At 60.5% G+C, this 115,343-nt stretch carries 92 protein-coding genes and 2 pseudogenes (1 of these 94 running past the window's edge); 55 read left to right on the forward strand and 39 right to left on the reverse strand.

Annotated features, from left to right (window positions below; translation table 11 throughout):
• Positions 1 to 357: 357 nt before the first annotated feature.
• The 3 genes and pseudogenes from CE491_RS23040 to CE491_RS23050 all read left to right on the forward strand — a co-directional run bounded on the left by CE491_RS23040 (position 358) and on the right by CE491_RS23050 (position 4,666).
• On the forward strand, positions 358 to 3,048 hold the full coding sequence (locus CE491_RS23040) for an RHS repeat-associated core domain-containing protein (RefSeq protein WP_199885221.1): 2,691 nt from the start codon (positions 358 to 360) through the stop codon (positions 3,046 to 3,048).
• Positions 3,049 to 3,140: 92 nt separating this feature from the next.
• On the forward strand, positions 3,141 to 3,374 hold the full coding sequence (locus tag CE491_RS23045) for a hypothetical protein (protein WP_199885222.1): 234 nt from the start codon (positions 3,141 to 3,143) through the stop codon (positions 3,372 to 3,374).
• A gap of 472 nt (positions 3,375 to 3,846) precedes the next feature.
• A pseudogene (locus tag CE491_RS23050) lies at positions 3,847 to 4,666 on the forward strand (alpha/beta fold hydrolase).
• A 20-nt stretch (positions 4,667 to 4,686) separates the two neighbouring features.
• Here the strand turns inward: CE491_RS23050 and CE491_RS23055 are convergent.
• From CE491_RS23055 to CE491_RS23065, 3 genes are read right to left on the reverse strand one after another with little or no spacing between them, the layout of a single operon-like run.
• Positions 4,687 to 6,294, reverse strand: coding sequence for a DHA2 family efflux MFS transporter permease subunit (locus CE491_RS23055; protein ID WP_110950647.1), 1,608 nt, complete (start codon positions 6,292 to 6,294; stop codon positions 4,687 to 4,689).
• On the reverse strand, positions 6,291 to 7,427 hold the full coding sequence (locus tag CE491_RS23060) for an HlyD family secretion protein (protein ID WP_110950648.1): 1,137 nt from the start codon (positions 7,425 to 7,427) through the stop codon (positions 6,291 to 6,293). Before CE491_RS23060 ends, CE491_RS23055 begins: the two co-directional genes overlap by 4 nt.
• A gap of 6 nt (positions 7,428 to 7,433) precedes the next feature.
• Complete coding sequence (locus CE491_RS23065; RefSeq protein WP_110950649.1) at positions 7,434 to 7,982, reverse strand: winged helix-turn-helix transcriptional regulator; 549 nt, start codon at positions 7,980 to 7,982, stop codon at positions 7,434 to 7,436.
• A gap of 159 nt (positions 7,983 to 8,141) precedes the next feature.
• Between CE491_RS23065 and CE491_RS23070 the strand changes: the two genes are divergently transcribed.
• The 6 genes from CE491_RS23070 to CE491_RS23095 all read left to right on the forward strand — a co-directional run bounded on the left by CE491_RS23070 (position 8,142) and on the right by CE491_RS23095 (position 14,171).
• On the forward strand, positions 8,142 to 8,471 hold the full coding sequence (locus tag CE491_RS23070; RefSeq protein ID WP_110950650.1) for a thioredoxin family protein: 330 nt from the start codon (positions 8,142 to 8,144) through the stop codon (positions 8,469 to 8,471).
• Between the two features lie 314 nt (positions 8,472 to 8,785).
• Positions 8,786 to 9,457, forward strand: a complete 672-nt coding sequence (locus tag CE491_RS23075; RefSeq protein WP_110950651.1) for a TetR/AcrR family transcriptional regulator — start codon at positions 8,786 to 8,788, stop codon at positions 9,455 to 9,457.
• A 182-nt stretch (positions 9,458 to 9,639) separates the two neighbouring features.
• Positions 9,640 to 11,034, forward strand: coding sequence for a DHA2 family efflux MFS transporter permease subunit (locus CE491_RS23080; protein ID WP_110950652.1), 1,395 nt, complete (start codon positions 9,640 to 9,642; stop codon positions 11,032 to 11,034).
• Positions 11,035 to 11,322: 288 nt separating this feature from the next.
• Positions 11,323 to 12,090, forward strand: coding sequence for an SDR family NAD(P)-dependent oxidoreductase (locus tag CE491_RS23085; protein ID WP_110950653.1), 768 nt, complete (start codon positions 11,323 to 11,325; stop codon positions 12,088 to 12,090).
• 15 nt (positions 12,091 to 12,105) lie between these two features.
• A complete protein-coding gene (locus CE491_RS23090; RefSeq protein ID WP_110950654.1) occupies positions 12,106 to 13,314 on the forward strand; it encodes an acetyl-CoA C-acyltransferase in 1,209 nt (402 codons plus the stop codon).
• Positions 13,315 to 13,397: 83 nt separating this feature from the next.
• Positions 13,398 to 14,171 carry an enoyl-CoA hydratase gene (locus CE491_RS23095; RefSeq protein ID WP_110950655.1) on the forward strand — a complete coding sequence of 258 codons (774 nt, stop codon included), beginning with the start codon at positions 13,398 to 13,400 and terminating at the stop codon, positions 14,169 to 14,171.
• Positions 14,172 to 14,186: 15 nt separating this feature from the next.
• Here CE491_RS23095 and CE491_RS23100 read toward each other — a convergent pair whose 3' ends face one another.
• Complete coding sequence (locus tag CE491_RS23100; protein ID WP_110950656.1) at positions 14,187 to 15,761, reverse strand: type VI secretion system Vgr family protein; 1,575 nt, start codon at positions 15,759 to 15,761, stop codon at positions 14,187 to 14,189.
• 332 nt (positions 15,762 to 16,093) lie between these two features.
• Between CE491_RS23100 and CE491_RS23105 the strand changes: the two genes are divergently transcribed.
• The gene (locus CE491_RS23105) at positions 16,094 to 16,795 is read left to right on the forward strand and encodes a YebC/PmpR family DNA-binding transcriptional regulator (RefSeq protein WP_110950657.1); all 702 of its coding nucleotides are present in this window, start codon (positions 16,094 to 16,096) and stop codon (positions 16,793 to 16,795) included.
• 128 nt (positions 16,796 to 16,923) lie between these two features.
• Here CE491_RS23105 and CE491_RS23110 read toward each other — a convergent pair whose 3' ends face one another.
• Together CE491_RS23110 and CE491_RS23115 are read right to left on the reverse strand one after the other, a co-directional pair.
• Entirely contained in the window at positions 16,924 to 18,213 is a 1,290-nt protein-coding gene (locus tag CE491_RS23110) for a leucine-rich repeat-containing protein kinase family protein (protein ID WP_110950658.1), read from the reverse strand.
• 59 nt (positions 18,214 to 18,272) lie between these two features.
• Complete coding sequence (locus CE491_RS23115) at positions 18,273 to 18,821, reverse strand: TetR/AcrR family transcriptional regulator (protein WP_110950659.1); 549 nt, start codon at positions 18,819 to 18,821, stop codon at positions 18,273 to 18,275.
• 106 nt (positions 18,822 to 18,927) lie between these two features.
• Between CE491_RS23115 and CE491_RS23120 the strand changes: the two genes are divergently transcribed.
• Together CE491_RS23120 and CE491_RS23125 are read left to right on the forward strand one after the other, a co-directional pair.
• Positions 18,928 to 20,133, forward strand: a complete 1,206-nt coding sequence (locus CE491_RS23120) for an MFS transporter (RefSeq protein WP_234407661.1) — start codon at positions 18,928 to 18,930, stop codon at positions 20,131 to 20,133.
• A gap of 81 nt (positions 20,134 to 20,214) precedes the next feature.
• Positions 20,215 to 22,116, forward strand: coding sequence for a propionyl-CoA synthetase (locus tag CE491_RS23125; RefSeq protein WP_110950661.1), 1,902 nt, complete (start codon positions 20,215 to 20,217; stop codon positions 22,114 to 22,116).
• Between the two features lie 97 nt (positions 22,117 to 22,213).
• On the opposite strand, the gene CE491_RS23130 is transcribed toward CE491_RS23125, so the two are convergent.
• Together CE491_RS23130 and CE491_RS23135 are read right to left on the reverse strand one after the other, a co-directional pair.
• Positions 22,214 to 22,972: an anti-sigma factor family protein gene (locus tag CE491_RS23130; protein ID WP_110950662.1), complete on the reverse strand. Its 759-nt coding sequence runs from the start codon at positions 22,970 to 22,972 to the stop codon at positions 22,214 to 22,216.
• Positions 22,969 to 23,481, reverse strand: a complete 513-nt coding sequence (locus CE491_RS23135; RefSeq protein ID WP_110950663.1) for a sigma-70 family RNA polymerase sigma factor — start codon at positions 23,479 to 23,481, stop codon at positions 22,969 to 22,971. The genes CE491_RS23130 and CE491_RS23135 overlap by 4 nt, the downstream gene beginning before the upstream one ends.
• Before the next feature lie 147 nt (positions 23,482 to 23,628).
• Here CE491_RS23135 and CE491_RS30405 point away from each other — a divergent pair, with 147 nt between their 5' ends.
• Entirely contained in the window at positions 23,629 to 23,781 is a 153-nt protein-coding gene (locus CE491_RS30405; RefSeq protein WP_199885224.1) for a hypothetical protein, read from the forward strand.
• Positions 23,782 to 23,888: 107 nt separating this feature from the next.
• Here the strand turns inward: CE491_RS30405 and CE491_RS23140 are convergent, their stop codons facing one another.
• From CE491_RS23140 to CE491_RS23150, 3 genes are all read right to left on the reverse strand, one after another.
• Complete coding sequence (locus CE491_RS23140) at positions 23,889 to 25,028, reverse strand: M14 family metallopeptidase (RefSeq protein ID WP_110950869.1); 1,140 nt, start codon at positions 25,026 to 25,028, stop codon at positions 23,889 to 23,891.
• 116 nt (positions 25,029 to 25,144) lie between these two features.
• Positions 25,145 to 25,675, reverse strand: a complete 531-nt coding sequence (locus tag CE491_RS23145) for a DUF4880 domain-containing protein (RefSeq protein WP_110950664.1) — start codon at positions 25,673 to 25,675, stop codon at positions 25,145 to 25,147.
• Between the two features lie 525 nt (positions 25,676 to 26,200).
• Entirely contained in the window at positions 26,201 to 26,668 is a 468-nt protein-coding gene (locus tag CE491_RS23150; RefSeq protein ID WP_110950665.1) for an Lrp/AsnC family transcriptional regulator, read from the reverse strand.
• Between the two features lie 224 nt (positions 26,669 to 26,892).
• Here CE491_RS23150 and CE491_RS23155 point away from each other — a divergent pair, with 224 nt between their 5' ends.
• Positions 26,893 to 30,375 (forward strand): indolepyruvate ferredoxin oxidoreductase family protein, encoded by a 3,483-nt coding sequence (locus CE491_RS23155; RefSeq protein ID WP_110950666.1) that lies wholly within the window; start codon positions 26,893 to 26,895, stop codon positions 30,373 to 30,375.
• Positions 30,376 to 30,519: 144 nt separating this feature from the next.
• Here CE491_RS23155 and CE491_RS23160 read toward each other — a convergent pair whose 3' ends face one another.
• From CE491_RS23160 to CE491_RS23190, 7 genes are all read right to left on the reverse strand, one after another.
• Positions 30,520 to 32,484 (reverse strand): acetyl/propionyl/methylcrotonyl-CoA carboxylase subunit alpha, encoded by a 1,965-nt coding sequence (locus tag CE491_RS23160; RefSeq protein WP_110950667.1) that lies wholly within the window; start codon positions 32,482 to 32,484, stop codon positions 30,520 to 30,522.
• The gene (locus CE491_RS23165) at positions 32,484 to 33,308 is read right to left on the reverse strand and encodes a gamma-carboxygeranoyl-CoA hydratase (RefSeq protein WP_110950668.1); all 825 of its coding nucleotides are present in this window, start codon (positions 33,306 to 33,308) and stop codon (positions 32,484 to 32,486) included. The genes CE491_RS23160 and CE491_RS23165 overlap by 1 nt, the downstream gene beginning before the upstream one ends.
• A 14-nt stretch (positions 33,309 to 33,322) precedes the next feature.
• A complete protein-coding gene (locus CE491_RS23170) occupies positions 33,323 to 34,930 on the reverse strand; it encodes a carboxyl transferase domain-containing protein (RefSeq protein WP_110950669.1) in 1,608 nt (535 codons plus the stop codon).
• A gap of 126 nt (positions 34,931 to 35,056) precedes the next feature.
• Entirely contained in the window at positions 35,057 to 36,220 is a 1,164-nt protein-coding gene (locus CE491_RS23175; protein ID WP_110950670.1) for an isovaleryl-CoA dehydrogenase, read from the reverse strand.
• 805 nt (positions 36,221 to 37,025) lie between these two features.
• Entirely contained in the window at positions 37,026 to 37,925 is a 900-nt protein-coding gene (locus CE491_RS23180) for a hydroxymethylglutaryl-CoA lyase (RefSeq protein WP_110950671.1), read from the reverse strand.
• Positions 37,926 to 37,973: 48 nt separating this feature from the next.
• Positions 37,974 to 38,354, reverse strand: a complete 381-nt coding sequence (locus tag CE491_RS23185; RefSeq protein WP_110950672.1) for a MerR family transcriptional regulator — start codon at positions 38,352 to 38,354, stop codon at positions 37,974 to 37,976.
• Between the two features lie 234 nt (positions 38,355 to 38,588).
• Positions 38,589 to 39,536: a LysR family transcriptional regulator gene (locus CE491_RS23190; protein WP_110950673.1), complete on the reverse strand. Its 948-nt coding sequence runs from the start codon at positions 39,534 to 39,536 to the stop codon at positions 38,589 to 38,591.
• A 172-nt stretch (positions 39,537 to 39,708) separates the two neighbouring features.
• Between CE491_RS23190 and CE491_RS23195 the strand changes: the two genes are divergently transcribed.
• Positions 39,709 to 40,941 (forward strand): acyl-CoA dehydrogenase, encoded by a 1,233-nt coding sequence (locus CE491_RS23195; RefSeq protein ID WP_110950674.1) that lies wholly within the window; start codon positions 39,709 to 39,711, stop codon positions 40,939 to 40,941.
• A 105-nt stretch (positions 40,942 to 41,046) separates the two neighbouring features.
• On the opposite strand, the gene CE491_RS23200 is transcribed toward CE491_RS23195, so the two are convergent.
• Both CE491_RS23200 and xthA read right to left on the reverse strand, forming a co-directional pair.
• Complete coding sequence (locus CE491_RS23200) at positions 41,047 to 42,411, reverse strand: substrate-binding domain-containing protein (RefSeq protein ID WP_407681363.1); 1,365 nt, start codon at positions 42,409 to 42,411, stop codon at positions 41,047 to 41,049.
• 191 nt (positions 42,412 to 42,602) lie between these two features.
• Positions 42,603 to 43,415 carry an exodeoxyribonuclease III gene (gene xthA / locus CE491_RS23205; protein WP_110950676.1) on the reverse strand — a complete coding sequence of 271 codons (813 nt, stop codon included), beginning with the start codon at positions 43,413 to 43,415 and terminating at the stop codon, positions 42,603 to 42,605.
• Positions 43,416 to 43,628: 213 nt separating this feature from the next.
• On the opposite strand from xthA, the gene CE491_RS23210 reads away from it, so the two are divergent.
• The 3 genes from CE491_RS23210 (at position 43,629) to CE491_RS23220 (ending at position 49,766) form a co-directional block, all read left to right on the forward strand.
• A complete protein-coding gene (locus CE491_RS23210; protein WP_110950677.1) occupies positions 43,629 to 44,279 on the forward strand; it encodes a GNAT family N-acetyltransferase in 651 nt (216 codons plus the stop codon).
• A 67-nt stretch (positions 44,280 to 44,346) separates the two neighbouring features.
• Positions 44,347 to 46,077 (forward strand): autotransporter assembly complex protein TamA, encoded by a 1,731-nt coding sequence (locus CE491_RS23215; RefSeq protein WP_110950678.1) that lies wholly within the window; start codon positions 44,347 to 44,349, stop codon positions 46,075 to 46,077.
• The gene (locus tag CE491_RS23220) at positions 46,074 to 49,766 is read left to right on the forward strand and encodes a translocation/assembly module TamB domain-containing protein (RefSeq protein ID WP_407681364.1); all 3,693 of its coding nucleotides are present in this window, start codon (positions 46,074 to 46,076) and stop codon (positions 49,764 to 49,766) included. The genes CE491_RS23215 and CE491_RS23220 overlap by 4 nt, the downstream gene beginning before the upstream one ends.
• Before the next feature lie 127 nt (positions 49,767 to 49,893).
• On the opposite strand, the gene CE491_RS23225 is transcribed toward CE491_RS23220, so the two are convergent.
• Positions 49,894 to 50,889: an aldo/keto reductase gene (locus tag CE491_RS23225; protein ID WP_110950679.1), complete on the reverse strand. Its 996-nt coding sequence runs from the start codon at positions 50,887 to 50,889 to the stop codon at positions 49,894 to 49,896.
• A gap of 142 nt (positions 50,890 to 51,031) precedes the next feature.
• Here CE491_RS23225 and CE491_RS23230 point away from each other — a divergent pair, with 142 nt between their 5' ends.
• The 7 genes from CE491_RS23230 (at position 51,032) to CE491_RS23260 (ending at position 62,914) form a co-directional block, all read left to right on the forward strand.
• A complete protein-coding gene (locus CE491_RS23230; protein ID WP_110950680.1) occupies positions 51,032 to 51,961 on the forward strand; it encodes a LysR family transcriptional regulator in 930 nt (309 codons plus the stop codon).
• 116 nt (positions 51,962 to 52,077) lie between these two features.
• Positions 52,078 to 52,578, forward strand: coding sequence for a thiol peroxidase (gene tpx / locus CE491_RS23235; protein ID WP_110950681.1), 501 nt, complete (start codon positions 52,078 to 52,080; stop codon positions 52,576 to 52,578).
• Between the two features lie 208 nt (positions 52,579 to 52,786).
• A complete protein-coding gene (locus tag CE491_RS23240; RefSeq protein ID WP_110950871.1) occupies positions 52,787 to 54,127 on the forward strand; it encodes an MdtA/MuxA family multidrug efflux RND transporter periplasmic adaptor subunit in 1,341 nt (446 codons plus the stop codon).
• Positions 54,124 to 57,219, forward strand: coding sequence for an MdtB/MuxB family multidrug efflux RND transporter permease subunit (locus CE491_RS23245; protein ID WP_110950682.1), 3,096 nt, complete (start codon positions 54,124 to 54,126; stop codon positions 57,217 to 57,219). Before CE491_RS23240 ends, CE491_RS23245 begins: the two co-directional genes overlap by 4 nt.
• A 91-nt stretch (positions 57,220 to 57,310) precedes the next feature.
• Positions 57,311 to 60,418, forward strand: a complete 3,108-nt coding sequence (locus CE491_RS23250) for an efflux RND transporter permease subunit (protein ID WP_110950683.1) — start codon at positions 57,311 to 57,313, stop codon at positions 60,416 to 60,418.
• A complete protein-coding gene (locus tag CE491_RS23255) occupies positions 60,415 to 61,905 on the forward strand; it encodes an efflux transporter outer membrane subunit (protein WP_110950684.1) in 1,491 nt (496 codons plus the stop codon). The genes CE491_RS23250 and CE491_RS23255 overlap by 4 nt, the downstream gene beginning before the upstream one ends.
• A 262-nt stretch (positions 61,906 to 62,167) precedes the next feature.
• Entirely contained in the window at positions 62,168 to 62,914 is a 747-nt protein-coding gene (locus CE491_RS23260; protein WP_110950685.1) for an SDR family oxidoreductase, read from the forward strand.
• Between the two features lie 95 nt (positions 62,915 to 63,009).
• Here the strand turns inward: CE491_RS23260 and mapR are convergent, their stop codons facing one another.
• Entirely contained in the window at positions 63,010 to 64,455 is a 1,446-nt protein-coding gene (mapR, locus tag CE491_RS23265; protein WP_110950686.1) for a GntR family transcriptional regulator MpaR, read from the reverse strand.
• A 142-nt stretch (positions 64,456 to 64,597) separates the two neighbouring features.
• The gene (locus CE491_RS23270; RefSeq protein WP_110950687.1) at positions 64,598 to 64,846 is read right to left on the reverse strand and encodes a DUF3203 family protein; all 249 of its coding nucleotides are present in this window, start codon (positions 64,844 to 64,846) and stop codon (positions 64,598 to 64,600) included.
• A gap of 189 nt (positions 64,847 to 65,035) precedes the next feature.
• Here CE491_RS23270 and CE491_RS23275 point away from each other — a divergent pair, with 189 nt between their 5' ends.
• Entirely contained in the window at positions 65,036 to 65,581 is a 546-nt protein-coding gene (locus CE491_RS23275; RefSeq protein ID WP_110950688.1) for an MgtC/SapB family protein, read from the forward strand.
• Between the two features lie 64 nt (positions 65,582 to 65,645).
• Here the strand turns inward: CE491_RS23275 and CE491_RS30410 are convergent, their stop codons facing one another.
• On the reverse strand, positions 65,646 to 65,804 hold the full coding sequence (locus CE491_RS30410; protein ID WP_199885225.1) for a hypothetical protein: 159 nt from the start codon (positions 65,802 to 65,804) through the stop codon (positions 65,646 to 65,648).
• 344 nt (positions 65,805 to 66,148) lie between these two features.
• On the opposite strand from CE491_RS30410, the gene CE491_RS23280 reads away from it, so the two are divergent.
• The 5 genes from CE491_RS23280 to CE491_RS23300 all read left to right on the forward strand — a co-directional run bounded on the left by CE491_RS23280 (position 66,149) and on the right by CE491_RS23300 (position 76,525).
• On the forward strand, positions 66,149 to 68,185 hold the full coding sequence (locus tag CE491_RS23280) for an alpha-1,4-glucan--maltose-1-phosphate maltosyltransferase (protein WP_110950689.1): 2,037 nt from the start codon (positions 66,149 to 66,151) through the stop codon (positions 68,183 to 68,185).
• 16 nt (positions 68,186 to 68,201) lie between these two features.
• A complete protein-coding gene (gene treS, locus CE491_RS23285; RefSeq protein WP_110950690.1) occupies positions 68,202 to 71,522 on the forward strand; it encodes a maltose alpha-D-glucosyltransferase in 3,321 nt (1,106 codons plus the stop codon).
• Between the two features lie 2 nt (positions 71,523 to 71,524).
• The gene (gene glgB / locus CE491_RS23290) at positions 71,525 to 73,759 is read left to right on the forward strand and encodes a 1,4-alpha-glucan branching protein GlgB (RefSeq protein ID WP_407681365.1); all 2,235 of its coding nucleotides are present in this window, start codon (positions 71,525 to 71,527) and stop codon (positions 73,757 to 73,759) included.
• A gap of 460 nt (positions 73,760 to 74,219) precedes the next feature.
• Entirely contained in the window at positions 74,220 to 74,900 is a 681-nt protein-coding gene (locus tag CE491_RS23295; protein ID WP_110950692.1) for a TIGR04211 family SH3 domain-containing protein, read from the forward strand.
• A gap of 281 nt (positions 74,901 to 75,181) precedes the next feature.
• Positions 75,182 to 76,525: an MFS transporter gene (locus CE491_RS23300; RefSeq protein ID WP_110950693.1), complete on the forward strand. Its 1,344-nt coding sequence runs from the start codon at positions 75,182 to 75,184 to the stop codon at positions 76,523 to 76,525.
• Here the strand turns inward: CE491_RS23300 and CE491_RS23305 are convergent.
• Positions 76,492 to 77,706 (reverse strand): MFS transporter, encoded by a 1,215-nt coding sequence (locus tag CE491_RS23305; protein WP_110950694.1) that lies wholly within the window; start codon positions 77,704 to 77,706, stop codon positions 76,492 to 76,494. The two genes, CE491_RS23300 and CE491_RS23305, sit on opposite strands and share 34 nt — an antisense overlap.
• A gap of 427 nt (positions 77,707 to 78,133) precedes the next feature.
• On the opposite strand from CE491_RS23305, the gene ggt reads away from it, so the two are divergent.
• Positions 78,134 to 79,861, forward strand: a complete 1,728-nt coding sequence (gene ggt, locus CE491_RS23310) for a gamma-glutamyltransferase (RefSeq protein ID WP_110950695.1) — start codon at positions 78,134 to 78,136, stop codon at positions 79,859 to 79,861.
• 33 nt (positions 79,862 to 79,894) lie between these two features.
• Here ggt and CE491_RS23315 read toward each other — a convergent pair whose 3' ends face one another.
• Both CE491_RS23315 and CE491_RS23320 read right to left on the reverse strand, forming a co-directional pair.
• Entirely contained in the window at positions 79,895 to 81,043 is a 1,149-nt protein-coding gene (locus CE491_RS23315; RefSeq protein ID WP_110950872.1) for a MalY/PatB family protein, read from the reverse strand.
• Between the two features lie 309 nt (positions 81,044 to 81,352).
• Positions 81,353 to 82,510, reverse strand: a complete 1,158-nt coding sequence (locus tag CE491_RS23320) for an aminotransferase class V-fold PLP-dependent enzyme (protein ID WP_110950696.1) — start codon at positions 82,508 to 82,510, stop codon at positions 81,353 to 81,355.
• A 220-nt stretch (positions 82,511 to 82,730) separates the two neighbouring features.
• On the opposite strand from CE491_RS23320, the gene CE491_RS23325 reads away from it, so the two are divergent.
• The 9 genes from CE491_RS23325 to CE491_RS23365 all read left to right on the forward strand — a co-directional run bounded on the left by CE491_RS23325 (position 82,731) and on the right by CE491_RS23365 (position 90,682).
• Complete coding sequence (locus CE491_RS23325) at positions 82,731 to 83,192, forward strand: Lrp/AsnC family transcriptional regulator (protein WP_110950697.1); 462 nt, start codon at positions 82,731 to 82,733, stop codon at positions 83,190 to 83,192.
• Between the two features lie 124 nt (positions 83,193 to 83,316).
• A complete protein-coding gene (locus CE491_RS23330; RefSeq protein WP_110950698.1) occupies positions 83,317 to 84,075 on the forward strand; it encodes a GntR family transcriptional regulator in 759 nt (252 codons plus the stop codon).
• The gene (locus CE491_RS23335) at positions 84,075 to 85,805 is read left to right on the forward strand and encodes a fumarate reductase/succinate dehydrogenase flavoprotein subunit (RefSeq protein WP_110950699.1); all 1,731 of its coding nucleotides are present in this window, start codon (positions 84,075 to 84,077) and stop codon (positions 85,803 to 85,805) included. The genes CE491_RS23330 and CE491_RS23335 overlap by 1 nt, the downstream gene beginning before the upstream one ends.
• Positions 85,806 to 85,863: 58 nt before the next feature.
• Positions 85,864 to 86,109, forward strand: coding sequence for a 4Fe-4S dicluster domain-containing protein (locus CE491_RS23340; RefSeq protein ID WP_110950700.1), 246 nt, complete (start codon positions 85,864 to 85,866; stop codon positions 86,107 to 86,109).
• Positions 86,110 to 86,277: 168 nt separating this feature from the next.
• Positions 86,278 to 87,687: an ABC transporter substrate-binding protein gene (locus tag CE491_RS23345; protein ID WP_110950701.1), complete on the forward strand. Its 1,410-nt coding sequence runs from the start codon at positions 86,278 to 86,280 to the stop codon at positions 87,685 to 87,687.
• A gap of 106 nt (positions 87,688 to 87,793) precedes the next feature.
• Positions 87,794 to 88,570 carry an ABC transporter permease gene (locus CE491_RS23350; RefSeq protein ID WP_110950702.1) on the forward strand — a complete coding sequence of 259 codons (777 nt, stop codon included), beginning with the start codon at positions 87,794 to 87,796 and terminating at the stop codon, positions 88,568 to 88,570.
• Complete coding sequence (locus CE491_RS23355) at positions 88,570 to 89,418, forward strand: ABC transporter ATP-binding protein (RefSeq protein WP_110950703.1); 849 nt, start codon at positions 88,570 to 88,572, stop codon at positions 89,416 to 89,418. The genes CE491_RS23350 and CE491_RS23355 overlap by 1 nt, the downstream gene beginning before the upstream one ends.
• On the forward strand, positions 89,415 to 90,398 hold the full coding sequence (locus CE491_RS23360) for a HEAT repeat domain-containing protein (protein WP_110950704.1): 984 nt from the start codon (positions 89,415 to 89,417) through the stop codon (positions 90,396 to 90,398). The genes CE491_RS23355 and CE491_RS23360 overlap by 4 nt, the downstream gene beginning before the upstream one ends.
• Positions 90,395 to 90,682 carry a DUF971 domain-containing protein gene (locus tag CE491_RS23365; RefSeq protein ID WP_110950705.1) on the forward strand — a complete coding sequence of 96 codons (288 nt, stop codon included), beginning with the start codon at positions 90,395 to 90,397 and terminating at the stop codon, positions 90,680 to 90,682. Before CE491_RS23360 ends, CE491_RS23365 begins: the two co-directional genes overlap by 4 nt.
• Before the next feature lie 112 nt (positions 90,683 to 90,794).
• Here CE491_RS23365 and pcsA read toward each other — a convergent pair whose 3' ends face one another.
• Complete coding sequence (gene pcsA, locus CE491_RS23370) at positions 90,795 to 91,514, reverse strand: phosphatidylcholine synthase (protein WP_110950706.1); 720 nt, start codon at positions 91,512 to 91,514, stop codon at positions 90,795 to 90,797.
• 296 nt (positions 91,515 to 91,810) lie between these two features.
• On the opposite strand from pcsA, the gene CE491_RS23375 reads away from it, so the two are divergent.
• Positions 91,811 to 92,140, forward strand: coding sequence for a hypothetical protein (locus CE491_RS23375; RefSeq protein WP_110950707.1), 330 nt, complete (start codon positions 91,811 to 91,813; stop codon positions 92,138 to 92,140).
• Positions 92,141 to 92,170: 30 nt separating this feature from the next.
• Here the strand turns inward: CE491_RS23375 and CE491_RS23380 are convergent, their stop codons facing one another.
• Complete coding sequence (locus CE491_RS23380) at positions 92,171 to 94,165, reverse strand: peptidase U32 family protein (RefSeq protein ID WP_110950708.1); 1,995 nt, start codon at positions 94,163 to 94,165, stop codon at positions 92,171 to 92,173.
• Positions 94,166 to 94,369: 204 nt separating this feature from the next.
• The gene (locus CE491_RS23385; RefSeq protein WP_110950709.1) at positions 94,370 to 94,750 is read right to left on the reverse strand and encodes a RidA family protein; all 381 of its coding nucleotides are present in this window, start codon (positions 94,748 to 94,750) and stop codon (positions 94,370 to 94,372) included.
• A 249-nt stretch (positions 94,751 to 94,999) separates the two neighbouring features.
• Between CE491_RS23385 and CE491_RS30870 the strand changes: the two are divergent.
• A pseudogene (locus CE491_RS30870) lies at positions 95,000 to 95,769 on the forward strand (SDR family oxidoreductase).
• Positions 95,770 to 96,122: 353 nt separating this feature from the next.
• Here the strand turns inward: CE491_RS30870 and CE491_RS23395 are convergent.
• Complete coding sequence (locus tag CE491_RS23395) at positions 96,123 to 96,992, reverse strand: isocitrate lyase/PEP mutase family protein (protein ID WP_110950710.1); 870 nt, start codon at positions 96,990 to 96,992, stop codon at positions 96,123 to 96,125.
• A 485-nt stretch (positions 96,993 to 97,477) separates the two neighbouring features.
• Between CE491_RS23395 and CE491_RS23400 the strand changes: the two genes are divergently transcribed.
• Complete coding sequence (locus CE491_RS23400) at positions 97,478 to 97,750, forward strand: DUF2790 domain-containing protein (RefSeq protein ID WP_110950711.1); 273 nt, start codon at positions 97,478 to 97,480, stop codon at positions 97,748 to 97,750.
• A 181-nt stretch (positions 97,751 to 97,931) separates the two neighbouring features.
• On the opposite strand, the gene CE491_RS23405 is transcribed toward CE491_RS23400, so the two are convergent.
• Together CE491_RS23405 and CE491_RS23410 are read right to left on the reverse strand one after the other, a co-directional pair.
• A complete protein-coding gene (locus CE491_RS23405) occupies positions 97,932 to 98,378 on the reverse strand; it encodes a GNAT family N-acetyltransferase (protein WP_110950712.1) in 447 nt (148 codons plus the stop codon).
• Between the two features lie 3 nt (positions 98,379 to 98,381).
• A complete protein-coding gene (locus tag CE491_RS23410; RefSeq protein WP_110950713.1) occupies positions 98,382 to 98,951 on the reverse strand; it encodes a nucleotidyltransferase family protein in 570 nt (189 codons plus the stop codon).
• Positions 98,952 to 99,107: 156 nt separating this feature from the next.
• Between CE491_RS23410 and CE491_RS23415 the strand changes: the two genes are divergently transcribed.
• Positions 99,108 to 99,554 (forward strand): NUDIX hydrolase, encoded by a 447-nt coding sequence (locus tag CE491_RS23415; RefSeq protein ID WP_110950714.1) that lies wholly within the window; start codon positions 99,108 to 99,110, stop codon positions 99,552 to 99,554.
• 109 nt (positions 99,555 to 99,663) lie between these two features.
• Positions 99,664 to 100,269: an HAD family hydrolase gene (locus tag CE491_RS23420; protein WP_199885228.1), complete on the forward strand. Its 606-nt coding sequence runs from the start codon at positions 99,664 to 99,666 to the stop codon at positions 100,267 to 100,269.
• A 199-nt stretch (positions 100,270 to 100,468) separates the two neighbouring features.
• Here CE491_RS23420 and CE491_RS23425 read toward each other — a convergent pair whose 3' ends face one another.
• Positions 100,469 to 100,927, reverse strand: coding sequence for a GNAT family N-acetyltransferase (locus tag CE491_RS23425; RefSeq protein ID WP_199885229.1), 459 nt, complete (start codon positions 100,925 to 100,927; stop codon positions 100,469 to 100,471).
• Between the two features lie 16 nt (positions 100,928 to 100,943).
• Positions 100,944 to 101,891, reverse strand: coding sequence for a TauD/TfdA dioxygenase family protein (locus CE491_RS23430; protein ID WP_110950715.1), 948 nt, complete (start codon positions 101,889 to 101,891; stop codon positions 100,944 to 100,946).
• Between the two features lie 405 nt (positions 101,892 to 102,296).
• Between CE491_RS23430 and CE491_RS23435 the strand changes: the two genes are divergently transcribed.
• The 3 genes from CE491_RS23435 to CE491_RS23445 all read left to right on the forward strand — a co-directional run bounded on the left by CE491_RS23435 (position 102,297) and on the right by CE491_RS23445 (position 103,892).
• A complete protein-coding gene (locus CE491_RS23435; protein WP_110950716.1) occupies positions 102,297 to 102,503 on the forward strand; it encodes a hypothetical protein in 207 nt (68 codons plus the stop codon).
• A gap of 4 nt (positions 102,504 to 102,507) precedes the next feature.
• Positions 102,508 to 103,002: a GNAT family N-acetyltransferase gene (locus tag CE491_RS23440; RefSeq protein ID WP_110950717.1), complete on the forward strand. Its 495-nt coding sequence runs from the start codon at positions 102,508 to 102,510 to the stop codon at positions 103,000 to 103,002.
• 71 nt (positions 103,003 to 103,073) lie between these two features.
• A complete protein-coding gene (locus CE491_RS23445; RefSeq protein ID WP_110950718.1) occupies positions 103,074 to 103,892 on the forward strand; it encodes an ornithine carbamoyltransferase in 819 nt (272 codons plus the stop codon).
• Between the two features lie 15 nt (positions 103,893 to 103,907).
• Here the strand turns inward: CE491_RS23445 and CE491_RS23450 are convergent, their stop codons facing one another.
• Positions 103,908 to 104,363, reverse strand: coding sequence for an HAD family hydrolase (locus tag CE491_RS23450; RefSeq protein WP_110950719.1), 456 nt, complete (start codon positions 104,361 to 104,363; stop codon positions 103,908 to 103,910).
• A 47-nt stretch (positions 104,364 to 104,410) separates the two neighbouring features.
• Between CE491_RS23450 and CE491_RS23455 the strand changes: the two genes are divergently transcribed.
• The gene (locus tag CE491_RS23455; RefSeq protein ID WP_110950720.1) at positions 104,411 to 104,620 is read left to right on the forward strand and encodes a hypothetical protein; all 210 of its coding nucleotides are present in this window, start codon (positions 104,411 to 104,413) and stop codon (positions 104,618 to 104,620) included.
• A gap of 232 nt (positions 104,621 to 104,852) precedes the next feature.
• Here CE491_RS23455 and CE491_RS23460 read toward each other — a convergent pair whose 3' ends face one another.
• The 3 genes from CE491_RS23460 to CE491_RS23470 all read right to left on the reverse strand — a co-directional run bounded on the left by CE491_RS23460 (position 104,853) and on the right by CE491_RS23470 (position 109,204).
• Complete coding sequence (locus tag CE491_RS23460; RefSeq protein ID WP_110950721.1) at positions 104,853 to 106,142, reverse strand: MFS transporter; 1,290 nt, start codon at positions 106,140 to 106,142, stop codon at positions 104,853 to 104,855.
• 78 nt (positions 106,143 to 106,220) lie between these two features.
• A complete protein-coding gene (locus CE491_RS23465; RefSeq protein ID WP_110950722.1) occupies positions 106,221 to 106,949 on the reverse strand; it encodes a class I SAM-dependent methyltransferase in 729 nt (242 codons plus the stop codon).
• An 89-nt stretch (positions 106,950 to 107,038) separates the two neighbouring features.
• Positions 107,039 to 109,204 carry a TonB-dependent receptor family protein gene (locus tag CE491_RS23470; protein ID WP_110950723.1) on the reverse strand — a complete coding sequence of 722 codons (2,166 nt, stop codon included), beginning with the start codon at positions 109,202 to 109,204 and terminating at the stop codon, positions 107,039 to 107,041.
• A gap of 551 nt (positions 109,205 to 109,755) precedes the next feature.
• Here CE491_RS23470 and CE491_RS23475 point away from each other — a divergent pair.
• The 5 genes in view from CE491_RS23475 to CE491_RS23495 are tightly spaced (at most 41 nt apart) and all read left to right on the forward strand, a layout consistent with a single transcriptional unit that may run on beyond the window.
• Positions 109,756 to 111,459 (forward strand): ABC transporter substrate-binding protein, encoded by a 1,704-nt coding sequence (locus tag CE491_RS23475; protein WP_110950724.1) that lies wholly within the window; start codon positions 109,756 to 109,758, stop codon positions 111,457 to 111,459.
• The gene (locus CE491_RS23480; protein WP_110950725.1) at positions 111,456 to 112,388 is read left to right on the forward strand and encodes an ABC transporter permease; all 933 of its coding nucleotides are present in this window, start codon (positions 111,456 to 111,458) and stop codon (positions 112,386 to 112,388) included. The genes CE491_RS23475 and CE491_RS23480 overlap by 4 nt, the downstream gene beginning before the upstream one ends.
• 41 nt (positions 112,389 to 112,429) lie before the next feature.
• A complete protein-coding gene (locus CE491_RS23485) occupies positions 112,430 to 113,704 on the forward strand; it encodes an acyl-CoA dehydrogenase family protein (protein WP_110950875.1) in 1,275 nt (424 codons plus the stop codon).
• Complete coding sequence (locus tag CE491_RS23490; RefSeq protein ID WP_110950726.1) at positions 113,701 to 115,071, forward strand: LLM class flavin-dependent oxidoreductase; 1,371 nt, start codon at positions 113,701 to 113,703, stop codon at positions 115,069 to 115,071. The genes CE491_RS23485 and CE491_RS23490 overlap by 4 nt, the downstream gene beginning before the upstream one ends.
• Before the next feature lie 38 nt (positions 115,072 to 115,109).
• Positions 115,110 to 115,343, forward strand: the beginning of a protein-coding gene (locus CE491_RS23495; RefSeq protein WP_110950727.1) for an NADP(H)-dependent aldo-keto reductase. It continues 819 nt past the right edge of the window; 234 of the gene's 1,053 nt are visible here — the first part of the coding sequence; the start codon lies at positions 115,110 to 115,112; its stop codon lies beyond the right edge, outside the window.

Genomic DNA, 115,343 nt, shown 5'->3' on the forward strand with positions numbered 1-115,343 from the left:
CGATTTTGAACGCTGCCGTTTTTTGAAACCGCTATGGCTCAGCAACTGAGAAATAGCTGCCTACTTCAGACCATCCCTAGTATCGGAAGTTTGTTGATTTTTCTCATGATGTACAACGTGCGTCTTTCCAATATGACGCTCGATGTTCTGTTGGACCTGGCGGACATGGAGGATGTCGATCCCTCACTTTATTGGATATTCCTTAAAAATAAGCCCGGTCAAAAAGATTCGCCTAAGATCAATGTAATCGACTCAGTCATGTTTACCTCGCCGGAAGCCGTTCACGATTCAACAACACGGCTAATTATTGAACAAGGTCTCGCCCACCACCGCCTCTCCCAACGTACCACCGAGTACATGACCAAAACCGATGGCACTTTCGAACGCACACAAACACTGGCTGACGGCACCGGCCAGCAGCAATTGAAGCTGACCCAGCGTCTGGATTCGAACGGCCGCGTGGTGAACAGCGAGCGTGTCATCGGCGATGAAACGCGCACATACGCTCTGGACCGCGACGCCTTGGGTCGAGTCACCCGGATAACGCGACCTGGCAGCTCCCTGATCGAACGGACCTACTACGGCTTCAGCAACCAGATCTCCGAACTCAAGGTGGGTGGCAAGGTGGTGGTCACCCAGAAAATGGTCAACGATTCCACGTTGCAATCGCGCAAAGTCGGCAGCCGGACCTACACCTTCGATGACGACACAGTGACCCTGCCCGACAAAACGCGTTTACACACGCGAGTCGATGCCGAGGGGGTCCAATGGGGCGCAAGCGACAGCGCCGTGGCCAGCCTGACGCGCAAAGAGGGTGTCACCACCGTGGCGTCGGGCAGCACCGCAAACGACATTTGGAAGCACAGCTTTACCCACCCCAGCCTGCCTGGCCGCATCAAGGAGGCGCAAACCACGCCGCGCGGCGAATCGCAAAGTGCCGAGTGGCGAAGCCTGCGGGGCACCACTGTGGCTACGCTTCGCGGCGACGGCCATTGGCAGCGCGGTTTCGTCGATAACGAAGGACGTGTCCTGCGTACCTGTCAGGAGCATGAGGACGTGGCTTATCGCTACGACACATTGGGTCAACTGCAATCGCGTCAGGTCCAGGCACTGAAGGCCGGCGAGCAATGGCAGGTGCTCAGTGAGCACAATGACTTTGGCCAGGAGGTGGTGCGGACCTTTTTACACAACGGGGCGCCGCGCTTCGAGCAACGCATGACCTGGCGAGGAGATGGTCGCCTGGCGAGCAAGGCGAGTTACGAGGGAGGCCTGCTCAGGTCCAATGAATGTTTCAGCTACGACGAACTCGATCGACTGCAACGCTATACCTGCGATGCCAACGATGCGGCGCATTGTCCTGAAGACGCCGATGGCAAGGCGGTCAAGGCGCAAGTATTCACTTGGGACGCGCTGAACAACCTCGTCAGCTGCGTGACCACCGGCTTCGATGATTCCGTTGTGACCCGCGCGTTCAGCTATGACGACAGCACCGACCCTACGCGCATGACTGCGGTGCAGCGCGGTACCGAGTCCGAAGCCCTGGCCTGGAGCGATAATGGCTACCTCGAGGCCGTTGAAATCCAGGGCCCGAGGTTCGCCTACAACGCCTGCGGCCAACTGAGCAAGGTCAGCGATGCCGACGATGTGCCGCTGGCACGCTATGAGTACGACGGCTATCAACGCTTGGCGGCGCAGTACGTCAATGCGGATGAGAGCATCCGTGAACTGCGCTACGACGGTGATGAGCTGATTGGCGAAGTCTGGTTCGACAAGGACCGCGCCGTTACCCGTCGCACCAGCCTCTCGGCCGGGCTTGCCGAGTATGACGGGGAGCAGGTGCGTTGGCTGATCGACGATCCGCAGGTCGGTGTCGCCGGGCAGGTCAAGGATGGCGAGCTCAGCCTGGCGCCGTTGTTGCCGTTCGGCGAGGGCGCCGTGCTGGACGAGGTGGTCGTCGGCTATAACGGCATGCGCCGCGACCCCGTCACCGGCCAATACCATGCCGGCAATGGCTACCGAAGTTACGACCCGACGCTGTACCGTTACGCTCAGCCGGACTGGCTGGCCCCGGTCGGTGAGGGCGGTCACAACCCCTATCAACACTGCCCGGACCCGATCAACCTGCATGACCCCAGTGGCGCAATCATGCTCAGCCGTTGGGAGCAGAATCTGGTCTTGCAGAACCTCGACCAGGAGCTCCAGGATACCCAGGCCATGGAAGTCGCTGGCAAATGGCGCGGGCTGGCCCTGTCGTTGGTATTGACGGTTGTCGGCGTCGTCGCAACGGTTTTCTCCGGGGGAACGGCTTCCACGTTGCTGATCGGTGCGTTGACGGCGCTGAGTGCCGCTTCGTTCGGGCTGGAGGTGGCTTCGGTGCTGACCGCAGAGTCGAATGCGGAACTGTCCAAGACCCTTGGTATTGCCTCGATGGCCGTGGGTGTATTGTCCGCAGCCTGTTTCATGGGGACGATCAAGGCGGGCAGCAGTCTGCTCAAGCAAACGATCAGTGCGGTCGGCCGTACGGTTCGTCTGATAGGCCGCGGGGCAAAAGCGCTCGGTCGCAGCTTTGTCCGCCTCTTCAAAGGTCAAGGACGCCTCGCCCAGATCTACAAAGCTCAACTGGGCGCCACGCGCCTCCCTTTGCGGATGCGCCTGCGCACGTCCATGCGCAAGGTGAGCAATTACCTTGATGCCCCTGCCGCACCGCTTGAGCCGATGCCCACCTACGACAGAAGTGGGTGGCTCGGTAAGCTGAGAAGCTATTGGGACGGTCCAGCCCCTCTGAACCTGACAGGACGGCCGGCCAGGCTCTACGAGTGGGCCAACCGTTCGCGTCTCGCCTCCGAGGTCAATGCAATCGAAGCGTTGGCAATCGAAGTCAATATTCTGCGAGGAACGGTGGAGTCGTCCGTAGCGTTGGCGCAAGGGGATGATTCTTCATCCATCAGCTCGCGGGCACGCGCCAGCCTTCGCGGCGATAACCCTTACAAGCCGCGTAATGTCAGGCCCCGATACGATCTCTGGGCGGCACTTGGATTAAGCGGCTGAGCCAATTGCCGTTCTCGGACGACGGCAAGTCAGCGGCCATTGCTGTCGGGATATTCACATGGGCCGCATCAACGAAACGACAGGTGATGATCATGAGTCAACTAACAGGGAAAGTGGTAAGGCGAAACCTCGACGGAAGCTTCGGCTGGATCGAATACAAGCCAGAAAACGACGATGATCCTGAGGATAATCAGATTTACTTCATGTGGGATTCTCGCCGCGACGGCGTGCTTCCCGATGTCGATGCAATTGTGACATTCACCAAGGAGTCCGATCCTGATAAGCCGGGTGAGTACATAGCCAGGAACATAAGAGTACAAAAATAGCGTGTGGGTATACCCGGTAGGGATGAATGACTGGTCAGCTATGACGTGGGCCGGTCATCAGCCACATCGTTGTACAGACACGGCGTAGCAGATCATTGAGCAGTTGCAACCGGGGCAGGGCGTGCTGACGCACGTGGGGCATACGCTGCATGCGTGGTTGCTGGAGCATGCGGACGAGTTGCAAGCGCATGTGGTCGTTGCGCGGGAATGCAAGGGTGATTTAGAAGGCGGCCCTTACCCCCCTCAAGCGCGCTTGCCGCCATGGCGGGGCAGGTAATACAACTTCCGATGAACGACTGCCATCGCGGGCAACCGCACTCCTGCAAGTTTGGCCTGCGCCATTATTCTCAAAGCCGAGCAAACTATCAGTGTCGATGGCGCCCGCCTTAAAACAAGCACAGATCTTCAATGCACCTTCACAATCCAGGACTACGCTGATTCTTCCCTGCACATTTCCCGGAGATTGCGTTCCATGTCTATCCTGACCCTCAAAGACGGCACCGAGTTTTTCTATAAGGACTGGGGCACCGGTCAGCCGATCGTCTTCTCCCACGGCTGGCCACTCGACGGCGACGCCTGGGACGCACAGATGCTGTTCCTCGGTCAGAAAGGCTACCGCGTCATCGCTCACGACCGTCGTGGTCACGGTCGTTCGGGCCAGACCTGGGAAGGCAACGACATGGACACCTACGCCGATGACCTGGCGCAGCTGTTCCAGGCGCTGGACCTGAAAGACGTGATCATGATCGGCCACTCCACCGGCGGCGGCGAAGTGGCGCGCTACATCGGCCGTCACGGCACATCCCGGGTCGCCAAGGCCGTGCTCATCGGTGCTGTTCCACCGCTCATGCTGAAAACCGCGGCCAACCCCGAAGGCTTGCCAATCGATGTGTTCGACGGCATTCGCGCAGGCTTCACCGCGGACCGCTCGCAATTCTTCAAGGATCTGGCCGTGCCGTTCTTCGGCTTCAACCGCGAGGGCAGGAAAACCTCCCAGGGCGCCATCGATTCGTTCTGGTCCATTGGCATGCTCGGCAGCGTCAAGGGCGAGTTCGACTGCATCAAGGCGTTCTCGGAAACCGACTTTACCGAAGACCTGAAAAAGATCGACGTCCCGACCCTTATCCTGCACGGCGACGACGACCAGATCGTGCCTATCGTGGCGTCCGGCTACAAAAGTCACGAGTTGGTGAAGAGCTCGACGCTGCACGTGGTCAAGGGCGGGCCACGGCATGTGCACGGTACAGGCGGATGAAATCAACGAGGTGCTGTTGGGATTCATCAAAGGGTAAGGCTCTGCTGTAGCAGGGTCTCAATGCGCGTCGGCGGACGGCGCGCCCGGCGGCACGACCTTGCGCATCAGCGGCACCATGGCCACGGCGAGGATGAAGCAGACCATGATCGCCAGGAACGCATCGGCGTAGGTCTGGGTCTGCGCCTCGCGGTAGGTCAAAAGCCACAACTGATGCAACGCGGAATCACTGGCGTCGGTGGCGTTCTGGCCCAGCGCCGCAAAATTGCCGGTGACCGTGGACAGCCAGTTGTTCATGGCTTCGTTGCTGTAGTTCAGATGCTCGGCCATGTGGGTGAAGTGCAGGTTGGTGCGGTCGTTGAGAATCGTGGCGCAGGCCGCGATGCCAATGGCGCCGCCCAGATTGCGCATCAGATTGAACAGCCCCGACGCCTGTTTCAGCCGTGAAGGGTGCAGGCCGCCGAGGGTCAGGGTGACGGTCGGCGGCACCGCCATCTGTTGCGCGAAACCCCGAACGGCTTGTGGCAGGAGCAGTTCATGGCCGCCCCAGTCGTGGGTGATCGGCGAGAAGTCCCACATCGACAAGGCGAACAGCGCCAGGCCGATCATCATGATCCAGCGCAGATCCACGCGGTTGGCGAGAAAGCCGTACACCGGAATCGCCGCCAGCTGGAACACACCGGTGGAGAAAATCGCCTCACCGATGTCCAGCGCGCTGTAGCCCCGGACTCGGCCGAGAAACAGCGGGGTCAGATAAATCGTGGCGAACAGGCCGATACCGGTGACGAAGGAAAAGAAACAGCCGAGGGCGAAATTGCGATCTTGCAGCGCGCGCAGGTCTACCACCGGGTTGTGCACCGTCAGCGTACGAGTGATGAACGCGATGGCGCACAGGCCGGAAATCCACGCCGTGGTGAGGATGGTCTGGTCGCTGAACCAGTTCCAGCGCGGGCCTTCTTCCAGGGTGTATTCCAGGCACCCGAGAAACAGCGCGAGGAACACCATGCTGATGTAGTCGGCGCCCTTGAGTAGCTTGAGGTCCATCGAATCGATGTTGACCAGAATCGGCACGACGATGGCGACGACAATCCCCGGCACCAGGTTGATGTAGAACAGCCAGTGCCAGGAGGAGACGTCGGTGATCCAGCCGCCGATCACCGGGCCCAGCGTCGGGGCCAGGGAGGCGATGGCACCGATGGTCGACGCCGCGATGACCCGTTGTTTGCCGGTGAAGAACATGAACGCTGAGGTGAACACCATCGGGATCATCGAACCGCCGAGAAAACCTTGCAGAGCACGGAAGGCGATCATGCTCTGGATGTTCCAGGCCAGGCCGCACAGCAGGCTGGCGAGGGTGAAGCCGACGGCGGATGCGCAGAACAGCCAGCGGGTGGAGAGCACCCTGGCCAGCCAGCCGGACAGCGGGATTACCACGATTTCGGCGATCAGATAGCTGGTCTGCACCCACGCGGTTTCGTCGGAACCGGCCGACAGGCCACCGCCAATGTCACGCAGCGAGGCGGAAACGATCTGGATGTCCAGCAGGGCGATGAACATGCCCAGGCACATGCTGGCGAAAGCCAGGACCTTTGCCGCGATGGCCATCGAGGCGGCGTCTACCGGCCCATTCGGCTTTGCTGCAGGTGCGCTGGCGTTGGCGGTGCTCATGGGGCTGTCTTCCCGTCAGCGGCGCTGGCGACTTTGGGTTGCGAGGCGTCGGCGTTGGTGTCGACTTTAGCGATCACCGACAGGCCGGGACGCAGCTTGCCGAGCTTGCCGTCTTCGCCGTCCAGATAGACGCGCACCGGCACCCGCTGCACGATCTTGGTGAAGTTGCCGGTGGCGTTTTCCGGCGGCAAGACGCTGAATTGCGAGCCAGTGGCCGGGGCGAGGCTGTCCAGATGGCCATGGAATACCTGGCCTGGCAACACGTCGGCTTCGATGCTCACCGCCTGTCCGGGGCGCATGCGGGTAAGCTGGTCCTCCTTGAAGTTGGCATCGACCCACAGGCCAGTGGCGGGCACCACCGAAAGCAATTGCGTGCCGGCCGCGGCATAGGCGCCTACCCGTGCTCGACGGTTGCCGATCACGCCGTCGACCGGCGCGCGCAACTCGGTGTAGCCGACGGTGAGCCGGGCCATGTCACGCTCGGCTCTGGCTTGTTCAAGGGCGGCACGAGCCTGTTGTTTCTGGGTCGAGATCACGTCCAGTTGACGCTGGGACGCAAGCATCGAGGCCCGGGCCTTGGCGCCGTTGGCCTGGGCGGTTTTGTAGGTGGCGTCGGCGCGCTGAAAGCTTTCGACGGAAACCGCCGAGCGCCCGGACAACACTTGGTAGCGCACCTGGTCGTCGCGGGAACGCACGGTTTCCGCGTTGGCCGCGTCAATACCGGCCTTGGCCTGACTGATCACGGCGTGTTGCAGTTGCTCGGTGGCGTCCAGATTGGCCAGCAAGGCCTGCTCGGCCGCCACGGCACCGTCGGCCTTGTTGAGTGCCGCGACGTAATCGCGATCGTCGATCTTCACCAGCAGATCACCGGCGTGAACGAATTGGTTGTCGACCACTTTGAGTTCAGTGATATAGCCCGGCACCCTCGGTCCGATCACGGTCACATCGCCGCCGACGTAAGCGTCGTCGGTGGACTCGAGAAAGCGGCCCACGGTCCACCAGTGCAGACCGACAATCACTGCGCCGATCACAATGGCCGCACCGACTGACAACAGAATCAGACGCTTGCCCCGACCAGGTTTCGGCGATGTGGCGGCAGCGGCGGGCTCGGTGACGGTTTGAGGGTTGCTCATCGCGGGTTACCTGTGGTTCTGCAGAGGTTGGGAAGAGGGTGTAGGGAGTGTCTGGCGATAGGCCTCGCGACGGGCACGGCCGTGCTCCAGGCGCCACGCGGACAGGCTGTCGGCGGGGCCTTTGTAGCGAAGGCTGTGCTCGTGAAGGTTGATGCGCTTGCCGGTGTTGCCGTCGGCCAGTACCAGATCGACCGGCTGGCCGCTGGCCTCGTCGCACAGCTCAATGTTCGAAGCGTTGCCCGCGAAGTGCTTGTTGCCCCATTTCATTAGGGTCAACACCACGGGTCGGAAGTCGCGGCCGCGCTCGGTGAGCAGGTAATCGAAGCGCGCAGGCTTATCGCTGTAGGCGCGGCGTTCGACCAGACCGGCCTCGATCAGACCGTTGAGGCGGCGGCTCAGGGTGCTGGGAGCAATGCCCAGGCTTTTCTCGAATTCGTCGAAACGGCTGAGGCCATAGGACAGATCGCGCAGGATCAAAATGTTCCACCAGTCGCCCACGTGTTCCAGGCCGAGCGCAATCGGGCAGGGCATGTGAGCGAAACTTTTCTTTTTCATGGCCGTATCTCCAGAGCAAGGACTGCTTTGAAATTATAACCGTAATATAATGCTGTAGCTTTCATCGTGCAAGTCACTATTATTTCGATAGTGATGGGCGGTGTGTGTGAGATGGCGCCGTGAGTCGCTACACTGGCCGAACCGTGACGGGAGATTGAGATGACTGACGAGTTTTATGTACCCGAAACCCTGACCCGCGCCGAGGTCGATGCGTTGGCCGGCGCCAGCGTGATCGAGTTCGGCACCAACTGGTGCGGTCACTGCAAAGCCGCGCAACCACTGATTGATAAGGTAATTGCCGACTACTCCCAGGTGCGCCGCCTGAAGATCGAGGACGGCAGCGGACGCCGCTTGGGGCGCTCGTTCAACGTGAAGCTATGGCCAACGCTTGTGTTCATGCGTGACGGCCAGGAGGTCGGTCGGCTGGTGCGGCCGACCCGGGTCGGTGATATCGAGGAAGCATTCGAGGGCGTGGTGCGCGAGGGCTGACACCTGGTAGTCCTGCCACCCTTTCAGCAGCACGGCTTGCCGGCGTTGACGCAATGTCAGCGATGAACAACTGAGCTGACACACCGCCAAGCCGGCGAACGCAAACGCCTATTGTCCGGCCAGACACAGGTCAGGCCTTCGCTACCTGCGCACATACGCCGCAACATCGATATCCCGGCGCTCAGAATCGCCTCCCCTCGGCTATACAAACAGACGCGTCTGTGACCGATCATTGGGATGCTGGCATATGCCACTTCCGTAATGGGGCGCTGCGGCTCATAATCGCGCGATCCTACCGTGGTCGTGAGCCAAGCATGAAAACTGTCGACGACACTCTTGTCGAAGCGTCCGTAGAGATGCCACGAAAGAGCCGCAAGAACAATCCGGAAAAAACCCGCGATGGCATCCTTCAGGCTGCCGTCGCCGAGTTCGTTGCCCAGGGCCTTTCCGGCGCCCGGGTCGATGCCATCGCTGAACGCACGCAAACTTCCAAACGGATGATCTATTACTACTTCAACAGCAAGGAACAGCTGTACAGCGAAGTGCTGGAAAAGTTGTACGGCGACATTCGTCACACCGAAAGCAGCCTCAAGCTCGATGTGCTGAAGCCCATGGCGGCGATTCAGCGTCTGGTGGAGTTCACCTTCGATCACCATGATCGAAACATCGACTTCGTACGCATCGTTTGCATCGAGAACATTCACAACGGCGAAAACGTCAAGCAGTCACCCACCATTCGCACCCTCAGCCAGCACGTGTTGCAGGCTCTGGACGAAACACTGCGGCGCGGGGAAAAGGAAGGAGTGTTCCGCCAGGGCGTGCAGGCTGTAGATCTGCACATGCTGATCAACTCGTTCTGTTTCTATCGCGTCTCCAACCGGCACACCTTTTCGGAAATCTTTCAGATCGAGCTGGAAGACCCGCAAGTGAAAGCACGGCACAGGGCGATGGTCAGCGACTCGGTGACGCGTTATCTGCAGCCATGAGTGTTCTGTGAAGCCGCAATAGCAGCAGCCCTCGTCGGCACTGTGGATCTGCGGCCTGCCGCTGCACACCTATGGCAACGCTGCCGCGGATATCCGGGTCGAGCCGTTTTCAGCAAGCACGGAACATCTTGAAACAGCTACTCTAGAGCGCTGCCTGCATGTTCATTCAAGGAATCGCGCCGATGTCGCAACGCCAATCAACGCTGATCGCTCTGCTGGTTGCGGTCACGTTCTTCATGGAAAACCTCGACGCGACGGTGATCGCGACCGCGCTGCCCGAAATGGCCAGGACCTTCAAGGTGGCGGCGGTGGATCTGAACATCGGCATGAGCGCTTACATGCTGGCGATCGCAGCCTTCATACCTATCAGCGGCTGGCTGGCGGATCGGCTGGGTTCGCGGTTGGTGTTCGGCGGCGCCATCGTGCTGTTTACCCTTTCATCGTTGATGTGCGGTATGAGTTCCAGCCTCGATACCTTCGTTGCTGCTCGCGTGTTGCAGGGCGTCAGCGGGGCGATGATGGTCCCGGTCGGACGCCTGGCGGTCATGCGGGCAACCGAGAAGAAGGATCTGGTGCGGGCGATTTCGCTGATCACGTGGCCAGGCCTTGTGGCGCCAATACTGGGCCCGCCGCTGGGTGGGTTTATCGTCACTCATGCCTCGTGGCCGTGGATTTTCTACCTGAACCTGCCCTTGGGGGTACTGGCGCTGATCGCCACCTGGGTGCTGATTCCTCGACGCAACGAAGTCAGCCAGCGTGCTTTCGATTTCGGCGGTTTCGTGCTGGTGGGCCTGGCTTGCACGGCGTTGCTGTACGGCATGGAAATGCTCGGCCAGGGACGCGACAGTCAGTGGCCGGGGCTTCTGGTCACCGGGTTCGGTCTGGTCAGCGCAGCGCTGGCCTGGGCGCACATGCGCCGGCTCGCCCAGCCGTTGATGAACGTCAACGTGATCGGCATCCGCACTTTCAGTGTCAGCCTGTTTGGCGGGTCGCTGTTTCGGATCGCCATCAGCACCTTGCCATTTCTGCTGCCGCTGATGTTTCAGCTGGGGTTTGGCCTCTCGGCGTTCGATTCCGGCCTGCTGGTGCTGGGGGTATTCGCCGGTAACCTGGCGATGAAGCCTTTCACCGGCGCCATCATGCAGCGCTGGGGCTTTCGTTCGGTGCTGATGGTCAACGGGGTGATCGGGGTTGTGGCGATCGCGGCCTGCGCGTTGCTGGACGAGCACATGGGGTGGCCATTTATTCTGCTGATTCTTTTTGTCGGTGGCTTGTCACGTTCGATGCAGTTCACCGCCTTCAACACCCTGGGTTTCGCTGACGTGCCGAAATCGCAGATGAGCGATGCGTCGACCCTGTTCAGCATGTTCTTCCAGCTGAGCATGGGCCTGGGCGTTGCGATCGCGGCTTTGCTGCTACGCGGTTCGATGTACCTGCATGACAACGACGGCCAGGCCCATACCAGCGACTTTCAGCTGACCTTCATTTGGGTGGCGCTGATTGCGCTGCTGGCGTTGCTGGATAACCGGCGTCTGTCGGCGCAGGCGGGGGAGGCGGTGTTGCAGCGCAAGGCGTGAGCGGATGCTGCATACGCCCCTCACTTCGCCGACGTCGGCTATCTCCCCGAATTCGCTGATTACCTGTAGCGGTCGGCTTGCCGGCGGTGACGTTCCTCGGATCGCTGCCGTCGGCAAGCCGGACGGCTAAAGGCCAGAGGTGCCGGAGCGAGTATGCGCCGCAGGATGGTGTGCTTGAGTACTGTCTAAAATCGCCACCGCCTGTGCCTGCTTTGACTATTGCCCATTGCGCCAGCAGAGCGGAGTATTTCGTCACTCAAACAATAAAAGTGTAAGGACGACACAATCATGCAGATCGAAGGCAACGTATTTCTGGTCAGTGGCGGGGCATCCGGTCTGGGCGCAGCCACGGCGCAGATGCTGATCGAGGCGGGCGCGAAGGTCATGTTGGTGGATGTCAACGCACAGGCCCTCGAAACCCAGCTGCAAAACCTGGGTGGCAATGCCAGGGCCAGCGTGGCCGACATCACCGATGAGGCCGCCGCCCAGGCATCGGTGGACAAGGCCTTGAGCGAGTTCGGCCAGGTCAATGGCCTGATCAATTGTGCAGGCATCGTCGGTGCGCAGAAGATCCTCGGCAAGGAGGGCCCCCATCCTCTGGACAGTTTCAGCCGGGTCATCAACGTTAACCTGATCGGCAGCTTCAATCTCCTGCGCCTGGCCGCAGCCGCGATCGCCGAGGGCGCTGCCGATGAGGGCGGTGAACGCGGCGTCATCGTTAATACCGCTTCCGTTGCCGCCTATGATGGCCAGATCGGCCAAGCCGCTTATGCCGCCTCCAAGGGCGCAATCGCCAGCCTGACACTGCCTGCAGCCCGCGAACTGGCACGTTTCGGCATTCGCGTCATGACAATTGCTCCCGGCATTTTCGAGACCCCGATGATGGCCGGCATGACCCCGCAGGTGCGCGAAAGCCTGTCCGCTGGCGTGCCGTTTCCGCCGAGGCTTGGCAAGCCTGACGAATACGCCGCCCTGGTACGCCACATCCTAGAAAACAGCATGCTCAATGGTGAGGTGATCCGTCTCGACGGCGCCCTGCGCATGGCCGCCCGTTAAGCGAGGAGATCCAAGATGTCACTGAATCAACGCCAGCCGAAGCTTGACGACCCAGTGGTGATCGTCAGCGCCGTGCGCACGCCCATGGGCGGCTTTCAGGGTGAGCTCAAGAGCCTGACCGCGCCCCAGCTTGGCTCTGCCGCCATTCGCGCCGCTGTCGAGCGCGCGGGTATTGCGCCAAGTGATGTCGAGCAGGTGCTGTTCGGTTGCGTACTGCCCGCCGGGCTCGGGCAGGCCCCGGCGCGTCAGGCGGCTCTGAATGCCGGCCTCGGCGATGCCACGCTGTGCACTACGCTCAACAAGATGTGCGGTTCCGGGATGCAGGCGGCGATCATGGCCCACGATCTTTTGCTCGCCGGCAGCGCCGATGTGGTGGTCGCGGGCGGCATGGAGAGCATGTCCAACGCTCCGTATCTGTTGGATCGCGCCCGCAGCGGCTATCGCATGGGCCATGGGCAGATCATCGACCATATGTTCTCTGACGGGCTGGAAGACGCCTACGAACGCGGTCGACTGATGGGCACGTTCGCCGAGGATTGCGCGTCGCTCGAAGGCTTCAGTCGCGAGGCTCAGGATGCCTTCGCTATCGCCTCGTTGACCCGCGCCCAGGAAGCCATGCAGCACGGGCGTTTCGAAGCCGAGATCGTTGCGCTACAAGTCACCGCCGGCAAAGAGCAGAAAACCATTAGCCAGGATGAGCAGCCGCCCAAGGCTCGCCTGGACAAGATTCCCCAGCTCAAACCCGCTTTTCGCGATGGGGGCACGGTGACGGCGGCCAACTCCAGTTCGATCTCCGACGGCGCGGCGGCATTGATTCTGATGCGTCAGTCCGAAGCCGAGCGGCGAGGGCTCGAGCCGGTCGCGGTGATCCGCGGTCATGCTGCTTACGCCAATCAGCCGGGACTGTTTCCTACGGCACCGATCGGTGCCATCGAGAGGCTGATGCGCAAGACCGGGTGGTCGCTGGACGATGTTGATCTGTTCGAGATTAATGAAGCATTCGCCGTCGTCGCGCTGGTCACTATGAGCAGGCTCGAATTGCCACATGAGAAAGTCAACGTGAATGGCGGCGCCTGCGCCCTTGGACACCCCATCGGTGCGTCGGGAGCGCGGATCCTCGTCACGTTGATCTCGGCGCTCAAACAGAGAGGGTTACAGCGCGGCGTGGCGGCGATCTGTATCGGCGGTGGCGAGGCGACAGCTGTCGCGCTGGAAATACGCTAAAAATCAATAAGTTAAGAGCCTATGTTAAAGCGGGTTGATGTTATTTCTAACTTGCCTTGAAGAGTTAATAAGGATGAATATCAATGAGTTATGAAACTATTCTCAAAGAAGTAAGAGGTCGCGTGGCGTTGATTACGCTCAACCGACCGCATGCCCTGAATGCCTTGAACTCACAGCTGATCAACGAGCTCAACCAGGCGCTCGATGAGCTGGAGCGCGACCGGGACATTGGCTGTATCGTCCTCACAGGATCGGCCAAAGCGTTCGCCGCAGGCGCCGACATCAAGGAAATGGCCGAACTGACCTATCCGCAGATCTACCTCGATGACCACTTCAGCGACAGTGACCGAGTGGCCAATCGTCGCAAGCCGATCATTGCCGCAGTCTCCGGGTTTGCCTTGGGCGGTGGGTGCGAGCTGGCGCTGATGTGCGACTTCATCCTGGCCGCCGATAACGCCAAATTCGGCCAGCCGGAAATCAAGCTCGGCGTCTTGCCTGGCATGGGTGGCACCCAGCGCCTGACGCGCGCCGTCGGCAAGGCCAAGGCCATGGAGATGTGCCTGACCGGGCGCATGATCGATGCCGCGGAAGCCGAACGCTCCGGCCTGGTGGCGCGCATCGTGCCTCAGGAACAGTTGCTCGAAGAAGCATTGAAAGTTGCTGAAGGCATCGCTGCCAAGTCATTGCCGGTGGCTATGATGGTCAAGGAAAGCGTGAATCGGGCCTTTGAAGTCAGCCTTTCGGAAGGTATTCGCTTCGAGCGGCGGGTGTTCCACGCAGCGTTTGCCAGTGAGGATCAGAAAGAAGGCATGGCGGCGTTCATCGAGAAACGCGAGCCGACCTTCAAGCACCGCTGAGGCGTACGGTTGCCGCTAATCGGCGTCGTCCGCTGTGGCAAAGGGTGTGTAATGAATGCCTTGTTCGCTGATCTGCAGGCAGGCGCGCCCGCTGCGCAGGGTCAGTGGCCTGTCACTGTCGATGCGCAGCTGCTTGTCTTCACGTCCCGCCGTTACCGGGGTGAGTTCTTCATCACACCTGTGCCCGCTGGCCAATATCCCTGGCGGCCCGGTTGTGTCGCGGGCCGTGCCCAGCGCGCCGCAGATCAGCGGTTGATCGGGATCGCCCTCGAAAAACCTGATCTGCAGCCGCGTTCCGACCGATTGCTTCTCAAGCCCGCTGACGACCCGCGCCCAACTGTCGTCAGTGCCGCCGGGTGCGTCGGCCTGCCAGTCATAGCGAATGCGCAGGCGCCCTGACGCATCGGCCTGCTCCTGGACCTGCGTGGCCAGCTCAGTGGTGCCAGCCAGCGGCTTTGGATGTTCAAGCGCGGGGCGAAACGGCATCGCCCAGGGCAGCACCCGAAAGCTGTTTTCGTAGCCGGCCAGCGCGGGCTTGTCGTGACCCGTCCTTGGCCGCAGCAGTCTGGCGATCCCCATGCCCGAATCGTTCATCGAGGCCATCGCCTGCAGAATCTGGATCACGTCGTTGGAGGCGCAGCCGCGCAATGGTCCGAGCTGCCAGGCACAATGGCAAATGTCGGTCAGTAGCCACTGATCGTTGAAATACGCATCGGGATGCCCATCGACGCGCATCACCAGGCCGCCGCGCAGCCACGGCAGGCGGCTACGGCCCATGATTTCCCTGCGCTCACAGCGCAAACGCTCCAGTTGGCGTGCGCTGAGTTGCTGACGCTGGCCAGCAGCGGCGGAATCGCCGGCCGGGCTGTAAGGCACCTGATTGTCAGCGTCGTATGCCTGCCGGGCTGGCGCGGAGCCTTGCGGGCTGTAGTGCTCGCCAGCATGGCTGCTGTAGCTGGTGCGCACCGACAACTGCTCGGCGAGATGGTCGACGCGGGCCGGCGTCAGCCATTCCGGGAAGCCCAGAGGGTCGTCTGAAAACACCAGGACGTGCCGCTGAAGGTGGTGCTCGAAGCGGAAGCTGATGCCTTCTTCTTCACACAGACGACGCAGAAAATGCAGATCGCTCTCGTCGTACTGCAGGCAGTGCTCCCTGGGCGGGTAGACACCGAGCAAATGGTCGAAGCGCAATGCATCTTCGGTCATTCCGTGGCCATATAGCAGCAGGGCGAGGATCTGGGGAACGCTTTGTCCGTTGAATGCGCGCCGCCGGGCTGGCCCGTCCAGCCGCTGCAGGCCCGGCATGAGACGCAGGCGATAGAGGCTCAGATTCGGACCTCGGTACAGCCGTTCCGCGCGATGGATTTGACCATGCAGCCCGTGCACGAGGGGCGTTTGTGCCCCGATTTGCAGCCAGGCATCGCGCAATAGCAGCGAGTTGCAATCCAGGACCGGGTCGGAGCTGACCAGGTCGATGTCGAAACAGAACGGCGCATTGAGCCGGTCACGGCCGTTGACACCGATGACCAGCAGATCGCTTGGGTTATTGGCAATCGCCAGAGTCATTGTCACCTGCGAGTCTTCGCGCATCTGCTGGGGCACCTGAAATTTCGAGGCGCAGAGGGTACGAAAAGCTACAAGGCAAAAGGGCCAGTTCTGAATTTTCGGAATCGGACTACAAGGTTTGTCTCACTATCCTGAGCGTTGTGTAGACGCTTTCCGCGAAACTTATCGCCACTCCTTTGATCGACAGCGCCACTTCAGGGGTTTCATCTGACGCCAGCGCGTATAAAATGCGCCGGGCGCCAGGGTTCTGTCCGGCGTGTCATCGTTCACCATTTTCAGCATTTATCGTCGCAGGTTCAGCGCGCCACGCCGGGCCGGCATCGACGGTTTATCGCCATCGGAACAAGAGAGCAATCATGGGCGCACAGTGGAAGGTCAAACACAAAGAAGCAGCAGCCAACGCCAAGGGCAAGATTTTCGGCAAGCTGTCCAAGGAAATCATGATTGCCGCGCGTTCCGGCGCTGATCCCGACATGAACTCGCGTCTGCGTCTGGTGGTCGAGCAGGCGAAAAAGGCGTCGATGCCCCGTGAAACCCTGGAACGGGCGATCAAGAAGGGCGCGGGCCTGCTGGGCGAGCAGGTCAACTACCATTTCGTCACTTACGAAGGTTTTGCCCCGCACAAGGTGCCGCTGATCGTCGAGTGCCTGACCGACAACGTCAACCGCACCGTTGCCGAGATTCGCGTGCTGTTCCGCAAGGGGCAAATGGGCGCAGCCGGTTCGATCACTTGGGACTTCGACCACCTGGGCATGATCGAGGCCGCAGGCGACGGCAATACCGACCCTGAAGAAGCCGCCATCGAAGCCGGCGCCCAGGACGTCGAAGCGGGCGACGAGGGCGTGACCCTGTTCTACACCGAAACCACCGATCTGGATGCCGTGTGCAAGGCGCTGCCCGAGCAAGGCTTTACCGTTGAGTCGGCCAAGCTTGGCTATCGCCCGAAAAACCCGGTGTCGGGCCTGAGCGACGAGCAGATGGCCGAAGTCGAAGCGTTCCTGGAAGCGATCGACAGCCATGACGACGTGCAGAACGTGTATGTGGGGCTGGCAGGGTAAGGATTATTCTGCCGCGCTGCTCCCAGTTCCTGCGGGGTGCCGGGAGTTTGCATACACGCTCACCTTGGAGTAGTCCGGCTTGCCAGCGGCAGCGATCTCAAAGACGCCGCCGTCGGCAAGCAATGCCGCTACAGACTACTCAGCGCTCGCTCCACTGCGGCGAAACTCGGGCGACACATCACGTCCGGCTGCACACACTGCTGCTGCAACCCACGCAGTTCTGCCGTTTCGCCGTCGCTGGCATCGCAGCAGGCAAGCAACTCGCCGAGCAGAATCCCCAGGGCTCGCACTTCGATACGTTCCAGTGTTCGCCCGGTTTGTACATCAGGGTAAAACGCAGCCGCCCCGAAATCCCCCAACAAGCTCTCGCCGTTCTCTTCAAAGAGAATGTTGTGCGCATAGAGGTCGCCGTGGTTGATGCCTCGGTCGTGCAAGTGGCGGCAGGCCGAAGCGATGCCGGTCGCCATGCGCAGCACGGTATCGAAGCGCAGGCGCGTGCCGTCGTAGACGTCGCGGGTGCAGGATTCCAGGCTTGGCGGGCGAGCCAGCGTGGCGAAGCGGGGTGAGATCAGTTGCATGACCAGACCCCTGGCTTGTTGCGGGTGTCCGAACACTTCGCCTTCGACTGGAATCAGGTGCGGGTGCCGCCCGGCCGCGATACACGCCGCCATCTCGTTCAATGGCGAGCCATCGCTGGTCAGATCGCCCTTGTAGAGCTTGACCGCCACCTCTTCAGTCGACCCGGCACCGTCCAACCATTGGGCCCTTTGAATGATCCCGGACGCGCCTTCGCCCAAGACCTGATGCAGGGTCAGTTGCGACCAGGGGATCTGGCGGATTGGTTCTTCGGTATGGATGTCATTCAGCGGATTGCCCGCAAACGCGAGCCAGGCCAATGCAGGCATCTGCAGCAGCCATTGCGGCAGCTGGCGAAAATTATTGGAGGCAATGCGCACCAGTTCAAGTCGCTGGCAGGCTGCGATGGACGGCGGCAGACCGTGCAGACGATTGCCGGCCAACATCAGCTTTTGCAGGTGCTCGAATTGACCCAGCTCCTCAGGCAGCGACTCGATGCAGTTATCGGTCAGCACCAGCGAACGCAGGCGCGGCGGCAGCGAGCGGGGCGGCACTTGCGAGATCCGGCAGGCCTTGAAACCGACGAAAAACAGCTGTTCGCACTGCCCCAAGGCCTCGGGCAATCGGGTAAACAGGTTGTTGGAGCAGAAGAGGACCTTCAGATGCTTGAGCCGATGCAGGTCGGCTGGCAGCTCGGTCAGTCGGTTGTCGGACAGGTTCAACACTTCCAGCGAATCGCTGAGGCTGAAAATCTCGTCGGGAAAAGCCGTGAGGCCGCAGCTGAGGTCCAGCCGTTTGCTGCCCGCCAGCTTGCCGGCGCGCAGGTCTGCGAGAGTGTGCATGGGGAAGAGAGGCCCGTGGTCCAAGGCCCGTCATCATAACCACTTCGTGGGCGCTGCGCTCAACCCAGGCAGCGGTCGAGCAACTGATGCATGCGTTCGAGTGTGGGCGCCGATTCGGCGTAGAGAATCCGGTACACCATGGGCGCAACGACCGCGTCCACCAGTTCATCGGCCGAAGGGCTGCGTTCGCCGCGCTGCTGGGCCCGGTCGATGATAATCTGCAGCTGGTCGCGGACGATGTTCAGGCACTTGCCCGAGCACAGGGTGGCGCTGCTGGCGACCACGTCGCGCATCATTTCGCGGCCGGGCGCCGAGTTGGTTTCCTCCAGATAGACTTCGACCCAGGTGCGCAGATCCTCACGCAGGCTGCCGCAATCCACTGGTTCGTCCGGGCGCAGACGCTCCACGGCGGCATCGGCGAGCAGCGAGGTGAGGTCGCCCCAGCGCCGGTAAATGGTCGACGGCGTGACCCCGGCACGGGCAGCGATCATCGGCACGCTGAGCGCCGAACGCTCCTGCTCCTGAAGCAGATCGCGCACGGCTGCGTGGATCGATGTCTGCACCCGGGCGCTGCGCCCGCCAGTACGAATGCCTTCTTTGATAGCCATGGATCGGACCTTAACACAAAGTATTTGCTTTAAGCAGATTCTGCTCGCACACTCTCTAACGCTAATTAGTGGCTTTTGTGGTGTGCTTTGTCGGGAGAGTGTACTCGTGTCTGATTCGTTGCAGAACCCGCAAGTCGATGGTCGGAGCGGGGGGCACCTGGGGTATCTCGCTTTTGTCATGCTGTGTTTCTTCGCAGCCTCCAGTGCGCCGACGCCGCTTTACCATGTGTATCAACAGGCGTGGGGTTTTTCCTCGGCGCTGCTGACGATGATTTTCGCCGTTTATGCGTTGAGCCTGCTGGCCACCCTGCTGGTGTTCGGCTCACTGTCGGATTATCTGGGGCGCCGACCGGTGATATTCGTAGCGCTGCTGTTGGAGATCCTTTCGCTGCTGCTGTTCATCGGCGCCAGCGATGTCAGCTGGCTGATTGGCGCGCGCATGCTGCAGGGCGTCGCGACCGGGATTGCCACCAGTGCCCTGGGCGCGGCGATGCTCGATACCGATCAGAACCAGGGACCGCTGATCAACAGCATTACCCCGATGTTCGGCATGGCCCTGGGAGCGTTCGGCACCGCCGCGCTTGTGGAATACGCACCGTTGCCCCTGCTCCTGGCCTACATCCTTCTGCTGGCCGCCTTCGTTGGGCAGTTGTTGTATCTGTGGCGTGTGCAGGAAACCGTAACGCCTCAGCCCGGCGTGTTGAGCACCTTGAGGCCCAGGTTATACGTGCCTCAACGTGCGCGCAGCACCCTGTTACTGGTGTTGCCGGCGGACATCGCCGCTTGGGCCCTGGGCGGGTTCTACCTGTCTCTTGCGCCCTCGCTACTGGCTGCGGCGACTGGCTCGAAGTCGGCGCTCAATGGTGGTCTGGCGGTGGCGGCACTGACCATCAGCGGCGCAATTTCGATCATGAACCTGCGCCTGAGGTCGCCTCAACTGGCTTTACTGGTCGGTTGCAGCTTCCTGGCGATGGGCGTGTCGGTGGTTCTGCTGGCGGTCAATCTGGGCTGGCTGTGGTTGTTCTTTACAGGAACCGTGGTGGCGGGAGTCGGTTTCGGCGCCAGCTTCCTCGGTGCGCTGCGCCTGCTGCTGCCCCTGGCCCACGCCCACGAGAGGGCGGGCTTGATGTCCACCTTTCTGGCGCTCAGTTACCTCGCGTTTTGCATACCTGCACTGGTGGCGGGGCTGGCGATCAAGACAGAAGGGCTGATCGTGACCACCAACGTTTACGGTGCGGTGGTCGTGGGGCTGGCGTTACTTGCGCTGGGCGGATTGCTGTTTCAGCGCGCCGCGCGAATCAAAGCGGCCTGATACCTGTGGCAGGCGCTTGCGCTTCTGCTAATTTCATTCCTGTGTGCTTGCCCTCATAAAAACAATCACAGGGATCCACTGATGAATGACAGGAAAGGTGCGCCCGCCAGCGCGCATTATGCGGACCATCATCGGCAATCCATCGCTGATCCCGAGAGCTACTGGACCGAGCAGGCGCGGCAGGTGGCCTGGTACCGCGCGCCGCAGCAAGCGCTGCAATCCATGCCCGATGGCACCCACCGCTGGTTCGCCGACGGGCAGCTCAACAGTTGTTACCTTGCGCTGGATCACCCGATCGAACTCGGTCGTGGTGAGCAGTTGGCACTGATCTACGACTCGCCCGTCGCTGACTGCAAATCCAGCTACACCTTCAACCAATTGCGCGACGAGGTTGCGCGGCTGGCGGGATTATTGCGCAAGCTGGGTGTGGAGAAGGGCGACGGTGTCATCATCTATATGCCGATGATTCCCCAGGCTGCCATGGCAATGTTGGCCTGTGCGCGGATTGGCGCCATGCACTCGGTGGTCTTTGGCGGTTTCGCACCCCACGAACTGGCGTTGCGTATCGATGATCTGAAGCCGAAGTTGCTGCTCACGGCCTCCTGCGGACTGGAGTTCGAGCGGATCATCCCCTACAAACCGTTGGTGGACAAAGCCCTGGAATTGACGACGTTCAAACCGGATCATGTACTGCTCTGGCAGCGTCCGCAATCGCTGGCGCACATGCACGGGCCACGCGATCTGGATTGGGAAACCGCGCTGGATGGCGTCGAACCGGTCGAGCCGGTGCCGGTCTCCAGCCTCGATCCGCTGTACATCCTTTATACCTCCGGCACCACCGGCAAACCCAAGGGTATCGTTCGCGAGAACGGCGGCCATGCGGTGGCAATGCTCTACACCATGAGGCAGGTTTATGGCATGTGCGCCGGGGAAATCTGGTGGGGGGTTTCTGACGTCGGTTGGGTGGTCGGGCACACATTGATCGTCTACGCACCGCTGATGGCCGGCTGCACCACGGTGTTCTATGAAGGCAAGCCGATCCGCACACCCGATGCCGGGGCCTACTGGCGAATCATCGAGGAGTACCGGGTCAACGCACTGTTTTGCGCGCCGACCGCCATGCGTGCGATTCGCAAGGAAGACCCCCGCGGACAGTTGCTCGAAGGGCGTGACTTGAGTTCGATCCGGCAGCTGTTTCTGGCCGGTGAAAAGCTCGACTCCAGCACCCATCAATGGCTTGAGATGCTGACTGGCAAACCTGTGCTCGATCACTGGTGGCAGACCGAAACCGGCTGGCCCGTCACCGCACCTTGTCTGGGCCTGGAAGGGCATGAACCGGCGCCAGGCTCCAGCAATCGGGCGGTTCCGGGGTTCGCCGTCCGGGTAATGGATGAGGAAGGGCATCTGCTCGGACCGGGCGAGCCGGGGTCGATCGTGATCACCTTGCCGCTGCCGCCGGGCTGCAGTCAGACACTGTGGGGCGATCATTCGCGGTTTCTGCAGGCGTATCTGCAGACCTTTCCTGGTTACTACAACACTGGCGACGGCGGTTACATCGATGACAACGGCTTCGTTTACATCATGGGCCGCACGGACGATGTGATTAACGTCTCTGGCCATCGCCTGTCCACTGGCGAAATGGAGGACCTGGTCGGGCAGCACCCGGCAGTGGCGGAAAGTGCGGTGATCGGCGTACATGACGAGATCAAGGGGCAGGTGCCGTTGGCGCTGGTGGTGCTCAACGATGGCGTCGAGGAGGGCGCCGGGCAGGTCCAGCGGGAGTTGATCGCGCTGGTGCGCGAGCGAATCGGCGCGCTGGCCTGTTTCAATCGCGTGGTGGTGGTCAAGCGTTTGCCGAAAACCCGTTCCGGCAAGACCTTGCGCGCCGTGCTGCGCAAAATCGCCGATGGCGAGGCTTACACCACTCCCGCGACCATCGACGATCCGGCGATTCTTCAGGAAATCGCCACCGCGCTGGGCTGAGCCCGCCGCTGTGGGAGGTGGAGCGCCGTAGCAGTCCTGCTTGCCGGCGATGGCATATTGAAGGGCGCTACCGCTGGCAAACCAGGCTGCCAGGGCATCAAATCGGTTGCTTCAAAGCCTGACGTGCCGCCTGCGCCGCCGGATCGTCTGCCGGGCTGACCACGGCGTAGTTGTAACCCCCACCCGACCAGTAGTTCGCCTGCAGTTCACCATCGCGCCGCGTGCCGGATGACAGCAAATGGTTGTTGGCACCCGGCGGGCGGATGTAGAAGCTCAGGGTCCTGCCTTGGGTATCCTTGTACACCACCATCGCTGCGGCGCCCTGCTCGGTGCTGGTCAGACGCGCGCTCACCGGTTTGAATCCCGCCGATTCCAGATCAGGCGCACGATTGGCCTGGGCGAAATTCTGGTCAAGCCAGACCTGCACGTCGTTCGGCTTGGCGCTGTTCCAATCGCTGGCCATGTTGTCATTGACCGCAAACATCCGGTAAGCCTGTACGGCGTCGGCCATGGGCAGAACGCCGCTGATCATGGTCAGTTCCCGCGCCTGCCAGCCACTCAGGCCACCAATACCGACGGCAATCAGCAGCGCCGCCGCCGTCGCGAAATGCCGGGAGCGGTTACGACGCAACCGCTGGCGAATGAACGCCGGGTCCAGCTCGGGGTTCAGCGGCCGGTGCAGCTCGCCACTGAGGCCTGCGCGCAGGTTCTGCGCATCCCGCTGCCAGGCCAGCACTTGTTTCGCCCGTTCGGGATGGGCCGCGAGCCAGGTTTCCAGGGTCTGCCGATCGGCGTCGTTGAGCAGACCGTCGACGTAGGCGTGCAAGTCACGTTCACTGGGGGGCAAAGTGATCATTTCAGTATCCGCAGGGCAGGGGTGGTGATTTCGCCTTCGCTGAGCAGGCGCAGGGCCTGACGCGCGCGCGACAAGCGGGACATGACAGTTCCCACGGGGACATCGAGGATTTGAGCCACTTCGTTGTAACTCAAGCCTTCGACCGAGACCCAGAGTAATAAAGCGCGTTGTTCGGTATTCAGACGCTCGAACGCCTGCAAGGTGGTTTGCGCGACCACCGTGCGCTCCACGGAAGGCTGGTAATGATCCTCCTTGCCGCCGGTAAACAGTTCCAGCATGCGGCTATACCGCCGCGAGCGTCGTTGCGCGTCGAGAAATTGCCTATAAAGAATGGCGAATAACCAGGCGCGCAGGTCGCCCTCTGGTCGCTTGCCGCTCCACGCGGACAGGGCTTTTTCCAGGCTTGATTGGACCAGATCGTCGGCGCTGCTGGCGTTACGAGTCAGCGACACCGCGAATCGACGCATTCGCGGCAGTAATTCTCGTAGTTGATCGTCGACATCATTCATGGGTGGCTTCCGGGTCGATCAGCGGTATGGCTCGGATCGTAGACCTGCCAGACGCACGCCGATGCAGGTTATTCCACCAAAGAAAAAAATATTGATCGATTCATGGAATAAAGAACGGCCAGCAATGGCTCACCGGGATGGAACGGCATGCCGGTATTCCCGGTTGGAGCGTATCTGTTCTTCCTGACCATCCTCGCGTACCTGGCGGCGGCGCCGTTTCATGAACGGATTCGCCGGGATGAGCTGCTGGACAGAATGGCGCGGTGCACGACGCGGGGCATTGCGGACCTGGATCCGTAGGAGCGCGCTTGCCCGCGAATGCGTTTTGTCAGTGAACACCGTTGGCGCAGACAGACCGCCTTCGCGGGCAAGCGCGCTCCTACAGAGGGGCGCATTTGAGCTTGAAATCAGCGCAACGCCGAAACCATCTGCCCTATGATGGTCAATACATCCCGCGCCAGCTGCCTGGAGCGTTTGCCCGACCAGCCAGTGACGACATCCGGCGCGTCGTCGTTATCCTTGAATGGCATCTCCAGGGTCAGTGACAGGCATTTGTAGCGCTCGCCGACACTGTTGCAGGCAAGGTTCATGTTGGCCTTGCCCGGCGCGCTTTTCGGATAGCCATAGCGGGTCTGGAAATCCTTCGTCAAATCGCTCAGGCGCGCGCGGAAGTCGGCTTCCAGCTCCTTCTGCTTTTCGGTGTAACCCGGATTGCCTTCGCAGGCGGCGGTAAAGACGTAAGGGATTTCTTCGTCGCCGTGGACGTCCAGGAACATGTCCACGCCGTATTTTTCCATCTGTTCTTTGACGAAAAACACTTCAGGGCTCAACTGCGGTGTGGAGTCTTGCCAGGCGCGGTTGAGATCCTTGCCCTGAGCGTTGGTGCGCAGGTGGCCATGGAACGAACCGTCGGGGTTCATGTGCGGCACCAGGTACAGATCCGCAGAGGCGAGCAGGGTCTGCAACTCGGCATCATTTTCCTGGAGGCGCTCGATGACGCCTTCCATGAACCATTCGGCCATGTGCTCGCCGGGATGCTGCTGGGCAATGATCCAGATCTTGCGTTTGCCCGGCGCGCCGTCACCTTTGCGTAATAGCGGAATGCTGCGGCCTTCGACGCTTTTCCCGGTCGCCAGCAATTGGCTGTCGGCCCGGTTCAGTGCCTTATCGACCAGCCACTCGTGGCGTTCGCGGCTGTAGGGTTCGAAGTAAGCGAACCAGATGTGTGGCTGTTCTGGCGAGAGTTCGAAGTTCAGCGCCTTGCCGTCGAACTGGCTCGGCACGCGGAACCAGGTCTTCTGGTCGTAGGAGGCTACTGCGTTATAACCGGTCCAGGCGCGGTTGTAGCTCGATTCGCTGGCATTGGTCAGGCTGAACGCGTGGGGCTGGCCGACCTGCATACCGTCAACCTTGAAATGAAACCACTGGAAATGCGGACTGCGGGTGTCTGGGCGGATGGCCAGTTTTACATGCTGCGCATTACTTGCATCGAGCACGACGATGTTGCCGCTGTCGAAATCGCAGGTGATGGAAAGGGCGGTCTGAATCACGGAAAAGTCCTGGGTACGTTAGTGCCGACTCAACGCCGTTGAGTGGCTGTTATGACAGGTACTTTACACGCATCAGGTATCCCGACGGCGACAGAAACGTTTGCCGATGAGACTCAGGTGAACGCTTCAGCGGTGACCAGCAGGCTGCACAAAAACGCTGTCAGCAATAACCAACCGATGTGCACGCGGCGCTTGCGGCGATGCCAGCCGGTGGCTCCCATGACCGCTGCGGGCTCTTGCAGCTTGCACCACAGGCGTTCGGCCTCCTGGAAAGCATCGAGGTGCACGGGATCGGCATCGAGCCAGTGGCGAAATTCGATGCGTTGGCTGGCCGTCGCCTGGGGACTTTGCAGATGAACATACCAGCGCAGCGCCCGGGCGACAGCGTCTGACGGCGCGGGGGATTGAGTCTGGCACTGTTCGAGCAGGCGAACCATTTTGCGCTCGACCGAATCCAGATCGAGTTCGAGCAACTGGGCAATGGCGGGGTAGGGAAGCCGATCGAGGCGGCTCAACAGAAAGACCTGCTGCGTTTTGCGCGGCAGTTTTTGGATGCGGCGCCGATAAGCATCGGTCCCCTGACTGACAGGCGGGTCTGGCTGGAGTGTGGGCAGTGAGAACATCGAGCTGAGCTGATTAGTCATGGCGTTTCACTCGCATCATCCGTGTATCGTCCCTGGAAAAGGGTGGCATAATTCGTGATGTGGGTCGATGGTAGTGGCTATGAGATTCATTCTCAAGTACAGGGTCGTTTATTGCTACTTTTTTACCAAATATGTCGTTTTTGACCGTGATGCCGATTCAATGCGCATTTTCTTTTGCTATCATCCGCGCCATCGCGACAGTCGACCCTCTTCATTAGCCTGAAGAAGCAACACCGAACCAAAGCAGACCCTTCAAGGGCACGAAAAAAAAGACCCGGCAAAAAGCCGGGTCAAAAACCGTGATTAGCCTGATGAGGAGATAATCCGGAAGCCGACCTAAGGCTTCTGGGTTACCAACCGATCTCACGACCGGTTGCGCTCAATAATAATCATTATCATTTGTACGTCAAATGTTTTTTTGCATTCCTGCGAAATAGGTCATATCCCCTTCAGCCAATTGCAAGCCACGAGCGGCAGGAGAGCGCGGGTCAGCTCTTGAGGCTTGGCGCTTGTAGATCGCCGCTGCTACTCGATAGGCAGTTCTGTCGTGCGCTTGACCACGCTCATCGCGATGTTCGAGTGCGCTTCCTGGACATGGGGGCTTTGCAGCAGGTGATCGCGTAGAAATCGCTCATAACTGGCGATGTCCTGCACCACCACCTTGAGCATGAAGTCCATATCCCCGGCCATCGTGTAGCACTCCAGCACCTCGGGGTAGCCGATGATCGCCTCCTCGAATTCGGCCAGATAACGCCGGCCGTGGCCAGACAGCTTCACATCCACGAACACCGTCATGGTCAGCCCGAGCTTTGCGGGGTTGAGCAGCGCGACTTTGCGTTCGATCACGCCTTCTTCTTCCAGCCGATTGATCCGGCGCCAGCAGGGCGACTGCGACAACTCGACCCTCTCGGCAATTTCCGCAGCCGAAAGGTCGGCATCGTGCTGCAACAGTCGAAGGATTTTGCGATCGATAGGACTCAGTTTGACCTGCATGAATTGACCCTTTTTTATTCTTGAAGTGGAACAGGCATGCAGGATATGAGCAGATTTCGGCCAAATTAGAAAGAAAAAGCCTGCGCCGCACAGGCAGTATTGGCTCCGTGAGCGCCGGGTTGAACCGTCCCGGCGACCGAGCGGCAGGACCACGGCCCACAAGGCCTGCGAGGCCACTGCTCGCCACATTCAAAACGCACTAATAAAAACAAGGGAGTGCCTGAATGTCTTTGGCTGATATTCGTCTGGATGATAAGTACCGGCTCGCAACCGGCAATTTGTACCTGACCGGAACCCAGGCGCTGACCCGCTTGCCGATGCTGCAAAAACAGCGCGACGAGGCCCGCGGTCTGAACACTGCAGGTTTCATTTCCGGCTATCGTGGCTCGCCATTGGGCAATCTTGACAAGAGCCTGTGGGATGCCAAGGAATATCTTCAGGAAAACGCTATCCACTTCCAGCCCGGGGTCAACGAAGAGTTGGCGGCGACCGCGGTATGGGGCAGTCAGCAGGTCAACCTGTTTCCTCACGGCAAGTACGACGGCGTATTTGCGCTGTGGTACGGCAAGGGGCCGGGCGTCGACCGTTGCGGTGATGTTTTCAAGCACGGCAACTCGGCAGGCGTCGCGCAACATGGCGGGGTGCTGATCCTCGCGGGTGACGACCATGGTTGCAAATCGTCGACCATCGCTCACCAGAGCGAACATGCCTTCATCGCCTCGATGATTCCCGTGCTCAATCCGAGCAACGTCCAGGAAATCCTCGATTACGGCATCATCGGTTGGGAATTGTCGCGTTACAGCGGTTGCTGGGTGGCGATGAAGACCATCGCCGAAAATGTCGATTCCTCAGCGGTGGTCGAAGTTGACCCGCTGAGAATCCAGACCCGAATCCCCGACGATTTCCAGCTGCCCGCCGACGGGTTGCACATTCGCTGGCCCGACCCGCCCCTGGCCCAGGAAGCGCGCCTCAACACCTACAAGATCTACGCCGCCCGTGCCTTTGCCCGGGCGAATAACCTGAACAAGGTGGTCATCGACTCGCCAAAGCCTCGCTTGGGCATCATTACCACCGGCAAGTCCTATCTCGACGTCCGTCAGGCTCTGGAAGAGCTGGGTATCGATGAACAGTTGTGCGCGTCGGTGGGCATTCGGGTGCTCAAGGTCGGCATGAGTTGGCCATTGGAACCGGTGTCGGTTCACGGTTTCGCCGAGGGACTCGACGAAATCCTGGTGGTGGAAGAAAAACGCAGCGTGATCGAAGACCAACTCACCGGCCAGCTGTATAACTGGCCGGTGGATCAGCGTCCGCGCGTTGTAGGTGAGTTCGACGAAGAGGGCCGCTCGTTGCTGCCCAATCTCGCGGAATTGACACCGGCCATGATCGCCCGCGTGATTGCCAAGCGTCTGGCCCCCATCTACAGCAGCTCGAAAATCGAAGCGCGCCTGCAATTTCTGCAGGATAAGGAAAAAGCCCTGGCGGCGCCGCTGTTCAATACCCAACGCACCCCGCATTTCTGCTCCGGCTGCCCGCATAACACCTCGACCAAAGTGCCGGAAGGCAGCCGCGCGCTGGCGGGTATCGGTTGCCACTACATGACTATCTGGATGGACCGGGAAACCGACACTTTCACCCAGATGGGCGGCGAGGGCGTCACCTGGATTGGCCAGGCCCCGTTCACCGAAACGCCCCATGTGTTCCAGAACCTCGGCGATGGCACTTACTTTCACTCCGGGCATCTGGCGCTGCGTGCCGCGGTGGCCTCCAAGGTCAACATCACCTACAAGATCCTCTACAACGACGCCGTGGCGATGACCGGCGGACAGCCCATCGACGGCATCCTGCGGGTCGATCAGCTCAGCCGCCAGGTGTTCAACGAAGGCGTGCAGCGCATCGCACTGGTCTCGGACGATCCGGACAAATACCCGAGTCGTGAGCAGTTCGCGCCGATCACCACTTTCCATCACCGTCGCGATCTGGACAGCGTGCAGCGCGAACTGCGCGAGTTCAAAGGCGTGTCGGTGATCATCTACGACCAGACCTGCGCCACCGAAAAGCGCCGTAGGCGCAAACGCGGCACCCTGCACGATCTGGACAAGCGCGCGATCATCAACCCCGCGGTGTGTGAAGGCTGCGGCGATTGCGGCGCGAAGTCCGGCTGTCTGTCGATTCTGCCCAAGGAAACCGCAGAAGGGCGCAAGCGTGAAATCGACCAGAGCGCCTGCAACAAGGACTTCAGTTGTGTCGAGGGTTTCTGCCCAAGCTTCGTCACCGTCCACGGCGGCAAGCTGCGCAAGCCGCAATTGCCGAAACAGGCACAGGCGTTTGCCCAACTGCCTGAGCCAACGCTGCCGAGCCTCGATCAACCGTTCAACATTCTGCTGCCGGGCGTCGGCGGGACAGGCGTCACCACGGTAGGCGCGATGCTGGGTTATGCGGCGAACCTGGAGGGCAAAGGCTGCAGCGTGCTGGATCAGGCCGGCCTGGCGCAGAAGTTCGGCCCGGTGGTCAGCCATATCCGCATCGCTGCGCGTCAGGAAGATTTGTTCGCGGTGCGAATTGCCGCCGGTGAAGCGCATCTGTTGCTCGGCTGCGATCTGCTGGTGTCCTCCGGTCCTGATGCGATCGCCAAGCTCAACAGCGCCAGGTCCCACGCGGTGGTGAACAGCCAGCAGACACCAACGGCGGAATTCACCCGCAACCCGGATGCTGACTTCCCGGCCGATGCCATGATGCAAACCATTCGCGAAGCGGTCGGCACCGAGAAGACCCACTTTGTTCCTGCCACCGATCTTGCGACCAAATTGATGGGCGATAGCATCGCCAGCAACCTGTTCATGCTCGGTTATGCCTTCCAGATGGGCCTGATTCCGCTGACATCAGCAGCTATCGAAAAGGCCATCGAGCTTAACGGTGTGGCGGTCAATCTGAATCAGCAGGCGTTCCTTTGGGGGCGTCGTGCGGCGTTTGATCTGCCTGCGGTCCAGGCTGCGGCCAATCCCGAGGCCGTCACTGTCGAGCCTCAGGCGCTGAGTCTCGAACAGCGTCTGGCCAACAACACCAGGACCCTCGGCGAGTACCAGAATCAGGCTTATGGCGAGCGGTATCTGGCGCTGGTCTGCAAGGTGCGCGATGCCGAAAGTCGCCTGTTCTCCGGCGAGCCATTGGTGCTGACCGAAGCGGTGGCGTTCAACTACTTCAAGCTGCTGGCTTACAAAGACGAGTACGAAGTCGCACGGCTATACAGCAATGGTGAATTCACCCGTCAGTTGCAGGCGCAGTTCGAAGGCGATTACCGCCTGGAGTTTCATTTGGCGCCATCATGGCTCGCCAAGCGCGACCCCAATAGTGGCATCCCCCGCAAACGCAGTTTCGGTCCGTGGATGTTGAAGGCGTTCGACGTGCTGGCGAAGTTCAAATTCCTGCGCGGGACGGCCTTCGACCCCTTCGGTCGCAGTCTGGAGCGCCGTCAGGAGCGTGAACTGATCGACAGCTATGTGGCGGATATCGAGCTGATTCTGACGCACTTGAACGCAGCCAACCGCCATACGGCCTTGAGCCTGGCGCGCCTGCCGGAACGCATTCGCGGCTATGGTCACGTGAAGGAAAGCGCGATGAAGGCGGCGGCGCTGCAGGCCGCGCGGATGCGTCAGAGCCTGATCAGTGGGGAAGTGGAGTTGCCTAAGTTGTATGAGGTGGCTGCATAGCCGACAAGAGATGCGCGTGAGGTGGGGCAGTCCTCGCGCGCGAACTGTTGAATGTACAAGCGCGCTTGCCCGCGATGGCGATCGATCAGGCAATACTTTATTCCCTGATCTGCCGCCACCACCGGCAAGCGCGTTCTTACAGGTTTATTGCGGCGTAAGCTCCACCAACACCGTTCCTTCACTCACCATCTCGCCCTCTGCGCAGTACAGCGCTGAAACCGTCCCGCTCTGACTTGCGCGGATGCTGTGTTCCATTTTCATGGCCTCCAGCACCACCAGCGGCGCACCCGCATCGACCTGTTGTCCGACTTCTACCAATACCCGAACGATGCTGCCATTCATGGGCGCGCTGAGTCCGCCCTGTTGCGTGTGGCTGGCCTCGACCGCGGCGATCGGATCGACGCGCTGGACGGCATGCAGTTCACCCTGCCAGCGCAAGTACAGCGTGTCACCCTGTCGAATCGCCAGGCTATGGCGGCGTACGTCATCGTGCTGGAGGGTCAATTGCTCGCCGCGAAGCTGAACCTGATCATTGGCCGCACCGCGCAACTGGACCTTGCGCGTCTCACCCCCACAGCTCAAATACACATCCACCTCGCTCGGCAGGCCCAGCCGCATCCCATTCGCTGTCGCCCAAGGGGAATGAGGATCATCGTCACGCCTGCTGTTCGACGTGCTCTGGCGGTATGCCTGCGCCGCCGCTTGCCAAAAGTCTTCGGACAGCCCTTGCGCAGCCGGCAGCAGGTCTGCCTGATAACGCGGGATGAAACCGGTATCCAGCTCGGCTTCGGCAAAAGCCGGGTGAGCAACGATCCGCCGCACAAACCCAAGATTGGTGCGCAATCCGCCGACGGCGAACTCATCGAGCATGGCCAGCAAGCGCAGGCGCGCCTGTTCGCGATTCTCTCCCCAAGCGATCAGCTTGCCGAGCATTGGGTCGTAGAACGGCGATACTTCATCGCCTTCGGTCACGCCGCTGTCGACTCGCCGTCCCGGGCCGGGTGTCGATTCCCGATACACCTGCAGCGTGCCGGTGGCAGGCAGAAAATCATTGACCGGATCCTCGGCATACAGCCGCACCTCGATCGCGTGGCCGTTCAACGGCACCTGCTCCTGGGTGATCGGCAGCGGCGCGCCCTGGGCGACGCGAATCTGCCAGGCGACCAGATCCAGGCCAGTGATGGCCTCCGTAACCGGATGTTCGACCTGCAGGCGCGTGTTCATTTCCATGAAGAAAAACTCGCCACGGGCATCGAGCAAAAATTCCACCGTCCCGGCCCCCACATAGCCGATGGTCTGGGCCGCACGCACTGCGGCTTCACCCATGGCGCGGCGCAGTTCGGCGCTCAAACCGGGAGCGGGGGCCTCTTCGACGACTTTCTGGTGACGGCGCTGGATCGAGCAGTCACGCTCGTTGAGGTACAGGCAGTGGCCGTGTTGGTCGGCGAACACCTGGATTTCCACATGACGGGGCTTGAGGACATATTTCTCGACCAGCATCCGCGAATCACCGAACGACGATCGCGCTTCACGCTGCGCCGAGGCCAGCGCTTCGGCCAGGTCTTCCTCGCGCTCCACGACCTTCATGCCCTTGCCGCCGCCACCGGCGGTGGCCTTGAGCAGCACCGGGTAGCCGATGCGCGCGGCGGCCTCTCTGAAGGTCGCGGCGTCCTGAGCCTCGCCGTGGTAACCGGGCACCAGTGGCACGCCGGCAGTTTCCATCAACGATTTGGCCGCCGACTTGCTGCCCATGGCGTCGATGGCGGAAGCGGGCGGGCCGAGGAAAACCAGGCCTGCCTGCTCCACTGCGCGCGCGAAGGCCGCATTTTCCGAGAGAAAGCCATAGCCCGGGTGGATCGCCTGGGCGCTGCTGCTTTTGGCCGCGGCGATCAGCTTGTCGATCTGTAGGTAGCTGTCTGCGGCCTTGCTGCCCCCCAGATCCACCGCGATATCCGCTTCGCGCACGTGCCGGGCATTGCGATCGGTGGCGCTGTGCACCGCGACCGTGGTCAGCCCCATTGCCTTGGCGGTGCGCATGACGCGACAGGCAATCTCACCGCGATTGGCGACCAGTATGGAGGTCAGGGCAGGGTTGTTCGAGCCGCTCATCAGCGTGTTTCTCCACTGTTGTTATTGTTGTTGGCGTCACGCCAGCTAGGCTCGCGCTTATGCAGAAACGCGCGCAAACCTTCCTGGCCTTCAGGGCTGACACGGATGCGGGCAATCGCGTTTTCACAGTAGTGGCGCAGGTCCGGGTTGAGTTCTCCGTGGCCGACCTCGCGCAGCAGATCCTTGCTGACGCGCATGGCCTGCGGGCTGTTGAGCAACAGATTGGCGACCCACTGCTGCACCTGCTGTTCGAGTTCAGCAGCGGGGCAGGACTCGGCGAGAAGGCCGATTTCCCGGGCGCGCAAGCCGTCGAAGCGTTCAGCGGTCAAGGCATAACGCCGCGCATGGCGTTCACCGATCGCTTGCACCACGAACGGACTGATTACCGCCGGCGCCAGGCCTATCTTGACCTCCGAGAGGCAGAACTGCGCGTCGTCGGTGCCGATGGCCATGTCACAGCAACTGATCAGGCCCAGCGCGCCGCCATAGGCCGCGCCTTGTACCACCGCCAGAGACGGCAAGTTCAGCTTGGCAAGGTTGTACATCAGCTCGCCCAGTTCCCGAGCGTCGCCCAGGTTGGTGTCGTAGTCCAGATTGGCGGACTCCTGCATCCAGGCCAAGTCGGCCCCGGCGCTGAAATGCCGCCCTCGCGCACGCAGTAGCAGGAAGCGCAGGCTGCTGTCGTTGTGGATGCGCTCCAGCGCGATGATCAGTTCGCGAATCATCTGCGCGTTGAAGGCGTTGTTCTTGTCGGGACGATTGAGCCAGAGCGTGGCGAAGCCCCGTGGGTCGTGCTCTAGCTCGATGGTGTCGAAATCGCTCATGTCCAGTCCTCGGGTCACATCCGGAACACGCCGAAGCGGGTCGGTTCGATGGGGGCGTTGAGCGCGGCGCTGATCGCCAGCGCCAGAATCTCGCGGGTTTGCGCCGGATCGATCACGCCGTCATCCCACAGTCGGGCGCTGGAATAGTAGGGGTGACCCTGACGCTCGTATTGGTCGAGTATCGGCTGCTTGAGCTCGGCTTCCTGTTCGACGCTGAAGTTCTGGCCGCTGCGTTCGGCCTGTTCACGCTTGACCTGCGCCAATACCCCTGCCGCCTGTTCGCCGCCCATCACACCGATGCGCGCATTGGGCCACATCCACAGGAAGCGCGGGTCGTAGGCGCGTCCGCACATGCCGTAGTTACCGGCTCCAAAGCTGCCACCGATGATCACCGTGAACTTCGGCACCTTGGCGCAGGCAACGGCTGTCACCAGTTTGGCGCCGTGCTTGGCGATGCCGCCAGCCTCGTATTTCTGACCGACCATGAAGCCGGTGATGTTCTGCAGGAACAGCAGCGGAATACCACGCTGGCAAGCCAGTTCAATGAAATGGGCGCCTTTCTGTGCGGCTTCGGCGAACAGAATGCCGTTATTGGCCAGGATCGCGATCGGATAGCCATTCAGATGAGCGAAACCGCACACCAGCGTGGTGCCGAACAGCGCCTTGAATTCATCGAACACCGAACCATCGACCAGTCGCGCGATGACCTCGCGTACATCGAATGGCTGCTTGGGATCGGCGGAAATCACGCCATACAGTTCATCGCTGGCATACAGCGGGGCTGTTGGTGCGCGCAGCTGAAGCTCGCCCTGCTTGCGCCAGTTGAGATTGGCGATGCTGCGACGCGCCAGTTCCAGCGCGTGTTCGTCGCTGTCGGCGTAGTGGTCAGCGACCCCGGAAACCTTGCAGTGCACATCGGCGCCGCCCAGGTCCTCGGCGCTGACCACCTCACCAGTCGCGGCCTTTACCAGCGGCGGGCCCGCAAGGAAAATCGTCGCCTGTTGACGGACCATGATGGCTTCGTCGGCCATGGCTGGCACGTAGGCCCCGCCTGCGGTGCACGAGCCCATGACCACGGCGATCTGCGGGATGCCCTGGGCGCTCATGTTGGCCTGGTTGAAGAAAATCCGACCGAAATGCTCGCGGTCCGGAAACACCTCGTCCTGGCGTGGCAGGTTGGCGCCGCCCGAATCCACCAGATAAATACACGGCAGGCGATTCTGTTGCGCAATGGTTTGAGCACGCAGGTGCTTCTTGACCGTCAGCGGGTAGTACGAGCCACCTTTGACCGTGGCATCGTTGGCAATGACCATGCACTCGACACCTTCCACGCAGCCGATGCCAGCGATGACACCGGCGGCCGGAACATCTTCGCCATACACGTCGTGGGCAGCCAGCTGGCTGATTTCGAGGAACGGCGAACCGATATCGAGCAGGCCGTTGATGCGCTCACGAGGCAACAACTTACCTCGTGAGGTGTGGCGCTCCTGAGCCTTGGGGCCGCCGCCCTGGTGGACCTGAGCGAGGAGGGTGCGCAAATCGTCAACCTGCTTGCGCAACGCTTCGCGGTTGGCCAGAAACTCCGCCGAACGCGGATTGAGCTGGGTTTTCAGAATGGTCATGTGGGCCTTACTCCGTCAGGAGTCATTGAACCTAAATGGCGACTCGCGCAAATGCTCTTGCTTGCAGCTCGCCGCTCGAAACTGGGTGCTGCTTCACGCAGCTTGCCGTTCGAAACTCGCGCTGTTTCACCGCGTCTCGTTGAACAACTCGCGCCCAATCAGCATGCGACGAATCTCGCTGGTCCCGGCGCCGATCTCGTACAGCTTGGCGTCGCGCAGCAGGCGGCCTGCGGGGAATTCGTTGATGTAGCCGTTGCCGCCAAGAATCTGGATGGTATCCAGGGCCATCTGGGTCGCGCGCTCGGCGCTGTAGAGAATCACCCCCGCAGCGTCCTTGCGCGTGGTTTCACCGCGTTCACAGGCCTGCGCCACTGCATACAGGTAGGCGCGGCTGGCGTTGAGCTGGGTGTACATGTCGGCGACCTTGCCCTGGATCAGCTGGAACTCGCCGATGCTTTGGCCGAACTGCTTGCGGTCGTGGATGTAAGGCAATGCGACGTCCATGCAGGCCTGCATGATCCCGGTGGGGCCGCCGGAGAGCACGACGCGTTCGTAGTCCAGCCCGCTCATCAGCACCTTGACGCCGCCATTCAGCGAGCCGAGCAGGTTTTCTTCAGGGACTTCCACGTCGTCGAAGAACAGCTCGCAGGTGTTCGAGCCGCGCATGCCCAATTTGTCGAACTTGTTGCTGCGCGAAAATCCTTTCCAGTCGCGCTCGACGATGAACGCGCTGATGCCGTGTGGGCCTTTTTCCAGGTCGGTCTTGGCGTAAATCACGTAGGTGTTGGCGTCGGGGCCGTTGGTGATCCAGGTCTTGCTGCCATTGAGCACGTAGCGGTCACCGCGTTTGTCGGCACGCAGCTTCATGGACACTACATCGGAGCCGGCGTTTGGCTCGCTCATCGCCAGCGCGCCGACGTGTTCGCCGCTGATCAGTTTGGGCAGGTAGCGGGCTTTCTGTTCCGGGTTGCCATTGCGGTTGATCTGGTTGACGCACAAATTGGAATGCGCGCCGTAGGACAAGGCCACAGACGCCGAGCCACGACTGATCTCCTCCATTGCCACCACATGCGCGAGATAGCCAAGACCCGCGCCGCCGTATTGCTCGTCCACTGTGATGCCGAGCAAACCCATTTCCCCAAACTTGCGCCACATGTCGGCGGGAAACAGATTGTCCTTGTCGATCTGTGCAGCACGTGGCGTCAACTCGGCGGCCACGAACGCCTGCACTTGATCGCGCAGCATATCAATGGTCTCGCCGAGGCCGAAATTGAGTGTGGGGTAGTTCATGAGACTGCGTTCCCTTGTTGTTTTTGGAGGGCTGGCTAAGGGTAATAATCTGTATCACCTTTACGTTAACGTAAACCTGCGCGCGTGAGGATGTCAATCGTCGCAAGGGCGCGCTGAATAGAGAGGGGTCATGGAATGTGACGCCGACCTGGAGCGGTCCGGCGGGCCGGCGGCAGCGGTCTTGGGAGCGGCACCGCCGGCAAACCGTGTCGCTACAACCGGTTCGAGCGACTGGGAAGGAATTTCTCAAACATCAGACAGCACGAAGGGGAGCCTAGGCTCCCCTCCAAGTTCTACTGCATGCTCTTTTTTGATTTTTAGGCGGCCTGTTGTTGTTTTTGGTGGCCGGACCTACTTGGCTTTTGAGCTACCCCCATCCGGGGTCAAGAGCAAACGTATTTTTTTGAGCGCTGATATTGCTTCGATCTTGCGATTCAACCCGTGCGGTAGCTACCTGAAGGTAGTTTTATTGTTCTCTGCCCGGTCGAGAGGCCTGTGCCTCACAAAGCGATCCACTCCAAAAAAATCAGTTAGCTGCGTCTCTGTCCGTGTTGTTCTTGTTATGTCAGAGCCGATACGTCTTGTTTTTATTGGGTTACTGCGATTTGTTATTTTTGTTGTACGTAAGACATAGCAGATGCCATGCCAACTTTTTCCGATTCTGCCAGAGCCCCGGAAAACGGGGCCTTGAGGGAAATCGCCGGAACCGGTCCTGGGCCAGAGTCAGGACCAGGTGTTTCCGTGTTACCCGTTTCCCTCGCTTCAATGCCGATCAGGGTAACACTGTGTGACAACTTGTCGCACATCAGGCCGACAAACGTGCTTTCGCTACACGCGAACCGCTGGCGCGACCCAGCACATCACTGATGCGCTGGCCCGCAGCGATCAGCTTGTCGAGATCGACGCCGGTATCAATGCCCAGACCGTCGAGCATGTACAGCACATCCTCCGTGGCGACGTTGCCGGTGGCCCCTTTGGCGTAAGGGCAGCCGCCAAGCCCGGCGACGGAACTGTCGAAGACTTGTATGCCTTCCAGCAGGCTGGCGTAGATATTGGCCAGCGCCTGGCCATAGGTGTCGTGAAAGTGACCGGCCAGCTTGCCTCGGGGAATCTGGCCGGCCACCGCGTCGATCAACGCCCGGGTCGCGCCCGGCGTGCCGGTGCCGACGGTGTCGCCCAGTGACACTTCGTAACAGCCCATGGTGAACAACTCGTTGGCCACCGCGGCTACCTGTTTCGGCGCAACGGCGCCTTCGTATGGGCAGCCCAGCACGCAGGACACATATCCACGCACCTGGATGCCGTGCAGGCGCGCCGCTTCCATGATCGGCAGAAACCGGTCGAGGCTTTCGCTGATCGAGCAGTTGATATTGCGCTGAGAAAACGTCTCGGACGCTGCAGCAAACACGGCGACTTCTTTGACGCCTGCCGCCAGTGCGTCTTCGAATCCTCGTAGGTTGGGCGTGAGGGCGGCGTAGGTGACATCGTTCTTGCGCTGGATCTCGGTGAAGACCTCGGCAGAACCTGCCATTTGCGGCACCCACTTGGGCGACACGAAACTGCCGACTTCGATGTAGCCCAGGCCGGCCTCGGTGAGGTCATCTACCAGACGGATCTTGTCGGCAACATCGATGGGACGGGATTCGTTCTGCAGGCCGTCGCGTGGTCCGACTTCGACCAGACGTACGCGTTGAGGGAGCGACATGACGGGTTCCTCGAAACTAATGAAGGTATGTTTGCTATCTAGCTGTTTTTATGATGATTTTTCTAACGCTGCTTTGCATCGTTCTTCGGCGGTATCCAGTTCAAGCTGCATCTGTTGAATGTCGAGCAGCTGCTGATCAAGCTGCGCCCGACGCTCGGCGATCTTCTCCAACATGGTAGTGAGCTGTTTCTGGTTATCGCCCGTTGGATCGTACAGGCCAATCAGATCGCGACATTCGGCCAGCGAAAAGCCAATGCGTTTGCCCCGCAGGATCAGCTTCAGCGTGACCTTATCCCGCGAAGAGTAGACCCGCTCAAGGCCGCGCCGTTGGGGGCTGAGCATGCCTTGTTCTTCATAGAAGCGAATAGTCCGGGTAGTGATGTCCAGTTCGCGGGCGAGATCGGAAATGCTGTAGGTGGGGTTGCTCATGGGCGGCTCGAACGAAGGAAGCAGGAGGTAAACGTACGGCGCCCTTGACGTAAACGTCAAGCAGAGAGCCTTGTGTGAGCGTCATTTGGAGCAATAGCCCGGCCCGTCGGCGGTGGCGTTTCAAGACGCCACCGCGGGCAAGCGGTGCTGCTACAGACGATGCAGTGCTCGAAACGACATTAACAAGCCCTGGGAATGACATTGATTAAGGTGAGTAACCTGTTGAAAGAATTACTATTTAGTCTCGGTGTCAAGGTCTTTCACAAGTTTGCGTTCCTGCGTAACCACCCACTGACACAGGTCAATGATCTGCTCTCGCATCCAGCGGTTCGCAGGGTCCTGGTCGGTGCTCTCGTGCCAGTACAGATGAGTCTCAACCGTCGGTACGTCATTAACCGGCAGATGAACGAAATGCAGGTCATTGCGCCGAGCGAAGCGCTCCGGGACGGTCATGACCATATCGGTCTGATGGAGCACCTGAGGGGCCATCAGGTAATGCTGTGAGCGTAATGCGACTTTGCGTTGAATGCCCATCTTGCCAAGGGCCAGGTCCACGTGACCCAACCCGCTGCGACGACTGGAAATATGGATATGGGCCACCGACAGATAGTCGTCCAGGGTGATCGATCCCTTGCTGGCCAACGGGTGACCTTTGCGCATGGCGCAGACGTAACTGTCTTCCATCAGTTTGACGTGACGCACCTGTGGGTCGGTGTTCAGCGGCGCATCGACGGCGAAATCCAGACGACCGGCGGCCAGTTCCTTGGTGGATTCCCGACGTTTGGACAAGAAGCTCTCAATGGTCACCGCCGGGGCCAGGCGCCGCAGACGCTGAAACAGCGCAGGCAGGATGATTGCCTCGGTGAGGTCAGTCATGCTGATGCGGTAATTCTTGACCGCCTGCAGGGGATTGAAAATACGGCTTTCCTGCACCGAAACCCGCAGCAGCGACAGCGCATTGCGCACCGGGCCGATGATGTTCTGCGCCATCGGCGTCGGCACCATGCCCTGAGCGGTACGCACGAACAACGGGTCGTTGAAGGTTTCCCGCAGGCGGGCCAAGGCATTGGAAACAGCAGGCTGGGTAATGCCAACGATCTGCCCGGCGCGGGTCAGGTTAGCCTCGGTGTAGATGGCGTCAAACACAATAAAGAGGTTGAGATCGACCTTGCTCAGATTCATTGCTGTGCGCCTCACGCTATTTTTGTTGTGGGTCTGTTGGCGATTGAGAATCGCCAAATCATATATCGGTTATGAATGTTTATACACGGTGAGAATAGATTAGATAAATAGAGGGCGCTGATCTAGCATCCCTTGCATGTTTCGAAACACCTCACCAGAAGGTAGCTGCCCCATGGATTTCGCTTACTCCCCCAAGGTTCAGGAATTACGCGAGCGTGTCACGGCGTTCATGGACGCTTATGTGTATCCGGCCGAGCCGGTGTTCGAGCGTCAGGTTGCCGAAGGGGACCGCTGGCAGCCCACCGCGATCATGGAGGAGCTCAAGGCCCGGGCCAAAGCCGAGGGCTTGTGGAACCTGTTCCTGCCCGAATCGCAGCTGGGAGCGGGCCTGACCAATCTGGAGTACGCGCCACTGGCTGAGATCATGGGCCGTTCGCTGCTGGGCCCCGAGCCGTTCAATTGCTCGGCGCCAGACACCGGCAATATGGAAGTGCTGGTGCGATACGCCAGCGAAGCGCAGAAGCAGCAGTGGTTGCAGCCGTTGCTGCGCGGCAAGATCCGCTCGGCATTTGCCATGACCGAACCGGACGTGGCGTCCTCGGACGCGACCAACATGGCTGCTCGCGCTGTGCGTGATGGCGATGAGTGGGTCATCAATGGTCGCAAATGGTGGACCTCCGGCGCCTGTGACCCGCGCTGCAAGATCATGATCTTCATGGGCCTGAGCAATCCCGATGGTCCACGTCACCAGCAGCATTCGATGATTCTGGTGCCGACCGATGCACCAGGGGTGAAAATCGTGCGCCCGTTACCGGTCTTCGGTTACGACGATGCGCCCCATGGGCATGCCGAAGTGCTGTTCGAGAATGTCCGGGTGCCGTACGAAAACGTACTGCTCGGTGAGGGAAGAGGCTTCGAGATCGCGCAAGGGCGCTTGGGGCCTGGTCGCATCCACCATTGCATGCGTTCGATCGGCATGGCGGAACGCGCGCTGGAGCTGATGTGCAAGCGATCGGTACAGCGTACGGCGTTCGGTCGCCCGCTGGCACGGTTGGGCGGCAACATCGACAAGATCGCCGACTCGCGGATGGAAATCGACATGGCGCGCCTGTTGACCCTGAAAGCGGCGTACATGATGGACACGGTGGGCAACAAGGTGGCGAAGAGCGAGATCGCGCAAATCAAGGTAGTGGCGCCCAATGTCGCGCTACGCGTGATCGATCGCGCCATCCAGATTCACGGCGGCGCCGGGGTTTCGGGGGATTTCCCGCTGGCTTACATGTACGCGATGCAGCGCACCTTGCGTCTGGCGGACGGCCCGGACGAGGTGCATCGCGCGGCGATCGGCAAATATGAGGTCGGCAAGTACGTGCCCAGGGAGCTGATGCGTAGCGAGCATCGTTGATCCATCCAGCGCGCAACCCTGTCGCCGTCCGGCTTGCCGGCGGTGGCATACGTCCCGCTGCCGACGGCAAGTCGGACGGCTACAGACTCGGCGCTGCACGGCCGATCAATGCACCCACACCTCAACGCGACGATTCTTGATCCGCCCCTCGTCACCGTCATTCGCTGCTACCGGCATTTCGTCGCCGAATCCGCGCACATCCCGCAGGATCACGTCGCTTTTCAGCAATTCCCGGCGCACGGCCATCGCTCGTAGTTTCGACAGCAGCTGCGCCCGCGCAGGGTCGCTCTTGGCGTCACCAAAACCCGCCAGCGTGACTTTCTGATTCAGTTTGTCGTGGGTTTTCAAGTAATCGACCACTCGCTTGAGGTCACGCTGCGCTTTGGTGTCCAGGGCAGCGCTGCCTTGAGCGAAGCGGAAGTTCACCGACAGGCGTTCTGCAGTTCGCGTCAGGTTCTGATATTCCAACGGCATCTGCGCGGTTGTGCGGACTTGCACCGCCTGAACGGTCTGCGCGACAAACCCGCTTTGGGCGACGATGGATTGACCTTGCGGGCTCTGTGCAAAGCGCACCAGCGCCCTGGCCCAACGCTGCTGCGAGCCCGACGGCAGGTAGAAATACAGCCTGCGCGACAGCGGGTAATCTTCCGTGGCAATCAGGCTGACACTGGGCAACATCGGCTTGGACTCGCCATCAATAATCGCCACGGCCCTGGCCTGACCAATATAGGGCAGGCCGATGAAGCCGATGCCCTGGCGGTCTTGGCTGACCTCATCGGACAACGCGTCGCTCGATTCAAATCGTTGCGCGGCACTTGCCAGCGCCTTGCGAGATTTTGCCAGTACCAACTCGTTAAAGGTGTCGAACGTGCCGGATTGTTGATCACGGGCATATACATGAATGGCCCCGCCAGTGCCGCCAAGGGCTTCCCAGTCACGAATTTCTCCAGAGAAGATTTTCGCCAGTTGGCCCATGCTCAATTCCCGCAGCGGATTGTCGGGATGCAGGATGATCGCGACCCCGTCGATGGCGATCACCTGCTCGGCATCATGGCTGCGCAGGTCGCCCAGGCCTGCAAGCTCGGCGGCTTCGCGCGCCTTGATCGGCCGGGAAGAGGCCGCGAGATCGGCCCGGCCAGCCTTGAGAGCGGCGAAGCCGGTGCTCGATCCATGGGCTGCCACTTCGATGCCGACACGCTGGCCGGAAGGCAATTGCCCGATGATGCGCATTTCATTCGCGTGGCCGCCGGCCTGCTGTTCAATCCCCTGGGCTCCTTGTTGAGTCAATAGCCCCACGACCAATGCTGGCCCGAGTTGCGCGCCGATGGTGTTGGAACCCTGAATCCGTAGCGCGGGGCTACCGTCGGAGGGCGCGGACAGGGGAGATGCCGGTGCCCATGACGGCACTGTAAGGATGAGCAATGCCACAAGGGCGGAGATATTGGAACGAGTGCGCTGCATGTGCGGCATCTTCTTGGGGACGGAAGTTGCCGGAGAATAAGACAGGTGCGTTACGGGTATGTGACAGGCGATTAACACGTGGATGGTCGCGCCCGGGTCGACGCATTTGCGGTCGCACTCCCGACTAGCCGGCGGTGGCGTTCATGAGGTTGCCACCGCTGGCAAGGCGCACGTCTGCTGAACGTCGATGCTCTGAATAATCAGCTCAGTTCAAGCCAGATCGGCGCATGGTCCGAGGGCTTTTCCATCCCGCGCAGGTCGTAGTCCACGCCCGCGGCCTTGATCCTGGGCTGCAGACCGTGGGAGGCCAGAATCAGATCGATGCGCAGGCCGCGCTTGGGTTGGTCCTCGAAACCGCGGCTGCGGTAGTCGAACCAGCTGAACTGATCGACCACTTCCGGGTACAGATGGCGGAAGCTGTCCACCAGTCCCCAGTTCTTCAACTTGGCCATCCATTCCCTTTCTTCGGGCAGGAAGCTGCATTTGCCGGTCTTCAACCAGCGCTTGGCGTTGTCCGGGCCGATGCCGATGTCGCTGTCTTCCGGGGAAATGTTCACGTCGCCCATGACCACCAGCGGCTGATCGTTACTGAAGCGGGTTTCCAGCAATTGCTGAAGATCAGCGTAGAACCTGGTCTTGGCCGGAAACTTGGTAGGGTGATCGCGGCTTTCGCCCTGTGGGAAGTAGCCGTTCATGATGGTCACCGGCACGCCGTTGCGATCAGCGAAAGTGCCCCAGATGAAGCGGCGTTGGGCCTCTTCATCGTCGGTGTCGAAACCCTTGTGCAAAGCCAGCGGCGCCTGGCGCGACAGCAAAGCGACGCCGTAATGGCCTTTTTGCCCGTGGAAATGCACGTGGTAGCCCAGCGCTTCGATTTCGGCCTGTGGGAACTGATCGTCCGAGACCTTGGTTTCCTGCAGGCCGATGACGTCTGGCTGGTGCTTTTCAATCAGCGCCGCCAGTTGGTGCGGGCGGGCGCGCAGGCCGTTGATGTTGAAAGACACAATTTTCATAGACGGCAGTCCTGGCAAAAATCAAACCGCGATGCTAGCCGACCTGTCGAACGACGGCCAGCGCGGAGCGCGATCTCGCGATTCGGACAGGCTGCTACGCTGAGGGAAACGTCTGAAAATCGCTGGAACTGTCGTCAGCGGCTGCGACTCGAACGCCTGACACCACGAACCCGGCGCAACGCCTCGGGTCGTCATCGGAAGGGACACGATTAAATGCCTGAATCAGCGAATACACTGGCCAAGATCCGTCAACTGGACAGTGGGTACTCCCGAGAGTCTCGCTCAGTGCTGTACCAGGCATACCGACACGAGCCGAGTTTTGGCTACCTGTTCGAAGCCGGGCGCGCGGGTTACGAGCAACGGGTCCGGGCGACCATTCGCGAATTGGTCAAACAGCACTTTTTGCAAGACATGCCGGCACTTGGGCTATTCGTCGACGACCGCCTGGTCGGCGTGGCGCTGATCGCACCGCCCCAGCGCCGCCTGGGTATCACCGAAAGCTGGGCATGGCGCCTGCGCATGGTCATGAGCACCGGTCTGCGCTGCACCCAGCGCTATCTGGAGTATTACCAGTCGGTACTGGCGTGCCTGCCGTCGGATGCGGTGCACGTATTACCGCTGTTTGGTGTGCACCCCGATTTCCAGGGGCAACATTATGGCGAGCAATTGTTGCAGGCGCTGCATGACTGGTGCGCGGTGGACGAAAACTCTCAGGGCATCGTTCTGGACACCGGAAACGGTCACTATCTTGAGTTCTATAAGCGCCAGGGCTATGAGGAAATCGGCGAAGTCGCTGTGGGACCAATCCGGGAGCACGTATTTTTTCATCCCAACCCCCAGGTTTCATTGGGTTCCATGGCTTGAACGCGGACCTTCTCTCAACTTCCGCGGGCTCCAGCAGCACCCGCCGCTCGTGTTAGCATCCGCGCCTATGAAGTATCCCCGTCGATTTACAAGTGGTTTTCTCCTGATGTTCTCCAGCTGTGCAGCGTTTGCCGACGCCCAGCTGGATGTGCGGATCAAGCCTTCCAATTCCGAGCTCAAATCCAATATCGAAGGGTATGTGGGCAGCCTCGGCGAGCGCGACGAACAGGCGCTCGAGCGTTTCAGCGTGGGCGCCGTCGAGCAGGCGCAGAAAGCCGCGCAGGCCCTGGGCTATTACCAGGCGCAGATAGACAGCCAGGTCAAACGCATCAACAAGGATCTGCAGTTGGTCCTGAACGTGCAGCCCGGTGAGCCGGTGCATTTGCGCAACGTGACCGTTCGAGTCCAGGGCGCGGCCAGTCAGCTCAAGGCATTCAAGGTGCCCAAGAGCGACGCGCTCAAGCCAGGCGCGGTGCTCAATCATGGTTATTACGAAGACGCCAAGAAGCTGATCCAGAACCAGGCGGCGCGCTATGGGTTTTTCAACGGCCGCTTTGTCACCCAGCGGCTTTCGGTTGACCCCCGTGCCGGGGTCGCCGACATCGAACTGGTCTACGACAGCGGACCCCGCTTCATGCTGGGCAAGGTCTCGTTCAGTGGCGATGCGCCGTTCGACGAGGATCTGCTGCGGCGTATGGTGCCGTTCAAGGCCGATACGCCCTACGATTCCGAGCTGATCGCCGATCTCAGCCAGGCCATGCAGTCCAGCGGTTACTTCGAAGGCGTGCGGGTCGATGCCTCGCCGACTGCCGCGCAGGCTCAGGTGATTCCGGTAGATGTGCAATTGCAGACCCGCAAGCCCCGCACCATGGGCCTTGGCGTGGGTTATTCGACCGACGTCGGGCCGCGGGTCAAGGCCAACTGGACGCGTCACTGGGTCAATCCTCAAGGCCACAGCTATGGCTTGGAATCGGAACTCTCGGCACCTCGGCAAAACATCGGGCTGTTCTATGACATTCCCCTTGACCCGCCGTTGACCGACAAGCTGCGTTTCGCGGGCGGCTACCAATACGAAGAAATCGCCGACACCGACAGCCTCAGCAAACTGCTGACCGTGGGGCCGGAGTGGCACAGCAAGCTGCCCAGTGGATGGGAGCGGGTCATTTCGCTGAAATGGCAGCGCGAAGAGTACCGCCTGGGCAACGATGAAGGGCTGAGTACCTTGCTGATGCCGGGTATCAGCTATTCCTACCTGCGCAGCGATAACCGGATCGATCCGCACAACGGCTACCGGCTGCAATTCGAGACGCAAGTCGCGAAGGAAGGCCTGGGATCGGATGCCAATGTGCTCCATGGCACGGCGTTGCTCAAAGGTCTGACCACCGTCGCGCAGAACCATCGCTTCCTGGGGCGGATACAAGTTGGCGGCAGCGCAACCAATGGCTACAAATCCATTCCGCCCTCGCTGCGCTTCTTCGCCGGTGGCGATCAGAGCGTGCGTGGCTACGACTACCAGTCCCTGTCTCCGGAAAACTCCGACGGCGACAAGATCGGTGGGCGTTACATGATCGCTGGCAGCGCCGAATATCAGTATTCCATTGCCGAAAAGTGGCGGGTGGCCGCATTCGTCGATCAGGGCAACTCCTTCAACTCTCTGGACTTGCCCAGCCTGAAGACCGGTGTCGGCATCGGTATTCGCTGGGTTTCGCCGGTCGGCCCGTTGCGTTTGGACCTGGCTCACGCTCTGGATGATGACGGCGGTATTCGTCTGCACTTCTCGATGGGACCTGAACTGTGACGCGTACGGCACTGATCAAACGTATTGCTGTGTATGTCGTCATCGGCTTGCTGGCGGTTGTCCTGTTGAGCAGCGCCGCGCTCGGCCTGATTCTGGGCACCCAACCCGGCAGTCGGTGGGCACTGGGGCAGGTGCCTGGCCTGCATGTACAGAACTTCACCGGTCGTCTCGGCGGGCAATGGCAGGCTGACTCGCTGGTCTGGGAGCAGGGCGAAAGCAAGGTCGAGGTAGACGCCCCGATGTTTGCCTGGTCGATGTCCTGCCTGCTGCGCATGACCTTATGCATCGACAACCTGCAAACCGGCGACATTCGTCTGCGCTTCGCCCCCTCCGGTGCGGCAGAAAGCACTGGCCCGATCACGTTGCCTGACCTCAGGTTGCCACTGGCGCTGGAGTTGGGGCGCGTGCAGGTAGGCAGTCTGCACTTGGACGGCACGGAGCAGGTGCGTGATGTGCAACTGGCGGCGCACTGGACGGCTGATGGGTTGAAGATCGATTCGATGCACGCGCAACGTGACGATATCGTTTTGGATTTGAGCGGTTTGCTCAAGCCGAGCGCTGATTGGCCGCTGACGGCTCAGGGTCAGGTCAAGCTGCCTGACGTCAGCGGCAAACCGTTGTCATTGGCGTTGGATGTCGAGGGCGACCTGCTCAAGACGCTTGATCTCAATGCGCAAACCAGCGGCTATATCGACGCGAAACTGGTCGGGCAGTTGCAGCCGCTGGTGGAGAATCTACCCGCCGAAATCGCGATCACCAGCGACAGCTTCAAGCCCGACGCCAATCTGCCGGACACCCTGCAACTCAACAAACTGACGCTCAACGCCAAGGGCGATCTGCTGCAGGGCTACACGATCCTCGGCAACGCCAGTCTGCCCGCCGAGCAGGGGCCGGTAACACTGGCATTGCAAGGTCGGGTCGATGCCAAGGGCGCTGACATCAGCGCGCTGGACCTGACGGCCGCCGCCGAACAGCGATTAAAGGTGAGCGGCAAGGTGGATTGGCAGAAAGGGCTGAGTGCCGATGCCACAATCGATTGGCTCGACTTCCCGTGGCATCGGCTGTATCCGGTCATCGACGAGCCGCAAGTCAGTATTCACACGTTCAAGGGTGAGGTGTCTTACACCGACGGCAAGTACCTGGGTAACTTCGACGGCGCGTTCAAAGGCCCGGCCGGGCCGTTCAGCCTGAAAAGCCCGTTCAGCGGCGATCTGCAACAGATCTTCCTGCCGCAACTGGAACTGGTTGCCGGGCAGGGCAAGGCCAACGGTCACCTGAATGTCGGCTTTGCCGACGGCGTTTCCTGGGATACCGCCTTGGACCTGAGCGCAATCGATCCATCGTTCTGGGTCGGTGAATTGCCGGGCTCGCTCGCCGGTCCACTGCGCAGCAATGGCGCGTTCAAGAACGAGCAGCTGAACTTGAACGCCGATCTGGACCTCAAGGGGCGCCTGCGCGGCCAGCCTGCGGTGTTGCAGGCCAAGGCCGATGGCGCAGGAGACCGATGGAACGTCAGCGCACTGGACATTCGTCTCGGGGATAACCGTATTCAGGGCGCCGGCAGCCTGCAGCAAAAGCTGGCGGGGCAACTGGACCTCAACCTGCCGCGCCTGGGCCAGCTGTGGCCGCGCCTGCAAGGGCAGATCAAAGGTCATCTTGATCTGGCCGGCACACTGCAGGCGCCTCAGGGGCAACTGGCGTTGCAAGGCACGCAACTGGCCTACGACACCAACAAGCTGCAAAGCCTGAATCTGATGGCCAAGCTGGACAATGCCCAGCGCGGCACGGTCGATCTGAAGACCACCGGCATACAAACCGGCGATACCGCGCTGGGCACGTTGACCGTCAATGGCCAAGGCGACATCAAACGCCAGCAAGTCAAACTCGATCTGCGGGGGCCATTGCTCAAGCTGGCGTTGGCACTCGACGGCAATCTCGACAAAGGCAACTGGCGCGGGCGTCTTGCCAGTGGCGACATTCAAACCGGCGGCCAGGACTGGAAGCTGCAACAGCCTGCCAGGCTGGAGCGTCTGGCGGATGGCAAGACCAATTTCGGCGCCCATTGCTGGGTGTCGGGGCCTGCCAGTCTGTGCGGCGAGGATCAACGCCTGATGCCCGATCCGCGCCTGCGTTACCATCTCAAGCAATTCCCGCTGGACAGCCTGGCGCAGTGGCTGCCGAAGGATTTCGCCTGGAAAGGCTCGCTCAATGCTGACGTGCAACTGGACGTTCCCGCCACAGGCCCCAATGGCCAGATCGTGATCGATGCCAGTGGCGGCACGTTGCGGGTAAAGGACAAGAACCAGTGGCTGGACTTCCCATACCAGACCCTGAAACTCACCAGTAGCCTGACGCCGAAGAAAGTCGACACCAATCTGGATTTTCGCGGTGGCAAACTGGGCGATCTGCTGGCGCGCTTGAGCATCGATCCATTGGGCAAGAACAAACCCGTCAATGGCGATTTCAATCTCACCGGGCTGGATGTGTCGGTGACACGACCGTTCGTACCGATGATCGAAAAACTCAACGGCAAGCTCAACGGCAGCGGTCGTATTTCAGGCGGTCTGCTGGCGCCTGAGGTCAACGGCAACGTTACCCTCAGCGATGGCGAGGTGTCCGGGCCGGAGCTGCCGGTCAGCATGGAAAAACTCAACGTGCAGGCGCTGATCGCCGGCGAGAACGTGCAGCTCAAGGGCAACTGGAGCAGCGGGCCGACCGGGCAGGGCAGCGTCGGCGGCCATATCGGCTGGGCCGAGGCGCTGGATGTCAACGTTAGCTTGCAGGGTTCGCGCTTGCCGATCGTGGTCGAGCCTTACGCCAGGCTCGAAGCAGCGCCTGATCTGAAAATCACCCTGCAAGGCGATCGGCTGGCGGTGTCCGGCAAGGTGCTGATCCCCAAAGGTGAGATCACCGTTCGCCAGCTTCCGCCGTCCACGGTCAAGGTATCTGACGACACGGTGATCGTCGGCGCGCAGACCAAGGAAGGCAAACCGCCCATGGCGATCGCAATGGATGTCAACGTGGAGGTCGGTCAGGAAAAACTCAGCTTCAGCGGGTTCGGGCTGACGGCCGATCTGGCGGGTCATGTGCACATTGGCGACAACCTCGACACCCGGGGCGAGCTGAATCTGAATGATGGCCGTTACCGGGCTTACGGCCAGCGCCTGACCATTCGCAAGGCGCGCTTGCTGTTTGCCGGCCCCGTGGACCAGCCCTACCTGGACATCGAAGCGATTCGCCAGACCGATGACGTCATCGCCGGTATCCGCCTGACCGGCAGCGCCGAGCAGCCGACCACCACGGTATTCTCGGAACCGGCCATGAGCCAGGAGCAGGCGCTGTCTTATCTGGTGCTGGGACGTCCCCTGAGCACCAATGGCGAAGACAGCAACATGGTGGCTCAGGCTGCGCTGGCATTGGGCCTGGCGGGTGGATCGTCAACCGCTGGCAAACTGGCCTCGGGGCTGGGGATCAAGGATTTCGATCTGGATACCTCAGGCAGCGGTGACAAGACCGCCGTGGTCGCCAGCGGCAAGATCACCGACAAGCTCAGCGTGCGGTATGGGGTGGGAGTGTTCGAACCGGCCAATACCATCGCGTTGCGTTATCTATTGAGCAAAAAGGTGTATCTGGAGGCGGCCGGCGGCGTGGCGAGTTCGCTGGATATTTTCTATAAGCGGGATTTCTAGCGCTGCAACAATCCCTGTAGGAGCGCGCCTGCCCGCGATTGATCGACAGCCGGCGCCGCAGATGGCTGACATAATGCAATCGCGGCAAGCGCGCTCCTACACGATTATGCGTTCGGTCGAAGAAGACTCAACCATTCACTAACTTCATCGCCGCGTCCGTATACCGCCCACCGGCAATCGCAGTCACCGGAAACAGCTCTTTCAGCGTCTGAAGCTCGCCAGCACCGAGTTTCACATCCAGCGCCGCCACGTTTTCCTCGAGATATTTGCGCTGTTTGGTGCCCGGAATCGGGATTACGTCGTTACCCTGCGCTAATACCCAGGCAAGCGCCAACTGACCAGCACTCAGGCCTTTTTCCTTTGCCAATTGCTGCACTTTCTCAACCAGCAACAGGTTCTTCGCAAAGTTCTCGCCCTGAAAACGTGGGCTGCTGCGGCGATAATCGTCGGCGGCGAAATCGTCCGGACTTTTCAGCGTACCCGTCAGAAAGCCACGGCCCAGCGGGCTATAAGGCACGAACGCGATGCCCAATCGGCGGCAGGTTTCCAGTACGCCGTTTTCTTCAGGCTCGCGGCTCCACAGCGAATACTCCGTTTGCAGGGTGGCAATCGGGTGCACTTTCTGGGCGCGCTCCAGTGTCGCTGCCGAGGCCTCGCTCAGGCCCAGATAACGGACCTTGCCAGCCTTGACCAATTCGGCCATGGCGCCGACCGACTCTTCAATGCTGATCTTCGGATCGATCCGGTGCTGGTAGTACAGGTCCAGGGTGTCGATCTTCAGTCGCTGCAAGGTGCCGTCGATGGCGGCCCTGATGTATTCCGGGCTGCCGTCGACACCCCTGGCCGCAGCATCGCCAGGCGTGCGCACAATGCCGAATTTACTGGCGATAAAGGCCTGGTCCCGCTTGCCGGCCAAGGCCTTGCCAAGCAACTGCTCGTTAGTGTGAGGGCCATACATGTCGGCGGTGTCGAACAGCGTGACGCCCAACTCCAGCGCGCGGTGGATCGTCGCAATCGCTTCCTTTTCATCACTGCCGGTGGTGTAGAAATCGGTCATGCCCATGCAGCCCAGGCCGACTGCCGACACCTGAGGTCCGTTGTTGCCGAGTTGACGCGTTTGCATAATGGTTTCCTTTCTCGGTTTTGAAGGTGGCTCAGAGGATTTCAATACCCGCCCATTGTTGCCCCTCGACAGATTCACGATAAACCGGCTAAAAGCGCTTTCACTGTTGGTTATTTCTAAACAATCTACTGCCGGAGCTGAAATGGACCGCTTTAATGCCATGCGTGCCTTCACCCGCATCGTCGAACTGGGCGGATTTGGCAAGGCCGCCGACAGCCTGCACATGCCGCGTGCCTCGGTAACCATCCTCATCAAGCAATTGGAGGCGCATCTGGGTGCGCAATTGCTGCTGCGCACCACGCGCCAGGTGACTCCTACCCTCGACGGCCAGGCGTACTACCAGCGCTGCGTCAGCCTGCTCAACGATCTGGACGATACCGAGTCGGTCTTTTCGACCGTGGCCAGGGCGCCCGAAGGCGTGCTGCGGGTCGACATGCCGTCGGGCTTCGGCCGTCTGATCCTCATGCCCGCGCTGCCTGAATTCACCGAGCGCTATCCCGGCCTGGAAATGGAGGTGGGGATGAGCGATCGGCCAGCGGATCTGATCCGTGATGGCTTCGATTGCGTCATACGCGGCGGCCAGCCACTGGACCATTCGCTGGTGGCCCGGCCTCTGGCGCAAATGCGTCAGGTGGTTTGCGCCAGCCGCAGTTATCTGGATCGCCAGGGTACGCCTCTGACCCTGGAAGATCTGACGCGGCACAAGGTCATCGAATATTTTTCCAGCCTGTCGAATAAACGCTATGGCCTGGAATTCTTCATAGAGGGCAGGGCACAGGAACTCAGTCTGTCCAAGACGCTGGCGACCAACAGCGCGGACGGGTATCTGGCCGCATGCAGCGCTGGCTATGGCCTGGTGCAGACGCCTTACTACCATGTGGCCGAGCTGCTGCAACGTGGCGAACTGGTCGAGGTGCTGGGTGATTGGCCGCAACCTCGACTGCCGTTGACGGCGCTGTACCCGGCCCACCGACAGATGTCCCGCAGGGTCCGGGTGTTCGTCGACTGGCTGGTGGAGTTGTGCAATCGGCCGGGCTTGCTGGATAAACCGGCTGCGAAGCGTACAACCTGAGAACAAATTCAGTGCGACCGGTAGGTGGTTTAAGCGGTTTCGTGATTAACTTCTCGGCTTATCGCGTTGCTCTAGCGCAACCCTGAAACCCGCAACTTCAGAAAAGGACTCAGCTCATGGCTCAAGTGACTCGTAGAGGCGCCCCGGTACAAATCAGCGGCGAACTGCCAAAAGTTGGCAGCAAGGCGCCTGCGTTTAAACTGGTTGGTGGCGATCTGGCTGACGTGACCCTGGAGAACTTTGCCGGCAAGCGCAAAGTGCTGAACATCTTTCCAAGCGTCGACACCCCGACCTGCGCCACATCGGTACGCAAATTCAACGCCCAGGCCAACGACGTGACCAACGCGGTGGTGCTGTGCATTTCTGCCGACCTGCCGTTCGCTCAGGCGCGTTTCTGCGGTGCCGAAGGTCTGGAAAACGTGAAAAACCTGTCCACCATGCGTGGCGCCGAGTTCCTGCAGAACTACGGCGTTGCCATCGCCGACGGCCCGATGGTCGGCCTGAGCACCCGCGCCGTGGTGGTCCTGGACGAAAACGATACGGTCCTGCACAGCGAACTGGTTCCGGAGATCGGACAGGAGCCGAACTACGAAGCGGCGCTGGCAGTGCTCAAGTAAGCTGTCCGTTGCGTATTGCCTGTCGATGTACTGTCTGCCCTAGTCCGGCAATACATCGCAACACAAAACGGCCTGACTCGATCAGGCCGTTTTTATTTGCAGGTCAGCACCTTACTAAAGTAAGCACCAGGTAAATTGCCGGTAAGGCCCTTTGCTTGGCACGTAACTATGCTTATTGTTCAGCCTCCCGAAGACGCTCACGCGCAAACTGGTTGACTTATTCATGCAATCGTCTGGTCCTCGTAACTCCCGTCGCTGGCTGATTAGCCTGTTGCTTCTATTGATTGTCGCGGCTGTCTGCTGGCATTTCTGGCCAGGCTTGGGGGCAAAAACCGACGCTACCGCGCAAAAGAGCGAGCAGCCTCACAAGGGTGCCAGCCGTAGCGGCGGCGCCGGGAAGATGACCGGCCAGCGTCCGGGCTTCGGCGGCTCTACTGGCCCGATCCCGGTGCGTGTAGCGCCTGCCACTACGGGTGAATTCCCTATCTATTACAAAGCTCTGGGTACTGTCACCGCGCTCAACACCATTAACGTGCGCAGCCGGGTGGCAGGCGAGTTGGTCAAGATCAACTTTCAGGAGGGGCAGCAGGTCAAGGCCGGCGACCTGTTGGCCGTGATCGACCCCCGCAGTTACCAGATCGCGCTGCAACAGGCCGAAGGCACGCTGATGCAGAATCAGGCACTGCTGAAGAATGCGCAGATCGACGTGCAGCGTTATCGGGACCTGTATAAGCAAGACAGCATCGCCAAGCAGACACTGGACACCGCCGAGTCGCTCGTCGGTCAGTACCTGGGGACGATCAAGACCAACCAGGCGGCGGTGGGGGACGCCAAGCTCAACCTCGACTTCACCCAGATCCGTGCGCCGATCTCCGGCCGCATCGGCCTACGCCAGCTAGACGTCGGCAACCTGGTGGCGGCCAACGACACCACCGCGCTGGCCGTCATCACCCAGACTAAACCGATCACGGTCAATTTCACCTTGCCCGAGAAAGACTTGGCCGACGTGATCGGCCATTACCGCAGCGGCGAAAATCTGCTGGTCGAAGCCTGGGACCGTGGCGATGTGAAACTGCAGGCCAAAGGCGTGCTGGCGAGCATCGACAACCAGATCGATATCACCACCGGCACCCTCAAATTCAAGGCGCGCTTCGATAATGAAAACGAAGCGCTGTTCCCCAACCAGTTCGTCAATGCGCGGCTATTGGCCACCACCATGAAGAATGTGGTGCTGGTGCCTTCGGCTGCGGTGCAGTTCGGGGTCAACGGGACCTTCGTCTATGTGATGGATGGCGATAAGAAAGTCCGCATTCGCCAGCTCAAGACCGGGCCGAGCGATGAAAACTCCACCGTCATCACCGAAGGTCTGGCGGCAGGTGATCGCGTGGTGCTGGAAGGCACTGACCGCCTGAAGGACGGCAGCGACGTCGACGTGGTCAACGACAGCAAGGATGTCCCGGTCACCCCGGGCCAGAAGCTGCAAGGCCAGCCATCCAAGGAATCCGGTGAATCGGCAGGCGTCGACAGCGCGAAGAAAGGCAACGTATGAACCTGTCACGCCTGTTCATCCTCAGGCCTGTCGCGACCACGTTGAGCATGCTGGCCATCGTTCTGGCCGGCCTGATCGCGTACACCTTGCTGCCGGTGTCGGCGTTGCCGCAGGTGGATTACCCGACGATCCGGGTCATGACGCTGTATCCCGGCGCCAGCCCACAAGTGATGACCAGTGCCGTGACCGCGCCGCTCGAGCGTCAGTTCGGCCAGATGCCCGGCCTGACGCAAATGGCCTCCACCAGCTCCGGCGGCGCTTCGGTGATTACCCTGCGTTTCAGCCTGGACATCAATATGGATGTCGCCGAGCAGGAAGTGCAGGCGGCGATCAACGGCGCCACAAATCTGCTGCCGAACGACCTGCCTGCGCCGCCGACTTATAACAAGGTCAACCCTGCCGATACCCCGGTGCTGACCCTGGCCGTCACCTCGAAAACCATGCTGCTGCCCAAGCTCAACGATCTGGTCGATACGCGCATGGCGCAGAAGATCGCGCAGATCAGCGGCGTCGGCATGGTCAGCATCGCCGGCGGACAGCGTCAGGCGGTGCGGATCAAGGTCAACCCCGATGCGCTGGCCGCCAACGGCCTGAACCTGTCGGACGTGCGCACGCTGGTCAGCGCCTCCAACGTCAATACACCAAAGGGTAACTTCGACGGCCCGACACGGGTGTCGATGCTCGACGCCAACGACCAGCTCAAGTCTCCCGAGGAATACGCCAACCTGATCCTGGCCTATAAAAACGGCGGCCCGTTGCGTCTTAAAGACGTCGCAGAGATCGTCGATGGCGCGGAAAACGAGCGGCTGGCGGCTTGGGCCAATGAAAACCAGGCCGTGTTGCTGAACATCCAGCGCCAGCCTGGCGCCAACGTCATCGAGGTGGTCGACCGAATCAAGGCCTTGCTGCCGAGCATCACCGACAACCTGCCTGCCGGCCTGAACGTGGTCGTACTCACCGACCGCACCCAGACCATTCGCGCCTCGGTCAGCGATGTTCAGCACGAACTGCTGATCTCGATTGTGCTGGTGGTACTGGTCACGTTCCTGTTTCTGCGTCGATTCAGCGCCACGATCATCCCTACGGTGGCCGTGCCGCTATCTCTGGTCGGCACTTTTGGCGTGATGTACCTGGCCGGTTTCTCGGTCAACAACCTGACTTTGATGGCCATGACCATTGCCACCGGTTTTGTGGTGGACGATGCGATCGTGATGCTGGAGAACATTTCCCGGCACCTGGAGGAGGGCGAGACGCCGCTGCAGGCCGCGCTCAAGGGCGCAAGACAGATCGGCTTCACCCTGGTCTCGCTGACCATCTCGCTGATCGCGGTGCTGATCCCGCTGCTGTTCATGGCAGACGTGGTCGGGCGGCTGTTCAGGGAGTTCGCCATCACCCTGGCCGTGGCGATTCTGATCTCGCTGGTGGTTTCGCTGACGCTGACGCCGATGATGTGCGCACGGCTGCTCAAACGCGAACCCAGGGAAGAAGAGCAGGGCCGTTTCTACCGCGTCAGCGGCGCGTGGATCGACTGGCTGATCGCGGCTTACGGACGCAAATTGCAGTGGGTACTCAAGCATCAGCCGCTGACGCTGCTGATCGCCATCGCCACGCTGGGTATCACCGTTGTGCTGTATCTGGCCGTGCCCAAGGGTTTCTTTCCGGTGCAGGACACGGGTGTGATCCAGGGGATTTCCGAGGCGCCGCAGTCCGTGTCCTTCGCCGCCATGAGCGAGCGTCAGCAGGCGCTGGCGAAGATCATTCTGCGGGATCCTGCGGTGGCAAGCCTTTCGTCCTACATCGGCGTGGACGGCGACAACGCTACGCTGAACAGCGGGCGAATGCTGATCAACCTTAAGCCGCATAACCAGCGCGACCTGTCGGCGACTCAGGTGATCCAGCGGCTGCAGCCGGAAGTCGATCAGCTCTCAGACATTCGCTTGTTCATGCAACCGGTGCAGGACCTGACCATCGAAGACCGCGTCAGCCGCACCCAGTACCAGTTCAGCATGTCCTCGCCGGACGCCGAGCTGCTCAGCCTGTGGAGCGGCAGGCTGGTCGATGCCCTGGCCGAGCGGCCGGAACTGACTGACGTTGCCAGCGACCTTCAGGACAAGGGTTTGCAGGTCTATTTGAACATTGACCGGGATGCCGCCAGCCGCCTTGGTGTCACCGTCGCCAACATCACCGATGCCCTGTATGACGCCTTCGGTCAGCGCCAGATCTCCACCATCTACACCCAGGCCAGTCAGTACCGTGTGGTGCTGCAGGCCGCCGCGGGCAACGAGCTGGGGCCGCAGGCGCTGGAGCAGATTCACGTCAAGACCACCGACGGCGGGCAGGTCAAACTGTCGAGTCTGGCCAAGGTCGAACAGCGTCAGGCGCAACTGGCCATCGCGCATATGGGTCAGTTCCCTGCAGTGATGATGTCGTTCAACCTGGCACCCGGCGTGGCTTTGGGCAAGGCGGTGGAAGTGATCGAGCAGGTGCAGAAGGACATCGGTATGCCGATTGGCGTGCAGACCGAATTCCAGGGCGCCGCCGAAGCCTTCCAGGCGTCGTTGTCGAGCACGCTGTTGCTGGTGCTGGCGGCCGTGGTGACCATGTACATCGTGCTCGGCGTGCTGTACGAGAGTTACATTCACCCGATCACCATCCTCTCGACACTGCCGTCGGCGGCCATTGGCGCGTTGCTGGCGCTGATTCTCAGCGGCAATGATTTGGGCATGATCGCCATCATCGGCATCATTCTGCTGATCGGTATCGTCAAGAAGAACGCGATCATGATGATCGACTTCGCCCTGGACGCCGAGCGCAACCGGGGTGTCGATCCGCAGACGGCGATCTACGAAGCGGCGCTGTTGCGCTTCCGGCCGATCCTGATGACCACCCTGGCAGCGCTGTTCGGCGCCATTCCACTGATGTTCGCCACCGGTTCCGGTGCTGAATTGCGTCAGCCGCTGGGTCTGGTCATGGTCGGCGGCCTGCTGGTGAGCCAGGTGCTCACGTTGTTCACCACACCGGTCATCTATTTGTATTTCGATCGGATGGGGCGCCGATTCCGGCGTTCAGGCAAGACCGAGGTCGCAGTATGAACATCTACGAGCTTCAAGCCTCGAGTTGCAAGAGTGACCGCGACGCGGCGCTTTTTTGTGGCTTGTCGCTTATCACTCGGAACTGTTCCCAATGAATCTGTCGGCGCCTTTTATCGGTCGGCCTGTGGCGACGATGCTGCTGAGCCTGGCGATCATGCTGCTGGGCGGGATGAGTTTCAATCTGCTGCCCGTGGCGCCGCTGCCGAACATGGATTTCCCGGTAATCGTGGTCACGGCTTCGTTGCCGGGCGCCAGTCCGGAAATCATGGCATCCAGCGTCGCGACGCCGTTGGAGCGGTCCCTTGGCACGATTGCCGGGGTCAGCGCCATGAGCAGTCGGTCGAGCCAGGGCACCACGCGGATCATTCTGCAGTTCGACATGGACCGCGACATCAATGGCGCGGCCCGGGAAGTTCAGGCGGCGATCAACGCCTCGCGCAGCCTGTTGCCAAGCGGGATGCGCAGCATGCCGACCTACAAGAAGGTCAACCCGTCCCAGGCGCCGATCATGGTGCTGTCGCTGACCTCCGACGTACTCGAGAAAGGCCAACTGTACGACCTGGCCTCGACCATCCTGTCCCAGAGCCTGTCTCAGGTGAACGGCGTCGGCGAGGTGCAGATCGGCGGCAGTTCGTTGCCTGCGGTGCGGGTTGAACTGGAGCCCAAGCTGCTGGACCAGTACGGCGTGTCGCTGGACGATGTGCGTACCACGATTTCCGGCTCCAACGTGCGTCGCCCGAAAGGCTCGGTCGAGAATGCCGAGCACAACTGGCAGGTGCAGGCCAACGATCAGCTGGAAAAAGCCAAGGACTACGAGCCATTGGTGATTCGCTACCAGAACGGCGCGGCGCTGCGTCTCAAGGACGTGGCCAAGGTCAAGGATTCGGTCGAGGACCGCTACAACAGCGGCTTCTTCAATGAGAAATCCGCGGTGCTGCTGGTGATCAACCGCCAGGCCGGCGCCAACATCATCGAAACCGTGGCGGCGATCAAGGCGCAGTTGCCTGCCTTGCAAGCCGTGCTGCCGGCCAGCGTCAAGCTAGATCTGGCCATGGATCGCTCACCGGTGATCAGGGCGACCCTGCACGAAGCGGAGATGACCCTGCTGATCGCCGTGGTGCTGGTGATCATGGTGGTGTTCCTGTTCCTCGGTAACTTCCGTGCTTCGCTGATACCGACCCTGGCCGTGCCGGTGTCGCTGGTGGGCACGTTCGCCGTCATGTACCTGTGCGGTTTCTCTCTGAACAACCTGTCGCTGATGGCGCTGATTCTGGCCACCGGGTTGGTGGTGGACGACGCGATCGTGGTGCTGGAGAACATCTCCCGGCATATCGACGAGGGCGTGCCGCCGATGCAGGCGGCGTATCGAGGTGCCCAGGAGGTGGGTTTCACCCTGCTGTCGATGAACGTTTCGCTGGTGGCCGTGTTCATCTCGATCCTGTTCATGGGCGGCCTGGTTGAAAGTCTGTTCCGCGAGTTCTCGATCACCTTGTCGGTGTCGATCGTGGTCTCGCTGGTGGTTTCGCTGACCCTGACCCCGATGCTCTGCGCCCGCTGGCTCAAGCCCCATGTGCCGGGTACGGAAAACCGCTTGCAGCGTTGGAGCCAGCGGGTCAATGACCGCATGGTCGCCGGTTACGACCGCAGCCTGGGTTGGGCGCTGCGGCATCGGCGCCTGACCATCCTGACCCTGTTGATCACCATTGGCGTGAACATCGCGCTGTACGTGGTGGTGCCGAAAACCTTCCTGCCGCAACAGGATACCGGACAGTTGATAGGCTTCGTACGCGGTGACGACGGTCTGTCGTTCTCGGTAATGCAGCCGAAAACGGACGTGTACCGCACAGCGATTCTCAAGGATCCGGCGGTGGAAAGCGTCGCGGGGTTCATCGGTGGCAACGGCGGCACCGGTAACGCCTTTATCATCGTGCGCCTGAAACCGATTTCCGAGCGCAAGCTCGGCGCCGAGCAAGTGGTCGAACGGCTGCGCAAGGAAATGCCCAAAGTGCCGGGCGGGCGCCTGTTCCTGCAACCCGATCAGGACCTGCAACTGGGCGGTGGGCGCGAGCAGACCACCTCGCAATACCAGTACATCCTGCAGAGCGGCGATCTGGAAAGCCTGCGCTACTGGTATCCCAAGGTGGTCGCGGCACTTAAATCGCTCAAGGAACTGACGGCCATCGACGCCAATGACGGCGGCGGCACCCAGCAAGTGACCCTGGTGGTCGACCGTGACGCCGCCAAGCGTTTGGGCATTGACATGAACATGGTCACGACGGTGCTGAACAACGCCTACAGCCAGCGTCAGGTCTCGACCATCTACGATCCGCTCAACCAGTATCAGGTGGTGATGGAGGTCAACCCGAAGTACGCCCTCGATCCGATCACCCTGGAGCAGGTGCATGTGATCACGGCCGACGGCGAGCGGGTTCCGCTGTCGACCATCGCGCACTACGAGCGCAGCCTGGAAGACGACCGGGTCAATCACGATGGACAGTTCGCCTCGGACAACATTTCCTTCGACCTCGCCGATGGCGTGACTCTGGATCAGGCCACGGTGGCCATCGAGCGTGCCGTGGCGGCGGTGGGCCTGCCGGAAGACGTGATCGCCAAGATGGCCGGCACCGCCGATGCTTTTGCCGCCACCCAGAAAAGCCAGCCATGGATGATCCTGGGGGCATTGGTGGCGGTGTATCTCGTGCTGGGGATTCTGTACGAAAGTTACGTCCATCCCCTGACGATTCTGTCGACCCTGCCGTCGGCCGGCGTCGGTGCCCTGCTGAGCATCTACCTCACGGGCGGTCAGTTCAGTCTTATTTCCCTGCTGGGGCTGTTTCTGCTGATCGGTGTGGTGAAAAAGAATGCGATCCTGATGATCGACCTGGCGCTGCACCTGGAACGCGGCAGTGGCATGACGCCGCTGGAGTCGATTCGCAATGCCTGTCTGCAACGTCTGCGCCCGATCCTGATGACCACGCTGGCGGCGATTCTCGGCGCGGTGCCATTGCTGCTCAGCAGTGCCGAAGGCGCGGAAATGCGTCGGCCGCTGGGCCTGACCATCATCGGCGGCCTGATCCTCAGCCAGATTCTCACGCTTTACACCACGCCCGTGGTTTACCTCTACCTCGACCGTCTGCGCCATCGCGTCAATAAGTGGCGCGGTGTGCGGACCGATGCTGCTCTGGAAACTCCGCTATGACCCATCGCCTGAACATTTCCACCAAACAGCGGACGTTGCCCTGGCGGCGCACCTTTACGCTCAGCCTGTGCATGCTGCTATTGAGCGCCTGCGCGGTCGGCCCCGACTATAAAAAGCCGGATGTCACTACACCCGCCCATTTCAAGCAGGCCGAAGGCTGGACCCAGGCCAACCCCAGCGACGCCATCGCGCGTGGCGCCTGGTGGGAAGTCTACGGTGATGCGCAGTTGAACGGCCTGGTGGAAAAGCTCAACACGTCGAACCAGACCGTCGCCCAATACGAAGCGCAATACCGTCAGGCGGTCGCCTTGGTACGCAGTGCTCGCGGCGCGTTCTTCCCGACGCTGGACCTGACCACCAGCAAGAACCGCTCGAGCCAGGGCACCGGCAGCAGCAGTTCAAGCCTGAGCAGTTCCAGCAGCGGGATACGTGACACCTATAACGCACAGTTGGGCGTGAGTTGGGAAGCGGATGTCTGGGGCAAACTGCGTCGCGGGCTGGAGGCCGACAAGGCCAGCGCCCAGGCCAGCCTTGCTGACCTGGCCTCGATGCAGTTGAGCCTGCAGTCACAACTGGTGCAGAACTACTTGCAACTGCGGGTCATTGACGAGCAGAAGCGCTTGCTCGAATCCACGGTGCAGACTTACGAGCGTTCGCTCAAGCTGACGCAAAACCAGTACAGCGCCGGGATTTCCGGACGTGACGCAGTGGCCCAGGCGCAGACCCAACTGAAAAGCACCCAGGCCGACCTGATCGATCTGGCATGGCAGCGTGCGCAGTTCGAGAACGCTATCGCCGTGCTCATGGGGCAAGCGCCTGCGGATTTCAGCCTGGCGCCGACTGAGACCGTGCCGGCCTTGCCACAGATTCCTGCCCAGTTGCCGTCACAGTTGCTGGAGCGTCGCCCGGACATCGCCGCCGCCGAACGTTCGGTGATGTCCGCCAACGCCAATATCGGCGTGGCCAAGGCCGCGTATTATCCTGACCTGACCCTGAGCCTGAACGGCGGCTACAGCAGCAGTACGTTCAGCAACTGGATCAGCTTGCCGAACCGTTTCTGGTCGGTGGGGCCACAACTGGCCATGACCCTGTTCGACGGCGGCCAGCGCGCGGCCGAAGTCGATCGCACAGAAGCGGTGTATGACCAGACCGTGGCTCAATACCGTCAGACCGTGCTCGACGGCTTCAAGGAGGTCGAGGATTACATGGCGCAACTGCGGGTGTACGAGCAGGAAGCCGGGGTGCGCGCCGAAGCGCTGGATGCCGCGAGGGATTCGTTGCGCCTGACCAGCAACCAGTACAAGGCCGGGCTGATCGGCTATCTCGATGTGGTGAACGTGCAAACCACGGCGCTGAGCAACGAGCGCAGTGTGCTGACGCTGTTGCAGAGCCGACTGGTTGCCAGTGTGCAACTGATCGCGGCACTGGGTGGCGGGTGGAGTGCCGAAAGCGGTCTGTCGCTGGATACCCCGATTTCCAGGCGCTGAAGCTGCGTATCATGGCCGGGAGCATGGAAACCAGCGGCAAAACTTTCTGACCCAACTGGGTTGTGATTAATTGCAGGGCTGTCTGTCGGCTCATCCGTTGCCAGCGGACCGCTTCATGGCTGATATTAGCGCGGCGCAAAAGGGCACACTCAGGCACACAGTTTGACGCTGCACGCTTTGCATAACACCGGGTCTGGACGAAGTCGGCGCGCGCAGCAGCCCGTCGGCCCCGGAAAATAAGCGCTTTGATTCGGACTTTCCCATGGATAGAAACCTCCTCATCACTGGCGGCTCCAGAGGCATTGGTGCTGCCACGGCAGTTCTGGCGGCGTCGCAAGGTTATCGCGTGTGCATCAATTATCTCTCCGACCACGAAGCGGCAGAGCGTGTCTGCGGGCAGATTCGCGAAGCGGGCGGCCACGCCATTGCGATTCAGGCGGACGTCAGCAACGAAGACGAAATCATCCGGCTGTTCTCCCGGGTGGATTCGGAGCTTGGACGTATCAGCGCGCTGGTAAACAATGCCGGTACCGTGGCCGAGACGTCGCGGGTCGAAAACATGTCTGAATTCCGCATGCTCAAGATCATGATGAGCAACGTGGTCGGGCCCATGCTCTGCAGCAAACACGCGTTGCTGCGCATGCTGCCTCGTCATGGTGGGCACGGCGGCAGCATCGTCAATGTGTCTTCGGTGGCGGCGCGTCTGGGGTCACCCGGTGAGTATGTCGACTACGCAGCGTCCAAGGGTGCGCTGGACACCTTCACCATTGGTCTGGCCAAGGAGGTGGCGGGCGAGGGCGTGCGGGTCAATGCGGTGCGTCCGGGTTATATCTTCACCGAGTTTCATGCCTTGAGCGGCGATCCGCAGCGCGTCAGCAAGCTGGAGCCGACCATCCCGATGGGGCGCGGTGGACTGGCCGATGAAGTCGCCGAAGCGATCGTTTGGCTGCTGTCGGACAAGGCATCGTATTCGACCGGGATGTTCGTGGATCTGAGCGGTGGCCGTTAACCCCGCCCCTTGTAGCGGCGCGGCTTGCTGGCGGTAGCGTTCTCGCATGCGCTGCCGCCAGCACGCCGGACTGCTACAAGTGTCCGCTATCAAGCTCAAAGCATTGACCGAATGATCTTGCCCAGGGTGTCCATGGCCCGTTCGTGGATGTCGCTCCACGGGGTGCCGTAGTTCAGGCGGATGCAGTTTTTGAAGCGTCGAGTCGGGGAGAAGATAGGCCCGGGCGCGATGCTGATGCCTTGGGCCAGGGCGACCTGAAACACCTTCAGCGAATCGATCTGCTCAGGCAGTTCCACCCACAGGAAATACCCGCCGGACGGATGGCTCACGCGGGTTTGCTGAGGGAAATGGCGCGCCACGGCGCCAAGCATCGCGCGCAGCTGGTCTTCCAGGCTGATCCGCAGTTTGCGCAAATGTCGGTCGTAGCCGCCGTGCTGCAGGTAATCGGCGATCGCCGCCTGGGCGGGCATCGACGCGCACAGCGAGGTCATCAGCTTCAACCGCTCGACCTTCTGTGCATAACGCCCGGCCGCGACCCAGCCGACGCGGTAACCAGGTGCCAGGCTCTTGGCAAACGAGCCGCAATGCAACACCAGCCCCTCGGTATCGAACGCCTTGGCCGGTTTCGGTGCGTGCTGCCCGTAATACAGCTCGGCGTAGACGTCGTCCTCGATCAGCGGCACCTCGTGTCTGCGTAACAATTCCACCAGTTCGCGCTTACGCGATTCGGCAACTGTCGCCCCAGTGGGGTTCTGAAAGCTGGTCATGCTCCAGCAGGCCTTGATCGGGTAACGCTCCAGGGTCTGTTCGAGCACGCCCAGATCGATGCCGGTCTGCGGATGAACCGGAATCTCCACCGCCTTGAGTTTCAGACGTTCCAGCACCTGCAGGCAGGCATAGAACGCAGGCGCCTCAATGGCCACCAGATCACCGGGTTCGGTCACGGCCTGCAGGCACAGGTTCAGGGCCTCCAGCGCGCCATTGGTGATCAGCAGTTCTTCGGTGGGCAGCATTTGCCCGGCCACCATGTAGCGCAGGGCGATTTGCCGGCGTAGCACCGGATTGCCCGGCGACAGGTCGCTGACCACCATGCGAGGGTCCATGTCCCGCGTCGCGCTGGCCAGTGAACGCGCCAGTCGTTGTAGAGGGAAAAGCCCCGCGCTGGGGAATGCCGAGCCGAACGGCACGGTGTTGGGGTCCTTGATTGATTCGAGCACCGAGAACACCAGCTCGCTGACATCCACTTCGGTGGATTCGCTGACCTGGAGGTCCGGCGGCGATTCCGTCAGCGACGAGGCGTCCAGACGTCGGGCAGCGAAGGTCTCGTTGATCAGGCTGTCATTGACGAAATAGCCCGAGCGCGGCCGGGCGCGAATCAAACCGCGGCGCTCCAGCAGGTAGTACGCCTGAAACACCGTGGAAGGGCTGATGCCGTGGGTCTGGCTGGCATAGCGCACCGACGGCACACGTTGACCGGCCGCCAGCACGCCGGAGCGGATCAGCTCGGCGATGTCGTCAGCAAACTTTTCATAACGCTTCATGCAGAGCTCGCAGCTGTACTGTTGAAGATCCGGCGCAGCGCCAGAAGGTATCTGGAGTGGCCGAACTATGCGCGCCGGCGTGTTTTCAGTACAGATGCAGTTTTTCGGATAAACAGCGGATCAGGTGGGCGGCTACAGGGATTTAGATGATCGGCGAATCCTCACCTGACTCGACACCCACGGTGTGATGCCTCAGATCCCTGGCTTTGTACACTGTCAGCGCGTCGGCCTCGGCTTCAGTGATGGGCACGCTGTGGCCACCGATCAACGCTTCGGACATATGAGTGATGTCATTGGTCCTGATGTCCACATCTGCCACCGCGCTGTTGTATGAGACGCCGTCCACCACGGCGGTGCAGTGCTTGTTGTCGCTATCGAATTCCAGAGGCATGGTCGTACTCCTTGACGGGTATATAAGAATGCGACTGCAGACCGGATCCATTGTTTCCGCCGTCTGACGCAAGACATTCGAGTTGCGCTGCGTGACGCAAGCCAGCCATGTGGCTTTCGCCGGAGCAGCACTCCCGCCGACCGCAGCGGTCCATTGCTCAACGCATCTCTTGCAAGGAAAGAATGGCTCATGAACGCATGGTGGCAAGAAGTCGTCGATACGCTGGGTTCGGAGTTCTCTGACATCACCGATGCGTCCCAATTGACCCGGGTCACTGTACGACTGGTGATCGCAGCCCTGTTGGGCGGCATTCTCGGTTTCGAGCGCGAACACAAAGGCAAGGCCGCTGGCGTGCGCACGCACATGCTGGTGTGCATGGGCGCTGCCCTATTCGTGCTGGTGCCACGTCTGGCGGGCGCTGACGATGCGGCGCTGAGCAGGGTGGTGCAGGGGATTGTTGCCGGGATCGGCTTTCTCGGCGCAGGCACTATTCTCAAGGGCGACAAACTCAACACCCAACAGGTCAAGGGCCTGACCACGGCAGCGGGTTTATGGATGACCGCGGCCATCGGCATTGCAGCAGGCATGGGACGTGAAGCGACCGCGGTGCTGAGTACGGTGTTGGCTTTGGGCATCTTCAGCCTGATGCCGATGATCGTGGAACGTTTCGATCCACCGCACAGCAAGGCAAACGATCCGGGAGGCGAGACTGGCGCAGATTCGCACCAACCCTGAGCACGCTTTCCATGCTCAGGGCTGTTTGGGGCTATCGCGAAAAATCCTCGGCCAACAGTTCACATCACAACACTTCAGGCGGCGCCTCACTGGGAGGATCGTCCTTGGTCGGCTCGATTACCGGCGGCATGATGGGAGACGGCGGCTCTTCGGGTTTGGGCACGGGCAGCTGCGGTTCGTCGATGTTCGGATCGGGCGTTTCTGCTGGAACGGGAATGGTCATTGCTACACCCTCCTTCAGCGCAGGTTGCAAGAGGCAGTAGTGCCGGTTTTCAACGCGCTCGCAGCCTTCGACAGCGCGTCGGTTTGAATGATTCAGCGCATTTTTCCGGTGATTTGTGATCCTGCAACCAAGCGGGCAACGGATCGCTTTGTTGCATTGCAAGCTCTTTGAACTTTTCCCTGAAGCTGGCGTTCGGAACCTATGCGGCAATAACCGGTAGCTGGTGGCTCGACCCCTGTTGTCTGGACATTGCCAGCCCGCTGCTTATGGATGAAACGTCGACTCAACGGACTATTACGGACTTGCTACAAGGAGCGTCCCTGGGGCGTGAGGAGTGATGCTCGATGAATGTGACTGCTGATCAGCCATACGGCCCGGATTCCCTGGCCACTGATGTTCCACACCCAACCCAGCCCATATCCCTGACCCAGGCCTTGCAGTTGCCGCGCATTGTCATAGAAGACACGTCGCCTGTGATTGACTCCGGGCAGCTGGCGGCCAAGGCGATCATCGGCCAGCCAGTGACGGTCACCAGCAAGGTGTTCGCCGATGGTCACGACAAGATGTCGGTGCACATTCGCTACCGCGCTGCCGATGAACAGGACTGGCACGCGGCGCCGATGCGCGAGCTGGGCAACGACAGTTGGGTCGGCGAGTTCACCCCGACCTCGGTGAGCCGCTATCTGTTTCGTCTCGAGGCCTGGATCGATCAGTTCGCCAGCTACCGGTACGAACTGGAGAAGAAGTACGCAGCCGGTGTCGCCATCGATCTGGAACTCGAAGAAGGGCGTCTGCATTTGCTCCATGCTTCCGAACGCAGCCAGCACGAGCTCAAGGGCCAGCTCGACAGCCTACTGTCGCGCCTGGGCGAGAACACCGAGCAAGAGGCGCAGGTCGCCTTGCTGTTGCACAGCGAGACAGCCGCGGTCATGGCCAAGGCCGACAATCACGCCTTTCTGAGCCGCAGCCTTGAATTTCCGCTGGATGTCGAGCGCGAGCTCGCGCAGTTTGCCAGCTGGTACGAGCTGTTCCCGCGTTCGATTACCGACGACAAGAGCCGCCACGGCACCTTCAACGATGTACATAGCCGCTTGCCGATGATTCGCGACATGGGCTTCGACGTGCTGTATTTCCCGCCGATTCACCCCATTGGCCGTGCCCACCGCAAAGGCCCGAATAACTCACTGAAGGCCGGTCCCGACGATCCGGGGAGCCCTTATGCCATCGGCAGCGCCGAAGGGGGGCATGACGCGATCCACCCCCAGCTCGGCACCCGCGAAGACTTCCGCAAACTGGTCGCGGCGGCGGCTGAGCATGGCCTGGAGATCGCCCTGGACTTTGCGATCCAATGCTCGCAGGATCACCTGTGGCTCAAGGAGCATCCGGGCTGGTTCTCCTGGCGTCCGGACGGCACTATCCGTTACGCGGAAAACCCGCCGAAGAAATACCAGGACATCGTCAACGTCGATTTCTATGCGCCCGACGCCGTCCCCAGCCTATGGCTGGAGCTGCGCGATGTGGTACTGGGCTGGGTCGAGGAGGGCGTGAAGATTTTCCGCGTCGACAACCCCCACACCAAGCCATTGCCGTTCTGGCAGTGGATGATCGCTGACGTCCGCGCGCAGCACCCTGAGGTAATGTTCCTGGCGGAAGCCTTCACCAAGCCGGCGATGATGGCGCGTCTGGGCAAGGTCGGTTATTCCCAGAGCTACACGTACTTCACCTGGCGCAACACCAAGGCCGAGCTGAGCGAGTACTTCACTGAGCTCAACGAGTCGCCGTGGCGCGAATGCTACCGGCCGAACTTCTTCGTCAACACGCCGGACATCAACCCGTACTTCCTCCACGACTCGGGCCGTCCGGGTTTTCTGATTCGCGCGGCGCTGGCGACCATGGGCTCCGGCCTGTGGGGCATGTACTCGGGTTTCGAACTCTGTGAATCGGCGGCTGTGCCGGGCAAAGAGGAATACCTGGACTCGGAGAAATACGAGATCCGTCCTCGGGACTACACCGCACCGGGCAACATCATTGCCGAGATCGCCCAGCTCAACCGCATCCGTCGTCAGAACCCGGCGCTGCAGACTCATCTGGGCCTGCGCATCTATAACGTCTGGAACGACAACATTCTGTACTTCGGCAAGCGCAGCGCCGATGGCAGCAACTTCATCCTGATCGCGGTCAGCCTCGACCCACGTAACCCGCAGGAAGCGAATTTCGAGCTGCCGCTGTGGGAAATGGGTCTGCCTGACGATGCCGCGACATTGGGCGAAGATTTGATGACCGGTCACAGCTGGACCTGGTACGGCAAGACGCAGTTCATGCGCATCGACCCCTCCTACCAACCGTTCGGCATCTGGCGCATCAAGGCCACAAACCAATAATTAAAAGGAAGTGGTCATGGCGAAGAAACCCCGGAATGCTGCCTTTATCGAAGACCCGCTCTGGTACAAGGATGCGGTGATTTACCAGGTTCATGTGAAGTCGTATTTCGATTCCAACGACGACGGAATTGGTGATTTTCCCGGCCTGATCGCCAAGCTCGACTACATTGCCGAGCTTGGCGTCAACACCATCTGGTTGCTGCCGTTCTATCCTTCGCCGCGTCGTGACGATGGCTACGACATCTCGGACTATCGCGGCATTCACAGTGATTACGGCAACATGTCCGACGCCCGGAAATTCATCGCCGAAGCGCACAGGCGCGGGCTGCGGGTGATCACCGAGCTGGTCATCAACCACACTTCGGACCAGCACCCGTGGTTCCAGCGTGCGCGGCATGCGAAGAAGGGCTCCAAGGCCCGCGACTTCTATGTCTGGTCCGACGACGACCAGAAATATTCCGGAACGCGGATCATTTTTCTCGACACCGAAAAGTCCAACTGGACTTGGGATCCGGTGGCCGGTCAGTACTTCTGGCACCGTTTCTATTCGCACCAGCCGGACCTGAACTTCGACAACCCGCAGGTGATGAAGGCGGTGCTCGAAGTCATGCGCTACTGGCTGGACATGGGCATCGACGGCCTGCGTCTGGACGCGATCCCTTACCTGATCGAGCGCGACGGCACCAACAACGAAAACCTGCAAGAGACGCACAACGTGCTCAAGCAGATTCGTGCCGAAATCGACGCCAATTATCCCGACCGCATGCTGCTGGCCGAAGCCAACCAGTGGCCTGAGGATACGCAGCTGTATTTCGGCGATCGCAAGGGCAAGGACGGCGACGAATGCCACATGGCTTTCCACTTTCCGCTGATGCCGCGGATGTACATGGCCGTGGCGCAGGAAGACCGCTTCCCGATCACCGACATCCTGCGCCAGACCCCGGAGATCCCGGAAAACTGCCAGTGGGCGATTTTCCTGCGCAACCACGATGAACTGACCCTGGAGATGGTCACCGACCGTGAACGCGACTATCTGTGGAATTATTACGCCTCCGACCGCCGCGCGCGGATCAACCTGGGGATTCGCCGTCGTCTGGCCCCGCTGCTGGAACGCGATCGCCGCCGCGTAGAGCTGCTCAACAGCATGTTGTTGTCCATGCCAGGTACACCGACCCTGTACTACGGTGACGAAATCGGTATGGGCGACAACATTTATCTTGGCGACCGTGACGGTGTGCGCACGCCGATGCAATGGTCGATCGACCGTAACGGCGGGTTTTCCCGGGCCAACCCGGCAAGCCTGGTACTGCCGCCGATCATGGACCCGCTGTACGGCTATCAATCGGTCAACGTCGAAGCGCAGGACCACGATCCGCATTCGCTGCTGAACTGGACGCGGCGCATGCTGGCCGTGCGTAAGCAACAGAAGGCGTTCGGACGTGGCACGCTGAAGATGCTGTCGCCGAGCAACCGCCGGATCCTGGCCTACACCCGCGAGTACACCGGGCCCGACGGCAAGACTGAAATCATTCTGTGTGTCGCTAACGTGTCCGCCGCTTCGCAGGCGGCAGAACTGGAGCTGTCCCCGTATGCCGGCACCGTACCGGTGGAAATGCTCGGCGGCAGTGCCTTCCCACCTATCGGCCAGCTCAACTACCTGCTGACGTTGCCGCCTTACGGCTTCTACTGGTTCCTGCTGGCCGCGGAGAATCAAATGCCCAGCTGGCACGTTGAACCGGCTCAGAGCCTGCCGGACTTTCCGACTCTTGTGCTCAAACAGCGGCTGGAAGAATTGCTCGATGAACCGTTGCGTCAAACGATGGAGCAGAACTCCCTCGCAGCCTACCTGCCAAAACGCCGCTGGTTCGCCGGTAAGGGCAAGGCGCTGGACAAGGTCCACATTGCCTACGCAGTGCGCTTCGGCACCACCGTGCGCCCGGTCCTGTTGAGTGAAATCGAGGTTACGTCGGGTGATGAAGTGGTGCGTTATCAGTTGCCCTTCGGCCTGTTGCCTGAAGACGACATTAGCAGCGCGCTGCCCCAGCAACTGGCGCTTGCGCGCGTGCGACGGGGTCGTCAGGTTGGCTTGATCACCGATGCCTTCACTCTGGAGCCGTTCATTCGTGCGGTAATCAAAGGCATGTACGAAGAGATCGTGCTGCCGACCAACGATGGCGAGCTGCGCTTTCAGCAGAGTTCGAAGCTGGCGCCGCTGGGCCTGAACGATGAGTCGGAAGTACGCTATCTGTCCGCCGAGCAGTCCAATAGCTCGGTGGTCGTCGGTAAGGCGCTGGTGCTGAAGATGATCCGCCGTGTGGCCGCGGGGACCCACCCGGAACTGGAGATGGGCGCCTATCTGACCGAAGCGGGCTATGAACATATATCGCCGTTGCTGGGCGCAGTGGTTCGGGTCGACGGTTCTGGCGAGAGCAATCTGCTGATGATCGCGCAGGGGTATCTGAGCAATCAGGGCGACGCCTGGGAGTGGACGCAGAACAATCTTGAGCGTGCGGTGCGCGACGAGATGGCGCATGGTCAATCCACGCTTGAACAGCACGCCAACGCCTTGCTGGAACTCAAGGATTTCGCCGGTCTGCTGGGCCAGCGCCTGGGTGAAATGCACGTCGTGCTCAGCGCGCCGACCGACAATCCGGACTTCAAGACCGAGGTCACCATTGTCAAGGACACTCAGGCCTCGGCGAAAAGCGTCAGCGGTCAGATCGAGCGCGCGCTGGATTTGCTCGAGCAACATCGCAATACCCTGGAACCCGGCGATCAGCAATTGGTCAGTGAACTGCTGAGCAAACGCAAAGCGCTGCTGGCCCAGGTGCAAACCCTGGCCAAACAGTCGGTCGGCGGCCTGCGCATGCGGGTGCATGGTGACCTGCACCTGGGGCAGATGCTGGTAGTCAAAGGCGATGCGTATCTGATCGACTTCGAGGGTGAGCCGGCGCGTCCGCTGCAGGAACGCCGGGCCAAGTACAGCCCGTTCAAGGACGTCAGCGGCGTGTTGCGATCTTTTGACTACGCTGCCGCCATGGCCGTACGCAATGCCCGTAGCGCGGACACTTCGGCTCAGGCCGCAGCGGCGCGGGCACATGTTGCCGAAACGTATTTGAAACAGGCGCGCGAAGCGTTTCTCGATGGCTACAAGATGGCTACCGTTGATGTCGCCCACGCCTGGAAAGATACCAAGGGGGAGGCCGCCGCACTGGCGCTGTTCACCTTGGAAAAAGCCGCTTATGAAGTGGCCTACGAGGCCGAGAATCGGCCGACCTGGTTGTCGGTCCCGCTTCAAGGGTTGCGCGGGCTGCTGGACTTGTCTGATGGAGAATGAAAATGAGTGCGTCTGACCAATTCGGCAAAGGCAACCACCAGTTGTTGCCTGGCGCCAGCGATATCGACGCGTTGATCCGCGCCGAACATCGTGACCCGTTCTCCATGCTCGGCCCCCATAGCGATGGCCAGGATGGCCAGGTGATCCGCGCCTACCTGCCCAATGCCCTGGGTGTGCGCGTGCTGTCTCGCGATGGCGAGCGTGACCTGGGCGAGCTGAGCATGACCGACAAACCCGGCTTCTTTGCCGGGCATTTCCCGGTTCGCGAACCCTATCTGCTGAAGATCCAGTGGGCCACCGGTGAACAAATCACCGAAGACCCCTACAGCTTCGGCCAGCAATTGGGCGAGATGGATCTATACCTGTTCGCCGAAGGCAATCACCGCGATTTGAGTGCTGCCCTGGGTGCACAGGTGAAGACTGTGGACGGCGTCGACGGCGTGCGCTTCTCGGTATGGGCACCCAATGCCCGCCGGGTTTCGGTGGTCGGCGACTTCAACAGTTGGGACGGCCGCCGCCACCCGATGCGCGTGCGTTATCCGTCCGGGGTGTGGGAGATCTTCATCCCGCGGCTGGCACCGGGCGAGGCGTACAAGTACGAAATTCTCGGTCAGCACGGCATCCTGCCGCTGAAGGCTGACCCGATGGCGCTCGCCACGCAGCTGCCGCCGGATACCGCGTCCAAAGTCGCCAAGCCGTTGACCTTCCAGTGGCAGGACAACGAATGGATGCAGTCGCGCGGTGAAAAGCACGACATCCATAAGCCGCTGTCGATCTACGAGCTGCATGCCGGCTCCTGGCAGTGGCATCACGGCGGCGAGGATGAGCCGGATCGCCCGTATAGCTGGCATGAGCTGGCCGACAAGCTGATTCCGTACATCAAGGACCTGGGCTTCACGCACATCGAGCTGATGCCGATCATGGAGCACCCCTTCGGTGGCTCATGGGGCTATCAACTGCTGTCGCAATTCGCCCCGAGTGCCCGCTACGGCACCCCGGAAGACTTCGCGGCCTTCGTTGATTCCTGTCACCGCGCCGATATCGGCGTGATCCTCGACTGGGTGCCGGCGCATTTCCCGACGGATACCCATGGTCTGGCGCAATTCGACGGCACTGCGCTGTACGAGTACGGCAACCCGCAGGAAGGTTTTCACCAGGACTGGGACACGCTGATCTATAACCTGGGCCGTACGGAGGTCCACGGTTTCATGATCGCTTCCGGTCTGCACTGGCTGAAGAACTTCCACGTCGATGGCCTGCGCGTGGATGCCGTGGCCTCGATGCTGTATCGCGACTATTCGCGTAAAGCCGGGGAGTGGGTGCCCAACCGCTACGGCGGACGGGAGAACCTTGAAGCCATCGACTTTTTGCGCCACCTCAATGACGTGGTCGCCCTGGAGGTGCCGGGTGCACTGGTGATCGCCGAGGAATCGACCTCTTGGCCGGGCGTCACGCAGCCCACCCAGCAGGGCGGCCTCGGCTTCTCGTACAAATGGAACATGGGCTGGATGCATGACACGCTGCATTACGTGGAGCAGGACCCGATCCATCGTCAGCATCACCATAACGAGCTCAGTTTCGGGCTGGTGTATGCGTGGTCCGAGCGTTTCATCCTGCCGATTTCCCACGATGAAGTGGTACACGGCAAGCATTCGCTGATCGACAAGATGCCGGGTGATCGCTGGCAGAAATTCGCCAACCTGAGGGCGTATCTGACCTTCATGTGGACGCATCCGGGCAAGAAGTTGCTGTTCATGGGGTGCGAATTCGGCCAGTGGCGCGAGTGGAATCACGACACCGAACTGGACTGGCATTTCCTGCAGTACGCCGAACACAAGGGCGTACACACGTTGGTAAGTGATCTGAACCGGCTATACCGCGGAGAAAAAGCGTTGCACGAACAGGATTGCCAACCGCAGGGTTTCCAGTGGGTAATTGGCGACGATGCCGGCAACAGCGTTTATGCCTATCTGCGCTGGAGCAAGGAGGGCGAGCCGCTGCTGGTGGTCGCTAACCTCACACCAGTGCCGCGTCAGCACTATCGTGTCGGCGTACCGTTCGGCGGCAAATGGGCCGAGGTGCTCAACTCTGACGCTGAAGTGTATGCCGGGTCCAATTTCGGCAATGGCGGCGGTGTCGTGGCCGAAGACATCAAGACCCACGGGCAGGCGGTATCGCTGTCGCTGAACCTTCCGCCTTTGGGAGTGGTGATTCTCAAGCCGTCAGGAGATCGGTAATCCCACGTCGCTTATAGGTCGATTGAAAGACATCGGCCTGTAGCAGACGTCGAGATTAGGACGGTATGGGCCGCATGCGGTGGTTGGGTCAATTACGGCGTCCGCGCGTGACCCAACGCATTCGTCCGCAAGCTGGCCCGTACAGTCGAGCTGGGTCTGTCGCTGATCAACCGCATACCCGCCCGCCTCATCATCCTTTCTGATCACCCGCCCTTCACCAGACGAACGTCATCTTCCTGTAGTGAACCTGACACCATTTGAGCTGTCTGTTGACCACTGCGCGCATGGTGCTCCGGGTCACGAGGCCCCGGTGTGTTCAGGCTTCCGTTCTGTTGCTGGCCCGCGCGCCGTTGCCTATTCCATGCAGTTGCAGCGCTTTACTCGTCGCTGCCGACAAGGCTTGCTCATTGCATGCGGCCCGTCCATCCGGCCTTTCTTTTTATTTTGTCGAAGATTCCTCATGTCTCTATCTCGCCCAGTTTCAATTTCCACCTCCCATTCCTCCCAGCTGCCGGGCGCTCGACGCCGTTTGCTCAGTGCCGGCCTGCTGGGAACGCTGTTGGCCGTTGGCGCCTCGGGTCAGGCCCAGGCCGAAAGCAAGGACCGTTGGGTCAGCGACACCTTGAGTACCTATGTACGCAGCGGTCCGACCGATGGGTATCGCATCGTCGGCACACTCAAATCCGGGCAGAAAGTCGAGCTGCTCAACACCCAGGGTGATTACAGCCAGGTGCGTGGCAGCGCCGGTGATAGCGTGTGGATTCCGTCCAACGACCTGCAGCAAGTCCCCGGTCAGACCGAACGCCTTCCGCAACTGACGCAACAGGTCGCCGACCTCAGCGGGCAACTGAAGACGATTGACGACGACTGGAAAACCAAGGTCCAGGGCATGCAGGAAACCCTCGACTCCCGCAAGAAACTGGTGGACGAGTTGGAAGCTCGCACCAAGGACCTCAACGCCCAGTTGACCGACGCGCAATCGGAATTGCGTTCGACCCAGGCCAAGCTGGGTGACGAGAACAATCAGGTGCTGATGCGTTACATGGTTTACGGCGGCAGCATTGCCGGTGCTGGCTTGCTGGTGGGCCTGATCCTCCCGGCGCTGACTCGCGGTCGCAAGCGCAATGATCGGTGGTTCTGATAGCGCTGCTACACAAACCCGTCGCGTCGCATCTGGTTACGGCACGTTCGAGAATCGCCAGGTTTGCTCATCGCAGCGGAGACTTACGCAACCGCTCTGTGGCGGCACGGCGTGCCGCCGACCGCGATCTCAAGATCGCCGCCGTTGGCAAGCCGCGCTGCTAACGATAGATGTCCGATAACCACGCGCTATCAAAGATTGAAGATTTGTCATTGGGATTTATCGAAGGTCTGGTCTAGTTTCGGCTGGCATTCAGATCCATACCTTCGATAGGCATAACAATGACAATAAAATCTGATTCGGCTGCTGCTGCGGCTATCGAAAGCGCCGTGCGCAAATGTCGCTGGAAACTGCTGCCGTTTCTGGCCTTGATGTTTGCGCTGGCCATGATCGACCGCTCCAACGTCGGTTTCGCCAAGGCTGCATTGCAGGCCGATGTGGGGTTAAGCAACGCGGCGTTCGCCCTGGGCGCTGGCATCTTCTTCATCGGCTACGCCATCTTCGAAGTCCCGAGCAACCTGATGCTGCATCGGGTCGGCGCGCGGGTGTGGCTGAGTCGGATCATGATCACCTGGGGCCTGGTCTCGGCCGCGATGATGTTCACCCACAGCGAAACCAGCTTTTACGTGCTGCGGTTTTTGCTGGGCGTTGCCGAAGCGGGCTTCTCGCCGGGCGTCATTCTCTACCTCACGTACTGGTTTCCGGCGCGGCGTCGTGGTCAGGCCATCGGTATCTATTACTTCGTGCTGCCTTTCGCATTGATGCTGGGCAGCCCGCTGTCTGGGTGGTTGCTGGACATGCACGGCGTCTTCGAGCTGACCAACTGGCAGTGGATGTTCCTGGTCGAAGGTCTGGCCGCGGTAATCGTCGGCATCGTCGCGCTGTTCTACCTTAAGAGCAAACCCCAGGACGCCAGCTGGCTCAGCGCTGAGGAGAAGGTCGCGCTGAGCGCCGAATTGCTGGCAGAGGATCAGCAGAAACTCGATCACGGCCCCCGTAACCTGCTGGGCATGGTGCGCAATCTGCGGGTCATGAAATTCGTCCTGATCTATTTCAGCGTGCAGGTCAGCGTGTATGGCGTGATCTTCTACCTGCCAACGCGTATCGCGGAACTGCTCGGCACCACGGTCGGCTTGAAGGTCGGCATGCTGACCTCGATTCCGTGGCTGTGTGCGGCGGTGGTGAAGTTCTTCGTGACCCGCTATGCCGACCGCCGCGCCCGGCACCTGCCCATGGCAATGTGCATGTTGGGGATGGCTGCAGCGGGCATCGCCGCATCGACGTTGCTCGCCAGTCTGCCGCTGGTGTTGTTGTCGTTCTGCTTTGCCGCCGCTGGCTTCGTGACCGTCCAGCCATTGTTCTGGACCCTGCCGACCGGTTATCTGGGCGGCGTTGCGGCTGCAGGCGGAATCGCCCTGATCGGTTCGCTGGGCAACATCGGTGGTTTTGTCGCGCCGATGCTCAAGGCCAACATGGAAGTCTGGGTGGCAGACCCGCGCGCCGGCATGCTCTCACTGTCGGCGGCCGGGGTGGTCGGCGTGGTTCTGCTATGGACCTTGCGCATCGGTAAACCGACGCGGCCGCTACACGCTCAGACGGCGCCGGCCAACCTGGCGGCGCGCTGATAGCGAAACCACACCAGCGCTGCCCACAGTCCTGAGGCAGCGCCAATTCCCATGGCCCAGCGCGGGCCGAACAGGTCGGCGACCCAGCCCACGATTGGCGCGCCGACCGGGGTTCCACCCAGGGTCGTGGCCAACAGAATCGCCATGACCCGGCCCCGCATCAGTGGGTCAGTGGACAACTGCACCATGCTGTTGGCCGAGGTGGTGAAGGTCTGCGCGCAAATGCCCAGCACGAACAGCAGCAGGCCAAACAGCCAGAAGTTGGTCATCAGCGCCGCCAGCAGAAAACACCCGCCGAACAACGCACAGGCGCGAAACAGCAGCATGGGCGTCGGTCGCGCACGTCGAGCCGAGAGTAGGGCGCCGGTCACTGAGCCGATGGCCATCAGCGAAGTGAGCAGGCCGTAGTGGGTGGAGTCCGCGTTGAACACGGTCACCGCCATGGTCGAGATGTAGATCGGGAAGTTCAGGCCGAAGGTGCCCATCAGGAACAGCATCAACATGATCGCCTTGAGATCGGGCCGCCCCCAGACGTAGCGAAACCCTTCGGCCAGTTGCCCGCGAACCCGGGCTGGACGCTCGCGCACATGCAGCTCAGCGGTGCGCAGGCTGCACAGCGAAACGATCATCAAGGTGAAGGTCAGGACGTTGAGCAGGAACACCCAGCCGTTGCCCACCAGCGGAATCAACAACCCGGATACCGCCGGGCCGATCATCCTTGCCGCGTTGAACGACAACGAGTTCAGGGCCACGGCGTTGCTCAGATGGGCTTCATCTACCAGATCGGAAACGAACGTCTGGCGCGCCGGGCCGTCGATCGCCGCGACGCAACCCGACACCAGCGCGAAGAAGTACACATGCCACAACTGCACGTGCCCGGTGACCGTCAACAGTCCCAGGCCCAGCGCCGACGCGGCGAACGCCAGTTGCGTACCAATCAACAGTTTGCGCCGATCGAAATGGTCCGCCGCGAACCCACTGACCGGCAGCAGCAACAGCATGGGCCCGAACTGCAAGGCCAGGACGATGCCCAGTGCCGTCGCGTTCTGTTCGGTGAGCTGGGTAAGCACCAGCCAGTCCTGGGCGGTGCGCTGCATCCAGGTGCCGATGTTGGAAACGATCCCGCCGATGGACCAGATGCGGAAGTTGTACACGGCCAGCGAACGAAAGGTTCTGGCCATCAGAGCAGGGGTGCTGCACAGAGGGGGATTTTCACCAGGCAGGCCTTGTGGGTCTGTCGATGACGTCCAATACCCGCGCGCCGTGGCAGTCATCGACGATATTTTTGTGTTGGCGCGCAGGCCCAAGGTTACGCGTATACCCGCATTGGGTGAAAGGTTTGTGAAGTGCCGATGGTACGGACGTGCCAGTAAAACCGGGCGGTTCGATGAAATAACCTGTGATTGGCTCTAGGTAAGTTGTGCGGTAGGCGCTATTTTGGTGCGGCAGTTCGGTACCGTCGTGGGCCGCGCTGTGGCTATGCCGCGTGCTCCAACAAATGTGCATCTGCAGTTGCAAGGACGCCGGGCGATCCGCGAGAGGGTGCTCCCCATCGAGGTTCAGCCCGCCAAAGCTGTTCCACATTCAAAAGAAGAAGAGAGTCGACACATGAAGTACGAACCCTTGGCCAAATCGCTGATTGCGACGGCGCTCACCCTCGTTTTTTCCTCCTCCCACGCAGCCTCCGTCGCGCCCGTTGCCGCTGAAAACGGCATGGTAATCACCGCGCAGCATCTGGCCACCCACGTCGGCGTGGACGTTCTGAAATCCGGCGGCAACGCGGTGGACGCCGCCGTTGCCGTAGGCTATGCGCTGGCAGTGGTTTACCCGGCAGCGGGAAACCTGGGCGGTGGTGGTTTCATGACTATTCAGCTGGCCGACGGGCGCAAGACCTTCCTCGACTTCCGCGAAAAAGCCCCCCAGGCCGCTACCGCCAACATGTACCTGGACAAGGCCGGCAACGTGGTTCCGGACCTGAGTTCCAAGGGCCATCTGGCCGTTGGCGTACCCGGTACCGTTTCAGGCATGGAACTGGCGCTGAGCAAATACGGCACCCGCAAACGCGCAGAAGTCATTGCTCCGGCGATCAAGCTGGCCGAGAACGGTTTCGCGCTGGAGCAGGGCGATGTCGATCTGCTGCACACCGCCACTGACGAGTTCAAGGCCGATCCGAAGGACCTGGGCAGGATCTTCCTGAACAAGGGTCAGCCGCTGCAGGTGGGTGACACGCTGGTGCAGAAGGACCTGGCAAAAACCCTCAAGGAGATCTCCGCCAAGGGCACCGATGGGTTCTATAAGGGGTGGGTCGCCAAGGCCATCGTTGATTCGAGTCAGGCCGGCAAGGGCATCATCGTCCAGGCCGATCTGGACAAGTACAAGACCCGCGAACTGGCGCCGGTCGAGTGTGACTACCGCGGCTACCACGTGGTCTCGGCCCCGCCTCCAAGCTCAGGCGGCGTGGTGATCTGCGAGATCATGAACATCCTCGAAGGTTACCCGATGAAGGAACTGGGCTATCACTCGGCCCAAGGCCTGCACTACCAGATCGAGGCAATGCGTCACGCGTACGTGGACCGCAACAGCTATCTGGGCGACCCGGATTTCGTGAAGAATCCGATCGAGCATCTGCTCGATCGTGACTACGCCGCGAAACTGCGCGCTGCCATCGAGCCGCAGAAAGCGGGCGTCTCGCAAGAGATCAAACCGGGAGTTGCACCACACGAAGGCAACAACACCACGCACTATTCGATCGTCGACAAGTGGGGCAACGCAGTTTCCGTCACCTACACCCTCAACGACTGGTTCGGTGCCGGCGTGATGGCGAGAAAGACCGGCGTGATCCTCAACGATGAAATGGACGACTTCACCTCCAAGGTCGGCGTACCGAACATGTACGGCCTGATCCAGGGCGAAGCCAACGCCATTGCACCGGGTAAGACGCCGCTGTCTTCGATGAGCCCGACCATCGTCACCAAGGATGGCAAGGCCGTCATGGTGGTGGGCACGCCGGGCGGTAGCCGGATCATCACTGCAACGCTGCTGACCATGCTCAACGTCATCGACTACGGCATGAACATTCAGGAAGCGGTCGACGCCCCGCGCTTCCATCAGCAGTGGATGCCGGAAACCACCAACCTGGAAAACTTCGCAGTGAGTCCTGACACCCGCAAGATCCTCGAAAGCTGGGGGCATAAGTTCGCCGAACCGCAGGATGCCAACCACCTGGCTGCCATTCTGGTCGGCGCGCCTTCCTTGGGTGGCAAGCCGGTCGGCAATAACCGGTTCTACGGCGCCAACGACCCGCGTCGCAATACCGGGCTTTCGCTGGGTTATTGAGTCGTGACTAGCGGGGCAGCTTCGTTTGCCTCGCTAACGCTGTAGCAGACTGCGCTCCATGCGGGCCAGCGCCTCTTCGAGCATCGGCCGCGGACAGCCGAAATTCAGACGTACGAAATGGCCGCAGTCATCGCCGAATTCCAGGCCATCGCTGAGCGCGACCTTGGCTTGGGTGAGGAAGAACTGCTGCGGATGCTCGATGTCCAGCGCCGTGCAATCCAGCCAGGCCAGGTATGTGCTCTGCGGCAGGTGCATGCGGATGCCGGGTAAGCGAGTCTTGATGGCATGGGCCAGGTAGTCACGGTTGTCTTGCAGATAGGCATTCACCTGCGCCAGCCACGGCGCACCCAGGCGATAGGCCGCCTGGGTCGCTTCAAGCCCCAGCGCATTGACGCTGTCGACCAGCCCCAGGCGCCCGGCATTGAAACGCTCGCGCAGTTCAGGGTTCTGCACCACCGCGAAAGCAGTTTTCAGGCCCGCGATGTTCCACGCCTTGCTGGCGGACATCAGGGTCACGCAGCGTGCGGCGATCTCGCGGCTGAGGGATGCGATCGGTATGTGACGACGCCCATCGAACAGGATGTCGGCATGGATTTCATCGGAAACGATCAGCACATCATGCTGCACACAGGCGTCGCCAATGGCGCGCAGCTCTTCACGCTCGAAGACCTTGCCCAGCGGGTTGTGCGGGTTGCTCAGCAGCAGGGAGCGCACGCTCAACAGCGCGCTTTGCAGCGCGGCGATATCGGTGGGGTACTCGCCATTGGCATCGGCGTGAAACGGCAGGTCGACCCGCGGCAGCTTCCAGTTCGCCGGGGCGTTCAGCAGAGGTGAGTAGTTCGGCGTCTGTACCAGCACGCCACTTCCGCTGGGCGCCAGGGTGTTCAATGCCATGTTCACACCGGGCTCGACGCCGGGCAAAAACACCAGGTCTTCGGGGAGAATATGCCAGTCGTAGTGGTGGGCCAGATGCGTCACCAGCGTCTGGCGCAACGTGTCTTGAGCGACGGAGTAGCCGAGCAATGGATGCTCCAGCCGGTTTTTCAGCGCCTGCATGATCGGCTCGGCCACCGGGAAATCCATGTCTGCCACCCACATCGGCAACACATCTTCCGGATACTGGCTCCACTTCTTGCTGCCGGTGTTCAGGCGCTGATAAACGCTGTTCAGGTCCATGCGGATGACTGTCTCGAAAAAAACGATGGGCGATTGTGCCAGAGACATGGGGCGAGATCACGGCGTTCTGAGAGGTTACATCTCGTGCTTATGCTCTATAAGTGCGTCCACTGTAATCGCCCTCAGAGGTGGAGAAGCTTTCATGAGCATATAGGCTGTTTTGACCGGGGATCTCATGCATTCCCAAGTTGTGTCAGATACCCATGCTTTCCTGGGTGGGCTTGAGCAAGTGTTGAATGCATTGAAAAAACGTTACGGACTCAGCACGGAAATCTTTCGCGGCCGATGTAACCTCTGGAGGTTACTTGCAGATGTTCACCAGAACGTTGTCGGCTGACGGGTGAGCCGTCCGGCGATGACCGCGATAGCTTTCTCCACCTCCGCCACCTGTGTATAGCGACCCAGACTCAGGCGCAGGCTGCTGCCGGCCTGGGCTTGGGTCAGCCCGAGGGCGAGCAATACGTGGGAGGCGCCACTACTGGCCGAGTTGCAGGCCGAGGTGGACGAGACCGCCAGTTCGCCGGCCAGGCTCATGGCGCTGAAGCCTGGCTTGTCGACGCAAATGTTAAGCGTATGCGCAACCCGCTGTCGCGCATCGCCGTTGAGGCTGACACCCGGCAGCTGCAGCAGGGCGTCACGCAATTGCGCGGACAGGGTGCCAATACGCTGCACTTCTTCTTCCATCTCCGCCGCGGCCAGCGCATAGGCCGCGCCCATGCCGACAATCTGATGGGTCGCCAGGGTGCCCGAGCGAAAACCCTGCTCATGACCGCCGCCGTGCATCTGCGCTTCGAGCAACGGCCGCGCGCGTTCGCCTACGTACAGCGCGCCGATGCCTTTAGGACCGTAGACTTTGTGCGCCGAGAAGGACATCAAGTCCACTGGCAGTGATTTGAGATCAATGGTCACTTTGCCGGCCCCCTGAGCGGCATCGACGTGGAACAGAGCGCCTCGTTCGTGGACCGCTTCGCCGATGGCGGCGATGTCCGTGAGGGTGCCCAGTTCGTTATTGACCAGCATCAGTGACACCAGCAGCGTGTCGTCGCGCAGCGCCTGCCGAACCGCCTCAGGCTGAATCAGGCCTTGGCTGTCGGGCTCCAGCCAGGTCACCGGGAAGCCTGCTTGCTCCAATTGACGCACGGTATCGATCACCGCCTTGTGCTCGATGCGACTGGTGATCAGGTGGCGACGCGTGCCTTTGGCGCTCTGGGCGATCCCTTTGATGGCCAGGTTGTTGGATTCGGTGGCGCCGGAGGTCCAGATCAGCGATTGCGCCGCGCAGCCGACCAGTTCAGCCACCTGGCGCCGCGCCAGCTCTACCGCCTGACGCGCGAGGCTTCCGTAAGCGTGGGAGTTGGAGGCCGGGTTGCCGAAGGTGCCTTCGCGGCCAAGGCAGGTGACCATTGCCTGGATGACACGATCATCGACAGGGGTGGTCGCTGCGTAGTCGAAGTAACAAGGAAGTGTGCTCATGGGGAGAGAAATCCGCGCTGTCCGTAATGCAGAAAATACTACTAGCGCCGAGCTGAAAAAAAATTGATTACTGAACGCTATTTCACTAGGGCATTAGATTATTTTTCTACACGGGCCTGAGATTGAGGAATAGGTTTTCGAAGACTGGCAAATATGGCTTATCTTTATCGCTATCGGTCATAACCCTTTCATTCCTCATTATTCAAGCCGGCAGGCCCAGATGGACAAATTCGATCAGGCAATCCTCCAAATCCTGCAAGCGGACTGCACCCGACCCCTCGCGGAAATCGCCGACAGCATTGGTTTGGGCAGCACCGCCTGTTGGCGCCGAGTACAGAAGCTGGAAGAGCAGGGCATGATCCGCGGTCGTGTGGCGCTGCTCGATCCGGGGCAGTTGAACGTTGCGGTGACGGTATTCGCGGCCATTCGTACCAACCAGCACAACGCCGGATGGCTGGGACGTTTCCACGACCTGATTGCGACCTTGCCCGAGGTGGTGGAGTGCTATCGCATGGCGGGTGATACGGATTACATGTTACGTATCGTCGTACCGGATATCGCGGGGTACGACGCGGTATACAAGAAGCTGATTCAGTTGTCGGGCATTACCGACATCAGTTCGAGCTTTGCCATGGAACAGATCAAATCCACGACGCAATTGCCGTTGGGGTATAGCGCGTAAGACAACAGCGTGTTACAGGAGCCCATCTGGTCTAAGGCTCTAACCTTATTCCCAATCGGTATTTCCCGACCGCAGCTCAAGCTATTTAAGATCACGTCATAACTCGTTATGACAAGTGATGCCAATGACCGAAACAGCCAGGACTCTGTCGCCTCTTTCCAGTGTGCCGCTGCATAGCCAACTGCGCGATTTGCTGCGCGGGCGAATCCTCGACGGTGAATATGCACCGGACAGCCAAATGCCATCGGAAAGCGAGTTGGGCGCGACGTTCAAGGTCAGTCGCATCACCGTGCGCCAGGCGTTGGGCGATCTGCAGAAGGAGGGGCTGATCTTCAAGATCCACGGCAAGGGCACATTCGTCTCCAAGCCCAAGGCATTCCAGAACGTCAGCACCCTGCAAGGTCTGGCGGAGTCGATGACCGGGCGTGGTTACGAGGTAATCAACCGCTTGCGCAGCTTTCGTTTCGTGCCCGCCGACAAGTTGGTGGCCGAGCGTCTGAACGTCGCCGAAGGTGAGATCGTTACGCAAATTCGCCGCGTGCGCCTGATCAACCGAGAGCCGATCTCCCTGGAAGTGACCTGGCTGCCCAAACATCTGGGCGAACGCCTGGAAAGCGCCGACCTGGTGACCCGCGACATCTTTCTGATCCTGGAAAACGACTGCGGCCTTTCGCTGGGGCATGCCGACCTCGCCATCGACGCCGTGCTGGCGGACAGCGACCTGACCCAGGCGCTGGATGTCGAGACCGGCTCGCCGATCATGCGCATCGAGCGTCTGACCCATACCGCCGACGGCCAGCCGGTGGACTTCGAACACCTCTATTACCGAGGCGATGCGTTCCAGTACCGCCTACGGATCGACCGTCACCGGGAGGCTCAGTGATGACACGGCAAGTGCTCGAGCAGGAATACGACATCGTGGTGATTGGCGGCGGCACCGCCGGTCCCATGGCCGCGATCAAGGCCAAGGAGCGCAATCGCGACCTGCGGGTGTTGTTGATCGACAAGGCCAACGTCAAGCGCAGCGGGGCGATCAGCATGGGCATGGACGGTCTGAATAACGCCGTTATTCCGGGCCACGCGACGCCTGAGCAGTACACCAAGGAAATCACCATCGCCAACGACGGCATCGTCAATCAGGCAGCCGTTTATGCCTACGCGACCCACAGCTTTGAAACCATCGAGCAGCTGGATCGCTGGGGCGTGAAGTTCGAGAAAGACGAAACCGGCGATTACGCGGTCAAGAAGGTCCATCACATGGGCGCTTATGTGCTGCCGATGCCGGAAGGGCACGACATCAAGAAAGTTCTTTATCGCCAGTTGAAGCGGGCGAGGGTGACCATTACCAATCGCGTGGTGTGTACCCGCTTGTTGACCGATGCAGAAGGCGCGGTGAACGGGGTCATGGGTTTCGATTGTCGCACCGCCGACTTTCATGTGATCAAGGCCAAGGCCGTGATTCTGTGCTGTGGCGCGGCCGGGCGCCTGGGGCTGCCATCGTCGGGCTATCTGATGGGCACTTATGAAAACCCCACCAACGCCGGTGACGGCTACGCCATGGCCTATCACGCCGGAGCGGAACTGGCGAACCTGGAGTGCTTCCAGATCAATCCGCTGATCAAGGACTACAACGGCCCGGCCTGCGCCTATGTCACGGGCCCTCTGGGTGGCTATACCGCCAACAACAAGGGCGAACGCTTCATCGAGTGCGACTACTGGAGCGGCCAGATGATGTGGGAGTTCCATCAGGAACTGGAGAGCGGCAACGGCCCGGTGTTCCTCAAACTCGATCACCTGGCCGAAGAAACCATCCAGAACATCGAGCAAATCCTGCACAGCAACGAGCGTCCCAGTCGCGGCCAGTTCCACGCCAATCGCGGCACCGATTACCGCAGCCAGATGGTGGAAATGCACATCTCGGAAATCGGCTTCTGCAGCGGGCATTCGGCGTCGGGCGTGTGGGTCAACGAGCGCGCGCAGACGTCGGTCAAGGGCCTGTATTCGGCTGGCGACATGGCGGCGGTGCCGCATAACTACATGCTGGGTGCCTTCACCTACGGCTGGTTCGCCGGCAATAACGCGGCGGACTATGTCGCCCAGCGAGGCTTCACTGAAGTGGATGCCGGGCAGATCGAGCGCGAGCAGGCGCGGGTCTATGCGCCACTCGATCGCGAACACGGTCTGCCGCCTGCGCAGGTTGAGTACAAACTGCGGCGCCTGGTCAACGACTACCTGCAGCCGCCGAAAGTAACCAGGAAGATGCAGATCGGCCTGCAGCGCTTTGCCGATATCGAACGCGACCTCGATCAACTCAAGGCCAGCAACGCCCACGAATTGATGCGCGCGATGGAAGTCAGCGTGATTCGCGATTGCGCGGAAATGGCCGCGCGGGCCTCGCTGTACCGCACCGAAAGCCGCTGGGGACTGTACCACCATCGCGTCGATCATCCGCTGCGCAACGACCGCGACTGGTTCTGCCACACCCATCTGAAAAAAGCCGAAGACGGCAGCATGGCCAGCTTCAAGAAGCCGGTGGAGCCCTACATCGTGGCGCTCGATGCCGAGGAAATGCTTGCCTACGACCGCCTGCGCGTCGGCGCCGACGCGGCCTGAGATCCGTCTTCAGCCACCTTTATACAGAGAGCGCGACACGCGCCAGGGACACCGTGAAATGGCCTATCAGCCCCAGGAAATCTTCTTCCGTTCCAACGCCCCGGTCACCGTGGACGAGGACAAGTGCATCGCCGACAAGGGCTGCACGGTGTGCGTCGACGTCTGCCCGATGGACCTGCTGGCCATCAATCCCGCGACGCAGAAGGCCTACATGGCGTTCGACGAATGCTGGTATTGCATGCCCTGCGAGAAGGATTGCCCGACCGGCGCCGTCAAGGTCGAGATCCCGTACCTGTTGCGTTGAACGCTGCGTCATCGCGAGTCGCGCCTGCCGCCGATGGTAGACGCGCCCGCAAAGCCATCCGGACCTGCGTGAGTGAAACGTTCGGACGCTCAAGCACCACCCCTCGTTTCCCACCGCGCCAGATCGCGGCGGAGACGACTTCCTATAAATGATTCGAGGGGATACTCCATGTTATTGCGCGCCACTCTGGCCGGCTTCGTGCTGGCTTCGTTGACCCTGTCGGTACAGGCAGACACCATCCGGATTGCCATCGGCACTCAGGACACCACCATCAATTGCGCAGCCGGCGGCTTGCTGATTCGCGAACTGGGCTTGCTCGATAAGTATCTGCCCCACGATGGCAAATACAAGGATGCGCAGTATCAGATCGAATGGAAGAACTTCACCAGCGGCGCGCCACTGACCAACGAAATGGTCGCTGGCAAGCTGGACTTCGGCGCCATGGCCGACTTCCCCGGGGCATTCAACGGTGTGGCGTTCGAGACCGCTGGCAAGCACAGCCTGTTCATCAGCGTGCTGTCGGGCAACATCAAGGGCAGCGGCAACGGCATCGTCGTGCCGACTGCGTCCACCGCGCAATCGCTTGCGGACCTCAAGGGCAAGACCATTTCCGTGCCATTCGCCTCCACTGCCCACGGCATGCTCCTGCGCGCGGTGGCCGCTCAAGGTTGGGATCCGCTCAAGGACGTCAACATCATCGCTCAGGCGCCGGAAGTCGCGGGATCCGCGCTGCAGGCCGACAAGATCGACGCCCACGCCGACTTCGTGCCGTTCGGCGAGCTGTTTCCCAATCGCGGTTTCGCGCGCAAGATCTACGATGGTTCGCAATCCAACAGCCCGACCTTCCACGGCGCGCTGGTCGATGAGAGCTACGCGAAAAAATACCCGGAAGTGGTGGTTGCCTACCTGCGCGCCGGCATTGAAGCGAACCAGCTGCTGGCCGCCGAGCCTGAGAAGTACAGCGAGCTGATCGAGAAAGTCACGGGTATCGAGGCTGAAGTCAACTACCTGTTCCACGGGCCGCTTGGCCTGCAAACCCGCGACCTGACGTGGAAACCTGAATATCGCCAGGCCGTCGGCACCGCCATCGACACCCTCAAATTGCTGAAGAAGGCCGACCGCGGGCTGGATCTGAACACCTTCATCGACGATCAGTACATTCGCGCCGCATACAAGGCGTCGGGCCTGGACTACACCGCGCAACTGGCGAACTACGCTCAGGCACCTTTGCAGGCCAACGACGCACTCACAGGCAAGCCGATCACCGACTTCACTCACGTTGCGGAAATCTGGGTCAAGGGCGAGCCAAAAGTCCGCCATTACGCTTCGGCCGAGTCGGCATTCACCGCGCTGCAAGCGCTGAACAAAGAAGGCAAGGCAGTGCGGGCGGTGTATGCCCAGGCCGAAGACAGCGGAATCAAGTTGCTGGCCAATCAGGCCTGGTTTGCCAGCGATGGCAGCGGCCGCCTCAGTGCGTTCCTGCTCAAGGGCCAGGCGCAGCAGTTCGCGCAGGCGCAGGGTGGCAAGGTGTTGGACTTCAACGACGCCAGCGCTCAGGCCGCCGTCGCCAGCCGCTGATTCGTTGCAGGAGCGCGTCTGCCCGCATTACCACACGTCTGTGATGCAATCACGATCGTGGCAAACGCGCTCCTGCAACAACAGGAACCCCCAGGAGAAAACATCCATGCTTGCGTCGCGCTGGATTCCACGCATCTTTTCCTTGCTGCTTTGCCTGCTGTTCTGGCAACTGGCAGCCAGCAATCACTGGAACCTGTGGCTGGTGACCTTCATCAATGTGCCGACGCCGCTGGCGGTGGTGCAGGCCGCGGTGGGGCTGGTGGATTCCGGCAGGCTGATGCAGCACCTGAGTGCCAGTCTGAGCCGAGTATTCGCAGGCTATCTCGCGGCGCTGCTGATCGGGGTAGGGCTGGGGGTGATCATCGGGCGCTCGCGCTGGGCCGAAGACTTGTTGCTGCCGCCCCTTGAAGTGTTGCGGCCGATTCCGGCGGTGGCGTGGATTCCCCTGGCGATCCTGATGTTCCCGTCGTCCGAGTTGTCCATGGTGTTCATCACCTTTACCGGCGCGCTGTTTCCGATCCTGCTCAACACCGTGCATGGCGTGGAAGCTGTTGACCCACGACTCATCGCGTCGGCAAGGAGCCTCGGGGCGGGGCGGCGAGCGATTTTGCTGGAAGTGATCCTTCCCGGCGCGGCGCCGAGCATCATCACGGGTCTTGCCATCGGCATGGGCACGTCCTGGTTCTGCCTGGTGACCGCCGAGATGATCTCCGGACAATTCGGCATCGGGTATTACACCTGGGAGTCGTACACCATCCAGAACTACGCCGACATCGTTGTCGGCATGCTGCTGATTGGCCTGCTGGGCATGGGCAGCAGCCTGCTGGTCAAGCGCCTGGGCCATTTGTTCACCCCTTGGCACCGAACACGAGGAAAAGCCTGATGAACGTCGCAACCCACCCGGCTGGCCGCGTCGATATAAGCGGTATCACGATCGCTCTGGGCGAAGGGCAGAATGCTTTTCGGGCCGTGCAGGCGCTGGATTGTCAGGTGGAGTCCGGCCAGTTCGTCTGCATTCTCGGGCCATCCGGTTGCGGTAAGTCGACCTTGCTGGGCGCGCTGGCCGGGCATCTGCAACCTGTCGAGGGCAGCCTCAAGGTCGATGGTCTTCCGGTACAAGGGCCATCGCCCCAGCGAGGCATAGTGTTCCAGCAGCACACGTTGTTTCCCTGGCGTAGCGTGCGCGAAAACGTCGCCTTCGGTCTGAAGATGAATGGCGTGGGCAAGGCCGAGCGACTGGCCGCCGCCGACGAGATGCTCGCACTGGTGGGGCTGGAAGGCTTCGCCGGGCATTGGCCGGATCAACTCTCCGGTGGCATGCAGCAACGGGTGGAGATTGCCCGGGTGCTGATCAACCGTCCGCGCCTGCTGCTGATGGACGAGCCTTTCGGCGCCCTCGACGCGTTGACTCGGATGAAGATGCAGGAGTTGTTGCTGGACATCTGGACCCGGATCCGCACCACGGTGGTGTTCGTCACCCATGACATCGACGAGGCGCTGTTTCTCGCCGACCGGATACTGGTAATGAGTTCGCGCCCGGGGCGTTTCATCGAAGACCTGCAACTGGATTTCCCGCGCCCGAGAAGCACCGAGCTGGTGACGCGCCCGGAGTTTTCGCGCCTCAAGCGTCACTGCCTCGAACTGCTGCACCATGAGGACGGTCGGCAGCTGCCTCGGCTCAATCCCCTCGGGCTACCCAACGATCACCACGGACTGCGACTGGCCTTATGACTGAATTTACGACTCTATTCACCGGCGATCTCCAGAGCATCGACCACCCTCAGATCCTCGCCTTACGGCCCAGGCTGGAAGACGCCGACGCAGGCGTACGCCGAATCGCGCTGATCGAACTGGCCGATCTGGAAGAGCCCGAGGGCTTGATCTGGCTGGCCGACCGGTTGGCCCGCGACCCGGCCGAGGACGTCCGTGCGCAGGCCGCCGCCTTGCTGGAAGCCTGGGAAGAGCCTGAGGTGGTGCAAGCGCTGTGTGAGGCGCTGACCGATCCTGAGTCTTCGGTGCGCGACGCCGCCGCGCAAAGCCTGAGCGTGCTGAAGACGGCCGAGGCGGGCAGAGTGATCCTGCCCTGGACCACCCACGCAGACATCGGCGTGCGCACTGCGGCGTTTCGCGCTTTGCGCGAGTTGCGTCTGGAGGATGCAGCACCTGCCGCGTTGCTGGCGTTGGCGGATGAAGATGCCGGGGTGCGCCGCGAAGCGGTCGGTGTGCTCGGCTGGCTCAAAAAAAACGAAGCTTTGGATACCCTCGCGATCCTGGCCAGCGATGACCCGGACAGTGAAGTGCGCCGCGCCGCCACCGGAGCGCTGGGTCTGGCCAACAGTGCACAGGTGTTGCCGGCATTGCGCAAGGCGCTGGGTGATGACGCCTGGCAGGTGCGGGAGGAAGCGGCGACCACCCTCGGCAAGGTTGGGCATCAGGACGCGGTGCCTGCGCTCGTTGAGGCGCTGGCGGACGAGTACTGGCAAGTTCGTCTGCGCGCCACTCGCAGCCTGGGTCGCCTGCGCAACCCCGAAGCGCTGTGGCCACTGGTTGAAACGCTGACTCACAGCATCAGCAACCTGCGCAAGGAAGCAGCGTTGGCGCTGGGGGAGCTGGGTGACGACCGCGCCCGGCCTGCCTTGTCGCAACTGGAGCATGACGGCGACCCGGAAGTGCGCAAGGCTGTGCGTATCGCGTTGGCGCAGCTGCAATGATCCCAGCCCCGGTTTCCATCGGTAATTCCCGTGAGCGGCAGCAGCTGCGTCTGACCTGGCAGGATGGCAGCGAGCAGCACATCGCTCATGTTCTATTGCGCGAGCAATGTCCGTGCTCACAATGCCGGGCGTTTCGTCTGCGCGGGATGAAGCCTGTGGTCGCATCGTCGTTGCAGCTGGTGGAGGTTCGCCCGCAGGGATATGGGCTGCAACTGATGTTCAGCGACGGGCATCAGCGGGGGATTTATCCGTGGGCGTATCTGGCGGGACTGGCAGGCGATTAGAGGACGCGATGCGCGCCCAAAGATGAATTCCGGACAGCTCGTACAATGCCTTCAGCCACAAAAAAGCAGCCCAAATAAAGCTGCTTTTTTCGTTTGAGTCAGAGAGCCGGGATCAGAACCGCGCCTTGTCGATCCACTCCAGCGACGTGCGCCAGATGCAGATGCCCAGGAAGTACGCCGACATCACCAACCACAGGCTCAATACCCATGAGCCGTTATACGGGTGATTGATCACCAGCAGGAAGCTGCACAGAAACCAGACACTGGTGACCGCGATGTTGATTGGCATGAAACGGCGCACCCGAAACGGATGCAGGAATTTCATCCGGGTCACGGTCAGCAGCGCAAGGCAGATGACCGTGATAAATGTCAACCAGGGAGCTGGCGAAAGGATGTAGACACACAGCGCGACCACGTTCCACGCCGCCGGGAAGCCCTGGAAGTAGTTGTCTTTGCTCTTCATCTCGGTGTTGCAGAAGCAGAACAGCGACGAGACCAGAATGATCGAGATGGTCAGCAGCAGCGTGTAATCCGGCAGCGGAATGTAGCGATAGATGAACAGCGCAGGGATGAACACGTAGGTCAGGTAGTCGATCACCAAGTCGAGTACCGAACCGTCGAAATGCGGCAGCACCGATTGCACGTTGACCTTGCGGGCCAGAGAGCCGTCCAGCCCGTCGACGATCAGGGCAATGCCCAGCCAGAGCAGGCAGGCCTTGGGCTGGTTGTCGAACAGGGCGATGGTCGCCAGGAAAGCGAGGACGACGCCGGTGGCCGTGAAACCATGGGCGCCCCATGCCTTGAGCCAGGCGATACGTTGAATTGGAATCATGGACGGTCCTTCTGAAAATAAAACTGACCAGATCGATTCGCCACAGGGGGGATCGTGGGCCTGACCAGCGGTGCAACTATCGACCGGTTATCGGCTGATAAGGTTCACCTGTCACCCCTACACGGTAGCAGGCGGCGCAATCTTTCGTTACTCAATTGTGATTTTGCCATCGTTGTCTGCGCACGCAAAACGTGTCACCGGTCGGCTGCTGACGAAATAAGGCATTTTGCTGGCCCCCGGTTCATTCTTATCTCGGCAGAATCTGCGCTCTTTCAGAGAGTTAGCCAGGGATTTGCATGCGGATTATCAAGTTTGCTGTGGCGTTCTGCGTACTGACGGGCCTGGCGAATTCAGCGTTTGCGCGGGATCTGAGCAAGAATGAGCGCGACCTTTGCACGTGGGGTGCGGGCATTGCCGGTACGGCGCAGCAGTACAAACTCTCCGGGTTGACGTTGTACGGGGCGCGCAAAAAGCTCCAGGCCCGGCACTTTCCCCAGCAGTGGATGCGCATGAGCGCACTGGGGATCGCTGAACAGACCTATGACAGCCCGTCGCGGTTGCGGCCCGAGAGTGTCAGGCAGGTTTACTACGAAGGCTGCACTCGGCATGAACTGGCGCGCAGGTAAGCGCGCCTTTGCGGCGCGCTCGATGTTGTATCAGTGCGCTGCCCGGGGGATGGTTTTCAGCAGGTCGGCAGGGCTGATGTGGCCTACCACCGGAGCGCTGCCAGGCTGAGGCAGGTTAAGGATGTGGCCTTTCATCTTGCCGATGATGTGCATCTCGCACGGCTTGCAATCAAATTTCAGCGTCAGCACTTCATCGCCATGAATCAGCTGCATCGGTGCCACCTTGGTGCGTACACCGGTGACGCCCTTGGCCTGTTTCGGGCACAGGTTGAAGGAGAATCGCAGGCAGTGCTTGGTGATCATCACCGGCACTTCGCCTGCTTCTTCGTGGGCTTCGTACGCTGCATCGATCAGCTTGACGCCGTGGCGGTGATAGAAATCGCGGGCTTTCTGGTTGTAGACATTGGCCAGGAAGGACAAATGCGAATCCGGGTATACCGGTGGTGGGCTGGTTTCGGCTTTGCGGCCACCGCGTGGATGAGCCGCGACACGAGCGGCAGTCAGGGTTTCGATGACTTCGCGGCGCAAGGCTTTGAGCTGTGAGTTGGGGATGAAAAACGCCTGCGGCGCATCCAGCTTGACGTCGGTGGCGTGGTACTGGGTGGTGCCGAGCTGACAAAGCAGGTCGCGCAATTGCTCCAGCGCCTGTTCCGGCTTGTTGGCTACGCCGAACGGACCTTCCAGCACGACGCTCTCGCTGATGCCTTCCTCACTGGTGGCCACCAGTTCCAGGCGCTCTTCACACAAGCGCGCTAGCCATGACAGACCAATGCGGCGCTCGGCCGAGGTCTTCTGCAAGGCCTGCTGCCAGTTGTGGTCAAGGTTGCGATTGAGCGGGTGATTGGGGCGGACCTTATGCAGGTCGGCTGGCATTTCGTTGGGCTCGACGCGGTAGCGGTAGCGCTTTTCACCGTCCTCTTCGAACTCGCCCTTGGGTTCAGCGATGTTGGCGCGGAAACCCACGACTTCACGCTTGATCTGCACGTTGAGGCCGTCGCCGTTGGTCAACGGATCATGGGTGATCACTTGCAGATCTCGTTTGCCGACTTTTTCCACGATGCCTACTGGCAGACCAGTAAAGGTCGGGGTGTCGAACGCACCGATATCGATCTTGCGATCGGTGACGAAATAGTCGGTGCTGCCTCGGTGAAAGGTCTTTTCCGGGTCGGGCAGGAAGAAATGCGCCGTGCGGCCGCTGGAGGCTCGGGCCAGGTCAGGACGGTCTTCAAGCACATCGTCCAGACGCTGGCGATAGTAGGCCGTGATGTTCTTCACATAGCCCATGTCCTTGTAGCGCCCCTCGATCTTGAACGAGCGCACACCGGCTTCGACCAGAGCGCGGATGTTGGCGCTCTGATTGTTGTCTTTCATCGACAACAGGTGTTTTTCAAAGGCGACGACGCGGCCCTGGTCATCTTTCAAGGTGTAGGGCAGGCGGCAGGCCTGAGAGCAATCACCCCGGTTGGCACTGCGTCCGGTCTGGGCGTGGGAAATGTTGCACTGGCCGGAGAAGGCTACGCACAGCGCGCCGTGAATGAAGAACTCGATCGCCGCGTCGGTTTCGTCGGCGATGGCGCGAATCTCTTGCAGGTTCAGCTCGCGAGCCAAAACCAGCTGCGAGAAACCGGCCTGGTCGAGGAATTTGGCCCGTTCCAGCGTGCGAATGTCGGTCTGGGTGCTGGCGTGCAGTTCGATCGGCGGAATATCCAGTTCCATCACGCCCAGGTCCTGGACGATCAACGCATCGACACCGGCGTCGTACAGCTGGTGGATGAGCGTGCGTGCCGGCTCCAGTTCGTTGTCGTGGAGGATGGTGTTGATCGTGGTGAACACCCGCGCGTGATAACGATGGGCGAATTCCACCAGTTCGGCGATGTCGCTCACCTCGTTGCTGGCGTTATGGCGCGCGCCAAAGCTTGGGCCGCCGATGTAGATGGCGTCGGCGCCGTGCAGGATGGCCTCGCGAGCGATGGACACATCGCGGGCAGGGCTGAGCAATTCCAGGTGATGCTTGGGTAGGGACATGTTTTTTTAGTCGGATCGTCACGGTCAAGGCGCGCATTGTAGCGGCGAAACGTGCGAGCGACATCCATGGGCTGCCCGGTGGCGGCAAAGATAACCCGAGTTGGCGCGCAAGATGCCAAACCCTGTGGCAGTCCGGCTTGCCGGCGGCGACTCGGATGACTCCGGCGGCAAGCGGTGCTGCGGCAGATGCAGTGGGTAGTTGCGTTAACCCCTGGCCGCCATCGCGGTGACTTCCACACGCATGCCTTCGACAGCCAGCGCAGCCACGCCGACGGCCGCGCGTACTGGCCAGGGTTTGGCGAAGAAGCGTTTGTACACGTCGTTGAAGGCGGCGCGGTCGGTCATGTCGGTCAGGTAGATGGTCAGATGCATGACCCGATCCATGGAACTGCCCGCGCGTTCCAGAGCGACCTTTAGCGCCTGCAGGGTACATTCGCTTTGTTCGGTGATGCCACCGAGCTCAAGGCTGCCGTCTGCGCGGGTTGGAACCTGGGTGGAAACCATGATGCCGCCGAAGCTGGCAACGTCGGAGGAAATGGAATCGGCATCGGGGTCGGGGAGGAAGGTGAGGTCTTGGCTGGACATGAACATCTCTGTGCTGGGGGACTGAACGGCGCGCGAGGGCCGGCGCCGTGGTGAAGGCGGTCATGATAAAACAGATCGACCACGGTTGAACCCCGTTGTCGGTCTGTGACCGCGCAACGAGGCATGCGCTTAACCTGCTGGTCCATAAACGGTCGAACCGATGTAGTAATGTCGGCCGGTGCTGTCGGTTTTAAACAGCACGCGTCTCAACAGCTGCGTACTCAACAGCCCACCTCGAGGAGACAGTCAATGAAAGGCTTCAATGGCAAGATCGTGCTCGTCACCGGCGGCTCCAAAGGCATCGGCCTGGCCTGCGCCCAACAGTTCGGCGCGCAGGGCGCCCGAGTCGTGATCAGCTCGCGCACCCAGGCCAATATCGACAAGGCACTGGAGTCGCTGCCAGGTGCGGTGGGATTTGCCGCCGATGTGTCGGACGAGGCGTTCGCGGCGGCGCTGGTGCAGCGCGTGAACCTGGAAGTCGGACCCATCGACGTGCTGGTCAACTCGGCCGGCGCGGCGAAGCGCTCCCCCCGGAAGACCTGACGCCGGCGTTCTGGCGCGGGGCAATGGACGCCAAGTTCTTCTCGACGATCAACGTCGTCGACCCTGTGGTCAAGCTCATGGCGGAGCGCGGTCAAGGCGTGATCGTCAATATCATCGGCGCCGGTGGCAAGGTGGCCAAACCCATCCATCTGGCGGGCGGTTCGGCCAATGCGGCGCTGATGCTGGCGACGGCGGGCCTGGGCAATGCGTATGCGGGGTCCGGTGTGCGGGTGATCGGTATCAATCCTGGTCTGACCGAAACCGGCCGCGTCGCCGAGGGCATGGCGGCAGATGCGGCCCATGCGGGTATCAGCCTGGACGCGGCCATGGAACGCAGCGTGCAGAAGATCCCCATGGGCCGGATGGCCAAACCGGAAGAGATCGCCGATCTGGTGCTGTTCCTTGCGTCCGACAAGGCCCGCTACATCACCGGGACCATCATCACCATGGACGGCGCCGAGCATCCGTTGGTGTAACGCCTGAATCACCGGCTGTGCGCTTTCGGCAGGCTATAGCCAAACACTTACAAGCGGTTCAGCAAACTGGCCGTATACAGCGCGGCTGCAAAGCCTTAACTTGGATCCATCGACTGAAGCGCAGGAAGCACTTCAGAGGTCAGGGACGATCTGCCATTTGCCTGGAACGCTACCGACAGGACGTTGGAATGGTCTTGATAGCAAAGAACCCGCTTCGGCGGGTTTTTTATTGGGTGCGCCACGCGGGGCGCGTTGCGTACGTACGGTGATGTGAGAGGACGGCGGATGTAAGTCCACCTCCTGCTCGATCCTGCCATTTGCCAGCGCAAGCCCGACCGGGCAGCGCGTCAGGATCACTCCTTGACGTCCATGAACTCCTCGGCCCACGCCACATAGCTTTCCGGCAGGGTGTAGGTGTGGGTGAGTTCGGTGGCGCTGAGGTTTTCGGTGCTGTGGGTGACCTTGCGCTGGGCGCGCAGACTGTCGTAAGTAGCCTTGATCGATGCGAAGTAGGCTGCATGGCCGGCAACGACGATGCGCACCCCCAGTTTCGCCAGGCGCTGACTGTCGCTCAGCTTGGGGTTGCCGTAGGTGACCAGCATCAAAGGCACGCTGAGCTTCTCGGAGATCTGCTCCAGATGGTCGAAGTCCTTGACCCCGACCATGCAGATGCCGTCCGCGCCTGCCTTTTCATAGGCCTGGGTGCGTTCGATGATGTCCTCAACGGGCAGCACGCCGGCGTTGGTTCGGGCGATGATCGAAAGCTCAGGGTCGACGCGAGCCTCCAGAGCAGCCTTGACCTTGCCGATGCCTTCTTCAATGGTGATCAGGTCGGTCGACTTGCGGCCGAACTGCGCTGGCAACAGCGTATCTTCGATAGTCAGCGCCGCTACACCTGCGCGCTCCAGTTCTACGACAGTGCGCATGACATTGAGGGCGTTGCCATAGCCATGGTCGGCGTCAGCGATGAAGGGCAATTGAGCGACGCGGCCGATGCGGGTGGCCTGCTCTACGAACTCGCTGAGGGTGATCAGCGCGAAGTCCGGGGCCGCCAACACCTGCAGCGAGGCGACCGAGCCGCCGAGAATACCGACCTCGAAGCCCAGGTCCGCAGCAATGCGGGCAGACATGGGATCAAACACGGAGGCGGTTTCGAAGCAGCCTTGGGACGCCAGCAGTTCACGGAAATTGCGGCGCAGAGCGGAGTGCGAAATTCTGGACATGACGTTTCCTGGTTCTGGCCATCATCGATGATAACGATCTGCGCCAATTCAAAATGAGGGGCGAGACTAACATGCCGAAAATCCGCAGGTTATGTCGTTTGAGCATGGGCTATGCACAAGATACATACCTGTAACGCCCCGGAAAAGCCCGCTGTAGGCGCTTGGCTCTCTGGCGTGCCGTTTGCGCCGGCGCCGGGAAGTTCGCAGCAGGGTACGAGCTCACCCTGGCTGTGGATTAAAGTTAAATGAAAAGTTATCTGAAGTTAAACTTTATTTAATAAATAACAGATCACGAAAAAGAGCATTGCTCATTTAGATATAATCGCGGGTATCGATACCGGCGATACTTCTTATCGATGTTAAATACTTACCCTTTTCCGCTTATTGAGCAACAATCAACTCCACAAGCAAACGAACTAACACACTTTGCCTGCTTATGATCCAAACAGCTTCATCACCGATTCGAACCCATTCTGGAGATTGACATGAAATATTTAGCCTTCGCCGCGCTTTCCCTGTTCAGCGTATTTGCCTCGGCCAATGAGCTGGCCGACGCTTCTGCCAGCGCGCCTTCGCAGGTCGAGCAGTATAACCGTCACAAGGGGCTGGACGTTGCCAAGGTCACCAGCGTGAAAAGCGCCCAGGATCCTGAAAAAGTCGATGGCTTGGTCAAAACCGACATGACTTATGTTGATAGTGCTGGCGTTACACACAACCTGGAATACACCACTATGGGCTACGGCCGTCAGAACGGCTGATCATTCCGGCTTTGAAAATATGCTCAAGATTGAAAACAAGGCGCTGCATTTATATGCAGCGTTTTTTTGCCTGAAATAATGGTCAAGGCATCAGGTTCGATTGCAGCAACTACCTGAAACCGCTTTGTTTAATTGCTGGCGGGTCGGTTCAACGCGACTCAAAAGCCTCGCTGGCCCCCTATCATACGCCGCCCAGAAACTTGATATGAGTTGCGTGAGCATCGTCCAATGGCAGAAAACCGCAACGCAGATAGAATGCTGCTCCATCCGGGGTATCGGTGGACAGGCGTACGACTCGAAACCGTTGAGCGGCGCGCTCCACCAGCCGCTTCACCAGGGTTCTCCCAACGTTCCGGCCCCGTGCTGCGTCAGCCACGTACAGCCTGCGCAGCCGGCCCGTGTCGTCTTGGAGATAGGGGTCACGTGACAGACCCCCAATCGCCACCAACTGTTCATTCAGGTAGGCGGCCATGAGGCATTCGCCAGGTTCATCGAAACGGTTCGCTCCGGATTCCCATTCGGCTATCAACCGCGTGAGAAACCTGAATCCCTGCGTGATTGCCTCCTGTTCCAACACTCGCAGTTGCGCAGGCAGCGCCGCGATCTGCTGGACGTCCAACATTTTCATTCATCAACCTCGATCTGGATCCAGCGTGCTCAACCAGTCCCATCGCGCCTGATAGCTCTGAGCTTTTCTCATGAACAGTTCAGGCTGAGGGAAATTCGGATTCATGCGCAGAACGCCTCGTTCAAGCTCGGCCAGACCGTGCGGCGCATAGAGCTCGCCGGTGTCGATATGCAAGCCGATACAGGTGCAACAGATCAGAAAGCGATCGATGCTTTCTTTCGCTGACCGCAGTGGCGGGTAGTCGCCACCGAACCGGTCGCTGAACCAAAGATGCACCCGCGCCTGATTTCTCAGTTCCACCTTCACGCCCAGGTCGAGAAAGAGCGCCTGCGCAGCCACGATGACCTCGTTTTCAGCTTCCCATGAGAGGTCTTCATCGAAATAAAAAACGTCGTAATCATTCACGCCCCACCAAACGGGTCGGTCCGAGATCCGGTTCCAGATCGCCTGGAAAATACAGCCTGCGGTGAGCATGGGCTGGTTCAGGTGTAACGAAGGCAGTCGCGAGATGATTTGCGCATTGATCGGGTTGGACATCGCGATGTCGATAAGGCCGGGGACAGTCAATGTCATGAATTTTTCCTGGTTGGAGCAGCTTTTGCAGAGCGAGGAGAGGCGTGCGCCGTTGCCGCTATTGACGCCATGCAGCACTGCAAGAACAGTACCTGAGCGGGCAAGTCGCTGAGTGTCAGCCGTACGCATCCTCCAGCCAAAAACGGATTTCAACACATGTCAGAACCCCGCATCCGCCACCTCGCCATCTGCGTCTTTCATCATCGGGGAAAGATTCTGGTCAACCCGTTCCACGACCCCGTGAAGCAGCAGTCGCTGTTTCGTCCACTGGGCGGCGGCGTCGAATTCGGCGAGCGGAGCATCGACGCCATCGTCCGGGAAATCCGTGAGGAGTTGGACCTGCCGATCCGCAACGTCCAGCTGATCGGCACCCTGGAAAGCATTTTTACCTATCTGGGCAAGCCCGGCCACGAAGTCGTGCAGGTTTACGATGCCCAATTCGAAGATCCAGCGCTTTACGAAAAGCCGTGGCTCGAAGGGCAGGAGAGTAATGGCCAGACGTTCAGGGCCGTGTGGCGAGACAGCTCCAGTTTCCGCAGCGATGGAATTCTGGTGCCGGAGGGGCTTTACGAGTTGTTGAAGTCGTTGTCGCTGCTGAGCTGATCCCGGATCGAATACTCGCAGTCCGCGCTGAGGTGTGGGGTAAAACGCAGAATGCCGCACAGCTGTTGCGCACCCAACAGACCCGCTGGACAAAAGGAAGTTACGCACCATGATTCGCGCATTGATGGTCGATGTAGATGGCGTCCTCGTTAGGGGCCGTCCCTCCGATGGCGAGCGCTGGTCTTCATCGATCGAAGCTGACCTTGGCTTGAGGCTGGCTGATCTGCAGCAGCATTTTTTTACCCCGCATTGGGAGGCCATCATCACCGGCCAACTCGGGCTTGTGGACGCGTTGAAGCCTGTGCTGCAAAGGATTGCCTCACACTTGTCCCCTCACGACTTCATCGAATACTGGTTCGCCCATGATGCACTGCTTGATCGCAACCTCATCGCCGATCTGGATCGACAGCGCGAGCAGGGCGTTAAGGTGTACCTCGCAACCAATCAGGAACACCTGCGGGCAGCGTACCTCATCGAAGAACTCGGCCTGGGACAGCACTGCGATGGCATCTACTATTCTGCAGCGATGGGTTGCCGAAAGCCGCATAGCCGTTTCTTTGAAGCGGCGGCTGCGCTGTCCAACATGCCGGCCCACGAACTGCTTCTACTGGATGATCTCGTCGAAAACGTCAGTGCTGCCCGCAAAGCGGGCTGGCAGGCGGTGCACTGGACGCCGGACAGTTCGCTTTCTCAAGACGACGACTGCAGATCCTGATCGAGACAATAGAGATAAAGGCGCAAACAAAAATGGACGATACGCTCGAACTCATATTCAGACTGACGAAGGCCGGTGATTTTGAAGCCGCTTACCAATACTGAAGCAGTTTCCGGAGTCAGGCGTTGGCGAGCTTCTGCCAGGCTTGCCTTCGAGGCTTGCCGATTCGGTCTAGAGGACTCAACCAGTAGGCGGAAAGCTACGACCTGCGTTCCGGCGCTCTTCGGATCTGGAAGCCTGTCTTGTTTTGTTCAAAGCCAGCTGCCCGATAGAAGTTGTGAACGGCGGGCCGCTGCGAGCCTGTCATGAGCATGACCTTGTAGCAGTTGACGTTCCACGCCGCTTTGACCGCCTGATCGATTACCATCTTGCCGTAGCCCTTGTTACGGTGCTCGCCGTGGGTTACTACGTTCTCGATAAGGGCGTAGGGGGAACCTGCGCGCGTGATGTTCGGGATCACTATCAACGTGCAGGTGCAGACGACATTCCCGTCGTAGCAGCCCACAAAAATCCCGCTGCCGGGATAGGCTTTGAGCAGATTGAAGCTTCTCTCTGCGTCTTCCAACCCGGCGTCATCATCGGACGGATTGAGGTGGCGATAAAGTCGTATCAGGGCCGGCACATCTTCGAGCGCCGCGATTCGAACGTGCATCAACATAGCCCCGCGTGCTCCCTCAGGCAGTTTCAGCGCTTGGTGCTACAGCACCATCGACCTTGTAAGCCAGAACGGGTTCGCCTGCCAGCGCCTCGGAAGTGAGGCCGTTTACGCCGACGGGCACGTCGCCCACCAGTGTGGTGCGGTAGAGCTGGCGATCGTAGGGCAGGTCAGCAAGGTCCTTGGGGGCGAGATGCGCCGTCGATCGATTGTCCCAGAAAGCAATGGCGCCCTCGGTCCACTTGAAACGAACGGTGAATTCGGGGCGGATCACATGCTCGAACAGCAACGCCAGCAGTTGCTCGCTTTCACGGGGTGCGAGGCCATCGATGCGCTTGAGGAAGCCTGGGCTTACGAACAGACTTTTGCGCCCGCTTTCGGGGTGGATGCGAACCAGCGGATGCAGGCTCACCAGTTCCCTAGCTTTGACCTGATCATGAAATTCGCGTTTGCCTGCCTGGCCTTCCGGCGGGGTGAAGCGGTGCTCGCCGCGCAGTGTTTCGAGAAAGCCGCGTAACGTCGGAGACAAGGCGTCGTAGGCTGCTTCCAGGCTGGTCCACTGAGTGTCGCCGCCATACGGAGGAATGGTCACGCCACGAAGAATGGAGGCTGTGGGCGGATTGATCGCCGCCGTCACATCCGTGTGCCATCCGGTCCACGGCTTGAACAGCCGGGCGCCTTCGAATCGAGTTCCGAAACGCGATTTGGCCACGGAATATATGTGCGGATAATCCTGCACCGAGCCGAACACCGGGTGGCCTACGGTCAGCTCACCGAACTGACGGGCGAAAGCGATGTGTTGATCATGACTGAGATGCTGGTCGCGGAAAAAAATGACCTTCCACTGCACCAGTGCTTCACGAATTGCCGTGACCTGTGCCGGAGAAAGCGGCGCCCTCAAATCAACCCCGGTTATCAGCGCCCCGATGTGTCGCGCAAGGGGTTCAACGCTTATGTTTTCTGACATATTGCTTGCCTGCTTCACGTCATCTTCCGGGACGTCAATATGCGGTTTACATCAGCGTTGATCTAATATCGATGAGGCATACAGCCCTGCTTTTTGGGTCTATGAGAAGCGCGCATCGACACAGGCATCAACGAAGAGTTACACGCTCCATTGATGACTGAACGGAGCCAAACCACGCGCCAACTATTTTCCGTCGTCTGCATTGACACTGCTGTCAAATCTGCGGACTATCACTGAATGACGACTCAATCGCGTATGCACATTATTCGATCCTCCATTTTCGCCTTCGGCGGAGCATAGGACGATGTGCGTGTAATTGATTGAGCATCGACCCAAGCCCCGCCAGAAATGGACGGGGCTTTTTTATTGTTCCCGTCCTGAGTGGCCAGACTCAGGAGAGAAAAGATGCTGACGATCCGGCGTGCCGAACGCATCGATGCAGAGGCCACGTTCGACATTCGTGTTGAGGCGATATGGCACCAATGTCGCACCGCTTACACCCAAGAGCAGCTGAAACAGCTCGGCATACGCCCAGGCGTGACTGCGCTGGCTGAAACTAGCGGAGCCATCGCCCCGGCAAGTGCTGAATTCAATCTTTTGTTCGGCAGGTAAATGTATGGAAGTCAGACGTGTGAGCCTTGATGATGTGCAGCCGGTTTTTGAGCTTTATTGTGAAGTCAGTGCTGAGGGTAAATATCCCGCACGCACAAATCCCCCCTCCATCGAAACTTTCGAACGGGCCCTGGCAGAGGTGGAAGCCTACGGTTGGCCGGTGTATGTGGTGGAGCACGCGGCAGAGCTTGTAGGAAATGCTTCTGTCTATCCAGAGAGTTTCTGCAGAGCGGGCGGCGACCGCCATATAGGCTTTCTCGGAATGCAGGTAAAGCAGGGCTTTCGCCGTCGTGGCTATGGCGCCGCTTTGCTTAAGGCGGTGGTCAAACATTGTCGCGATACGGATTTTCATACCATCGAGCTGATGGTCCTGAAGTCCAACACCGCCGCCCGATCACTCTACGATAGCTTCGCCTTTATATGGGTGGAGGATTTGCCGCCCTGTACGCTGGGGTCCGGTGTCATTGACCATCCCGTCAGAATGCGGCTTACCCCCTGACGGCTGCTAGCTGGCTTCGATCCGCTTGCAACAGGCCGCCATTGTGGTGATTTATCAAGGAGCTTTTTGTTTTGAAATTGATCACTGTGGATGACTTGACCTCGCAGCAAATCTTTGCCATCTGGGCCCTTGCTCAACAGCCTGGGCTCGCCGTTTCCGGAAATATCGGTTGGTCGTTCGAAGGGAATGGCATTCGCACCCGTACGACGTTTATCAAGGCATTCAGGCAACTGGGCCTGGAGTGCATCGAACTTCCCAATCTGTTGAAGACCCGAGAGCGTGTCTACGATCTGGCGGGCTACCTCGACCCGTTTTATTCGGCCTATGTGATCCGTGAAGCCGATCACCAACGGTTGCGTGACTTCGCCCAAGCCAGCGCCCGACCGGTGATCAATGCGATGAGTTCTGCAGGCCATCCGTGCGAGGTGTTGTCGGATGGCTTCTACATCCACTCACGGTTCGGAAACATCCGCGATGTCAGAATCGGACTTTGGGGGCCGGTGACCTACGTCATGAGTTCCTGGCACCAACTGGCAAAATCATTGGGAATGGTCGTGGAGCATTTCTGCGACGCGCGATTCCACCTGGAAAATCCCAACGTCAGGTTCTCAGACGTCGTGAACAGGCACGTTGATATCCTGATAACCGACTCATGGCCTGCGGGATATGCCGATCGGCGATGGTCGCTCACCGCCGTGAACCTGGCATCGCTGGGTGAGCCGGCGCTGCTCCCGACGCCGCCGTTCAATATAGGCGAGGAGCTGGGGCTGGATCCTGTCGGCTATCCGGGGTTTGCCGGTTATGAGCAGAAGGCCGTATTGCTCGATGTTCAGCGCGCGATCGTGGCTTATGCGTTGGGAGTTGAAGGGGGCCGGCTTCCGAGCCGCTGATGCTTTCCGGCCAAATCAGCCCAGTAGCGTCAGAACCTCCGACAGTCGCTCCACGCGCACGGCAGCAGGCGGCTCATCTTCTGGCCATGCATGGAACCCGCTCAGCCACACCGCAGACATTCCGGCCGCTGTCGCGCCTTTAATGTCGTTGATCGGGTGGTCGCCCACATAAAGGCACTGCTGCGGGTCCAGTCCCAGCGTTTGAGCGGCCTGAAGAAAGATTCGCGGATCGGGCTTACGGCAGCCTGCGGATTCAGAGCTCAGCAGCAACGACACATGCTGGTTGAACGAAAGATGCGCGAGCGTGGCTTCCCGCGATTGCCGGGCTCCGTTGGAAATGATCGCGACTTTTACACCCCTCGCCACCAGTGTTTTGATAAGGCTGTTGGCGCCTGGCATCTCCACCGCTTGGGTCGGGAAATGCTCCAGCCAATGGTGCGCAAGTCGGCCATTGGGACGGGCGTGCGCCATTGCAGCCGGTCGCGAAGAGCCGACGCCACCGCTGTCCTGATGTTCCCATGAACACTATCGGCGGGCAGATAACCGCCATTGTCCTGTTCGGCGATCACTTGCGCGATCAAGGCTTGCACGTTGCGACCCAGTTGCGCCGCATAGTGCTGAGCGAACAGGCTCGCGTAGGATTCAATGCTGCGCAGACGATGAGTGAGGGTGTTGTCGAGGTCGAAGAAAACCGCTTGAGCGTGCATGTAGTGGCTGCCTATGGATAAGCCGGCGTGAGCCTATGGTTTTTTGCGCCTGATACTGCGCGGCGTTCACCAGACTCCGGGGGATTTCTGGCTGCAGAAACACGGTTTTGCGCATTGCCCTGGGGGAGCGAATTCACGCGAGATGCGGTGATTCGAACCACATCGCTGTCGATCCATCGCGTATGAACTCGCTTCCACAGTAGCTCGGCGTCGGCAATCCCTGACCAAACGAGTCTGCTGGTGGCTGATTCCATCATCGACTCTCCCCAGCCGTTTCAGCCACAGAACCGGGCTTCCTCAAGCTGTGCAGCATCAGTGCGCCCCCTACCAATACGATGATGGCAGACACTACCAATGCAAGGGCGTTGGGATCGATCTCGCTGGTTGATTGAGGGTCGCCATGTGCCTGTGACAGCGCCGCGGTGACACCTGCGGTTGCGAGCATCGATGCTATCGACAATACCGGTGTGGACAACGAAGAGATGCGTCCCATGTAACCTGCAGGCACGTGCATTTGCAGGACCGGCCCCTGTGCCACGACGTAAGTGGCGAAGCACATGCCTGAGAGGTACATCGTCAACATCGGAATGTAATAGCCCCGGGAAAGGGCATAAGCCAGGTTCGCCAGCCCCAGCAGGAAAAGCGCGCCGCAGGTCAGGGTTTCCGCTCGCAGCCTTCTGGACAGCCAGGGGCTGAGTAGCGTGGCTGACAGGCCTCCGAGGGGAAAGGCTGCCATCAGCACTCCGTAAGCGGACGGCTCAAGCGCCAGCGTCTGCATGCCGAACAAGGGCAGCACCGGATTGTTGATGCCCAGCGAGATTCCATACAGCGCGGTGCCGATCATCATCAGGCGAATGGTGCGATGGGTCCAGGCCAGGCGCACGCCAGATGCCAGCGCACGCCAATAGGGTTCGCTCGGCAGAATAGATTCGAGGCGGGTGGCAAGGCCGGTGGTGCGGACCACGCAGTAAGCCGACCCGGCAAACCCCAGGGTCGAGAGCGCGAAGGCCGACATGGCACCGACCCAGCCGAACAGCAAAGGGCCAAGGGCAGCGCTGAGGATGCCGACGCCCGTCAGCGAGAACATGGCTTTGGCAGACGCTTCGATCCGACGCTCCTGCGGGATCGCGACCTGCATGATGCAGGCCCGGGCCGGGTTGAAGAACTGCGCAGCGGTGGCGTTGATCAACAGCAACAGGCTCACGCCGCAGACGATTTGCCACGGCGTCATGTCCGTCCACCCATAGGCGGCCATGAACAGCGCCGACGCGAGGATTCGCACCAGGTCGGCGACGACCATCACTCGCACCGGACGGGCGCTGTCGATCCAGGCACCGGCCAGGGGAGCGATGAAAATACGGGGCAGCGTGGTGGCGGCGACTGTCAGGCCGACGGCCAGGGGCAATCCGGGATCGTCCGTGAGCAGGTCGCTGACGAGCCAGACCGTCACCACTGCGTTGACCAGAAACTCGCCGAAGGAAGACAGCGCCTGCCCTAGCCACAGCAAAAGAAAGTTGCGGTTGATGAAAAATGTTCGCTGCATGACCGCCTTCAAGAAAATGGGTTCGGCTGGGCGCACACACACACACACAGAGCTGTGAGCTAGCCGGCGATCAATCGCTCAGCGACTGGCTGCAACGATAAGCATCATCGGACGATGCACTTCATCGGCCAGCGCGGGGCGACTCGACAGGTCTTGCGGCGACGGTCCCCATTCGTTGATGTGATCGAGGGTGAAGCCGCTTTCGATAAGCAGGTTGAGCAGCGTGCCGAGGGTGCGGTGTTGTTTGATCACGCCTTCGCTCAGCCAGTGGGTGCTGCGTGGGCCTTCGATTTGATAATTGTCCACGGGCCACGATTTACGGCCCTCGGCGTCGACGAACCATTGCGGGCGTAGTGAGGCCATGAAGATCGGGTGTTCGATGGAAAACACCAGCTTGCCACCAGGCAACAGCGCGTCATGAATCGTGCGCAGTAACGTGCTCAGGCCGGCGATGTAGTGAAACGCCAGTGAACTGTAGGCGAGGGTGAATGCTGCGCTCGGGAGCCGAAGGAGTTCCAGGTCAGCCAACTGGTAAGTGATGCGCGAATCTTCACCGTCGGCGATGGCGCGCTCGAGCATCTTTTCCGAGACATCGAGCCCGAGCACGCTTTGCGCACCCTGCTCGATAGCCCATCGCGCAAACCAGCCATAGCCACACCCGAGATCGACGACCTTTTGTTCGTTCATGTCCGGCAGCAGCGCGCGCAGTGCCGGCCATTCGGGTGCGCCGGCCAGCCCTTCGACGGAGCGTGGTAACTGGCTATAGCCCTCGAAGAACTCGGGGCTGTCGTAAATGTTCTGTGTCACGTTCTGTCCCTCGAATACAAACCTTGGCTGCCGCCATCAATGGCAAACAGGGCCGTGGCGGCCCTGTCGCTTCACGTCGATGTCCGGCCTTAGTAGCGAAATTCCACACCCACGTAAGCGCCGATACCGTCACCCGGATACAACGCGGCGGTGTCTTGACCCTTGGCATCATAGAGCGGTTGCACGGCGGTGACATATTTCTTGTTCGCCAGGTTTTTCAGGTCCAGCGAAACCTTCCAGTCTTTATTCGGGGTTTCGTAACCCACATTCGCACCGAAGATCGTGTAGGAGGGCGCATAGAAGGTGTTGGCGTAATCCACGGCAGTACGCGACGAGGATTGCACGTTGACCCCGGTATAGAAGCCTTGCGGATGTTGGTACTGAACCTCGCCCTGGTAGATATGTTTCGGGATGCCTGGCAGTTGGTTATTGCCGAAGGTCGGATCATGACGGTAGTAGAAGTCGTTGTAGCTGTAGACCTGGCGCCAGGTCACTTTTTCGCCCGAAGCGCTTTCCCACAGTTGCGTATTCAACCCGGCCTCAATGCCTTGGTGAATGGTGGGCGTGGCATTGAACGCACCGGTTACGGCGGCAGCAGTGGCGGTGGGTGCAATGAACTGCACGTTGAGCAGTTCGTCGCGCACCCACGACCGATACAGTGCCAGGCTGCCGTCGAAAATGCCCGATGAGCCTTTCACGCCAATCTCCACGGTGTTGGCTTTCTGCTCGACCAGCGGCCGCACATAAGGTTGGGTCGGGCCCGAACCTGAGTACTCCCACGAGGCAGGTGGATCGATCGAACGACTGACGTTGGCGAACACCTGCAACTGAGGCGTGAACTCGTAACGAACCCCAATACGCGGCGCGAGGCTCCAGTTTTCGTACGTCTCGCTCGACGGATAGGCAGACGTGTTGGCCTGCAGTGCTTCTTTGACGTTGGTGTCGCGGCGTACGTTGATGGCCGACACACCGCTGGTCAGCCACAATCCGTCGACCAGTTCCAGATCGTTGCCCAGTGAGAACACGTGGTCGAACGAGGAGCCATAGTCGACGAACTTTCGGGTCTGCTTGTTGGCGTATGTGGAATTGGTCTCGCCCTTGATGTGTTCGGTGGAAGTAAAGGCCAGGTTGGTACGGCTTTCGTGACCGAAAAGCTGGTCGGTGCGGTCATAGCCGAGCACGAAACTCAGGTCGTGCCAATCCCAGTAGCTTGGGTTGCTCGGGCTGTTCGGGCTGTTGTTGTGGGCGTACTGGTAGTAAACAAGGCCGAAAGAGAGTTTTGAGTCATCGTCGAAGGTGTAGGTGGTCTTGCTGCCGGCCCAGACACTGCTGGGGCGCCGGCTGCCAGCCCCGCTGGTGGCGGCGGTGGCGCTGGCATCGCGGCTGTGGTGCTTGACGGCATCGAGCGTGGTGGCGCTTGGGTCGTTATGGTATTCGTCGCGGTAACGCAGCATCAGTTGGGTTTCCAGCTTGGGGCTGAACTTGTAGCCAAAGTTGGCGACAACGCCCTGGCTCTTCGACAGGCTGTAATCGCGGTACCCATCGTTGCGGTAGTTGTCGGCGTTGAGGTAGTAATCGAAATCACCCTCGACGCCACCGACGCTGACGCTTTGTTTGTTGTAGCCGTAGCTGCCCGTTTCCGCACGTACGCGAAGGCCGGGTGCGGTGTAGCCGGTCTGATTGACGAAGTTGATCGCGCCGCCCAGGCTCAGTGCGCCGTATTGAAAGGCGTTGGCGCCGCGAAGAATCTCGGTGTAGTTCACGCCGGAGCCGTTGAGGAATTCATAGGGCGTACCGCCGGGGCCGGTGAGCGGCAGACCGTTGAACAGGAATTTGATGCCCTCGCGAAAGTAACCGGGCGAGGTGTTGGCCCCCGAACCGCGGATCGAAATCTTGGCCGCATCGGTGCCGCCCGTAGACTGGACGAACACCCCCGGTTGGTAGGCAAGGGTGTCCTGCAAGGTCGCGGTGCGGCCTTTGGCGACCTGTTCGCTATCCACCACGCTGGTGCCACCGGGTACTTCGCTCAGTTGGCTTTTCGCGGCCTCCACCGGCGTGATTTTCTCGGCCTGCACAGTGACGGTATTGAGCCGAGGCGTGGAGGCTTGTGTCGAGTCCGAAGACGGCGCCGCGTCATCGGCTCGTACCGCTGCGCTGCACAGCAGCGCCGATCCCAGGCCAACCGTGGTCAGCCAGGTCGCTCGCCGAATGGCCCGCGGTAACTTTTGTAACTCTCCCCGAAAACTTAAATGCATCAAATGTATTCCTTGGTGAATAGATAAATAAGTGCCAGCTTTCTATTCGTATAGTCATGCCTGTTTTTGCTCTGAGCAGTTTCTGTGCCAATACATTTTTGCCTGAACAGTGGGATATATCGGGTTTATATTGAGATCCCATGCTGGCGCCGGTACTTTGTTTTGAACAGGTGTCTGTTTTTCAACACTTGTTTAGTTTGGGATCCAGTTGGGTAATTTCTGCGCATCTGTCGAAAAACCAACAGTGGATGAACAGTCTGTAAGCGCACGGGCAAGGCATGACTGTAACTTCGATATATGCATATAAGCGTCTGTCATGACAGCTGTCGGTTTGCGGTCCAAAGCGAACGATACCTTTTGCAGCGCCCGCTGGGCCTGACGCCCCGTACATCGGCGGTAGCGTGCAGTGCTTGCCTTGCCGCACGGCTTATTCTCATTGGCCGGCAGTTACGCAAGATTCAATCTTGATCGGTCATGGCATGTTCACTGCATAACACCGAATAGTGCTTGAGCGTTAATGCGATCACCCAAGTTCTATTAAGGAAGCTTCTTTGGCCGGCTTATTCAAACTCACGACTGCTCTCTCGTTATATATGGCGATCAGTGCCTGCTCGCCTGCAACGGCACCTGAGCACGGCGCGCCACAGGCCGATGGCACTGTTAGCAATGGCGTGATTTCCTATCCTGCATCGGACTTTCATGAGCCGTCGCCCGGACGCAGTGGCGGAACGTTACGCGTATCAGCGGCGTCTGATGCCGGCAGTTTTGATATTCATGCGCTGTCCAACGGCAACATCCAGTGGATGGGCAGAATCCTCTTCGATTGTCTGGTCTACCAGGATGAGCAGGGCAATATCAGTCCGTGGCTGGCCAAGTCCTGGGAGGTCTCCGAGGATGGCAAGACCTACACCTTTCATCTGCGCGATGACGTGACCTTCAGTGACGGCGAGAAATTCAACGCCGCGGCGTTGCAGACCAACCTTGAGCACATGCGCGATCCGGCGACCAAGTCGCCTCTGGCCGCCGCCTATATCGCGCCGTATCAGGACGGCAAGGTCATCGACGAATACACCTTCGAAGCCCACCTGCGCGAACCCTACACGCCGTTTCTAGACGTGCTCGCGCAGTCGTGGCTGGGCATGGTCTCGCCAAAACAGATCCGCGAAGCGCCGAAAAGCATTGCCGAACATCCTGTGGGCAGTGGTCCGTTTCTACTGCAGAGCTACACCCGTGACCAAGGTGCGGTGTTCGTCAGGCGTCCTGGATATCATTGGGCCCCTCCGGTCACCCGCCACGTTGGCGAGGCGTATCTGGATCGCATCGAACTCAGTTACGTACCCGAAGCCATGATCCGCTTTACTGCTTTGGAGTCGGGGCAGTCAGACTTTGCCCTTGATGCACCGGCGCAAAACGCCGCCGCCATTCGGGCCAATCCGCAATTGGTCATGCGCAGTCGGATTCGCAAGGGTAATCCGAGCCGCAGCATGACCTTTAACGTCGAGCAGCCGCCATTCGACGACGTCCTGGTGCGCCGCGCCGTGGCCAGGGCCATCGATCGCGACGGTCTGGCATGGATTTCCGGGTTTGGCGAGTTCATCAGCAAAGCCGATTTCCTGGCCGCCAACACGCGGTTCTATCAGCCCAACAATGACGCGTTGGCCTATGACGTCAACGCCGCCAATGCGCTGCTCGATCAGGCTGGCTGGACCGGGCGCGATGCTCAGGGATACCGAACCAAAAACGGCGAGCGGCTGAAGGCAACGTTGTTGTCCTATGACAATCCTGCATTCCCGGCAAGCGTATCGGTGGCCATTCAGGCCGATCTGAAAAAGGTCGGCTTCGACATGCCGATCGAGATGCTGCCGCTGACCAAGGTCTCGGAGCGCCGTTACGCGGGCAAGTTTCAGGCGCTGGCCGCTGGCTACTGGCACACCAACACGCCCGACGGGCTTTTCGTGCTCTATCACAGCCAATCCATCAGTACACCGAAACTGATTGGCCAGAACGCCGGGAAGTTTCGCGATGCCGAGTTGGATCGGGTGCTCAGTGCCGCCCGCCGCTCACGGGACCCGGTGGAGTTGCAGGCGCTCTACGCCGAAGCGCAAAAACGCCTGACCGAGACGGTTCCGGCGGTGCCTTCGGTCGAGAGCCAGGTACTGACGGCCTATGGCAAGCAGGTCAAGGGCGTGATTTTCGACACGTCGCACAACGTTCCTTTCTTCACCAGCATCTGGCTGGACCGGGGGCAACCATGAGCACGCTCAAACGTATTTCCTTGCGGCTGCTGGCAGGCGTCGGCGTGTTGTGGGGGGCCGCGACGCTGACCTTCCTGGCGGTGAACTTCAGCGGTGGCGACACGGCGCTGGCAATTCTTGGCGGCCCGGACGCACTGCCGACGCCGGAATTGCTTGCGCGAGTTCGGGCCGAATACGGACTCGATCAGCCACTGACCGTGCAATACGGACACTACCTGGCGCGTCTGGCCCATGGTGACCTGGGCGAGTCCTATCGTCTGCGCATTCCTGTGTTGCAGGCTATCTCGGAGCAGATTGGCGCAACCCTCCAGCTTTCGTTCAGTGCTGCGCTACTGGCCATTTTGCTCGCACTGGTCTGCGCGATCCTGACCGCCAACCGCTCGCGCTGGGTGCGGTCGGCGGCTTCGGGCAGTGAGCTGGTGATCTCTTCGGCGCCGTCCTTCGTGATCGGCATTTTGCTGCTGCTGGTGTTCTCGTTCCATTGGCACTGGTTGCCGCCCTCGGGTTCCGCAGGCTGGCGCTCGCTGATATTGCCTTCGGTCGCGCTGGCGTTGCCGGTGGCAGCAGTACTCACCCAACTGCTGCGCCAATCGCTGGAAGACACTCTCGAACAACCCTTCATCGCCATGGCCCGGGCGCGGGGCCTGTCCGAAACGGCCGTGCGTCTGCGTCACGCCTTGCGTCATGCGCTGGTGCCGCTGGTGACGCTGGCCGGCTTCATCTTCGCCAGCCTGTTGGGCGGTGCGGTAGTGATTGAGCTGCTGTTCGCCCGGCAAGGCATAGGTCGCCTGATGCTTGACGCTACCACCAATAAAGACGTGCCGATGGTACTCGGCGTGACCTTGCTCGCGGCCACCGTCTACGTGGTGGTCAACCTGGCCGTCGACCTGATCAACCGCTGGATCGACCCGAGGTCGGCACAGGAATGACTGCCGATCGACGTGAAAACGATCACGAAAAGGAAAGCCCGATGAACACCGCAATTTCTCCTGATGTGAAAATCGAAGACCTGCAACATCGCTTCGCCGATGTCTTCGCCCGCATAGCCGACACCGCCGTCGCTCGCGAGCAAAAACGTGAACTGGCGTTCGAGGCGGTTCAGTGGCTGCGTGATGCCCGCTTTGGCGCACTGCGTGTCCCCGTATCCCGTGGCGGCCTGGGTGCGAGCCTGCCGCAACTGTTTGAGCTGCTGATCAAGCTGGGCGAAGCCGACTCCAACCTGCCGCAGATCGTGCGGGCGCATTTCGGTTTCGTCGAAGGCCGACTGTCCAGCCGTGACGATGAGTCTCAGGACTACTGGCTGGCCAAAGTTGCCGAGGGTCAGTTGTGGGGTGCAGCGATGGCCGAGCGCACCGACACCACTCGCAATTCGGTGACGTTGAGCGCCACGGAGCCAGGGAACACGGCCGCAGGTTGGCTGTTGAACGGTGAGAAGTATTACTGCACCGGCACGCTCTACGCCGACTGGATCGCCGCCGTGGCGCTGGATGGCGATGACTTCGTCAGCCTGGCCGTGCCTACCGATGCGCAGGGCGTCACTGTGGAGGATGACTGGGACGGTTTCGGCCAACGTCTGACCGGTAGCGGCACCACCCGTTTCGAAGACGTGAAGGTGCCGGATGAACATATCGTGCGCCGCTTCAAAAAAGACGAATTGCGCGCCGAGTCCTATCTCTCGGCCTTCTACCAGCTGTTTCATCTGGCGACACTCACGGGTATCGCCAATGCCGTGCTGCGCGACGCGACCGACTTCGTCAAAGGCCGCACCCGCGCATTCGGTGTTCCTGGGCAGTCCAGCCCCAAGGACGATCCACTGGTGCAGCGTGTCATCGGGCGGCTATCGAGCCTGGCCTATTCGGCACGTACTCAGGTGCTGGCAGTGGCCCAGGTGCTGCAGGATGTCCACGACGCGGAGCAGGGCGGCTACGCCATCGAACAGCATTACACCGAAGCGGAAATCCGCGCCTATCAGGCCCAGCAGATCGTGCTCGAACAGGTGCTGGAAGCGACCACGCTGTTGTTCGAAGTGGGCGGTGCCTCGGCCACCAGTGAAACCCGTCGCTTCGACCGCCACTGGCGCAACGCGCGCACGCTCGCTTCCCATAACCCGGCGATCTACCGCGAGCGCGCACTGGGCAATTTCTACCTCAACGGCATCACCCCCAACGCTGCCTGGCGGACCCTGCAAGTGGCCGACGCCGAACAGCAGGCCAGCGGCGCCCGTGACGAAGCGAGTGCAGTATGAGTACCTCCAACAGCAGCTACACCGGCAACAGCACGAATCGCCGCGAGGGCCAGATGAGCCTGGGCATGAACATCCTGGGTTTTGGCGCGCATTCAGGCGCCTGGCGCAGCGCCGAAGTGCCGGCCAATGCCTATCTTGATGTCGAGTATTACCGCAACATCGCGCGCATCTCCGAGCGCGGTTGTCTGGACGCGATCTTTCTTGCCGATGGTCCGGCGTTGGCCGGTGACGTCTCCAGGCAGCCTGCCGGGCGGCTGGAGCCGACTGTGCTGCTGACCGCCGTGGCATTGGCGACCCAGCGGATCGGCGTGATCGCCACCGCCTCGAGCACTTACAACGACCCATTCAATATCGCGCGACGCTTCGCCTCGCTGGACTACATCAGCGGTGGTCGCGCGGCCTGGAACGTGGTCACCAACGCGGGGGACGCTGCCGCGCAGAACTTCGGCCTGGCCGGTGCGCCGTTGCATGTCGATCGTTACGCGCGTGCCGATGAGTTCATCGACGTCACCGTCAAGTTGTGGGACAGCTGGGAAGACGATGCAATCATCGGCGACGCCCGCGCCGGTCGCTTCGCTGATCCACGGAAAGTCCATGCCATCGATTTCGTCGGCAAGTATTTTTCGGTCAAGGGCCCATTGAACGTGCCGCGCTCACCACAGGGTCGCCCGGTGCTGGTCCAGGCCGGCTCTTCCGAAGGCGGCAAGGCGTTGGGCTCGCGTCACGCCGACGCCATCTTCACCACCCAGACCACGCTGGAAGACGGCCAGTTGTTCTACCGCGAAATGAAAGAGCGCGCTGCGGGCTGGGGGCGCAACCCCGAGCACTTGAAGATCATGCCGGGCCTGTCGACGGTCATTGGCAGCACCGAGGCCGAGGCTCACGCGCGCTTTGACGAGCTCAATGCCTGGAACGGTGAGCACGGTTTGCTTGAACAGGTCGCGGGGAGAATCGGCATTCCTGCACGTGAGCTGGACCCTGATGCGCCGCTGCCGTGGGAGCGCATCGGCTCGGTGGCCGATTTCGAACGTGGCTCTCAAGGGTTTCTCGAAGCGCAGTTGAATCTGGCGCGTAGGGAAAACCTCAGCATTCGCCAACTGTCACGGCGGATTCTGGTGGGCCACAGGCTGCTGGTCGGCACACCGGAACAGGTCGCCGATACCTTGACTCACTGGTTCCTGGCCCACGCCGCCGACGGCTTCAACATCATGCCGGACATGTTTCCGTCGGGCGTCGAGATATTCGTCGACGAGGTCGTGCCGCTGCTGCAAAAGCGCGGGGTGTTCCGTCACGAATACACCGGTAGCACCTTGCGCGAGCACCTGGGCCTGCCATTCCCAACCAATCAATATGCGCAGCGGGCCTGACCTGCCGCGTTCGTAGTCGTCAATACAAAGGATCAACCATGCGTTACCGCAAACTGGGCAACAGCGACATCGACGTCAGCGTTCTAGGACTGGGCACCATGACCTGGGGGCATCAGAACAGCGAAGCCGACGCACACCAGCAGATCGATCTGGCGCTGGCCGAGGGCATCAACCTCATCGATACCGCCGAAATGTACCCGACGCCGACCAAAGCCGAGACCTGGCGCACCACCGAACGTTACATCGGCACCTGGCTGGCCAACAGCGGGCGG

The sequence above is a fragment of the Pseudomonas bohemica genome, from assembly GCF_002934685.1.
In the GTDB taxonomy this organism is placed as follows: Bacteria; Pseudomonadota; Gammaproteobacteria; order Pseudomonadales; family Pseudomonadaceae; genus Aquipseudomonas; species Aquipseudomonas bohemica.

Excerpts from the sequence above, each read along its gene's own strand:
- CE491_RS30410 (WP_199885225.1), bottom strand. The coding sequence starts at position 65,804 with ATGACCATTCCCGTTCCAGCAGAAACGCCCGATCCGAACATCGACGAA.
- CE491_RS23145 (WP_110950664.1), bottom strand. The coding sequence starts at position 25,675 with ATGACTAATCAGCTCAGCTCGATGTTCTCACTGCCCACACTCCAGCCA.
- CE491_RS23450 (WP_110950719.1), bottom strand. The coding sequence starts at position 104,363 with ATGGCGCACGCCCGTCCCAATGGCCGACTTGCGCACCATTGGCTGGAG.
- CE491_RS23170 (WP_110950669.1), bottom strand. The coding sequence starts at position 34,930 with ATGACCATTCTGAAAACCCAGCTCAATCCGCGTTCGGCGGAGTTTCTG.
- CE491_RS23040 (WP_199885221.1), top strand. The coding sequence starts at position 358 with ATGACCAAAACCGATGGCACTTTCGAACGCACACAAACACTGGCTGAC.
- CE491_RS23085 (WP_110950653.1), top strand. The coding sequence starts at position 11,323 with ATGCAGATCGAAGGCAACGTATTTCTGGTCAGTGGCGGGGCATCCGGT.
- CE491_RS23340 (WP_110950700.1), top strand. The coding sequence starts at position 85,864 with ATGGCCTATCAGCCCCAGGAAATCTTCTTCCGTTCCAACGCCCCGGTC.
- CE491_RS23065 (WP_110950649.1), bottom strand. The coding sequence starts at position 7,982 with ATGAAAAAGAAAAGTTTCGCTCACATGCCCTGCCCGATTGCGCTCGGC.
- CE491_RS23485 (WP_110950875.1), top strand. The coding sequence starts at position 112,430 with ATGAACACCGCAATTTCTCCTGATGTGAAAATCGAAGACCTGCAACAT.
- CE491_RS23175 (WP_110950670.1), bottom strand. The coding sequence starts at position 36,220 with ATGAACTACCCCACACTCAATTTCGGCCTCGGCGAGACCATTGATATG.
- CE491_RS23330 (WP_110950698.1), top strand. The coding sequence starts at position 83,317 with ATGACCGAAACAGCCAGGACTCTGTCGCCTCTTTCCAGTGTGCCGCTG.
- CE491_RS23420 (WP_199885228.1), top strand. The coding sequence starts at position 99,664 with ATGATTCGCGCATTGATGGTCGATGTAGATGGCGTCCTCGTTAGGGGC.
- CE491_RS23425 (WP_199885229.1), bottom strand. The coding sequence starts at position 100,927 with ATGTTGATGCACGTTCGAATCGCGGCGCTCGAAGATGTGCCGGCCCTG.
- CE491_RS23365 (WP_110950705.1), top strand. The coding sequence starts at position 90,395 with ATGATCCCAGCCCCGGTTTCCATCGGTAATTCCCGTGAGCGGCAGCAG.
- CE491_RS23380 (WP_110950708.1), bottom strand. The coding sequence starts at position 94,165 with ATGTCCCTACCCAAGCATCACCTGGAATTGCTCAGCCCTGCCCGCGAT.
- CE491_RS23255 (WP_110950684.1), top strand. The coding sequence starts at position 60,415 with ATGACCCATCGCCTGAACATTTCCACCAAACAGCGGACGTTGCCCTGG.
- CE491_RS23215 (WP_110950678.1), top strand. The coding sequence starts at position 44,347 with ATGAAGTATCCCCGTCGATTTACAAGTGGTTTTCTCCTGATGTTCTCC.
- CE491_RS23090 (WP_110950654.1), top strand. The coding sequence starts at position 12,106 with ATGTCACTGAATCAACGCCAGCCGAAGCTTGACGACCCAGTGGTGATC.
- CE491_RS23095 (WP_110950655.1), top strand. The coding sequence starts at position 13,398 with ATGAGTTATGAAACTATTCTCAAAGAAGTAAGAGGTCGCGTGGCGTTG.
- CE491_RS23400 (WP_110950711.1), top strand. The coding sequence starts at position 97,478 with ATGAAATATTTAGCCTTCGCCGCGCTTTCCCTGTTCAGCGTATTTGCC.
- treS (WP_110950690.1), top strand. The coding sequence starts at position 68,202 with ATGGCGAAGAAACCCCGGAATGCTGCCTTTATCGAAGACCCGCTCTGG.
- CE491_RS30405 (WP_199885224.1), top strand. The coding sequence starts at position 23,629 with ATGCCGGTATTCCCGGTTGGAGCGTATCTGTTCTTCCTGACCATCCTC.
- CE491_RS23165 (WP_110950668.1), bottom strand. The coding sequence starts at position 33,308 with ATGAGCGATTTCGACACCATCGAGCTAGAGCACGACCCACGGGGCTTC.
- CE491_RS23190 (WP_110950673.1), bottom strand. The coding sequence starts at position 39,536 with ATGAATCTGAGCAAGGTCGATCTCAACCTCTTTATTGTGTTTGACGCC.
- CE491_RS23130 (WP_110950662.1), bottom strand. The coding sequence starts at position 22,972 with ATGATCACTTTGCCCCCCAGTGAACGTGACTTGCACGCCTACGTCGAC.
- CE491_RS23320 (WP_110950696.1), bottom strand. The coding sequence starts at position 82,510 with ATGAGCACACTTCCTTGTTACTTCGACTACGCAGCGACCACCCCTGTC.
- CE491_RS23350 (WP_110950702.1), top strand. The coding sequence starts at position 87,794 with ATGCTTGCGTCGCGCTGGATTCCACGCATCTTTTCCTTGCTGCTTTGC.
- CE491_RS23135 (WP_110950663.1), bottom strand. The coding sequence starts at position 23,481 with ATGAATGATGTCGACGATCAACTACGAGAATTACTGCCGCGAATGCGT.
- CE491_RS23260 (WP_110950685.1), top strand. The coding sequence starts at position 62,168 with ATGGATAGAAACCTCCTCATCACTGGCGGCTCCAGAGGCATTGGTGCT.
- CE491_RS23480 (WP_110950725.1), top strand. The coding sequence starts at position 111,456 with ATGAGCACGCTCAAACGTATTTCCTTGCGGCTGCTGGCAGGCGTCGGC.
- CE491_RS23435 (WP_110950716.1), top strand. The coding sequence starts at position 102,297 with ATGCTGACGATCCGGCGTGCCGAACGCATCGATGCAGAGGCCACGTTC.
- CE491_RS23360 (WP_110950704.1), top strand. The coding sequence starts at position 89,415 with ATGACTGAATTTACGACTCTATTCACCGGCGATCTCCAGAGCATCGAC.
- CE491_RS23115 (WP_110950659.1), bottom strand. The coding sequence starts at position 18,821 with ATGGCTATCAAAGAAGGCATTCGTACTGGCGGGCGCAGCGCCCGGGTG.
- CE491_RS23100 (WP_110950656.1), bottom strand. The coding sequence starts at position 15,761 with ATGCGCGAAGACTCGCAGGTGACAATGACTCTGGCGATTGCCAATAAC.
- CE491_RS23275 (WP_110950688.1), top strand. The coding sequence starts at position 65,036 with ATGAACGCATGGTGGCAAGAAGTCGTCGATACGCTGGGTTCGGAGTTC.
- CE491_RS23455 (WP_110950720.1), top strand. The coding sequence starts at position 104,411 with ATGAACACTATCGGCGGGCAGATAACCGCCATTGTCCTGTTCGGCGAT.
- CE491_RS23345 (WP_110950701.1), top strand. The coding sequence starts at position 86,278 with ATGTTATTGCGCGCCACTCTGGCCGGCTTCGTGCTGGCTTCGTTGACC.
- CE491_RS23200 (WP_407681363.1), bottom strand. The coding sequence starts at position 42,411 with ATGCCGCACATGCAGCGCACTCGTTCCAATATCTCCGCCCTTGTGGCA.
- CE491_RS23410 (WP_110950713.1), bottom strand. The coding sequence starts at position 98,951 with ATGACATTGACTGTCCCCGGCCTTATCGACATCGCGATGTCCAACCCG.
- CE491_RS23250 (WP_110950683.1), top strand. The coding sequence starts at position 57,311 with ATGAATCTGTCGGCGCCTTTTATCGGTCGGCCTGTGGCGACGATGCTG.
- CE491_RS23055 (WP_110950647.1), bottom strand. The coding sequence starts at position 6,294 with ATGAGCACCGCCAACGCCAGCGCACCTGCAGCAAAGCCGAATGGGCCG.
- CE491_RS23150 (WP_110950665.1), bottom strand. The coding sequence starts at position 26,668 with ATGCAGGTCAAACTGAGTCCTATCGATCGCAAAATCCTTCGACTGTTG.
- CE491_RS23490 (WP_110950726.1), top strand. The coding sequence starts at position 113,701 with ATGAGTACCTCCAACAGCAGCTACACCGGCAACAGCACGAATCGCCGC.
- CE491_RS23325 (WP_110950697.1), top strand. The coding sequence starts at position 82,731 with ATGGACAAATTCGATCAGGCAATCCTCCAAATCCTGCAAGCGGACTGC.
- CE491_RS23405 (WP_110950712.1), bottom strand. The coding sequence starts at position 98,378 with ATGAAAATGTTGGACGTCCAGCAGATCGCGGCGCTGCCTGCGCAACTG.
- CE491_RS23185 (WP_110950672.1), bottom strand. The coding sequence starts at position 38,354 with ATGAGCAACCCCACCTACAGCATTTCCGATCTCGCCCGCGAACTGGAC.
- CE491_RS23375 (WP_110950707.1), top strand. The coding sequence starts at position 91,811 with ATGCGGATTATCAAGTTTGCTGTGGCGTTCTGCGTACTGACGGGCCTG.
- CE491_RS23245 (WP_110950682.1), top strand. The coding sequence starts at position 54,124 with ATGAACCTGTCACGCCTGTTCATCCTCAGGCCTGTCGCGACCACGTTG.
- CE491_RS23230 (WP_110950680.1), top strand. The coding sequence starts at position 51,032 with ATGGACCGCTTTAATGCCATGCGTGCCTTCACCCGCATCGTCGAACTG.
- CE491_RS23070 (WP_110950650.1), top strand. The coding sequence starts at position 8,142 with ATGACTGACGAGTTTTATGTACCCGAAACCCTGACCCGCGCCGAGGTC.
- CE491_RS23105 (WP_110950657.1), top strand. The coding sequence starts at position 16,094 with ATGGGCGCACAGTGGAAGGTCAAACACAAAGAAGCAGCAGCCAACGCC.
- CE491_RS23060 (WP_110950648.1), bottom strand. The coding sequence starts at position 7,427 with ATGAGCAACCCTCAAACCGTCACCGAGCCCGCCGCTGCCGCCACATCG.
- CE491_RS23305 (WP_110950694.1), bottom strand. The coding sequence starts at position 77,706 with ATGGCCAGAACCTTTCGTTCGCTGGCCGTGTACAACTTCCGCATCTGG.
- ggt (WP_110950695.1), top strand. The coding sequence starts at position 78,134 with ATGAAGTACGAACCCTTGGCCAAATCGCTGATTGCGACGGCGCTCACC.
- CE491_RS23385 (WP_110950709.1), bottom strand. The coding sequence starts at position 94,750 with ATGTCCAGCCAAGACCTCACCTTCCTCCCCGACCCCGATGCCGATTCC.
- CE491_RS23125 (WP_110950661.1), top strand. The coding sequence starts at position 20,215 with ATGAATGACAGGAAAGGTGCGCCCGCCAGCGCGCATTATGCGGACCAT.
- CE491_RS23155 (WP_110950666.1), top strand. The coding sequence starts at position 26,893 with ATGTCTTTGGCTGATATTCGTCTGGATGATAAGTACCGGCTCGCAACC.
- CE491_RS23355 (WP_110950703.1), top strand. The coding sequence starts at position 88,570 with ATGAACGTCGCAACCCACCCGGCTGGCCGCGTCGATATAAGCGGTATC.
- CE491_RS23440 (WP_110950717.1), top strand. The coding sequence starts at position 102,508 with ATGGAAGTCAGACGTGTGAGCCTTGATGATGTGCAGCCGGTTTTTGAG.
- CE491_RS23180 (WP_110950671.1), bottom strand. The coding sequence starts at position 37,925 with ATGTCGCTCCCTCAACGCGTACGTCTGGTCGAAGTCGGACCACGCGAC.
- tpx (WP_110950681.1), top strand. The coding sequence starts at position 52,078 with ATGGCTCAAGTGACTCGTAGAGGCGCCCCGGTACAAATCAGCGGCGAA.
- CE491_RS23415 (WP_110950714.1), top strand. The coding sequence starts at position 99,108 with ATGTCAGAACCCCGCATCCGCCACCTCGCCATCTGCGTCTTTCATCAT.
- CE491_RS23470 (WP_110950723.1), bottom strand. The coding sequence starts at position 109,204 with ATGCATTTAAGTTTTCGGGGAGAGTTACAAAAGTTACCGCGGGCCATT.
- CE491_RS23335 (WP_110950699.1), top strand. The coding sequence starts at position 84,075 with ATGACACGGCAAGTGCTCGAGCAGGAATACGACATCGTGGTGATTGGC.
- pcsA (WP_110950706.1), bottom strand. The coding sequence starts at position 91,514 with ATGATTCCAATTCAACGTATCGCCTGGCTCAAGGCATGGGGCGCCCAT.
- CE491_RS23295 (WP_110950692.1), top strand. The coding sequence starts at position 74,220 with ATGTCTCTATCTCGCCCAGTTTCAATTTCCACCTCCCATTCCTCCCAG.
- CE491_RS23280 (WP_110950689.1), top strand. The coding sequence starts at position 66,149 with ATGAATGTGACTGCTGATCAGCCATACGGCCCGGATTCCCTGGCCACT.
- CE491_RS23270 (WP_110950687.1), bottom strand. The coding sequence starts at position 64,846 with ATGCCTCTGGAATTCGATAGCGACAACAAGCACTGCACCGCCGTGGTG.
- CE491_RS23460 (WP_110950721.1), bottom strand. The coding sequence starts at position 106,142 with ATGCAGCGAACATTTTTCATCAACCGCAACTTTCTTTTGCTGTGGCTA.
- CE491_RS23195 (WP_110950674.1), top strand. The coding sequence starts at position 39,709 with ATGGATTTCGCTTACTCCCCCAAGGTTCAGGAATTACGCGAGCGTGTC.
- CE491_RS23075 (WP_110950651.1), top strand. The coding sequence starts at position 8,786 with ATGAAAACTGTCGACGACACTCTTGTCGAAGCGTCCGTAGAGATGCCA.
- CE491_RS23045 (WP_199885222.1), top strand. The coding sequence starts at position 3,141 with ATGAGTCAACTAACAGGGAAAGTGGTAAGGCGAAACCTCGACGGAAGC.
- mapR (WP_110950686.1), bottom strand. The coding sequence starts at position 64,455 with ATGAAGCGTTATGAAAAGTTTGCTGACGACATCGCCGAGCTGATCCGC.
- CE491_RS23300 (WP_110950693.1), top strand. The coding sequence starts at position 75,182 with ATGACAATAAAATCTGATTCGGCTGCTGCTGCGGCTATCGAAAGCGCC.
- CE491_RS23430 (WP_110950715.1), bottom strand. The coding sequence starts at position 101,891 with ATGTCAGAAAACATAAGCGTTGAACCCCTTGCGCGACACATCGGGGCG.
- glgB (WP_407681365.1), top strand. The coding sequence starts at position 71,525 with ATGAGTGCGTCTGACCAATTCGGCAAAGGCAACCACCAGTTGTTGCCT.
- xthA (WP_110950676.1), bottom strand. The coding sequence starts at position 43,415 with ATGAAAATTGTGTCTTTCAACATCAACGGCCTGCGCGCCCGCCCGCAC.
- CE491_RS23210 (WP_110950677.1), top strand. The coding sequence starts at position 43,629 with ATGCCTGAATCAGCGAATACACTGGCCAAGATCCGTCAACTGGACAGT.
- CE491_RS23225 (WP_110950679.1), bottom strand. The coding sequence starts at position 50,889 with ATGCAAACGCGTCAACTCGGCAACAACGGACCTCAGGTGTCGGCAGTC.
- CE491_RS23110 (WP_110950658.1), bottom strand. The coding sequence starts at position 18,213 with ATGCACACTCTCGCAGACCTGCGCGCCGGCAAGCTGGCGGGCAGCAAA.
- CE491_RS23080 (WP_110950652.1), top strand. The coding sequence starts at position 9,640 with ATGTCGCAACGCCAATCAACGCTGATCGCTCTGCTGGTTGCGGTCACG.
- CE491_RS23160 (WP_110950667.1), bottom strand. The coding sequence starts at position 32,484 with ATGAGCGGCTCGAACAACCCTGCCCTGACCTCCATACTGGTCGCCAAT.
- CE491_RS23395 (WP_110950710.1), bottom strand. The coding sequence starts at position 96,992 with ATGTCCAGAATTTCGCACTCCGCTCTGCGCCGCAATTTCCGTGAACTG.